The following is a 112,847-nucleotide window of genomic DNA, read 5'->3' on the forward strand; positions in this document are numbered from 1 at the left end:
AAAGTTCTTGATGAGACAGATATTCGTCAAGACGCACAATTGTCTGAAGATGACAACGTACTCGTAACAGGTGTAGCTGGGACAGAGGGTGCAATCGGATTCTTCGGATTCGCTTACTACCTCGAGAACCAAGACACACTTCGTGCCTTGAATGTTGAAGGAGTAGAGCCAACACATGACACAATCAACGACTTGTCTTACCCACTCTCACGTGAAATTTACACGTACGTCAACAACGCTTCGTTGAAAGACAAAGAGCAAGTGGCTGACTTCGCACGCTTCATGAATGAAAATGCAGCTGACCTTTCAGAAGAGGTTGGTTACGTGAAAATGGAGCAAGCGCGTTACGACGAAAACATGAAGATGATCGACGAAATCGCTGGAGAATAAAATGATACGTGGCAGAAGGTGAGACTAGCTCTCACCTTCTCGCCATGCTTTCTAGTATGAAGAGGTAGGGAGCGATACACGAGATGAATGAACCAAACAAAAAGCTCTCGATTCGAGAGATGATTCAACAAAATAAACAAAAGAAATATAGTACGACGAACGTGTTTGATAAAATCATGCCGTTCTTATTATTCTTGAGCGCATTTGTATCAGTCGTAACGACAATTGGTATTGCGTTCACACTTGGCTTTGAGCTATTTAAGTTCTTTGAACGAGTGCCAGTCGCTGAATTTTTAGGATCGACAGAATGGTACCCGCTTAGTGCAGATCAGCGCTTCGGGGTATGGGCGCTTGTGATGGGGACGCTCCAAATTACTGTGATTGCTATGATTGTAGCCGTCCCGCTTGGTTTGGCGTCTGCGATTTATTTGAGTGAGTACGCCTCTGATCGAGCTCGCCGTGTGTTAAAGCCAATCTTAGAAGTGTTGGCAGGTGTACCGACCATCGTCTTTGGTTTCTTCGCATTGTCATTCATTACGCCGATTTTACAAGCTTTGATTCCAGGACTCCAAATTTACAATGCGCTTAGTCCGGGGATTGTCGTCGGGATTATGATTATTCCGATGATTGCTTCGATTTCTGAGGATGCGATGAGTGCGGTACCGAAGAAAATTCGCGACGGTGCCCTCGGTCTTGGGGCAACACGTCTTGAAGTGGCGACGAAAGTCGTCATGCCTGCAGCGACTTCTGGGATCATTGCCTCAATCGTTCTCGGAATGAGCCGTGCGATTGGTGAAACGATGATTGTGACGATCGCTGGTGGATCGCAACCAAACTTTGAGTTCAATCCGCTCAATGCGATTCAAACGATGACAGCTTATATCGTTCAAATCGCAAAAGGTGATGCAGGTTACGGCACAATCGAATACTACAGTATCTATGCGGTCGGTGCGTTATTGTTCGTCTTTACCCTCTTGATGAACTTGTTCGCCAACTGGGTGACGCGCCGCTTCAGAGAGGAGTACTAATATGGCTTTACCGAACAGTGAGTTCAAGAATACGAAGAACCTGATGGATCGTGAGACGGTGTCTGAACGTATCAAGCGCCGTTTACAACTGAATGAAATTTTTAAGTATATCTTTTTGGCAGGGCTCGTCTTTGCGTTAGTCGTCTTGTCGACGTTGATTTATGACATCGTTTCAAAAGGGGCAGGATGGGTCGACCTTGATTTCTTGCGTAACTTCCCGTCACGTCGTCCTGAAGATGCGGGGTTATATCCTGCATTGATTGGATCGCTATGGTTGATGTTACTCATCGTGCCAATGGTGTTCGTCATCGGTGTCGGTGCAGCCATCTATCTAGAAGAGTATGCACCGAAAAATCGAATGACTTCATTTATCGAGGTCAACATTTCGAACTTGGCTGGTGTCCCTTCAATCGTTTTTGGATTACTCGGTTTGACGATATTCGTCCGAGTGATGGAGTTAGGAAACTCGGTTATGGCCGGTGCGTTAACACTCGGTCTCATGAGTTTACCGATTGTCATCGTAGCTTCACAAGAAGCATTGCGGGCAGTCAAAATGGAGTTACGTCACGCTTCTTTAGCACTTGGTGCTTCAAAATGGCAAACCACATTTAATGTCGTCTTGCCATCAGCGATTCCTGGGATTATTACAGGGATTATCTTAGCCGTCTCCCGTGCAATCGGTGAAACAGCACCACTAATCATGGTCGGTGCAGCAACGTTTATTTCAACGACACCAAGTGGGATTTTCTCTGACTTTACGGCACTGCCGATTCAAATTTATAACTGGACGAGCCGACCGCAAGCAGAATTCCAAAACTTGGCTGCAGCAGGAATCATCGTACTCATGACGATGCTCATTGCGATGAACTCTGTAGCGATTTATATCCGAAACAAATATACGAACCGACATTAAGTCGTTTTTGCAGATGAATGAGGAGGAAGCTCGAGATGATGAAACAACAAGAGCTCAATAAAGGAGATCAAAACGTGAACACAACAACGACGGAACCGACAATTACTGAGATGAAAAAAGATAGCGCTTATGTCGTCAATAACTTGAACTTATGGTACGGAGAAGACCAAGCGTTGATTGACGTCAACCTCGACATCAAAAAGAATGAAGTCACGGCAATCATCGGACCTTCTGGATGTGGAAAATCGACATTCATTAAAACGTTGAACCGCATGGTCGAACTCGTCCCATCTGTTCGTACAAATGGTGAAATCTTGTACCATGGACGTAACATCTTCGATCGTGGATATAAAGTAGAAGATTTACGTACATCCGTTGGGATGGTATTCCAGCAACCAAACCCATTCCCGAAATCGGTGTACGACAATGTAGCTTACGGACCTCGTACGCATGGCATTAAAAATAAGAAAGTACTCGATGAGATCGTTGAACGTTCGCTTCGTGGCGCTGCCATCTGGGATGAAGTGAAAGATCGCTTGAACGAGAACGCATATGGACTTTCTGGTGGACAACAACAACGTCTATGTATCGCTAGAACGCTAGCGATCGAACCGGACGTCATCTTGATGGATGAGCCGACTTCTGCCCTTGACCCAATCTCTACGTTGAAAGTGGAAGAACTCGTTCAAGAGTTGAAAGAGCAATACTCGATCATTATCGTGACGCATAACATGCAACAAGCTGCCCGTGTTTCGGATAAAACGGCCTTCTTCTTGAATGGAGAAGTTGTCGAGTTCGATGTAACAGATAAGATTTTCTCGAATCCATCTGACAAACGGACGGAAGACTATATTTCTGGCCGTTTCGGTTAAGGAGGAGACTAGATTGATGGCACAAAATCGCACATTTTTTGATACGAAATTAACTGAATTAGAAGATAAAGTGGTCCGTTTGGCAAATTTGACGATGCGTCAGACGGCAACCGCAATCGAAGTGTTAGAAAAGCATGATTTAGAGTTAGCGCAAACGGTAATCGATAATGACAACGAACTAGATGATTTGGAATTAACAATTAACGATGAAGCAATTTTATTAATTGCCAAGCAGCAACCGGTTGCGACCGACTTACGTCGTCTGATTGTAACGATGAAATCGGCGACGGACTTAGAACGCATTGCGGATTACGCGACGAACATCGCTAAAGCTGTGACGCGAATTGAACATGTTCCTTATTTACATGACATTCAACCACTTAAACAGATGGCTGAACAGTTGATTGACATGCTCGAGTTGGCAACGCGTGCGTATCGTAAAGGAGAAGTGAGTCGTGTCCGTGAACTCAATGAGATGGACCGTGTAATTGATGAAATCAATCTAACGGTGATTAAACAATACATCGGTTCTCTTCCGGCGATGACAGTCGGAACGAACGATGTGTACGAGTTCTCAAACATCGCTCGTTATCTTGAGCGGATGGGCGATCACGTGACAAACTTCGGAGAACATTTAATTTTCCTTGAAAAAGGGAAACATTATGATTTGAATCAATAAGATTAGTGGTAAAGAACAACAGTGCTGTTGTTCTTTATTTTTTTGGGCAGGAATTCATAAAGAATGAGCGAATACTAGTCTACATGGATTTTTTACATGAAGGGAGCCATACAGAGATGGAAGAGAAAATCGTATCCTTGAAGCAACAAGGACTTACGTTGAAACAGATTGCGGCAGAACTAGACGTCCCGATTGGCAAAGTCCAATACGCATGGCGAAAATGGAGAAATCAGCAACAAGAGTTGGAGGAAGTTGTCCCTGTGAAACAAAAGAGTAATAAGAAAGCTAAAGCTAAAGCGTCGGGATCAACTTCGCGTAAACAAGTCGCATCAGCAAAAGAGACGGTTGATGTGAAACGTTCTCCACTCCTTGAAAAGAGTCCTGAAGGTTATTGGCAATTGCCAGAACGATATAACGTAGACTTCTTGCATGCGGTCGTTCAATCACCGAACTCAGTATATGTGTGCTGGGAAGTGTCTGACTTAGTGAAAGAAACGTTAGAGCTCCAGTTTATGAGACGATGGGAAGAGCTACCGAAAGCGTTCCGTATCTTAGATGTGACCTTGCTCGATTACGCGAGTGGTCACGCGAATCGTTCGTATACGTTCGATCTCCCTGAAATGACGAACAGTTGGTTCGTTCGACCTCTCGATCCGAATACGACCTACGTGTTTGAGTTCGGGATTCGCACGATGGAGGGAGAATTTTTACCAATTGTGGCATCGGCACCACTTGATACACCACGTGCAGAACCAGTTGGTATCGGACGCTTCGCGGAGCCAGTGAGACGTTGGCAGTACGGAGAAGTTGAATCTCCAGAGTTGTTAGATACATTACCAAAATATGCGGCATACCGTCACGTACGTTAAGGAGGACTTTCTACATGAAACCAGGATACTTTTCACTCGTCCTTCATGCTCATTTACCGTACGTTAGGCATGAAGAGAAGCATCGTTTAGAAGAAAGATGGGTGTACGAAGCCATCTCAGAAACATATATTCCAATCCTTTGGCAAGTTGATCGCTTGAAGCGTCCGTTGCATTGGACAGTTAGTATTTCACCACCTGTTGTAGAAATGCTCGCGGACCCGCTCATCCAAGATCGATACGTCGAACACTTAGATGAGATGCTTGAGTTGATCGCGTTAGAGCTCTCTGAAGGGAGAACGGATGAAGAGATATCAACGTTACATTTCTATGAGCAACGTTATCGTGATTTGAAAAATACGTTCCTTCATTGGAATAAAAACTTGAATGTAGCGTTCCGTACATATCGAGAAGCGGGTTATATTGACATGGTGACTTGTACAGCGACCCATGGTTTCAACCCCCACCTCTTTACGGAACAGGCAGCTCGTGCTGAAATTCGGACAGGTCTTAACTGCTTCGAACGTCACTATGGGTTCCGTCCGACCGGCATTTGGTTGCCTGAGTGTGCCTACACGCCAGGTGTAGACAGAATCCTGTATGAAGAAGGGATTCGATACACATTTGTCGACGAACATGCATTGCTCGATGCGGATCCAACTCCAGAGAAGGGCATTGGAGCTCCCGTCTATTCTCCACACGGAGTCGCATTGTTCCCGAGAGATCAAATCATTTCGGGTAAAATTTGGAGTTCGATGATTGGATATCCGGGTCACCCTGATTATCGTGAATTCTATCGAGATTTGGCCTACGACCGAGATTGGGATTATATCCAATCGTTCATGCATCCGGAAGGCATTCGATTCGACACAGGATTAAAAATGCACCGCATCACAGGTGACACCGATCAAAAAGACTTCTATGTACGTGAGTGGGCTGAACATCAAATTGAGAATCATGCGACAGACTTCGCACAAACGTTAGAGGGCCATCTCGAGGCCCATGGAGGTCAAACGTTCCCGCCGTTCTTGGTGACGGCACCGTTTGATGCAGAATTGTTTGGTCATTGGTGGTTTGAAGGTCCTGAATTTCTCGGGAAGGTCGCAGAGCGACTCGAGGAATTTGGAATCGAAACGATCACGCCGGCGATCTTCCTAGAGCGTCACTTCAAAGATTTACAAACCGTCCATGTTTCCATGAACACATGGGGACGAAAAGGCTACGGTGAAGTGTGGATCAATGAACGGAATGAATGGATGCTCCGTCATCTTCATATGATGGAAATGCAGCTTGTCAAAGACGTAGCCGATTATCGTGATCAGTCTGATTTGACGAATCGTGCCTTAAAGCAATTGATTCGCCATTATGTGTTAGCTGTATCAAGTGACTGGGCGTTTATCTTAGATGGTCAAACGACGGCACAATATGCGGCTGAGCGCTTCCGTGAGCATACACGCCTCTTTGCCGAACTTGAGACGGTGCTTTATCAAGGTGGGGTATCAAGTGAACTGCTCGATGATCATTATGCGGCGTACCCATTCCTACAAGACGAAGACCTTGATGTCGATTCATTCCTGTCTCCTCACGATTATTATGTGACGACTGAGCGGGATGTAGAAGATCCGGCAATTCTCATGATCACACCGGAATATCACGGTCATATCGTCGGTGGACTTGGGCATCGTGTCGTCGAGGAAGTAGAGGCGAGAGCGAATGAGGGAGAAACCGTCTATGTGTTGACACCGTATCACGATGAGTTGCCGGAATACGAACGACATGGAAACGTTCATGTATATCGGGTCCGTCCGACTAGCCCATTTTTAGAGCACGTCATGAATCAGGTCGCCACACAAAATATTGCGTATGTAAAACTCGTTCATGAACTTTCAAAACGAGTATCGTTCAAAGTGATTCATCATTTTGATTGGATGACGATTCCTGCTGCAAGAGAACTTGCGCAATCCCTTGCGCTTCCGTTATACTCAACTATGTTGTCCTTTGAAGCGACACGTAACCCGCACGGTCATGGTGGTTTGTTCGATGCGATCCATCGAATTGAAAACAGTGTGTTCTCTGCAGCGGAGTGCGTATATGTCGGCGAAGAGCTCTCGATGCATGACCTAGAACAATGGTATAAGGTAAGCGAGAATGTCAACACATGCCTACCCCTTGAAACTTCTCCATATGGACAGGAATCAATGAAAAAGAACGTGAAATAATCTTGCTTTTTCACAAGAAACTTGGTAGGATAATTGAGTATGCTTAGACTGTAAAGCAAAAGCACTTGATACAACATCATTAAGATGGGAGTGAAAGAAATGCGCGTTAAAATTACATTAGCTTGCACAGAAACAGGCGATCGCACGTACATCACGAAGAAAAACAAACGTAACAACCCTGAGCGCCTTGAGTTGCGCAAATACAACCCACGTCTCCGTCGTCACACGCTTTACCGCGAAGTGAAGTAATAAGGGACCGGCCGTCACATATGTGGCGGCTTTTTTTGTAAGGAGGAATGCGTTGTGGAAGAAAAAGCAGCGTTAAGACAGACCGTCCATCAATCCATTAAACAAATCAATAATCGACCACATGTCGATCAATCCATCCATCAACGGTTGTTCTCGACAGATATATGGAAGGAAAGCCAGACAATTGCGTTGACCTCTTCACTTCCGCTCGAAATTGATACGTCCCCAATCATTCATGAGGCGTTTGAAGCAGGAAAAACGGTGTGCGTCCCGAAAGTAACGGGGCAAGGGTTGACGTTTCATATCATTCATTCTGTGAATGATCTCGAGACAGGTGTCATGAATATTTTGGAGCCGACCACTCCACCGACGACTCAAGCAATCGACTTATGTCTTGTACCGGGAAGGGTATTTGACCGATCGGGATACCGTATTGGTTGGGGTGGAGGATATTATGACCGCTTTTTACGTACATATGAAGGGGTAACGGTTTCGTTAGCGTATTCCGTTCAACTTGTCGATCAAGTGCCGACAGAACCACACGATCTTCCTGTGCAGTGGATTGTGACAGAAAAGGAGATGATTCAATGTTCGCCATATTTGTTGTAACTTGTATCGTCGCCTTTCTCGGATATCGGTTGCGCTCCTTAACGCTCTCAGGAGCAATCTTGACGGTGATAACAGGGGTATTGATTGGACTGTCGTTTGGGTGGTTCGGACTTTATTTACTCGGCGTCTTCTTCTCGACGTCTTCTCTCGCATCAAAATATCGATCTCGCGATAAAGTAAGTGTGGATGAAATCGTCGAGAAAACGGGGGCTCGAGACGCCATCCAAGTGTTAGCCAATGGAGGGGTAGGGATACTTTGTGCCCTCGGTTATTTGCTGACGGACGATGTTGTCTATCTATACATGTACATCGTGTCCATTGCAGCAGCGACGAGTGACACGTGGGGATCTGAATTCGGTGTCCTCGCAAAACGTAAACCTCGGTTCATGTTCTCGTTCAGGGAAGTTGAGCCGGGAACGAGTGGCGCTGTCTCAACATTTGGAACGGTCATGTCGGTATTAGGCGCATTTATGATTGTCTGCTCATCTCTTTTGTTTGTCGAATTAGACTTGGCATTACTATTGGCACTTTGGGGAATCGGACTAAGTGGAAGCGTCATCGACACATTGCTCGGTGCAACAGTACAACGAAAGTTTCGCTGTACGGTGTGTGGGAAGTTGACCGAGAAGAACATTCATCATCAAGTTCCGACAACATATGTGTCGGGATGGCGAGTTTTTGGAAACGATGCAGTCAATTTTTTGTCCGTATTTGGAGCGGCGATGATTTGTTTTTTCGTGTTCGGATGAAAATAGTACAGGAAATGAAGATGTTTCAAATGAATGTGAAAGTTGTCACAATATTGCCAAAGTGAAAACGGTTTCCGCTGTAGTTAGGGTTTGTGAATGATGTTACAATCTTGTTGTAACAGAGATAACAAATACATGAAACAGATTGTTCGAAGGGTGGAGAAACAATATGGAAACATTAAATCATGCTAAAGTAACGCGCGTTGCACTCGTAGGGGCAGGGGCAGTTGGAGCGAGCTTCGCATACCAGTTAACGACAGCAAGTCTTTGTGAAGAGCTTGTCATCATTGACATCAACAAGGCAAAAGCAGAAGGGGAAGCGATGGACTTGAACCACGGTGTCTCGTTCGCATCTTCACCAATGCGTGTTTGGGCAGGAGACTACGCAGACTGTGGTGTAGCAGATATCGTCGTCATTACTGCAGGTGCACCACAACGTCCAGGGGAGACTCGTCTTGACCTCGTTGAAAAAAATGCGAAGATCATGAAATCGATGATTTCAGACATTATGGATTCTGGCTTTGATGGTATCATCATTATTGCCTCAAACCCAGTCGACATTATGACACATTTGGCATGGAAATATTCTGGACTTCCGAAGCATCGCGTCTTCGGATCCGGTACAGTGCTCGATACGTCTCGTTTACGTTACATGCTCGGCGATTATTTCAACGTCGACCCACGCAACTGTCATGCCTACATCATGGGTGAACATGGTGACACCGAGTTCGCTGCATGGAGCAATGCCCGAATTTACGGGAAGTCTGTTGAACAGTTGCTTGAAGAGCATGATGAATATAACTGGCAAGACCTTGAGGACATTTATGTGAACGTACGTGATGCGGCTTATCACATCATCGAACGTAAAGGTGCGACATACTATGCTATCGGACTCGGATTACTTCGCCTTGTCAAAGCGGTTCTTCGTAACGAAAACACGTTGTTGACAGTCGGTGCTCACCTCGATGGGGAATACGGATTACACGATATTCATATCGGGGTACCGGCCATCATCAACCGTCAAGGTGTGCGTGAAGTCGTTGAGATTGAATTGTCAGAAGAAGAGCATCAAAAAATGCAACATTCTGCGAATGTCCTCATGAAAACGATGGAGCCTGTCTTGTAATCTAAATACTGATTTACCCGTAGCCGTAGAGGTTGCGGGTTTTTTGTACGTTTGAAACAAGTCACGACTTTGTGGTGAGATGTCACGTGATTTACAATAGAATAAGAGAGGAGGGGTATTGGTGGCGACATGCTTTTGGGAAGATATTTATCAGGCGGTCGAGGACGGTGGCCGAATCGAAGGGATCTTAGAGCCGTCCCGTGCGGTCATCTTGTTTGATACAAAAGCAGGTGACCGCTATGACCTATACGTTCAAACTGAAAAAGCGTGGGCGAATCATGTCAGTACCGATGTGAACGCCATCCTGAGCGCATTTCGTCTATCTCGAATCGGGCGAAAGCGATTGACGCTTCATATATATGGTGAACGTCTTGTCGATGAAGAGCGGATCGAGAGCATGACTTTCCCGATTCCACCGAGAGTGACGTTATCTCGCTCGATTTGTAGCCCTACGATGGAAGACGATCGTTTTCGAATGCTCGCGGTCGCAATGGATCGAAAGAAGAAAGCGGAGTTAAAGAAACGATTCTCGTTCGGCAAACCACAAGTAGTGTACGGGTTGATGTTCATTACGTTTTTAGTCATGTGGCTGGCTGAATCCGTCGGTTCGACGCTCGATCCGAACACGTTGATTGCATTCGGTGCGAAAGTGAACCCACTCATCGACGAGGGAGAGTGGTGGCGGTTGATTACGCCGATGTTTTTGCATATCGGATGGTTTCACTTTGCCATCAATATGTTTGCGCTCTGGTCACTTGGTCCGCTCGTTGAACGGATGTATGGGTCGATCCGGTTTTTTATCATATACGTGGTTGGTGGCATTCTAGCGACGACGGCATCATATGCGTTCAGTGAATCGATTTCAGCCGGGGCATCAGGAGCATTATTTGGTCTGGTCGGCGCGCTTCTCTATTTTGGACTTCGTGATCGCTCCCTCTTTATGAAGACGCTCGGACCTCCGCTGTTTATTATGTTAGGATTAAATGTGGGACTTGCGTTTGTACTAGGCGCGAGTTTGGACCACTTCGCGCATGCGGGTGGGTTACTTGGTGGATTCGTCGTCTCTGGGGTCGTCGGATTGCCCGATGAAAAAAATCGCAAGCAACGTATCTTATTTTCTGTGCTCGCGACCGTGTTATTTGGTCTACTATATGGGTACGGTTCTTGGTAAGGAGAGAATATGATGATTGATACACTGAAAACATTAGTTGAAATTCCAAGTCCGTCTGGTATGACGGAGGAGGCGATTCGTTTTGCAGAAAAAGAGCTTCAGTCAATCGGTGTTAAAACGTCTCGGCTACATAAAGGGGCATTACTGGCCACATTCCCGGGTCGCTCGAAGGAGGCGCGTCTATTGACGGCGCATGTCGATACACTTGGAGCGATGGTCAAGGACATTTTGCCAAGTGGACGCTTACGACTCACTCAAGTTGGAGGGTACGCTTGGACGGCAATTGAAGGTGAGAACTGTCTCGTTCATCGTGAGGAAGGCGAGGCAATCGAAGGGACCATCCTCATCCATCAATCGAGTGTGCATGTCTATAAAGACACGAATTCTGCAGAGCGCTCTCCATCAAACATTGAAGTTCGGTTGGATGAGAAAGTTCATTCTCGTGAAGATGTGACGGCACTTGGAATCGAAATCGGGGACTTCGTATCATTTGATCCACGATTCAAGGTGACGACTTCCGGATACGTGAAATCACGTCATTTGGATGATAAAGCATCCGTAGTTATTTTATTAGACTTGGCTAAAGATTTGGTTAGCTACGACTTGCCTCACACGGTTCACTTCTTGATTTCGAATTATGAAGAAGTTGGATTCGGGGGCAATGCAGGCATTCCGGAAGAGGTTGTGGAATACATTGCCGTCGACATGGGAGCGCTCGGAGATGGTCAACATTCAGATGAATATACAGTCTCAATTTGTGCCAAAGATTCATCTGGACCATATGACATCAATCTTCGCAGAAAGTTTACCTCATTATGTAAGGAGCATGACATTGCATATAAGGTAGATATCTATCCTTATTATGGATCGGATGCATCGGCTGCCATTCGTGCAGGCTACGATGTAAAGCATGCTTTGATTGGTCCAGGGATTGAGTCGAGTCATAGCTATGAACGGACACATGTGTCATCTATGGAAGCGACAAGGGAATTGTTAAATCGTTATGTCCAGTCCACGATGGAGGAAGAAGCATGAAAAACTTTTATGATGTCCAACAGTTTTTAAAGTCGTTCGGAACCATTATTTATATCGGGGAACGGGATGCAGAAATCTCACTGATGATGATGGAACTCGACGAGTTGTATGAAGGGGGCATCATCGAACAGCGTGTTTATGATACAGCGAAAATCATTTTGACCCACGAATTAAAAAATTCAACAGATTGACAGAAATCCCCTTAGTGCAAAGGGTTGCACTAAGGGGATAATAGTGTACACTATTCAATGAAAGCGATTTAGTTGAGATGAGGAGTGAACGGTATGAAATGGTTATTAGGAATCGACATCGGTGGTACAACGGTGAAGATGGCTGTTTTAGACATGAATGGCATCATTTCTGATAAGTGGGAAGTTAAAACGGATATTCGAGAAAACGGTGTACATATTCCAAAAGACATCGCAGCCTCATTTGAAACGTATTTAGAGACATCAGGGAAGAAAAAAGAAGATTTCGCAGGTGCAGGAATCGGGGCACCCGGATTTATTAGTTTCACAGAGGGTGTTGTCGAATATTCACCGAACATCGGTTGGAAAGACTTCGCACTCGTGAGTGAATTCGAAAAGGCGGTCGGTCTTCCGGCAGTTCTCGAAAACGATGCGAATGCTGCTGCCCTCGGTGAAATGTGGAAGGGTGCCGGAGAAGGTGCATCAGAACTACTCGCCATCACGCTCGGAACAGGCGTCGGTGGAGGCGTCATTACGAACGGGAACATCGTTCATGGTACGGCTGGAATGGCCGGAGAAATCGGTCATATTACCGTCGAGCGAGATGAGGCGAAAGCAGTAAAATGTGGTTGTGGTCGTCTAGGGTGTATCGAAACGATTGCCTCTGCGACAGGTATTTCTCGTTTAGCCCTCCAAAAACGAAAAAATCAACATACTACATTGAACGAATTGAAAGAAGTAACGGCACGTGACGTATTTGAAGCATATAAAGCCGGAGACGCGATTGCGACAGAAGTTATCGATGAGATGACAGAATACCTCGGATTGACGATTTCAAATATCGCAAACACGCTCAACCCGAAAATGATCGTCATCGGTGGTGGCGTCTCGAAAGCGGGTTCAGCATTGCTTGAACCGCTTGATGCTCAATTCAAGCGCTTTGCGCTCGAACGTGTATATGAGTCGACGACGTTTAAAATTGCTGAACTCGAAAATGATGCCGGTGTGATTGGATGTGCTTGGCTCGCACGTAAACACTTCCTTCCGACTCGCGTATAAAACGGACACGTCTGCACACTGCAGGCGTGTTTTCTTATGGGAAAGGGTATGGGATATTGTAAAATTTGTAACGTCACAGTTGATTTTTTATTAAAAAAGGGGTAAGATTTGGACTTGATACTGGACGTGTACTATTCATATTGAATTGTACAAAGATTGAACAAATATAAAAAATAATGGCTAATAAAAACATGCCGAAAACTGAAAAGAGGAGGAGACCGTCAGATGAATTCATCTCAACGCTTCTCGAAGCTATCGACGAGACTGAACGATACGGTCCGCGCTTCGTTTCAAGAATATCGTCTATTTTGGATTTTTACGTTATTGCTTTGGACGAAGACGTATATCGTCTATCAATTTTTCTTTAACATTCCGATTGAAAACACCGCACAAGCCTTTATCTTGCTGATCAGCCCGATCAGCTCGACAATATTCCTGTTTGCTTTCCATTTCTTCTTTAAAGGAAACAAACAAAAATGGGTGCTCTACACACTTTATGCGCTCGCCTCATTCATCTTATTTGCGGATGCCGTGTACTATCGTGAATTCACGGACTATTTAACAATGCCAGTCATTATGCAACCATCGAACATGGAGACGCTGTCGACATCGTTCACATCACTTCTTGAATGGAAAGACTTAATCATCCTTGGCGATGTATTCGTCTTACCATTTATCTTGTGGCGTATGAACATGAAAGAGAATGCCGCTTCACATAGACGCGCACTCGTCACGTTCGTTGCCGCTGTATCGGTATTCTTGTTCAACCTTTCATTGGCTGAAACAGAACGACCTGAATTGTTGACTCGTTCATTCGACCGTGAATTATTAGTGAAAAACATCGGAACATTTAACTTCCATGTATATGATGCGATGCTTCAAACGAAAACATCTGCTCAAAAAGCGATGGCTGATGAATCTGAGCTCGCAACAATCGAACAGTTCACCCGTCAAAACTATGCTGCACCGAACCCAGATTTGTTTGGTAAGTATAAAGGGAAGAACGTAATTGTTGTTTCGTTTGAATCAGCACAGAATTTCACACATAACATGAAAGCGCCGAACGGTGAATATATCACGCCAAACTTGAACAAGCTGATTGAAGAGTCTCACTATTGGCCAAACTACTACCATACAGTAGGTCAAGGGAAGACATCGGATGCGGAGTTTGCGCTCGATAACTCACTATACGGCTTACCGCGTGGTGCTGTGTACTTTACGAACGCGGATAACGAATATCAAGCACTTCCAGAGTTGATTAAAGAAGATAACTATTATTCGGCCGTATTCCATGCGAACAATAAATCGTTCTGGAACCGTGACCAAATGTATAAAAATATTGGTGTCGACCAATTCTTCGATGAGAAGAGCTACGATCTTGGAAATCCAGAAGACATGACAGAATGGGGTCTCTTAGATGATAGTTTCTTCGAACAATCGATTCCGATGCTTCAAGAATTGCCTGAGCCGTATTATGCGAAGTTCATCACATTGACGAACCACTTCCCATATACGATGCCAAGCGAAGACTATGAACTCGTACCGAAGTTCGAGACAAGTTCAACAACGTTAAACAACTTCCCACAGGCGCTTGCTTATCAAGACTATGCACTCGGTCTCTTCATCGATCAATTGAAAGAGAACGGAATGTGGGATGATACGATTTTCGTCGTATACGGTGACCATTATGGTATCTCGACGAACCACAACAATGCGATGGCAGAGTTGCTCGGGAAGGAAGAGTTGACGCCATATGATGTGGCGAAATTGCAACAAGTCCCGTTCGCTGTTCACTTGCCAGGTCAAGACAAAGGTGAAGTGCATGAAACGATCGGAAGTCATGTCGACATGAAACCGACAATCCTGCATTTACTTGGAATTGACACGTCGGACACAATTGGATTCGGGAATGACTTATTCTCTGAAAACCGAAACAGCCGTGCAATCTTCCGAGATGGTACGGTCGTGACCGATGAATATGTGTGGACACAATCGACGTGTTACAATGCTACATCTGGAGAAGTAGTGGAAGACACGACACTTTGTGGTCCAATGACGGAAGAAGCGGAAAAAATCTTACAAATGAATGATGATTTGATTTACTCTGACTTGCTCCGTTTTAAAGAACAAACGAATGAATAACGTAATGACGAACCAAACCACAATGTGATTTGGTTCGTTTTTTGGTTTTTTCTTTAACAACGTAGAATGTTAATCCTTTAGCACATTTTCATATAAATGTTGATTCGTTTTTAAGCACAAAAAAAGCGACCGAAGTCGCTTGATGATTGCTTGATGCGAATCCATTAACCTGGAATACCACCGTAGATCAACGTGGCAACACCAAAGAATCCGAATACGAGTACAGTTAAACCTGCAACTGCGAGCGGAAAGAATTGGCGTTTTTTGAATGAACGAATCATTCCCCATACAGCCACAATCGCGACGATGACAGAAATCCATCCGAACGGTTCATACAAATGCATGACGAGTTCCCCCTTTAATTATACGTCATGAAATTCATAAAAATTTCACTGAAATATCATTATTATTTTATCCGATTATTGAGGCGCTGTCGAGCAAAGGTTGACATCGATACAATTTTGCCACAATATTGTTTTGAATGAGAGAGGGGGACCATCACATGCAAGTAAAGAAGATTACGTCTGGCTTAGCGCAAGAGAACGGATATGTTCTTGAAAAAGAAGGAACTGTCATCATCATCGATCCAGGGACGGATGACCCAAGATTTTTCGAGACAATCGATCGCCTTGGAACACCTGCGGCGATTCTGTTGACCCACGCGCATTTCGATCACATCGGGGGGATTGATTCACTCCGTGAACGCTATCAAATCCCTGTGTACGTGCATCGTCTTGAAAGCGATTGGTTGATTGATGGAGAAAAGAACGGTGCAACAGCCTTCAATCTTGCTGTACCTGCGATGAAACGGGCAGAGAAAGTATACGAAGGTGATCTGTTGGTCATCGGCGATTTCACATTCCATCTATATCACACTCCAGGTCATTCTCCTGGTAGTGTCGTATTATATCTGGCGGATGAAGGTATTGCGTTTTGTGGGGACTTGATATTTAAACAATCAGTCGGTCGTACCGATTTATTCGGAGGCGATCAGGCGACGTTAATGGGATCCATTGAACGAATGAAGCACGTGATGCCGGGTGCGACGGTCCTTTACCCAGGTCACGGGCCAAAGACGACGCTTGAGGAAGAAAAGCAAACAAATCCATTCTTCAAGCAATAAAAAAGATTGTCTCCGACGAGACAATCTTTTTTACATTTGGAAGTTGCTCCAATACGTAAAGACAACGAAGAAAATTGTCAAATACGCGCCGAAGACGTATACATATGTTTTTTCAGTAAGCTTTAAGTAGCCAAGTGCAACGAAGAAAATCGTTTGTGCTAAGAAGACAAGTCCCATAACGATAAAGTCACCAGTATGTTCACTACTACTTTGGTCGCCGCCTAGTGCGCCTACGAAAGCAAGTGCCGCCACTAGCCCAGTCCAGAAGCCTAGGACACGAAACATTCTTGCCATGTTAATCCCCCCATACGTGCATTATTCCATTCTCATTCACTATTTTACCAACACATTCGAAAAAATGCTATGGAAACGTGAGAATTGAGCAAAATAATCGTGAAAAATATGTGAAATCAATATGGAAAATAAAGTTGTACAAAATTTATAAAAAAGTTGTACAAAATATGTACAAACGGGGTATAAGAGATGTATAATCAACTTATACAAAATGAGCGACTTGAAAAGTTGAAATGAGGAGGAACATAAAATGGCATCAGAATTAATGTTTTACACGTACCCGAGCTGTACTTCTTGCCGGAAGACGAAAGCGTTTTTACAGGAACAAGAGCTTCAGGTGAGTGAACGTCACATTTTCAGAGATGCACCAACTGTTGACGAATTATTAAAACTCCTTGCGATTAGTGAAGAAGGTGTAGATTCTTTACTTGCTACGAGAAGCCAAGCTTTCAAACAACTCGACGTTGATGTGGAAGATTTGAAGTTGAGTGAGCTACTCAAACTAATGAGCGAAAATCCGAAGTTGTTAAAACGTCCGATCTTAACGGATGGAAAAGAAGTGATTGTCGGATATGACAAAGTTTCAATTGAAACATATGCCCGTCGTCATCATGTCGTTTCGACACAAGTTTCATAAAACAAGTCCACTTTAAACAAGGTGGGCTTTTTTTTTATGCTTTTCTCGAGGTGAACGAGATGAAACAACTCATTGAACAACTGATGATTGTGGCTCGAGATGCAGGAGCGAGCGATCTCCATTTTATACCGAGCGCCGATGGAGTGAAGATCCAGATCCGGTCAGATATGAAGCTGCTTGAACTGCAGTCGATGGATGTAGAGCAATACGATCGTCTCACGCTTCACATGCGATATTGGTGTTCATTGCCGGACACGAACCAACGTGTGCCGCAGTCAGGCGTGTACGAACTCGATCAGGAAGTCATCCGAGTTACATTTCTCCCTTCATTCGAACAGACATTGATGTCTTGGAGGATTCCGAATCAAGCGTTTGAGCTTCAGCGGTTATTACGACCTCGAGATGTTGAGCGGTTCCAAGAAATGACTGCATCGCGCACCGGCTTGTTGTTGATCGGCGGGGCTACTGGGGCGGGCAAGACGACGATGTTGTACGCCTTATTGAATTATTTAAAGCGGGAGCGGATCGTCACGATTGAAAATCCTCCAGAACAAAAAATTGATGGAGTGATCCAACTTGAAGTGAATGCAAAAGCAGGGTTGAACCATCGACAGTTGCTGAAAGAAACGTTACGTGCCGACCCTGACATCATTGTAATCGGGGAAGTGCGGACGGAAGAAGAGTTGATTGTCGCCTATGATGCTGCTCTCAGTGGGCACTTGACGATCACTACGTTTCACACTGCGACAATTCAAGATGGGGAGAAGCGGATCGAACAATTGCTTGGGAAAACATCTGTGAAAAGGCATTGGTGTGTACTTACGCGTGATCAGGAGGTGACTTGTGAATGGGCAACGCTTCAGTAAATCCACCAATTCAATTGATTCACCGTTTTCTACGTCTCCAGTCTCGAGGTGTTTCGTTAAAAGCCACTATGGAAACGCTCGAATATCATGAAAAAGGAAGTAGGAAAGTCGATGTGCAACAGATGAGGGCACGTCTTGAAACGGGCACAAGTTTAGCAGACGTATTCTCGCAAATCATCACGAATCGACAAATGCAAGAAATATTGATGACAGCCGAACGGAATGGCCGATTTATGGATGGGTTATCTCAAGTCGTTTTAGTTTTGGAAATGCGAATGCGATTGAAGGAGGAATTGAAGCGACTCATTCGATATCCTTTGATCATTTTCTTTATCCTCCTCGGTCTTGGAATGGTTTATGCGTTGTATATTTTTCCGAAACTGATGGGTATGGTCGATGTTTCCACGTATGATGGAGCAGGTTCGCTTTTACTATCGAAGTGGTTCTTTCCAGCGCTATTCTCTATTTTCGTGATCCTAGGTATCATCGTTTACGTGTTATATCGACAAGGTGTTGAGCTACCGTTTTACATATGGAACCGTGGTAAGACACTCTATTTAACGTATGTATTTGTCAGTGAGTTGTCGTTGCTCCAACAAACTGAGACGAACATTAGGCAAATCATCAGTCGGCTCGCCAATGAGAGAGGGGAGATGGCTGAAATGGCAAATCGGATTCACAATCGCTTATCTGACGGGGAAGGGATTGAAATGGCGGTCAAAAGTGAACGGTTTATCGACCATGAAGTGGTCAGTTTGTTAGGGGTGGGATCGATGAGCGGGGAACTTGGTGAATTGATGTCGCTCCATCGAGAGCTCGTATTTGAAGAGATGGAGCAGTATAGTCGCCGATTGATTGAAAAGGTAGAACCGGCACTATATGGGGTGCTCAGTGTGATGGTCGCCACTTTATTCTATACGCTCTACTTACCGGTAAAACTCATTATGGCTCAATTATGAAAGGGGACATTTATATGAAGGAAGAACAAGGATTCACTCTCGTTGAGATGGCTGCAGTCTTACTCATTATCTCGATTTTACTATTATTGCTCGTCCCAACGCTGACAGAAGGAAAGTCACGTGCAGACCAGGTGAGTTGTGAGGGGAGTGTACGCATCGTGGAGTCAGAAATCAATTTACACTATGCCGAACATAAATCGTATCCCGCCACATTAGAAGTGATTGAGCGTGCCTCTTCATCAGATCCGCTCGTTTATAGTTGCCAATCGTCAGCCTACCTGTATTCTCCACTCGATGGTTCACTTAAAAAACAATGAAAGGTTATACGTTAGTTGAGATGGCGTGGGTCCTTGTGATCATCTCGTTCTTACTACTGATCAGTAGTCCTGTTGTAAAGCCTTTTGAGCGACTAGAACTATATGATTTTACGGATACGTTAGTGACAAATATTCAAGAAGCGGGGCAATATCCATATGTATCGGAAAATGGAAGTTGTGTGCCGAAATTAATTTGGGTGTCGAAACAACAAAGATACTTGATCATGTGTGGAATGACTTTAGTGCGGAGGGTGGACGTACCGAAAGGAATCGATGTATATCTTCCGACTAATAATACAATCACCTTCTCTCAGGCCACGGCTTCCTATGCAGGGCAGTGGAAATTTGTAAGTGGAAAAACATCCGTACTTTTAAAATTTCGGCTCGGAACATATGAACCGGAGGTGATCATCCATGAAGGTGGATGAGACAGGATTTTCATTATGGGAGGTGAGTGTGAGCCTAGCGGTCGTGATGGGCTGGGTATTCATTCTGACATCGTTTGTCACAGAAGGGAATAATCAAGTCGCAAGGTTGCGTGATACCTTGTTTATCTATGAACGATTACAAGGAGAGGTGCTGCTTGAAGCCACTGAACCAACTGGGCGTGAAGAAGTGTGTGAAAAGGGTTTTTGCTTACCGACGCTTTGATTCGGGGTTTACTATGATAGAAATGACTGTAGTGTTATTGATTCTCCCCATTTTTTTATTATTGTTAGTCGAACTGCTTGCGCTCGGTCAACACCTTTACGAACAACCGAAATGGGATCACCATACGACCCCTCAACTCATTGTGCGTCGTTTGCAGAACAGCAAAAATTGTCGCGTCGATGCAGGACGATTGAGAGGTGATTTTCTTAAAACTGATGAAGAAATATGGTCATGGACGATTAAACAATTGAATGGAAACCTAGTCATGGTTGGAGACGAAGGAGGGAACTTGTTATTTTTAAGAGGAATCAATCAGTATCGCGTCGAAACGGTCGGTATAGGGTTTCGTATCTCTTGGACCGATTCGTCTTTCGAGAGGGAACGGTACGTCATGTGTATGAACGAGGATTCTTTCTAATCACCACTTTGACAATCGTCGTATGGTTACTTGGTGCCGCACTATTTTGGTATACTGATGTAGAACGAACGACGAGACGAATCTCGGATGAAATTCTAGCCATACGTTTTGAATCCCATTTGTTATTGGCGAAAGAACGCTGTGGCAATCAACCAGTAACACTTAACAAACCGACGGGCACTGTGACGTGTCGTCCGATTGCACCAAATCGAGCGGAAGTGGAGATGGTGTTAAAATCTGGTGAACGTCATAGAGAGGTGATTGCTTATGAATAAGAAACCGTTTTATATCGTGGGATTTATGGGTACAGGTAAGTCTACCTTGTTCACTTTTATTAGAGAATTTGGTGAAGTCGTGGACCTTGATCGGGAAATCGAAACCATAGTTGGAACCGATATCGCTACATATTTTGACCGATATGGGGAGTCGGCGTTCCGTGATGCGGAAACAAAAGTGCTTCAGGGGATAGATGTTGACTTTGTTCTTACGGGTGGTGGTATTGTCGAGCGCTCTGAAAACATACGTTGGATGCGCGAACATGGCAAAATCATTCATTTAGATTTACCATTTGAGGAATGTTGGGCACGGATTAAAGATTCTAATCGACCGCTTGTTAGAAAAGGGGAGTCGGAAGTTCGAGCGCTATACAATCGACGGGTCACGCTTTATCAAGAAGCGGATGAGAAGATTGATGCGTCCCAAGCACCTCGTTGTATTGCAGAACAGATTATCCGGATGAAGGAGGGGAAAGTATGATTTGGATCAACCTTGCAATTCTTGTACTGTCCATTATCGGACTTGGCGTATATGGCTATTTGTTATTCAAAAAACAGCTGAAGCCGACGTTTGGGAGATTGAATCGATTAACGGAACGATTCAAGATTCGTGCCGACGTTATCAACCGACAAGTCACTGAAATCAAAGAGCATGTGGATGCGGTCAATCGATCAATCACTCAAATCAAAGATTTCGGCATCAAGGCGAAAGATGAATCAATTGAGTTGAAACAGGCTGCAGTTGGGCTGACACATGAAATTAAACGGACAGCGGGAATCGAACGCTCTGACGTTTCCACAGAGACAAAAATATGAAATAATGAGGATGAAAACGTTTTCGTTTTTCATCCTTTTTCTTTTTCGCTTTTTTCACTATGCAGAAAGAATAAAACTTGTTAAAGTGGAATGGAAAACGAAAGATTTCAAAAACAAAAGCATTTTATGTTCGGGATTGGGGGATATTATGGAAAAGGTTACTTTGAAACGTACGCCTTTGTTCGATTTGATTGAACCGAAGGCGAAGATGGTTGATTTTGCGGGATTCGAAATGCCGATTATGTTCTCTTCGATTAAAGAAGAACATCAGGCTGTACGTCAAAACGTGGGGATGTTTGATGTATCTCACATGGGAGAAATTCGGATTGAAGGCCCGAATGCTTTAGAACAAGTGCAGAATCTTGTGACGAATGACGTATCAAAGATTAAAGTTGGTCAAGCTCAGTACAATCTTCTCTGTCTTGAAAATGGTGGCGTAGTGGATGACCTACTCGTCTATCGGTTAGATGAAGATGCTTATTGGCTCGTCGTCAATGCCTCGAATATCGAAAAAGATGAGGCGCACATCCGTAAATTTGTCTCTGGTGACGTCACCGTGACGAATGAATCTGACGAATACGGTCAAATTGCCATTCAAGGTCCAAATGCGGAAACTGTTCTACAATCCATTACGAATGTGGCGCTTGACGAAATCGGCTTCTTTAAATTCATGAACGGAGATGTGGCGGGCGTAGCTTCAATCATCTCGCGTAGCGGTTATACAGGAGAAGACGGATTTGAAATCTATGCGCGGGCAGAAGGCATCTCGGCAATCTGGGAAGCGCTTGAAGCAAAAGGTGTCACACCTTGTGGATTAGGTTCACGAGATACGCTTCGATTTGAAGCTTGCCTCCCGCTTTATGGACATGAACTAGATGAAACAGTCACTCCATTCGAAGCGAACCTTAATTTTGCGGTTAAATTAGACACTGACTTTATTGGAAAAGAAGCGCTCGCCCAACAAAAAGAAAATATCCCGAACCGGATGGTGGGCTTGAAATTACTTGGTCGTGGAATTGCACGCCAAGGAGCACAAGTTGAAATTGATGGGAATGTAGTTGGTGTCGTTACTACTGGTACGATGCCTCCGACGGTGAACGAGTCGATTGCATGGGCGCGTGTTGATGGACGCTACAAAGATGAAGAGCAATTTGTCATCGACATCCGGGGCAAAAAGATTGAAGCCGAGCGCGTACCGACACCTTTCTATAAACGATCGAAATGAAACAGGGGGATTCAGAATGAACAGAATGGAATTTCGTTATTTACCGATGACCGAACAAGATGAGCGAGACATGCTACAAACGATTGGGGTCGATTCTATCGAAGGTTTGCTTGCGGATATCCCAGAGTCGCTTCGTGAAAAAGCGTCACTTGCAGCAATCGGCTCGCCACTTCCGGAAGTCGATCTCGTTCGTCATATGACGAAATTAGCGGACAAAAACAAGCACACGAAATCTTACCCAAGTTTCCTTGGAGCAGGGATGTATGATCATCTCTCACCGACCGTGATGAACCATATGCTTTTACGTTCTGAATTCTATACGGCTTATACGCCATATCAACCTGAAATCTCACAAGGTGAGCTTCAGGCGATGTTCGAGTTCCAAACGATGATTTGTGAGTTGACTGGAATGGACGTCGCAAACTCGTCGATGTATGACGGAATCACGGCTCTTGCTGAAGCAACTTATTTAGCGAGTGCACAGACGAAGAAAAAACGTGTTGTCGTTTCCGGGGCGGTGCATCCTGAAGCGAAAGATGTCATTCGCACGTATGCGGATGGACCTGGACTTTATGTCGAGTATACAAATGTAACAGACGGGGTAACGGATGTGTCGGACCTCGATTTGACAGATGCATCGTGTCTCGTCGTACAATATCCGAACTTTTATGGTCGCATTGAAGACTTGGAGCAATTGGCGAAGCAAGCACATGATGCAGGTGCGCTCTTCGTTGTCTCAAGTAACCCGCTTGCGCTAGGCATTTTGGAATCGCCGGGTGCCCTTGGAGCGGACATTACGGTTGGAGATGCTCAACCGTTCGGGATTCCACAAAGTTTTGGTGGACCGTCTTGTGGATATTTCGCAGTGAAAAAGTCGTTGATGCGTAAACTACCTGGTCGACTTGTTGGACAGACAGTCGATGAGGATGGGAAACGTGGGTTCGTTTTAACGCTTCAAGCACGTGAACAACATATCCGTCGTGATAAAGCGACATCAAACATCTGTTCGAACCAAGCACTTAACGCGCTGGCGGCTTCCATCACGATGTCTGCTTTAGGGAAATATGGAATTCGTGATATGGCCGTTCGAAATATTCAAACTGCCCATTATATGAAAGAGGCCTTAAAGACGGCAGGATTCAAAATCGTTGATGAAGGTCCGATGTTTAATGAATTCGTTGTCGATTTTGCTCGCGATGCAGAAGAAGTATCACGTCACTTGCTTGAACATGGAATGATTGGTGGCCTTCCGCTTGGGGCATATGAAGCGGAGCGTCAGTCACAGATGCTAGTATGTGCGACGGAGTTGCGTACAAAAGAAGAGATTGATCAGTTTGTTGAAGTGGTCGGGGGGATGAAATGATGCAACACGAACAAACACTTATTTTTGAAGTATCACGTGAAGGACGAACAGGATATAACTTACCGACGCCAACCGTTCCGGAAGTAGACCTCGAGTCATTACTACCAGCGACGATGATTCGGAAAGAAGTGGCTGAACTTCCTGAAGTGTCTGAGCTCGATGTCGTTCGCCATTACACGGCGCTCTCTACTCGAAACCATGGGGTAGATTCAGGGTTTTATCCACTCGGTTCTTGTACGATGAAATATAACCCGAAAGTGAACGAGGATATGGCGCGTCTTCCGGGATTTGCGCATATTCATCCACTGCAACCGGTCGAGACGATTCAAGGTGCACTTGAATTGATGGTCGACTTACAAGAACAACTTGCCGAAATCACGGGCATGGACGAAGTGACATTGCAACCTGCGGCAGGAGCACATGGGGAATGGACGGGCCTCATGTTGATCAAAGCATTCCACGAACGGAATGGCGATACGGCTCGTACGAAAGTACTCGTTCCAGACTCGGCACACGGAACGAATCCGGCTTCTGCCGTTGTCGCTGGATTTGAGACGGTAACAGTCAAGTCAGATGAGCGTGGTCTTGTTGACTTGGATGATTTGAAAACGAAAGTTGGCGCGGATACGGCTGCCCTCATGCTGACGAACCCGAACACACTCGGTTTGTTCGAGGCGGATATCCTTGAGATTTCTAAAGTGGTTCACGAAGCTGGCGGAAAGCTCTATTATGACGGCGCGAACTCAAACGCGATTCTTGGTATTGCACGTCCTGGAGACATGGGCTTTGACGTCGTTCACTTGAACCTGCATAAGACGTTCACGGGTCCTCACGGTGGCGGTGGTCCGGGTTCAGGTCCGGTAGGGGTGAAACGTGATTTGATTCCGTTCTTGCCGACACCAATCGTCACGAAGACTGATGAAGGATTTGGCTTGGACTACGATCGACCACTCTCGATTGGTCGAATTAAGCCGTTCTATGGAAACTTTGGGATCAATGTTCGAGCATACAGCTACATTAAGACGATGGGCGCAGAAGGTTTGACACGCGTATCTCGTGAAGCCGTGCTTAATGCGAACTATATGTTTGCCCGATTGAAAGATGCTTTCGATGTGCCATACGATACGTATTGCAAACATGAATTTGTCTTGTCCGGCAAACGACAAAAGGCACTTGGTGTTCGTACGCTTGATATCGCGAAGCGCTTGCTCGACTTTGGTTACCACCCACCAACAATTTACTTCCCGTTGAATGTGGAAGAATGTATCATGGTTGAACCGACTGAAACCGAATCGAAAGAAACGCTTGATGCGTTCTGTGATGCGATGCTTCAGATTGCGAAAGAAGCGGAAGAAAATCCAGAAATCGTACAGACGGCTCCACATACGACGGTCGTTAAACGCATGGATGAGACGCTTGCTGCTCGTAAACCAGTCTTAAAATATGAACGTCGTGAGGCGTCATCAGTGAAATAAAAAGAGCGGGTCGATTTGAATCGACCCGCCATTTTTTATGCTTTTTTAATCTTGCCTTTCCAGTTCTTGAATCCGCCATCAAGCATATAGATATTATTGTATCCGTTCTTCATGAGAAGTTTTGCAGCCTGGTTAGAGCGTGAACTTCCTTGGCAGTAGATCAAGATTGGTTGGTCTTTACGTAATTCTTTCATGCGCATCTTCAATTGACCGACCGGGATGTTTCGTGCACCGACGATGTGACCACCCTTATATTCATTCGGTTCACGTACGTCAATCAATTGTCCTTTGCGGAGTGAAGCGCGGAATTCTTCTTGTTTCATTTTTTTCAACCCGCGAGCTGGCATGAAGCGCCATACGATGTAGGCGATCAAGGCAACCCATAGGAGGATGACGAGGATTGTTTCAATTCCCATAGATGTTCTTCCCTTCTCTTTCAAAGTTACCATATCTCATTATAATGAATTTAAGGTCACGAGACAATGATTGACTGACTGAATCGGAGCTATCTCTTTCGATTTCAGGTTAGTTAGGATAAAATATAAAGTGGAAACCGGAACATTAGGGGAGGTCGTGCCCATGCCGACACCGAGTATGGAAGATTATTTAGAACGCATTTATTTACTCATGTCAGAAAAAGGATACGCACGTGTTTCTGACATCGCTGAACATTTAGGGGTTCATCCCTCCTCAGTCACCAAAATGGTTCAAAAATTGGACCGTGAAGAATATCTCGTGTATGAAAAATATCGAGGTCTCATGCTTACGAAAAAAGGTCAAAAAGTAGGAAAACGATTAGTCGAGCGCCATGCGATGCTCGAGTCTTTTTTACGTCTGATTGGAGTCGACGAAGCAGATGTATACGAAGATGTCGAAGGGATCGAGCATCATCTCAGTTCAAACACGCTCGATTGTATGACGCAGTTTGTGGAATTTTTTGAAGACAAGCCAGAACTGATGGATCAATTCAGAGAATTTCGTGAACAAGAGCGAGCTGCGGAAGAATAACATACTAAAAAAACGTCAATGTAAACGATTGACGTTTTTTTACAGGGTATATCCACCTTAAATACGAACGAAAATAACATTTTATTGTCTAATGTATAACTTTTTAAAGAAAATATGATAAGATAAATCGTGGATTCAGGAAATAGGGGGTGACGGCGAACATTCGCCGAACTGATGGATATTCAAATTAAAGGTAAGCTGTTTGATGAACAGCAAATTCGAGATCGGGTACAAGAATTAGCAGAAGAAATTGAGAAAGATGCAAATGGGACTCCTATTGTCATCGTTGCAGTTTTAAAAGGGTCAATGGTGTTTGCTGCTGATTTAATGCGTTATATGAAAGGAAGTGTGCAGCTCGACACGGTCGCGACGTCTTCATATGGGAAAAAGACTGTTTCGAGTGGCAGTGTACAACTTCGCAAAGACCTTGACTTGGATGTGGAAGGGAAATATGTTGTCATCATCGAAGACATCATCGATACAGGGCAGACGTTGAAGTTTTTATGCAAGCATATGGAGCTTCATCAACCGAAACAACTAAAAATCTGTACACTCCTCGATAAACCGGCACGCCGTCTCGTACAATTGGACGCAGATTATGTCGGCTTTGAAATCCCTGATGAGTTTGTTATCGGGTATGGGATCGACTATGCGGAACAGTATCGTAACTTACCATACATCGGGTATGTGGAGACAACATAAAAGGAGCGCCGCGGCGCTCCTTTTACATGTTTGCTTTCTTTTTCTTCTTCCCTTTTTTCCCCTCGATTACCGTAAGGTGTGGGGGATTGCTCCGATGTACGTTCGAGCGTTTCGACAACTTCGTGACGTTCGAACCCGGTTTTCTACTCTTCTTATTCTTTGTGGCCGCGGATGGTTTAACTTGAGGACCACGGTTCCCTTGCATCCGTTTTTTAGAGGCTTGTGCGGTTTTACGATAGCGCATGTCCTCTGGGGACATACGACGCCCGATGAAAACGCGATAGATCACATAAAAGACTAACCCGAATATCCCGATGAACAATAATTGTCTAAATAAGCGACCAGGATCGGTGGCAAGCATATGCCCGACCCCGATGAAGCCTAGGATAAACACGATTGTTGCAGCGATCGAACCTACTCTTTGTCTGATCATGGTGCTTCCTCCTCTTATCCCTCTCTATGAATGACCGATTCTCCTAACTCTTTACGTTCCCATGTCTCAAATGCTTCGATTGCGACTTGGATCTGTTCATCGCTTGGTTCCCGAGTTGTCAATAACTGGAGAGACAGACCTGGCTTGCCTAGGAAAGACAGAAAGCGATGTTCACGGAAACGATTGGTGAATTGAAGGACTTCAAATGAGATTCCGATGACGACAGGTAAGAGCGCGATTCGGCTGACGAGTCGTAGCCAAAGTGGATCGATTGGGACGATCATATACACGCCAATCCCGACAAAGACGGTGAACAAAATAAAGCTCGACCCGCAACGGTAATGAAGACGTGAGCTTTGACGAACTTGTTCGACCGTGATCGGACGTCCGGACTCATAACAGTTGATGACCTTGTGTTCAGCTCCGTGATATTGGAAGACGCGCTTGATGAGTGGCGTCAACGAAATCAAATAGAGGTAACTGAGCAACAATACTAATTTTATTCCCCCTTCAAGGAGGTTTTGAACCACGTGTCCAGAAAATAACGGCACATCTTGAAACATTGCGGCAAGAAGTGCTGGAGTCACGTTGAAAATCAACTTGCCGAAGACGTAAGAGATCACACCGATGATTGCAATGAAGGCGATCATCCAGATGCTCTGCTTCTGTTCCTCGTTTGTGCTGACATCTTCACTCGGGTCGACATCATATCGGTCGCTTGCAAAGTTCATATGCGCCGATCCGTTCTTCAGTGATTCATAAAGCGCGACAATCCCTCTGAGAAACGGTACTTTTTTTAATGATTGGACCCATGGGACGAGGATTCGCGCTTGTTCGAACGTTTCGATGGAACCGTCTTTTCGCCGAATGGCGGATGCGCTCTCGGAGCGGCCTTGGAACATGACGCCTTCCACGAGTGCCTGTCCTCCGACAGGAATGGTTGGTTTAGAATTCATTCACTTTCCTCGATTCTTACAGAGTTGTACTTGAATTATACCGTGTTTTATCAAAAAAACGAAAGTGCGGAAGGCTCGATTCACGTTCTTTCGAGAAATTTGTTACAATAGATAAGACTTGACGAACGAGGGGGAAGAAGATTGCGGATTTTAGTATTGAATGGACCGAATTTAAATTTACTCGGTCGCCGTGAGCCGGACGTGTATGGGGACGTGTCGTTAAAAGGCTTAGCTGCCGAATTGATGCTCGCTGCACCGGAAGAAGTCGAACTTACGTTCAAACAATCGAATCACGAGGGAGAATTGATTGACGCGTTACATGATGCCTATGAGTATGAAGGTGTCATTTTAAATGCGGGTGCTTATACGCACACATCGATCGCGATTCGAGATGCCATATCCGCCATCGCTGCCCCGGTCGTTGAAGTACATATCTCGAACGTGCATGCCCGAGAGACGTTTCGCCACGAGTCGAAACTCGCAGGCGTATGTTTAGGTGTCATTACTGGGTTTGGGCTCACCAGCTACACGTTGGCACTGCATGCACTAATCGAACATTGGAGGAATCGACATGATTGAACGCGTAAACAAACTGCAAGCACAGTTAGAGGCAAACGAGATTGACGCATTGCTCGTTACAAAACGTGAGAATATTCGTTATTTATCTGGTTTCACCGGATCAAGCGGTGTCATCGTCATCACGGCGAAATCGGCAAGCTTCATCACAGATTTCCGTTACACGGAACAAGCGAACGATCAAGTAAACGGATTCGACATCATCGAACTCGATACATCACTCATTAAATCGGTGGCAGATGTCGTGACGCGTGAGTCAATCACACGACTTGGGATCGAACAGGACGCGATGACTGTCGGTCAATATCGCACGTATGAAAAAGAAGTGGATGCAAATCTTGTCGAGACATCTGGAATCGTGGAAAAACTGCGCTTGATTAAGGATGAATCAGAGATTAAGATTATGAAGGAAGCTGCGGCAATCGCTGATGCGGCATACGCACATATCCAGACGTTCATCCGTCCTGGTCGCACTGAAAGAGAAGTCGCGAACGAACTTGAAATGTTCATGCGCTCTAAAGGTGCTGATTCATCATCGTTCGATATGATTGTCGCCTCTGGTCTTCGCTCGGCACTTCCGCACGGAGTTGCGAGTGATAAAGTCATCGAATCAGGTGAACTTGTCACACTCGATTTTGGTGCATACTACAAAGGGTACTGCTCAGATATTACGCGTACTCTCGCAGTCGGTCCGATTTCGGACGAGTTGCGTCAAATTTATGATACAGTCCTTCGTGCCCAACTTGCTGGTGTCGAAGGGACACGCGCTGGCATTACAGGGATTGAAGCTGATGCATTGACGCGAGACATCATCAAAGAAGCGGGATATGGCGAATACTTCGGTCACTCGACGGGTCATGGTCTCGGTATGGAAGTGCATGAGGCGCCAGGTTTATCTTTCCGCTCGGAAACGGTACTCGAACCTGGAATGGTCGTCACGATTGAGCCGGGTATTTACATCAACGGTGTCGGCGGTTGCCGAATTGAGGACGATGTCGTCATTACGGAAGACGGATGCTACCGTCTGACGCAGTCGCCAAAAGAATTAATTACGATCGAGGCTTGAGTCTCGTCTGAATTTAGGAGGAAATCAACATGGTATCAGTTAACGATTTAAAAACAGGATTGACAGTCAAAACGTCTGACGGTTCGATTTGGCAAGTCATCGAGTTCCAACACGTAAAACCAGGTAAAGGTGCGGCATTCGTACGTACGAAAATGCGTAACTTGCGCAACGGAGCGATTCAAGAGACGACGTTCCGTGGTGGAGAGAAAATCGAACGTGCGCATATCGAACGTAAGCGTATGCAATACCTCTATCCAATGGGTGACACATATGTCTTCATGGATAATGAATCGTACGAGCAACTTGAGTTGACGAGCGAACAAGTGAAAGCAGCGCTTCCTTACTTGCTCGAAAACATGGAAGTTAGCATCGCAGACTACAATGGCGAGATTCTTGGAATCGAGCTTCCGACAAGCGTCGTGTTAACAATTATCGAAGCAGACCCGGGCGTCAAAGGGGACACAGCATCGAACGTGAAGAAAAACGCGACAGTCGAAACAGGACATGTCATTCAAGTACCACTTTTCATCGAGCCAGGTGAAAAAGTGACAGTCGATACACGTACTGGAGAATTCATGGGTCGTTACAACGGTTAATCAGGCAGAGTGTTCATTCGAATGAATGAGCGCTCTTTTTTTCTCGTTGCATTCATTGGTCTGACCAGTTATAGTGAAGAGGAGATTAGTACCAGGTATAAACAGGGGGTAAGAAAGATGCAAATCGATCAAATTAAAGAGCTCATTCAACTGTTGGACCAGTCTTCGGTCCATGAAATGGAGCTTGAAACATCTGATTTCAAACTGTCATTAAAGAAAGAAGCGCAAGCGGTCATGAGCGCGCCAGTGATGCAGACACAAGCAATCGCACCACCTGCGCCTGCTCCTCAAGTAGAAGAAAACACAGAACAATCGGCGCCAGAAAAAGCGTCTTATCGTACAATCACGTCTCCGATGGTCGGAACATTTTACTCACGTCCAGCTCCGGATAAGGAAGCCTTCGTCAACGTAGGTGATCGAGTGGAGTCGGGGCAAATCGTCTGTATTTTAGAGGCGATGAAACTGTTTAACGATGTGGAAGCGGAAATCAGTGGCGAAATCGTCGAAGTGCTCGTCGCCGATGGCGATCTCGTCGAATTCGGTCAACCGCTCTTCAGCGTGAAGTGAGGTCGTTATGAAATTATTAATCGCTAACCGCGGAGAAATCGCGGTTCGAATCATACGTGCAGCAAAAGAATTGAATATTCCGACGGTCGCCGTCTTTTCGGAAGCAGATCGTGAAGCGTTACATGTCCATTTGGCTGATGAGGCGTACTGTATCGGACCAAACCCATCAAAAGACTCGTATTTGAATATTCCAAACATCTTATCGGTCGCCTGCGCCGTAGACGCGACGATGGTGCATCCGGGATATGGCTTTTTAGCTGAAAACGCAGAATTTGCCGAGATGTGTGAGGCGTGTGGCATCCAATTCGTCGGTCCAAGTAGCTATGCCATTCGTAAAATGGGAATCAAAGACGAGGCGAAACGAACGATGATTGAGTCAGGTGTCCCGGTCGTCCCAGGTTCTAGCGGTGTCGTCACAGATGAAGAGGCAGTCGAACTCGCACGCGAGATGGGCTATCCGGTCATCATTAAGGCGACGGCAGGTGGCGGTGGACGTGGTATTCGTGTCGCCCGCGACGAAGATGAACTTATTCAAGGTTTGATTGCGACGCGCAAAGAGGCGAAGCAGGCGTTCGGTAACGGAGATGTCTATCTTGAGAAATTTATCGAGTCGTTCCGTCACGTTGAAGTACAGGTCCTCGCTGACCAATTCGGGAACGTGATTCATCTAGGGGAACGTGACTGCACAATTCAACGACGTATGCAAAAACTCGTTGAAGAGGCGCCGTCACCTGCAATTGACGAAACTACTCGTCGATTGATGGGAGATGCGGCCGTCAAGGCAGCGAAAGCGATTCAATATTCTGGAGCAGGGACAATCGAGTTCATCTACGTTCCGGAATCGAATGAATTTTATTTCATGGAAATGAACACGCGGATTCAAGTCGAGCACCCTGTCACGGAGATGATCACCGGCTTTGATCTCGTGCAAGCACAACTCGAGGTGGCGCTCGGACATCCGCTCGCCATCTCACAAGAAGACATCACCTTCTCCGGGCATTCGATTGAATGCCGAATTAACGCCGAAGATCCATTCATGGATTTCCGTCCGATGGCGGGGAAAATCGATCAGTATATCGTTCCCGGCGGTATGGGTGTTCGGGTGGATAGCGGTCTCTATGCAGGAGCGATGATTCCTCCGTTTTATGACTCGATGGTCGCCAAGTTGATTGTGCACGCACCGACGCGTGACGAGGCGATTTTGAAGATGTTGCGCGCTTTGGACGAGTTTACGGTTTCAGGAATCAAAACGACGATTCCGTTCCATCAGCAAGTCATGGCACACGAGCAGTTCCGAATCGGCAAATTCGACACGAAATTTGTCGAAAAAGAAATGTCATTGGCGAAATAACAACAACCAGGAAGCCCGAACATTATTTCGGCTTCCTGGTTTTTTGTACTGAATTTATGACTGCTTTATGCTAAACTATCACAATGAAAGCATGTAAAAGGAGAGTAACTGAATGAAACGTCATGAAGCACGAGAGAAAGCGATTCAAACGCTTTTTCAAATCGAAGTATCTAAATTAGAGGTAGACGAAGCAATCGAGTTTGCGTTGGACGGTGAAGAGTCGGATCCGTTTTACGAACAACTCGTCACAGGAACGCTAGAGCATCAAGAGGATATCGACGCCTTACTCGTCGAGAACTTGAAAAACTGGCGCTTGGATCGTCTAGGAAATGTGGAACGCACGATTTTACGAATGGCGACGTTCGAATTGTTGTATGTCGAAACGATTCCGGAGAACGTTACCATCAACGAGGCAGTCGAACTCGCGAAAGCGTTCGGAGACGAAGAAGCCGGTAAGCTCGTGAATGGCGTACTCGGCAACATCATTAAAGAAGACTAAAAAATAGAGATAAGACACCAGACCAACTACAGAAAAACCTAAAGACAACGGGGGATGAGAGAGATGGCAGTAGTGATCGACGGGAAACAAGTGGCAGCATCATATCGAGAAACGTTAAAAGAGCGTGTGACAGAACTTCGCGCACGCGGCATCGTACCGAAATTGAAAGTAGTATTGATTGGGGATGACCCTGCAAGTCATAGCTATGTACGCGGGAAAGAACGGGCGGCACAGGAAATCGGGATTGATTCACAAGTGCTCCGTTTTGATGAAACGATTAGCGAGAAAGAATTACTCGACTTGATTGACTTGATGAATGAGGATGAGGAAGTTCACGGGATTCTCGTGCAACTCCCACTACCAAAACAGATCGACGAATCACGAGTCATCATGCGCATCTCTCCTGAAAAGGATGTAGACGGGTTCCACCCGGAGAACGTCGGGAAGATGATGCTCGGTCTGGACACATTGCTGCCATGTACACCTCACGGCATCTTGCATCTCGCAAAGACACAAACTGAGATCGCTGGGAAGCATGTTGTCGTTGTCGGGCGCAGTCAAATCGTAGGAAAACCAGTTGGCATGCTGTTCTTGAATGAATCCGCTACGGTCACGTATTGTCACTCGAAAACAGATGACCTAGGAGCCATGACTCGACAAGCTGACATTTTAATTGTCGCGGTTGGACGTGCAGGGCTTGTAACAGCGGACATGGTCAAACCTGGAGCGCTCGTCATCGACGTCGGCGTCAATCGTGTCGAAGGGCGTCTCGTTGGTGACGTCGATTATGAGGCTGTAAAAGAAAAGGCGAGTGCGATTACGCCGGTTCCTGGCGGTGTCGGTCCGATGACCATCACGATGCTCATGCATAACACGGTCGAGGTAGCGTCACGTGGCTAATCCACTTCCGGTCTCCGAAGTTGTCCGATATGTGAAACGGCAACTCGATGATGATGTATTGCTTCGACAAGTCGCGGTCATCGGTGAGATTTCAAATTTCAAACGCTATTCCTCCGGACACTGTTATTTCACCTTGAAAGATGATGTGTCTCGGATGAAAGCCGTGATGTTTTCTCGAGATGCGAAACAACTTCAGTTCGAACCGAAAGACGGGATGAAGGTCATCGCTGTCTCGAGAGTGACGATGTATGAAGCGACCGGGGATGTACAACTGTACGTTGAACTGATGCGCCAAGATGGCATCGGCTTGTTATATGAACGGTATGAAGCTAGAAAACGTGAACTTGAGGAAAAAGGTTGGTTTGATGCAGAACAGAAACAACCCCTTCCGACGTTTCCGGAGCGCATTGGAATTGTCACATCTCCAAAAGGTGCAGCGCTACATGATATCGCGACCACGCTTCGGCGTCGGGCGCCCCATGTTGCCATCACATTTGCCCCTGTAGCTGTACAAGGTGAGATGGCTGCCCCGCAAGTGGCTTCTGCCATTCGCTGGATGAATGAACGGACCGACTGTGATGTGCTGATCGTCGGTCGCGGTGGTGGCTCGATTGAAGAATTGTGGGCGTTTAATGAAGATGTCGTGATAGATGCCATCTATACATCGACGATTCCAATCATTTCTGCTGTCGGGCACGAGACAGACTATACACTTTCTGATTTTGTCGCAGATGTTCGGGCTGCTACCCCAACAGCGGCGGCAGAACTCGCTACAGCGATGATCGACGCACAGCGGAAAGATGTAGAACGTTTGGATAATCATCTGCACAAAGCCGTCAGAATTCAACTCGATGATTCACGGACTCGTGTAGAACGTATGATTAACAGTTATGGGCTGAAATCACCACGATATACGATTTCTCAGAAACGAGAGCGGTTTGCCCAGTCAGAAATACGGCTCGAGCAAGGAATGAAACGACACCTCACCGAAGCCACGCATCAACTCCGTCAGTTGTCACAACAGCTTGATGTGAAGCGGTTCTCAAAAGAATTGTCTAAGCAAGGTGAGCAGGTCAATCAAATGGTCGATCGACTCCGTCGGACAAAACCGATAGAACAGTCAAAGCAACAATTTGCACAACAGGTTGGAAGATTGCATGCGGTCAGCCCGCTCGTCGTCTTATCACGAGGTTATACGTTTATCGAACAAGACGGGGCATACGTGCAAAATGTGAAAGAATTACGCGATGGGAACATCTCGATTCGTTTTCGGGACGGTCATGCTGTCGCTGAAGTGAAGGAGAGGATTGTTGGTGACGAAACAAGAACAGACGTTTGAAGCAGCGCTTGAACGACTTGAACAGATTGTCGCGCAACTCGAAACCGGTGATGTGCCGCTAGAAGAAGCGATGACTTTATATGAAGAAGGTGTCCGGTTATCTGCTTTGTGCCAGACAAAACTCTCGGCCGCTGAAAAGAAGATGGACGAAATTCTAGAGCTAGATGGCACCCTGCGTGAAAAAGGAGGGTCCTCATGAACCGAACGGATGACTTGAACAAGTGGAAGAGAACTGTCGAAGAATCGATGCGTTTGCTCATTGAGGCGAGTGATATGCCAACGCGGCTTCGCGATGCGATGTCATATTCCTTAGAAGCGGGCGGGAAACGAATTCGTCCTGCACTCGTCTATGCTGTTCTTGAAACATACGGTGTACCACTCGAACGAGGGAATGAGGTTGCGGCGGCGCTCGAAATGGTCCATACATATTCGCTGATTCATGACGATTTACCGGCGATGGATGATGATGACCTTCGTCGAGGTCGTCCGACGAATCACCGACAGTTTGATGAGGCGACTGCAATTTTAGCGGGTGACGCGCTTCTGACAGATGCGTTTCGTATTCTCGCACACATGTCGCTCCCTGCCGTAGAAAAAGTTAAAATCATCGAGGCTTTCGGTCTAGCAGCCGGTAGCTCAGGTATGGTCGGCGGTCAGCTGGACGATATGCTCGCTGAAAAGCGGAATGACGTCACGTTACAGGAACTTCAATCCATTCATGAGCGGAAGACCGGAGCCCTTCTTGTCTATGCACTTGAAGCGGGTGGGATCCTTGCCGGCGTATCGGAAGAAGATCGGTCCCAATTAAAACAGTTCGGTCGTCACCTCGGCATTGCGTTTCAGATTCAAGACGATATTTTGGATGTCGTCGGAGATGAACAGACAATCGGGAAACGTGTCGGTTCGGATGAAGAGAATGAAAAAACGACATATCCGAAATTACTCGGATTGGACGGAGCGAAGCGTGCGCTCGATGCAGAAGTTGAGGCGGCGACCTTTGCAATCGAGTCGCTCTCAACTCCAGCTCCCCTGTTATTGGACTTGTTGGCGTTTGTAGTGAAACGAAATCATTGACCTCTGGTGACACGATGAGCACATCGTGTCACCTTTGTTTTGGGGAATGTGTGGCATCTACCGTCACATTCTTGTAAAATGTAAGGTACGAATCAGTAAAATGTGAGGAGAAAGGATGGTCATTATGGACTTGACATCCATTCAAGACCCGTCATTCCTGAAAAGGATGTCTGTAACCGAACTCGAATCACTCGGCTCAGACATTAGACGATTCTTGATTGAAAAATTGGCAGTGACGGGAGGGCATTTGGCGCCAAACTTAGGAGTTGTGGAGTTGACGCTAGCCTTGCACCGTGTATTTGACAGTCCGAAAGACCAACTTGTATGGGACGTCGGTCATCAGGCGTATGTTCATAAAATTTTGACAGGACGTACGAGCCAGTTTGATACCCTTCGACAATACAATGGGTTATGTGGCTTCCCAAAACGTTGTGAGAGTGAACATGATGTGTGGGAAACCGGGCATAGTTCGACTTCGCTTTCAGCAGCTATGGGGATTGCGATCGCGAATGAATTAAAAGGCCGTGCGAACGACCGTGCCATCGCAATCATTGGCGATGGGGCATTGACTGGAGGAATGGCGCTCGAGGCATTGAACCATATCGGTGCCGAGAAGCAAAATGTCATTGTCATCTTGAACGATAATGAGATGTCGATTGCACCGAATGTCGGGGCGATGCATAATATGCTCGGCCGAATCCGTGCTTCGCGTAAATTGAAACACGCGCGTGAAGAGATGGAATCCATTATTAAACACATTCCACTCGTCGGCAACTCACTCGAACGGAGTGGGGAGCGAGTGAAAGATTTATTAAAATCCGCACTCATTCCGGGCACGTTCTTTGAAGAACTCGGCTTCACTTATTTCGGACCGACTGACGGCCACGATTTGAAAGACTTACTTGAAACACTTGAGTATGCGAAAAAAATCGATGGACCTGTTCTCGTTCACGTCATCACGAAAAAAGGGAAGGGTTATCGTCCCGCTGAGTTAGACGGTGTCGGAACATGGCACGGATTAGGACCTTATAAAATCGAGTCAGGTGAAGTGATTAAAGGGAAACCGAAAGGCCCGAGCTACTCGAAAGTCGTTGCAGAGACAATCACGAAAGTGGCAGAAACGGATGAGCGCGTCACATTGATCACGCCGGCAATGAGTGTCGGGTCAAAACTCGACTGCTTCACGAAAAAATTCCCGGAACGCATGTTTGACGTCGGGATTGCCGAACAACATGCGGTAACACTTGCAGGTGGTCAGGCGACACAAGGACTAAAACCGGTCGTCTCGATCTATTCGACGTTCTTCCAACGCGCGTATGACCAACTCGTCCATGACATTTGTCGTCAAAATCTAAACGTCGTGTTCACAATCGACCGTTCAGGACTTGTTGGAGCAGACGGAGAGACACACCAAGGTGTATTCGATATCGCTTTCATGCGTCACGTACCGAACATTCGAATCTTGATGGCGAAAGATGAAGAAGAGTTGCAACAACTCGTTTATTCAGCGCTTCGCTATGATGGTGGACCGATTGCAATCCGTTTCCCGCGTGGGGAAGGGATTGGCGTACCAATGAGTGATACGCTCCAAGAAATCTCTCTTGATGATTGGGAAGTCGAGGCAGAAGGGACAGATGTCGCGATCCTGACGTTCGGACCACAAGTTCAAGACGCTTTGGAAGTACGTTCATTGTTAGAAGGCAAGCTCAGTGTACGCGTCATCAATTGTCGCACGATTAAGCCGCTCGATGATGCAATGCTCGCCTCTTTATATGCAGAAGGTATTCCGCTCGTGACGCTTGAGGAAGCGGCGCTCGCAGGTGGTTTTGGGAGCAGTGTGCTCGAACATGCGAATGAAGCAGGAGCGTTCCCGCGGATTCAACGTCTCGGGATTCCGGACCGGTATATCGAGCACGGTGGTGTCAATCAACTCTTAGAAGAGATTGGTCTCCGACCAAACCAAATGGCAGAATCGATTGAACGGTTCGTCATGGAGACAAATCGACAGAATGTGTGAGGGATTATGGAAAAAAGAACGAAAACAAGATTAGATGTACTACTCGTCGAACGCGGACTCGCTGAAACACGAGAGAAGGCGAAACGTTCTGTCATGGCCGGTCTCGTCTACAGTGGGACCGAGCGCCTAGACAAGGCGGGCGATAAAGTGTTTGACGATATCCCTCTTGAAGTGAAAGGTCAAGTGCTTCCGTATGTCGGACGAGGAGGGCTGAAACTCGAGAAAGCACTACAAGTGTTCCCGCTCGACGTCGAAGGACGTGTTGGGATTGATATCGGCTCCTCTACCGGAGGATTTACAGACTGTGCACTTCAAAACGGTGCGACGCAAATGTATGCGGTCGATGTCGGATACAATCAGCTAGCCTGGAAGCTTCGGAGCGATGATCGAGTCGTTGTCATGGAGCGGATGAACTTCCGTCATGCGACAGCCGATCAATTCCCAACCAAGCCAGATTTTGCGACGATTGATGTTTCTTTCATCTCACTTCGTCTCATGTTGCCACCTCTTAAAGAAATTCTAAAGCAGGACGGTGTCGTCATGGCCCTCGTAAAACCTCAATTCGAAGCCGGTAAAGCCGACGTTGGGAAAAAGGGGATTGTGCGAGATCGTGATGTTCATGAGCGGGTGGCGAGCGATATGGTTCGCTATTTCGCATCGGAAGGGTTCTTTGTCGAAGGACTGGATTACTCCCCGATTACGGGTGGAGATGGAAACATTGAGTTCCTGTTATTCGCCCGTTATACGGGAGTAGGGGGCGTCACGCCATCACTCCGAGTCGAAGATGTTGTGGATGCGGCCCACACCAAATTAAAAGGGTAAGCGATGGCTACAGACAGATTTGTCTGTAGCTTTTTATGATTGTAGAAGAAGAGATGGAGAATGGTGGAAATCACCTCTGGAATGCTAGACCTTTTTTCGACAATACTTTAGAATGATAATGTGTATGTGAAACGAAGAATGAGGTGTCAGCGCTTATGAATAAAGGACAGCGATTGATTAAAATTCGAGACATCGTGACGAATCGTGAAATCGAAACGCAAGATGAACTAGTAGACGAGCTTCGTCGTTTAGGGTATCCCGTCACACAGGCTACTGTATCTCGGGATATTAAAGAGTTACATTTGGTCAAAGTACCTTTGAACGATGGGCGATACAAATACAGCTTGCCTGCGGATCAGCGCTTTAACCCATACGGTAAAATGAAGCGCATCCTCAGTGACAGTTTCGTCTCAGTCGATTCAGCTCAAAACTTGGTCGTCATGAAAGTGTTACCTGGTAATGCGGATGCGATTGGTGTCTTGATTGATCATCTATCATGGGATGAATTGATTGGAACGGTTTGTGGAGATGACACGATTCTCATGATTGCTCGCGATGAGGACAAAGCGAAGCAGATCATTGATCGACTACTCGGAATGTTATGAGGTGAAAGTACGTATGTTAGCAGAACTATCAATCAAACAGTTTGCGATTATCGACGAATTAAACATTCCGTTTAATCGGGGCATGACCGTTCTTACAGGTGAGACGGGTGCAGGTAAATCGATTTTGTTAGATGCGATTGGGTTGCTTGTTGGAGGACGTGGGTCGAGTGAGTTCGTTCGTTATGGTCAGGATAAGGCCGAAATCGAAGGGATGTTCATGGTGGAATCGGATCATCCGGTGATTGAGGCGGCTGAACAATACGGCATCGAAATCGAAGATGGGACAGTCATTTTGCGCCGAGACTTACATAGTAGCGGGAAAAGTGTCTGTCGTGTGAATGGGAAGATGATGCCACTCTCGACGTTGAGAGAATTCGGACGACTTCTCGTGGATATTCATGGACAGCATGAACACCAACACTTGATGGACTCAGAATTTCACTTAGGCATTCTCGACCATTTTGCCGAAAAAGAAGTCGGGCCACTATTAGAGGAGTATCAGACAGCTTATGCAGCCTGGAAACAAGTCGCAGATGAACTGAAACGACTCAGTCAAAGTGAACAAGAGCTCGCGCAACGAATGGATTTGTTATCGTTCCAAACGAAAGAAATTGAGGCGGCTGAGTTAAAAGCAGGGGAAGAACAGGCGCTGACAGAAGAACGTGATGAACTGGCTAACTTCGAACGGATTCATCAACATATTCGTCTGTCTTATGAGGCAGTCGCGGAAGAGTCGAATGGGCTTGACCATATCGGGGTCGCGATGCGTGAAATGGAAGAAGCATCTCAATTATCCTCATCCCTCGCATCTGTATCAGAAACGATTTCAAATGCTTATTATTTACTCGAAGATGCGAAGTTTCAGTTGCGTGATCAACTAGACTCACTCGAGTTCGATCCAATTCGTTTAGATGAAATCGAGTCGCGTCTGGCATTGTTCCAACAGTTAAAACGAAAATATGGAACGACAATTGAAGAAGTCATCGCTTATGGAGAGCAAGTATCTGACGAGTTGAAGTCGATGACGAATCGAGAGGAACTTCTTCAAACTTTGTCAGAGGATCTCGTCCGATTAGAAAAAGTTGCAAAAGAGGCGGGTACAAGACTGTCCGCGGCTCGTAAAGAGGCGGCCGAGTCTCTTCAACATGCCATCCACCGAGAGCTAAAAGAACTGTATATGGAAAAAACGGCGTTTGAAGTTCGATTCCGAACGACGACACTAAAACAAGACGGTCTTGACGACGTCGAATTTTATATGATGACGAACGTCGGAGAACCTTTCAAACCACTGGCGAAAGTGGCTTCAGGTGGAGAACTTTCCCGGGTCATGTTAGCCCTTAAGTCAATTTTTTCCCGAACGGTTGGTGTCGCATCGATTATCTTTGATGAGGTTGATACAGGAGTATCTGGACGCGTCGCCCAAGCGATGGGAGAAAAAATCTTCCGTTTGTCTGTCGGTTCACAAGTACTGTGTATCACGCATTTGGCACAAGTCGCTGCGATGGCGGATCAACATCTTTACATCACCAAGACGGAGACGAATGATCGGACGAAGACGAATGTTGCCACTCTCGACCGAGAGAGCCGAATTGACGAGCTCGGCCGAATGATCGCAGGTATACAAATGACCGACTTGACGAAGCAACATGTGGAAGAGTTGCTCGAAATGTCACAGCAAGTAAAACAGAAGTTCATCAAAGGAGTGTCATAAGTGATTACATTATGTATTGCGGACGACAATCGAGAAATCGTCGATTTGTTGAGCCGACAACTAGAATCTGAGCCTGATCTCCGTGTCGTTGGAACAGCGCACGATGGTGAAGCATGCTTGGATGTCGTCAAGGCACACCAACCGGATGTACTCTTACTCGACATAATCATGCCTCATTTGGATGGAATCGGAGTCTTGCAACGTCTACATGAAGAACTCGGTGATGATAAGCCGGAAGTGATCATGTTGAGTGCATTTGGAAAAGATGAAGTGACGAAACAAGCGGTTCAATTAGGTGCCTCTTACTTTCTCGTCAAACCATTCAATATTCAACAATTGTTAACGAAAATTCGTGAACTGTCGGACGGTGCTAATCGCGAGTTTGAAGGAATGTCTCCAGATGAAATTGAAATTTCGCTCTTGCTCCAACAACTTGGGATCTCTCCTCGAATCAAAGGATTCAAATATATCCGCCAAGCCGTCATCTATGTGCGCGAGCGTCAAGATTTGCTTGGATTGATCACCAAGGAATTATATCCGATGGTGGCAAAAGAGCATGATACGACTTCATCACGTGTGGAACGGGCGATGCGTCACGCGATCAAGACAGCATGGGAGAATGGAATGCGCGACCATGAGATGTTTGAAGGGCGACCTGAGCGTGAACGTAGTCCAAAGAACTCGGAGTTCATTTCATATTTCGTCACGTACTTGTCGTTTAAAAGTAATTGAATCTTTAAAGGTGGACTAAGTCATCAAATGACTTAGTCCTTTTTTTAAAATAATCAATAAAAAATTTTATTTACTTTATGAAAGAAAGCGCTTGCAAAACCGTCGTACTTTGTTATAATAAAGGTGTACCAAGTTACTTGGACAAGCGTCAGATGAACGCTTTTCAAACTTGTTCCGGAGCAATGTTTGAAGAAACAAAATCATCTCGGTTCGCTATCCGACAATAGCTCAGAGGTGGGAACGACATCTCAAGTCGTCAATGTCCCGACGTGAGGTCGCGACAGTCGCTCATTTGCGAGACGATTCTATCATCAACTCGAAGCTAGGGGTTGATATAGGAAAAACAAATCGTTCAGTTAACCAAAAGGAGTGTTGTCAACCGTTGAACAGTTTATGGCAAGCGTTCGACTTCACGATGGATGGTTGGACATGATCCGATAATAAAAAATGTTAGTAACTCGAATGGAAATGTTCCGTTCACGCAAGACGGCAGTTACTAAAGTTCTTTCATACTTCTTCATTAAGAAGACATTGGATATCGTGTCAAAGGAAGTAAAGCAGTTGGAAAGGAGATCATCCGTAGTGATCACAATTCAATACGAATAAAAGGTTCCGCACTTGAAATGAAGTCAAGTTAGGGAACCTTTTTTTTGTGTGCTTATGAGTCGAGTCGTTGAACTTTTCCTGTTTTTTTGTCGCGGTTAAATATATAGCCAGCTACAAATCCGATCCCGCCCATGGCGAGCAGAAGTCCGAAAGTCCCCTGCAACATGGAGGCGGCAGCGAGTGAATCGATCCATGTGAACGGTGCGCTCGTCTTCAAAAAGAAGCTGTCGCGAAGCAATTTGATTCCGTAAACACCTAATAAACCAGGGACGATTAAGATTAGAAGCGCGATGAAACGCATGCAATCTCCTCCTTTACCATACATTATTTTAACAGAAATCTGTTCATTCCACACTGTCTATTTTTAGGCGGCTTGCGCATCATGGTGGGATTCAGTAGCATGAAGAAGAGAAGAGTGAAAGATGGGGGAATTCGTATGAATAAACGATTGATGATTGTCGGTGCGGGCAAAGGAGGGACGGAAGTCTTGAACATGTTGATGGACTCCCCGCTCGCGACGATCGTTGCGGTCGTCGACTCCGATGCATCGGCTGAAGGGATTGCCCTCGCCAAAAGTTATGGCATCGCCGTGACGGACGATTGGACGAAATATGCAGAGGTAGCATTAGACTTTGTTATTGAGACGACAGGGCAGCATCAAACGTTCGAAGAGTTGAAAGATCATTACAAAGATGCGGTTGTGTTGCCGGGAGAATTTATTCGAATCGTTGTCGAGCGATTGAAACAAAATCAACAGATGCTTGAAGCAATCATCGAATGTACGAGTGAGGCGATCTCGGTAGCCGATCATCACGGCAATACGATATTGATCAATCCGTCATATACCCGGTTGACGGGATTTAAAAAAGAGGACGTCGTTGATAAGCCTGCCACGGCCGATATCGGTATGCAGGAGAGTGTGCATCTGAAAGTTCTATCGACGGGTCAAGGTGTCCGAGATATTCGGATGCAAATCGGGGCGACGCGACGTGACATACTTGTGAATGCAGAACCGATCATCGTAGAGGGGAAATTGAGAGGTTCGGTCGGCGTCATCCGTGATGTGTCTCAAATCCGTGCACTTCGTGATGAATTGCAAGAAGCGAAAACACGTATTCGAAATTTAGAAGCTAAATATCAATTTGCTGATATTATCGCAACGAGTGATACGATGCGATTTGTCATCGATCAAGCAAAATTGGCAGCGGTGACACCAGTTACGGTATTGATTCGTGGAGAATCGGGAACAGGAAAAGAACTGTTTGCCCACGCTATCCACGGAGAATCTCCACGAAAATTTAAAAAGTTCATCCGAGTAAATTGTGCGGCCATCTCGCCTACGCTTCTCGAAAGTGAATTGTTCGGTTATGAAGATGGTGCATTTAGTGGTGCAAAGCGTGGTGGGAAGACAGGTTACTTCGAGGAGGCGGATGGTGGATCGCTCTTTTTGGACGAAATCGGAGAATTGCCACTCGATGTCCAAGTAAAACTCCTTCGTGTCCTTCAAGAAAATGAGATTGTGCGAGTCGGGGGGACGACGGCGATTCCAATTGATGTCCGCATCATAGCCGCAACGAATGCGGATCTTGAACAAAAAGTGGCGGACGGAACATTTCGTGAAGATTTATACTATCGAATCAACCGGATGCCCATCCATATCCCGCCACTTCGAGAACGGTTGAATGAACTCGAAGCACTCTGTGACCGCATCGTTCGAAAGTTGAATCAAGAGTATGGCCGAAGTGTACAAGGGGTAGATGAAGATGCGTTGACTCTGTTGAAAAGTCAGCATTGGAAGGGGAATGTCCGCGAACTTGAAAATGTGATTGGTCGCGCAATGATTTATATGGCGAACACGGAACAACAGATTGCTCCACATCACTTACAATTATCACCTCGTACGCCGAGCCAGAAAGTCGTCGAGTCTGGAACACTTCATGAAGCCGTGGCGAAATATGAACGTGATTTGATTGAACGGACGATTGAAGAAGCCGGTGGGAATAAGTCAGAAGCTGCCCGGCGGTTAAAAATTTCAATCCGGACTTTATATAATAAATTAGACACCATGCAATAAAGTGCATGCAATTATATGCACACTAAGCAATTATGTGCATGGCTTCCTGCTTTATAAAGCGCTTACAATTTAGGAAACAAACTTGCTTATGGTATAGTGTAGAGTGCAAGGGGGGACAACGATGAATTTTGAACGGATGCTGACAAACGCAAAACAACTTGAGGGTTGTACAGTATCCATTGCGGGGGCAGCGGACGAAGAGGTCATTCGAGCCGTAAAACTCGCTACGGATCATGGATTGTCACGATTCATTTTATTTGGTGAAGCTCGGGAAATCCGAAAGTTATGTGAACAGTATGGAATCGACGAGGCAGCCGTCGATATTTTACATGCAAAAGGTGACGTTGAGATTGCGAGACGTGCCACACTAGCCGTGAAAAACAAAGAGGCAGATGTGCTCATGAAGGGGATGGTGTCGACATCGACATTCATGAAAGCCGTCCTTAATCGGGAGGCAGGACTTCGTACGAAACGAACGCTCAGTCATATCGCGCTATTTCAAATTCCGAATCGGGAAAAATTAATCGGTGTGACCGACGCCGCAATCCATATCGCGCCGACGCTCGAAGAAAAAGTAGAAATCATTCATAATGCGGTAGAAGCGATGCATGACATCGGTTACGTATCGCCCAAAGTCGCAGCAATCGGAGCTGTTGAAGTTGTCAATCCACAGATGAATGCGACGCTCGATGCCGCATTGCTCAGTCAAATGAATCGTAGAGGACAAATCAAAGGCTGTATCGTAGATGGACCGCTCGCCCTTGATAATGCAGTCGACATGGTCGCAGCGAAACAAAAAGGAATCAATAGTGAAGTAGCAGGGCAAGCTGATTTATTAGTCGTGCCATACATAGAGGTCGGTAACGTCCTTTATAAATCAATCATGTATTTCGCAGAGGCGAGCGTAGCGGCGATTGTCGTTGGCGCGTCTGCCCCTGTCGTATTGACGAGTCGTGCCGATACAGCGGAGGCGAAACTTTATTCTCTCGCATTCGCATTGTTACATGCTAAAAACTAATCGTACTTAACAGGAGGAACTGATCATGATGGAAACAAACACAGAACCACGCTTCCGTATTTTTGACGTCTTACAATCTGAGGATTACGAACAAATCGTATTTTGCCAAGACCAAGCGTCTGGACTAAAAGCAATCATTGCGATTCACGATACAACTCTTGGTCCTGCACTCGGTGGGCTTCGCATGTGGAACTATGAGTCAGAGCAAGAGGCACTCACAGATGTCTTACGTCTCGCTAAAGGAATGACGTATAAAAATGCGGCCGCCGGTCTCAACCTCGGTGGTGGGAAGGCTGTCATCATCGGAAATGCCAAGACGGATAAATCGGAAGCCCTCTTCCGTGCATTCGGTCGATACGTACAATCACTCAGCGGACGTTACATTACAGCTGAAGATGTGAACACGACGGTCGCTGATATGGACTTCATCCATATGGAGACAGACTATGTAACGGGTGTGAGCCCAGCGTTCGGTTCAAGCGGGAACCCTTCACCGGTGACAGCTTATGGTGTCTATCGCGGTATGAAGGCTGCTGCGAAATGGAAGTTTGGGACAGACTCTCTCGCTGGGAAGACGGTTGCAGTGCAAGGTGTCGGAAACGTAGCCTACAACTTATGCCGCCACCTTCATGAAGAGGGTGCACATTTGATCGTGACGGACATCAACGAAGAAGCGCTCAAACGTGCAGAAGCAGATTTTGGTGCGACGGTTGTTAAACCAGATGAGATTTATGGGGTCGAGTGTGACATTTTCGCTCCATGTGCACTCGGTGCAGTCATCAATGACAAAACGATTCCACAGTTGAAAGCGCAAATCGTCGCTGGTGCCGCGAATAACCAATTGGCTGAAGATCGTCACGGGGATGTGCTTGACGAGAACGGCATCCTCTACGCACCAGATTTCGTCATCAACGCTGGTGGTGTCATCAACGTCGCGGACGAACTCGAAGGATACAATCGCGAACGCGCAATGAAAAAGGTCGAACTCATCTATGACAACATGATGCGTGTCTTTGAAATCGCAGAGCGTGACGGCGTACCGACGCATGTGGCGGCTGACAAGATGGCAGAAGAACGTATTCATATGATGTCTCGTTCACGTAGTCAGTTCCTCAAAGTCGAAAAAAGCATTCTAGGGAGACGCTAAGATGACAAAACGGCTAATTCTTGCGATCAACCCAGGGTCGACCTCGACGAAAGTTGGATTGTTTGATGGGAAGGAAGAAGTGCTGACACGTACGGTCCGTCACGAGATGGACGTGACCGGTCTCAGCCTTCCTGAGCAGTTACCTCATCGTGAGCAAGAAGTACGTGCCTTGTTAGAAGAGACTGGCATCGCGGTCAATGACTTGACCGCGATCGTCGGTCGTGGTGGATTGCTCGCACCGATGACGTCAGGGACATATACCGTTAACGAGCTGATGCAAGAAGACTTGACGAGCGGTCGCTTCGGAATGCATGCTTCGAACCTCGGGGGATTGATTGCATCAAAAATTGGTGAGAACGAAGGAATCCCGAGCTTTATCGTTGACCCGGTCGTCGTCGATGAGATGCATGAATTGGCAAGGAAAACTGGGATGGCTGAGATCAATCGCCGTAGTATTTTCCATGCCTTAAATCAAAAAGCAGTCGCTAAACGTTTTGCGGCCGAAAATGGAAGCGATTACAATGAGCTGAATTTGATTGTCGCTCACCTCGGCGGCGGGATCACAGTCGGCGCCCATTCACTTGGTCGCGTCATTGATGTAAATAACGGACTTGATGGTGACGGACCGCTTGCGCCAGAACGAGCGGGCTCAATTCCTGTTGGACAGGTAGTAGAACTATGTTATAGTACCAGGTATAAAGAATCGGAAATGAAAAAGAAAATTGTCGGTCAAGGTGGTTTGTTCGCGCATCTTGGTACGTTTGATGCGATTGAGATTGAGCAACGGATGGAATCAGGAGACGATGAGGCGAGACTCCTTTATGAAACGATGGCTTATCGTGTCGCACAAGAGATTTCAAAACATGGTGCGACACTCAGTGGTCAGGTGGATGCCATTTTATTGACAGGTGGAATTGCCTATTCAGAATGGCTAACAGACAAGATTAAAGAGCGTGTCTCTTACCTTGCGCCGGTTCACGTCTATCCGGGCGAAGATGAATTGAAAGCCTTGGCAGAAGGTGCGCTTCGCGTCATCGAGAAGGAAGAGGCCGCAAAAGAATATGAGGGGGATACACATGGCACGAGAATTTGATGTTGTCGTCATCGGCGGAGGACCAGGAGGATATGTGGCTGCAATCAAAGCGGCGCAGGCTGGTAAAACTGTCGCAATCGTTGAGGCGAGAAAATTAGGCGGCACCTGCTTACATAGAGGATGCATCCCGACGAAAGCTCTTTTAAAAGCTGCCCATGTCTATCAAACGGCGAAACAAGGTGCAACGTACGGCGTAGAAACGGGAGATGTGACGTTCAACATGGAACGGGCACAAACGTATAAGCGCGATCTCGTGGCCGGCCTTGAAAAAGGAATTGAGCATTTGATGAAACAAGGAAAGATTGAAGTGTTTCGCGGGAAAGCTTCGATTCTCGGACCAAGTATCTTCTCGCCACAACCAGGGACCGTTTCTGTTGAAGACGAAAACGGAGAGTCAGAACTTATCTTGCCGAACCAATTGATTATCGCAACAGGTTCGATTCCACGTGAACTTCCTGGGTTGCCATTCGATCATGAGCGGATTTTGAACTCGGACGATCTCCTCAATTTTGAAACGCTTCCTGAATCGATTGCGATTGTCGGCGGCGGTGTCATCGGAGTCGAATGGGCGTCCATGCTCGTCGATTTAGATGTGAATGTAACGTTGATCGAGGTAGGAGATCGTTTACTCCCACTTGAGGACAAGGCGGTCTCTCGAGAAGTGGAACGCTTATTGAAGAAGCGCGGCGTCCGTGTGAAGAAAAGCGTGACAGTCGATGCCGAACGAACGTTAGTTCATGAAGATGCAGTGGAGCTTGCTGTAGGTGAAGAAACGTTGAAGGTAGACTGTGTCCTCGTTTCGGTTGGCCGAGTCGCGAATACGGAAGACTTAGGACTTCAAAACACGTCCATCGTCGTGGAAAACGGAATTATTCAAGTCGATAGCCAGTATCGTACGAAAGAACGTCATATTTTCGCGATCGGGGACTGCATCGGGAAGTTACAACTTGCCCACGTCGCGTCTGCCGAAGGAGTGAAGGCGGTTGAGACGATTCTTGGGCTTGAGCCGACACCACTCGATTACATGCTCATCCCGCGTTGCGTATATAGCGTCCCAGAAGTTGCATCGGTTGGCTTGACAGAGGAAGCGGCAAAAGATGCCGGACATGATGTGAAGACAGGGACTTATCGTTTCAACGGTCTCGGGAAAGCACGAATTGAAGGACAAGCCGACGGGTTCGTCAAACTTGTTTCGGATAAAGAAACAGACGACCTTCTCGGTGTTCATATCGTCGGTCCAAAAGCGACTGAACTGATCACTGAAGGTGGACTGGCACTCGTCTTGAATGCGACTGCTTGGGAGATGGGGCAACTTGTACACCCACACCCTGCATTGAGCGAAGCCTTCCAGGAAGCAGCACTCGCTGTGGATGGATTACCGATTCACGCCTAAGGAGGAACAAGGATGGAACAGATGACTGTAAACTCATATGAAGAGCTTGGATTAACTAAACAAGATTTATTGGCGATGTACGAAACGATGGTGCGTGCGCGTAAAATCGATGAACGCATGTGGAAGTTGAATCGTGCCGGGAAAATCCCGTTCGTCGTCTCGTGTCAAGGACAAGAGGCAGCGCAGGTCGGTGCAGCGTTCGCCTTAGAGAAAGGAATTGACTACGTCTTGCCTTATTATCGTGACGTGGCGGTCGTCCTTCACTTCGGCCAAACATCAAGAGACTTGATGCTGTCGGCATTTGCGAAAGCGGAAGACCCAAACTCAGGCGGTCGTCAGATGCCGGGTCACTTCGGCTCGAAAGAGCATCGGATCGTGACAGGTTCATCTCCGGTCACGACCCAAGTCCCTCATGCGGTTGGAATCGCACTTGCTGCGAAGATGAAAAAGGAAGAACTCGTCACGTTTGTTTCGTTCGGGGAAGGTTCTTCTAACCAAGGTGATTTCCATGAAGGCGCAAACTTTGCAGGTGTCCATAAGTTGCCGGTCATCTTGTTCTGTGAGAACAACAAATATGCGATCTCCGTTCCACTTTCAAAACAGTTGGCGTGTGAACGCGTATCAGACCGTGCAAAAGGTTACGGGATGCCAGGCGTGACAGTCGACGGGACAGATCCGATTGCCGTATACGCGGTCGTGAAGGAAGCGCGTGAACGTGCCCTTCGTGGAGAAGGACCGACACTGATTGAAGCAGAAGTCGAACGTCTCGTGCCTCACTCATCAGATGATGACGATAAAGCATACCGTTCAGCCGAAGAATTGGCAGGATTAAAAGAACGGGACGGCATTCAAATGTTCCGTCAACGACTTGTGAATGATGGAATCGCAACAGCGGATATTCTCTCTGAAATCGATGCGAAAATCGATCTTGAAGTAAATGAAGCGACGACTTATGCGGACAAAGCACCATACGCATCGCCTGAATCTGCATTGGATTACGTCTACGAGGAGGAAAAATGATGAAAACGTTTATCGAAGCGATCAATGAAGCGATTCATGAAGAAATGGAGCGCGACGAGAACGTCTTCGTCGTCGGAGAAGACGTCGGCGTACGTGGTGGTGTATTCCGTGCCACACAAGGACTGATTGAAAAGTATGGAGAAGACCGTGTCATCGACGCACCGCTCGCTGAGAGCGCAATCGCAGGTGTTGGGGTCGGGGCTGCTATGTACGGGATGCGACCGATTGCAGAAATGCAATTCGCAGACTTTATCATGCCGGCAGTGAACCAAATCGTATCAGAAGCTGCTAAAATTCGATATCGTTCCAACAACGACTGGACTTGTCCGATGGTCATCCGTGCGCCTTTCGGTGGTGGTATTCACGGTGCACTCTATCACTCACAGTCTGTCGAGGCGATGTTCAGTTCGACGCCTGGTCTTAAAGTCGTCATTCCATCAGACCCAGTTGATGCAAAAGGTTTGTTGAAGGCAGCAATCCGTTCGAACGACCCTGTCCTCTTCTTTGAACATAAGCGCGCCTATCGTCTTTTAAAAGCAGACTTGCCGACGGACGAATACACGGTTGAAATCGGCAAAGCAGCTGTCAAACGTGAAGGTGACGATATCACAATCATCACATACGGTCTTTGCGTCCATATGGCTCAAGAAGCCGCGAAAACACTTGAAGAAGAAGGAATCAGCACGCACATCCTTGACCTTCGTACAGTTTATCCGCTTGATCAGGACGCAATCATCGAGTCGGTCAAGAAAACAGGTAAGGTGTTACTCGTGACAGAGGACAACAAAGAAGGAAGTATCATCGGAGAAGTTGCGGCGATTATTGCAGAGAAAGCGCTCTTTGAGCTCGATGCACCGATTGAACGCTTAGCAGGTCCTGATGTGCCGGCTATGCCTTATGCACCACCGATGGAAAAATTCTTTATCGTATCCCCAGAAAAAATTGCCGAGCGGGCCCGTCAGCTCGCCGCGTTTTAAGGAGGCGTCTCCATGGAACAAACGATTACAATGCCCCAACTCGGTGAGAGTGTAACGGAAGGCACGATTACGACCTATCTCGTCAAGCCGGGCGACCGTGTGGAAGAATATGAACCACTCGCCGAAGTCATGACGGACAAAGTCACTGCAGAAATTCCAGCAACGAGCGCTGGTGTCGTGAAAGAATTCCTCATTCCAGAAGGTGAGACGGTCAGTGTCGGGACGCCTGTACTGACGATGGAAGTCGAGAGCGCAGAGGAAGCTGCGGCTGAGACGAAGACGGAGCCGGTCGCCGAAACTGCACCACCAGAGCCGGTCGCAGCGAAGCAAGCTGTCGCGACCGTTCCGAAAAAACAGAATGGAAACGGTCGTTACTCGCCTGCCGTTATCCGACTCGCCAATGAAAACAATATCGATTTGAATGAACTGAACGGTAGCGGTCTAGGCGGACGCATCACGCGGAAAGATATTCTTCGTTACTTATCAGAAGGACGCCCGGCATCGACTCCTGAGCAAGCGACACAAGCACCTGTCCAGGAGACGATGGTACAAACGAAAATGGACATTCCGACTGAAGCGCCACGTCCTGCCGTCGAGCCTTCACAACCAGTTGCTTCGACTTCTACAGGTCGATACGAAACAATTCCGACAGCTGGTGTGCGTCAAGCGATTGCGAACAATATGGTTCGCTCGAAGCATGAGGCGCCACACGCATGGCTCATGATTGAGGTGGATGTGACGAACCTCGTCGAGGCCCGTGCGAAACTGAAAGATGAGTTCATGAAACGGGAAGGTGTCAAGTTGACGTTCATGCCGTTCTTCATGAAAGCGGCCATCGAGGCATTGAAGAAGTATCCGATGATGAACTCGGAATGGGCAGGCGATCACATTAAAGTGCACCAAGACATTCACCTTTCTGTGGCTGTCGCGGCAAACGATGCACTCTATGTACCGGTCATTCGTCAAGCGGATGAGAAGAACATCAAAGGCCTTGCCGTGGCCCTTCAAGATGTGGCGTCACGTGCGCGTGAGAACCGTTTGAAGGCTGAAGAGATGCGTGGCGGGACGTTCACCATCAACAACACGGGTGCGTTCGGTTCAATCCAATCGGCACCGATCTTGAACTACCCGCAAGCGGCAATCTTATCGGTCGAATCAATCGTGAAACGTCCGGTCTGGATGAATGGCATGTTTGCGGCACGCGACATGGTCAACCTTTGTATGTCGGTCGACCATCGTGTCCTCGACGGTCTCGTCGCAGGTCAGTTCTTGCAAGCGATCAAGCAGTCACTCGAGTCAATCGACCCGAACACGTATACAGTCTATTGATGTATAAAAAATGGAGACGCTCCTAGCGGGGCGCCTCCATTTTTCATGAGTTATATCCAATGAATAGCGTGAAGAAGAAACTTGCAGCTGAGATAAGTAAGAGAAGGAACGACATGGACATGCCCATGATGACGAGTCCTTTGGAGAATCGTTGTTTGGTTTTGTAGAGCGCATACGCAAACATGAGACTGAATATGCCGAGCGTCGTGAATAGCGTGAGCGGGATTGCTCGGTCGTAAAGAAGGTGAAGTATATCCAATGGTAAGTCGTCCTTTCTAATCTTGCACCTTCTCGAATTGTCGTTGATGGACGCGATCCATCGATTTGATGGTCACAACAAACACGAGAAGGAACATCCAGTATACGAAGGTATAGTCTAAGGCAAATTCGGGAACCCCATCATGTCTGACCGAAGAAATCCAGAGAAGAACGAGTGAGGCTGGAAAATGAAACAGTAAAACAAAATATGGAACGAACTTTATGAATGATCGGGCATTCGCAGACGGATTGCGTATGATGAAGATCGCAATCATACCGATGAAAAATCCGATGCCACCAAGCGTGAAGAAAGCGAGCGAATCAGACGTGCTAGTCTCTAAAATGGGCAAAGCAAACATCGTAAGACCGATACTCCCGATTAAGATACAGACGAATAAAATGACGTCACCTCCCGAAAGTTTTTGACTCCCTATAATAATTGTAAGATATTGGATTTAAGAGTTCAACGTCTAAAAAAACACGCCATTTCGATGAATGACGTGTCAGTAAGTTCCTTAAATCGATTGTTCAATCATCGATTCGATGTCTCGACGAACTTCAGCTGCCGACAAGCGCGCAGCATCATAGCGTACACGATGTGTCGATTCGTCCGTCCCCGTCAAGTCCGCAAACAGACTACCGAGATTATGGACGCTGCGATCGACTTGGATGAGCAATTCGATCGCGTCCTCGTCTTGTAAGATGACGACTTCGACCTCATCTAACTGACGACCGAAACGCGAACCGTTCGCAGAATACTCGAGTTCTTGTGCAATCGGAAGACGACCTGAACGATGACGTGCCGGGAGCATCTCTGTATCAGCCTTCTTCAGACGGAAACCGAGCTCGTCCATCGCATCTAAAATGACTTGTTGTGCCGCGTTCGGTTGAACGGTAATCGCATCTTCATCTTTCGGATCTACGGCTTGGGCGATATCGAGTCCTGTCTCAATCCATGATTTCGATTGGCTCACAGAGAGTGGCGTATTGAATGGAACGTTGACTGTGAATGGGATTTCTTTCACTTCTCCGGGACCAATCATGAACGGTGCTTCATTCAACAAGATTTTTTCAATCGTGAACGTCGAGTATGTCGACTTGTCGTTGACTTCGTGTTTATACAGCGTGTTGAAGAAAAGATAGATGCTGTCGACTGATTGTTCGACCGAACCACCTTCGATATGGACGACCCCATTGAGTTCTCCACCAGGCGTACAGTGGCTCTCATTCAGGCGTGTATCCACTTTTGCGGCACCAATTCCGATTGATGATAAAATCTTTTTAAACATATGTGTATCCTCCTTTGACGTAACGTCGTCTTCGTGTAATAGTATGTACGGACAGGTGAAACAATATGTTTCAAAATTTCTAAAAAAGGATTGAATCCATTGGAATATAAAGCGTTACAAGAGCGTCTAGAAGACGTGATCCAATCAAATCATCTCGTGTCGGCGACAATCAGTCAACCCCGTCAAAAATCAAGTGATCTCAAACGGGTCAAATTGAAACCGGTCATGCTTCGGAATGCGTATCATATCCAGTTCGAGTACCAGTATGAACGGGTCATGAATCATAAAAATCTGACACCGCATGAAGCCGTGACAGAATTGTTCAAACTTCTCGAAACGTTTAGACAAGGACAGTTCCAACTAAAGGAATCTGACCTCCAATTCCAGTTATCGAAAAAGTTCAAAGTGACATTGAAAGAAAAGCAGACGGCACAAAAAGAAATCCAGTTGAGCCATAATCGGGAGAAGCAATATGTACTCCCGCTCGATGAGCCGGTCCCGTTCTTGATTCGACTTGGCATCCAATCGAGTGACGGCAAAGTGAAGCGACAAAAGTACGACAAATTCAAACAAATTAATCGTTTCCTTGAATTCATTGAGGATTCGCTCAAACATTTACCGACAGACCGGACCGTTAGAATTTTGGACTTCGGTTCAGGGAAGTCGTACCTGACGTTTGCGCTCTATCACTTCCTTCATGAGATGAAAGGGTATGACGTGCATATCACTGGACTCGATTTGAAGAAAGAAGTTATCGAAGAGTGCGCGTCAATCGCAAAAGATTTGGGATATGAACGGCTTGAGTTTTTAGTCGGGGACATCAATGAGTATGAAGGAGAGACGGCTGTCGATATGGTCGTGACCCTTCATGCTTGTGATGTGGCGACAGACATGGCGTTAGCACGTGCCGTCCGCTGGGGGGCGAAAGTCATTTTGAGCGTCCCTTGCTGTCAAAAGGAATTGAATCGCCAACTGCAAGCACCTAATTTAGACGTGATGCTTCAACATGGGTTGATCAAAGAGCGGTTCGCTTCGCTCGCGACCGATTCGATTCGGGCTGAACTCCTCGGACTTGTCGGGTATGATGCCCAGCTGCTCGAATTCATCGATCTTGAGCATACGCCAAAGAATATTATGATTCGTGCATATTTGACGAATCGTAAGGCGAGTGTCGAGACGAAAGCACGTTACCTCGCCTTTAAACAAATGTTACAGGCAGATCCATTCTTAGAACGGGAATTGAGCGATAGACTTGTCCTCGGGGTAGAACAAGACGTAAAATAAGAGAGTACAGACGAAATGTCGAAAGGGGAAACAACATGGATTTTCAATTATATTTTCAAGATGTAGTCGAACAAGCGCGTAACGAAGTACGTGCTGCAGGATACACAGAGCTCACGACACCGGAAGAAGTAGACGGAGCACTGAAAAAAGAAGGAAAGACACTTGTACTCGTTAACTCGGTATGTGGTTGTGCAGGCGGAATCGCTCGTCCGGCAGCTGCTTACGTAAACAAGATGGAAGGCACCAAGCCTGATCATTTCGTAACCGTGTTTGCAGGTCAAGACCGTGAAGCGACAGATCGTGCACGCGAATATTTCGAAGGATACGCACCTTCTTCACCTTCGATTGCCCTCCTCGAGGATGGAAACATCGTGACGATGGTAGAGCGCAGTGAAATCGAGTCCTCAACGGCTGAAGAACTCGTCGACCAATTGCAAACATTGTTCGATATTTATTTCGCATAATCAAGCATCGGCGCAAAGGCACTGCCTTTGCGCTTTTGTGAAAAGGGGCAGTGTATATGGAACCAGTCATCAAAATTATGACGGAGGCAGAGTATATGATTGCCCTGTCACGCGGTGAAATCAATGAGCCGTCACTTCAATCGGAAGGGACAATCAAATGTTGCACACCGCAGCAAATCGGTAAGGTCGTCAAATCGTCCTATCCAGGTGAGTCGGTCGTCCTCGTCTCCCTTCACGTCAATCGACTAGGACAGTTGTTACATTATGAGTTAGATGAGGACGGGGAACGTTATCCGCATGTGTATAGCGCCATCCCGATGTCTTCTGTCAAACAGGTCCAACCTTACGGGTCTCGCGACAACGGAACGGTCACATATTTCGCTTTCGAGCGAATGTGACCTTCTTTTTTTGAATAAATTGCATGAATATACTTTACAAGTAATAATTATGTGTATATAGTGGTTGAAGACACAAGTCGGACAACTGATGTGTCATAGAACAGTTGAGCTACGTTCACACATATGTCATAATTTTGTTAAAGTTCTGATAATTATCATTCAACTACGAAAGGGAGATGAAGATGAAAAAAGGTTTTCTAGCATTATGTTTAGCAGGACTTGCCGCGTTCTCAGTCGCATGTGGGGCAGACGTGAACGAAGGAGGATCGACATCGACCGATGGTGAGGATGACAAAGTCATCGTCATGGGTACGAGTGCCGATTACTTCCCGTATGAATTCGTCGACACAGCGAACGGCGACGAAATCGTCGGATTTGATATCGACATCGCCAAAAAAGTGGCGGAAAACATGGGATATGAATTGAAAATTGAAGATATGGACTTCGGAAGCTTGCTCGGAGCACTCAACGCGGGTCGTGTCGACTTCGTCATGGCTGGTATGACACCGACGGAAGAGCGTAAAGAGAATGCCGATTTCTCGGATATCTATTTCACAGCGGTGAACTTGATCTTGTCGAAAGATGATTCTCTCCAATCACTTGAAGACTTGAAAGGCAAAAAGATTGGTGTTCAGCTCGGTTCAATCCAAGAAGGAATCGCACAGGACCAAATCACTGACGCTGAAATCGTCTCATTGAACAAGATTCCTGAGATCATCCAAGAAATCAAGACGGGACGTATTGACGCAATGGTCATCGAAGATACGGTCGCGAAGAAATACCTCGAGCAAGACAGCGAATTGACAACGTTCGAAATCGTAGACGAAGAAGAAGCAGGATCTGCTGCTGCCTTCCGTAAAGACGATGAGCTCCGTGATCAATTCAACGAAGAGTTGAAAAAGATGATCGACAGTGGAGAAATCGAAGAGTTAGCACAAAAATGGTTTGAAGAAGAGGCTGCACCAGCCGAATAATGAATCGTACGAGGCTGACTGAAGATGAATCGGTCAGCCCTTTTTTAGGAGGAACTTACAATGGATTTTAGCCGGATTTATGATTCTATCCCTTACATACTTGAAGGGATTCCAGTCATGTTCCAAGTGGTCATCGTCTCGGCATTGATCGGGATCTCACTTGGGATTGTCGTGGCAACACTAAAGATTGTCCCAAATCGTTTCATCAACTTTATTGGGCATGCGTATACGGCAGTGTTCCGTGGGACACCGCTCATCTTACAACTCGCCATTATTCACTTCGGATTACCGCAATTGACCGGCTATATCACGACACCGTATCAATCAGCGGTCATCGCTTTCTCATTAAACTCAGGAGCGTATATTTCTGAGATTATCCGGGCCGGTATTCAAGCGGTCGATAAAGGGCAATGGGAAGCCTCTGATGCTTTAGGTGTTCCATATGTAAAACAATTACGTTCAATCATCTTGCCACAGGCGTTCAAGAATATCTTGCCTGCCCTCGTCAACGAGATGATTACATTGACGAAAGAGTCGGCCCTCGTTTCGACGGTCGGGGTACTCGACATCATGCGCCGTGCACAGATTGTCGGTGGGCAGAAGGCGATCTACTTCGAACCGCTTCTATTCGCCGGTGTGATATACTTTACGATAGTGATGATCTTGACGTATCTTGGACAACGTCTAGAAAAACGGTTAAGAAAGAGTGATGGAAGATGATCGAAGTAAAAGACCTACACAAACAATTTGGTGACTTAGAAGTATTGAAGGGGATCACGACGACGATTGAACGTGGTGAAGTGGTCGCCGTCATCGGACCGTCTGGGTCTGGTAAATCGACATTTCTGCGTTGCTTGAACATGCTAGAAATCCCGACAAGCGGGACGGTCAGTGTGGATGGGTTCGAACTCACGAAAAAAGGGGCGAACGTTGCGAAGGCGCGCCAAAATATCGGGATGGTATTCCAACAGTTTAATCTGTTCCCGCACATGAGCGTATTGGACAATTTGACGTACGCACCAGTCAACGTTTTGAAAGTAAGCAAGACTGAAGCACTCGAGCGCGCAAAAAAATTGCTCGAACGTGTTGGGCTCTCTGAGAAAATCGACGCCTATCCGAGCCAACTCTCGGGTGGACAAAAACAACGTGTCGCCATCGCGCGTGCGTTAGCGATGGAACCGAACGTCATGTTGTTCGATGAGCCGACTTCGGCACTTGACCCAGAGATGGTCAACGAAGTACTTGATGTCATGAAAGGGTTGGCTGAGACCGGAATGACGATGGTTGTCGTCACACACGAAATGGGGTTTGCTCGTGAAGTGGCAGACCGCGTTCTCTTCCTTGATGAAGGAATTTTGATGGAAGAAGGAAAACCGGCCGATTTGTTGTTAAATCCCCAGACCGATCGTGCGAAACGTTTCTTAGAAAAAGTGTTGTAATCTGAACTTACGAAGGAAGGATGAATACACGTGAAAATCACCTATTATGGACATGCGACTGTTGGATTTGAGATTGATGGCGTAAACGTGTTGATCGATCCATTTTTGACGAGTAACCCTCATACGGAAGTAGACCCTTCTACACTGCGACCAGACTATTTGTTGCTCACCCACGCTCATTTTGATCATATCGAAGATGTCGAGTTGATTGCGAAAGAGACAGGGGCAACGATTGTGGCGACGCATGAGCTCGCGACCTATTATGAGAAGAAAGGCTTTTCTGTACATGGAATGAATATCGGTGGTGGACACGCCTTCCCATTCGGGCGCGTCACGATGACGCAAGCCTTCCATAGTTCGAGTTTTGACATGGGGGACACACCGATCTATATGGGAATGCCGGCCGGATTCATCATCGAGACGAATGAGTTGACGCTCTATCACGCAGGAGACACGAGTCTTTTCTCCGATATGAAGATGTACGGAGAACGTTTTGAAATCGATGTCGCCTTCCTTCCAATCGGTGATAACTTCACGATGGGACCTGCAGACGCGTTAGATGCGGCCCAGTGGCTACAAGCAAAACGAGTCGTCCCAATCCACTTCGATACGTTCCCGCCGATTAAGCAGGATGCTCAGGCGTTTTGTGACCAGTTACATCGTCGCGGTCTTCTAATTGAACCGAACACGACAATCGAGATTTAAATATGGAGATGATTCAGACGACGAAGCAGTTCGTCGAACAGATTCATGAAAACGACCATTCAGGGCATGACAGCGCTCATATTGAGCGTGTCGTTCGACTGGTGGAGCGCTTGATGGAGGATGAGCCTGTCGACAAGACAGTGCTCATCCTTGCTGCGTATCTACATGACGTGGAAGACCATAAGCTTGGTCGACCGAAAGGGCTCGTCAAACAACATCTGAATGCTATCGACATCACTGATGAGCAAGCAAACTTGGTGCTGACCTTAATCGATGAAGTCTCTTTCTCAAAAGGAAGAGAGCCTACGACCCGCGAAAGTGAAATTTTACAAGATGCCGACCGATTAGACGCAATCGGAGCAATCGGTATTGCTCGCACGTTCCAATTCGCCGGTTCTCGCGGAACACCGCTCGATTTGTCGGAAGAGAGTGCCATTCAACATTTTCATGATAAATTGTTGAAGTTGGCGTCGATGATGCATACTGCAAAAGCGAAACAGTTAGCGATGTCACGTCATGCGTTCATGGAACGTTTTTTGATGCAGTTTCACGAAGAGTGGGATGGCGGGGATAATTGAAAGGACGACCGAGATACATGTCTCGGTCGTCCTTTTGATTAGAATGGATGTTTATTCAGCCAATGACCGCCATCAAGAGAGATACAATCTCCATTTAAATAGCGCATCTCGTCAGAAGCAATCCAGTAAGCCAAGTCAGCGATTTCTTCCGGTGTCCCGAAGCGTCCGAGTGGAACGTTCCGACGAATCCGCTCTACTTCTTTCACGTGAGACACGAGTTTTTCCGCACCGCCTGTCCGTTCAATCGGTCCTGGACTGATGGCGTTGACTCGAGCCCCAAATTGATAGCCCCATTCAACAGCGAGCGTTCTCGTTAAATTGAGGACGCCTGCTTTCGCTGCCGCACTTGGTGCGACACCAGGTCCTGCCTGCCATGCATACGAGGCGACCATATTAATGATTGAGCCGCCACGTAGTTCTTCTGCCTCCCAATGTTTCCCGAGTACATGGGTGCAGTTGAATGTTCCGTTCAAGACGATGTCAATGACACTTGACCAACCGTTCGGTGACAAATCGAGTGTCGGACAGACGAAGTTACCTGCCGCGTTATTAACGAGCGCGTGGACTGGACCGTAAGCGGATACGATGTCAGCGAGTGCTTGAGCGCATCCTTCATAGTCACGAACATCATGTTGCACACTCATCGCCTGACCTGCTTCGATTGCGTTCAGTTCGTTCATCGCTTCTAGTAGTCGTTCCTCGTTTCGACCACTGATGGCCACATTCCATCCTTCTTGCTTAAATTTTAAGGCCATCGCTTTCCCCATACCAGACGATCCTCCGGTAATCCAAATCGTTTTCATATTGATTCCCCCTCAAAAATGAATAGTCGTTCATTTACTTATTCGTCTTCTAATTTAAAATTCCTTCAATGAGATATCGTTTGATGTTGAATCATTTCTTCGACAAGAAGCGTATATAGAATATGATACGATTGAAGTGAGTGAGATGACGTCAATCCAATGGAAGGTGTAGATGAGACATGAAGCGAATGTTAGGGATAACTATTTTCAGTCTTATAATTGTGATGGCGCTTATCTTTACGAATATGAAAGATGCTGATGATTCGTCCGCACCGTTTGAAAAGGTGACGAATTCTCAAGTCGAAACTAAGACCGTTCCTGAAATGACTGTGGGAGATTTGAAAGATATCTTATCTGATTTCCAACGAGATGTGGCCCCCCCAAATTAATAACGATTTCGAACGGAAATTGGCAGAACGTTTGTACGTGGAGATGAAAATGTTTGATGAAAGTATTGATGTGAACAAATTGATAACACGCGCTGCAGAGCAAGCGGATTTCGAGCGTGCTTGGTTGGCGTATGCGCAAGATCGGTATGGAATCGTAGTAACAGATGAAGAAGTCGATGTTTGGATTGAAAATGGACCGGATGCGGAGACAGTCGAGTTACAGAGACGGTATGCCGAGGCAAAAGAAATGAGTGTGTATGAGCTGAATCATGGTTATGATCGCGATCAATACATGAAATGGGTCGTATGGGAAAAATTGATTCCAATCATCACGGAACGGTATGGAGAGTCAAGTGAGCAAGTGCTCGACAACAATCGACTCATCGAGCTTTACGAGGATGAAGTCAAGGGCACTCTATAAATAAATAATACGTGAATCAGCCCGACTCATTTGAGCCGGGCTACTGTTCATTGGATTTGTTTTAACTGTTTCAAGCCGAGTTCACGATCGATTGAATACATCGTACCGGCGACTTTCTCGCCCCAGTATGGGTCTGACGCGTAAAAGATATTGATCCCTTCTTGCTTGTTCCCAGGGTAGTCTCCGCGTGCGTATGGACCTTTTACATATTTCGTGGCGAACAATTCGGCAGCCGCATCAACGCTCGCTTCAATCGTTTCAAACGATGTTGCGTTTCCGCTCGGGTCGTCATCGGTCGCTCGAAATCCAAATAAGTTACGTTTTTCTCGAGCAATGTCGGACGTTCCAAATTTCGACTCATGACCGGCTACGGCGAGTAAGAATAACGCATTGATGCCATACGTTTCTTCTGCCTGTTTGAAAGCATCCCCCTCTCCGGCGAGTGGGGAGTCGATGGATTGTAAATACTGATCAAATGCTTTGGCGGAATACGGTGTTGTTGATTGAATCGAAGCGAATTGATAGGGAGAGTCGAAGACGTCCCGGACGCGTTCCGTGTAGAAACGCTCTTCTGAACGCTTCTCTGTCGGTCCAACGAGGAACGTGCCGGCGAGATTTGCATTCGCCTCGACCGAGTGATACACATCCCCATCCCGAATCTCATAATAGCCGCGTCTCTCTACGACAGCTTCTGGGAACAATGCCATCTGATCTGGCTTTACATAGACGTCTGCGCCTGAGATGCGTACTTTCAAGTGGTCATCGCCTCGCTCGAGCAGTTGTAGTCTCGTACCGCCAGCGACATAGGACTGACGTTTTTTGAACGATTGATCTTCATATAGGTTCGTGATCGCATCGCTCGGTGTCACGACTACACCAGTTCCTGTGAAGTCGAGGACTTCTCCTGAAGGAGAGAATAAGGTGCGGTTGTTTCCAGCCGCCATGTATCGTTTTGCTTCAGTAAGGGATTCGAACGATCTCGTGACACGGTCTCCGTTCGTGACGGTTTCGACGGTGTACGAGTCAGGACGTTCGGACTGGATCCATAAAAATGCGGCGATGGCAATACTGAGTGTCGCGACCATCGGCCAAAGTGTACGTTTTTTCTTTCGTTTCAATCAGATCACTTCCAAACTTTTGAATTGCCAAACGAGTTGATTTAGTCAACAATTTGATGGAGAAGGGGGAAATCAGTATGAAAATTGGAACGCGGACGTTAAAGACCGCGGTCGCAGCGGGTATCGCAATGCTCATTTCCGAGACGATTCATCTTGATTATTTTGTATTTGCAGCCATTATCGCTATTTTGAGTATTCAAGAGACTCGGAAAAAATCCATTCGCGCTTCGTATGAGCGTGTCATGGCGAGTCTTCTCGCCATTGGGATGGGTGCCGCGATGTTTACGTTACTCGGTTATTCACCGGTGACGCTCACACTTTATTTTGTCATCTTCATTCCACTCGTACAACAATTGAAACTGCAAGATGGGCTCATTACAAGTGTCGTCATCTTGACGCACCTTTATACTGAGGCGCAATTTTCGCTCGAATTGTTCATCAATGAGTTATTACTCATCGCTATCGGTGTCGGTGTCGGACTTGTCGTCAACATGTATATGCCGACGCTCGACCGTGAAATCGAACGAATCAAAGACAATATCGACCGTTCGCTCGCCGTACTCTTTTACGATGTGGCAGCATGTGTAGAGACAGGTGTGTATAATAACCATTCGATGATGCTGATCAAGACGAGGGACTATTTGAAAGAAGGGAAAGATTTGGCCCTTCGGCGTATGGGTAACTCGATCGGAAAACGGAATGAAGATATGGACTATCTCTACTTCCGAATGCGAGAGCGACAATACGATATTTTGAAACGCGTCGCTGACAACGCCAAAGAGATTACGATGGTCGTCAATGAAGCAAAGCCTGTTGCCACATTTTTGCGTCGCGTCGGGGACCATGTGAATGAACAAGCGGATGCTTCGGTCTTTCTGCAAGAACTTGAAGAGATGATTGAGCACTATCGAAAAAACGTACCTCTCCCCACGACACGTGAAGAATTTGAGGTACGCTCATCCTTGTTGAATATTTTGTCGGATGTGAAAAGTTATTTGATCTTGAAAGAGCGTTATATTTTGCTCTTAAAAGAACATGGTCATGCTCGAGAGAAACGTGCTGATCAAAAAGATTGAGACGATGACGATGACGCCGATTTGAATGATGCGTTGTCGTCTTTTTTGCTTTTTCTTCATAACTTGCCTCCATGTACGTGTTTGCCATCATTGTACAGAATGGAAAAGATTCGTGCAATCTAAGGGAGTTTGTTATAATGGTCAAGAAATGTTTGGATGGAGGGATGTTGTTTATGGTAAACGAGACACGAGTGCTCGACACATTTTTAGGATTGGTCGGCATCGATTCAGAAACGAAAGAAGAGGCTGTCATCTGTGAACATTTGAAAGCCGTGTTCACAGAGCTTGGTTGCGACGTCTATGAGGACGATGCATCAACAAAGACAGCGCACTCTGGTAATAACTTGATCATCACGTTGCCTGCAACGAAAGAGAATGTCGATCCGATTTACTTCACGGCTCACATGGACACGGTGACTCCTGGTAAGGGAATCAAAACGAGCATCAAAGACGGATACGTCGTGACAGACGGGACGACAATTCTCGGAGCGGATGACAAGACTGGCCTCACGGCGATGATCGAACTCGTTCGCGTGTTGAACGAAAAACAGATTCCACACGGACAAATCCAATTCGTCATCACGGTAGGGGAAGAATCAGGACTCGTCGGGGCGAAAGTCTTGGATTTATCAAAAATCGATGCGAAGTTTGGTTTTGCACTTGACTCGGACGGCCCGGTCGGTGACATCATCGTCGCAGCACCGACACAAGCAAAAGTAAATGCGAAAATTTACGGGAAGACGGCCCATGCAGGTGTCGCTCCAGAGAAGGGTATTTCAGCGATTCAAATCGCAGCGAAAGCCATCGCGAAGATGCCACTCGGTCGAATCGATGAAGAGACAACGGCAAATATCGGTCGCTTCGAAGGGGGACGTGCCACAAACATCGTGTGTGACTACGTCGAAGTACTCGCTGAGGCCCGTTCGCTCATTCACGAGAAGATGGAAAAGCAGGCGGAAACGATGAAACAAGCCTATATCGAAGTGGCGGAGTCGTTTGGTGGTCGTGCTGAAGTCGACATCGACATCATGTATCCAGGATTCAAGTTTGAAGAAGGTGACGAAGTCGTCGAGGTCGCGAAACGTGCGGCGGCGACAATCGGACGTCCGACACGAATCTTACACTCAGGCGGCGGTTCGGATGCGAACGTGATCGCCGGTGGTGGGATCCCGACGGTCAACTTGGCGGTTGGTTATGAAGAAATTCACACGACGAACGAACGCATGCCTCTTGAAGAGTTATACAAACTCGTCGAGTATGTCGTCACAATCGTTGAAGAAGTTGCATCACCTAAGAAATAAAAAAAGAGCCGACCATTCGTCGGCTCTTCGTATGTGTTCGTACTCGTTATGCTGCGAACTCCAGAGACTCTAAAATCAACTCGTCTGTGCAATGAAGTTCGATCGCTATGTCGTGAATGCGGATAGAGGTGCCTTGTTCCTGTTGGTGCAAGCGATTCATCAAAGCTGCGCGATCTCGAATCGTCTCGTAAATTGATTCGGGTTGTTCTGCCTTGGTCATCACAAATCACATCCTTTTCAGCGATTACCACAAGTATAGCATGGAACGGACTTGAAGAAAGGACTAAATTATTTATGAAGTTACAGTTTTTAGGAACTGGATCAGGTATGCCATCAAAGCAGCGAAACGTGTCAGGTCTCGCACTCGTCTTACCTAAAGTCACCTGGTTGATTGACTGTGGAGAAGGGACGCAACATCAGATGCTCTACACGAAAGTCAAACCACGAAAAGTGACGGCGGTATGGGTGACGCATTTGCACGGCGACCATGTTTTCGGATTACCTGGATTTTTATCGACACGTTCAGCACTGGATGGAACGGAACCCCTCACGGTTTATGGACCGAAAGGATTGAAAAAGTGGCTTGAAGCGACGCTTCGTGTCACGGGTTCTCATCTCGGTTATGAGCTGAATGTCATCGAGTTCACGGATGGAGACACATTTGAACAAGACGGTCACATCATCACTGTGCGAAAATTAGAGCACCGTTTCCCATCTTACGGTTTTCGAATTCAAGGACCTGAAAAGCCAGGGACTCTTTGCGTTGATCGAGTGAGAGCGCTCGGGATTCCGAGTGGACCGATCTATAAAACAATCAAAGAAGAAGAACGGTTTGAATATGAAGGAAAATGGTATGACTCTAAAGAATACGTCACTGAACCGACTCCGGGTAAAGTCGTCGCCATTCTCGGAGATACGACCCCTTGTGAAAACGCTCGGATTTTGGCAGAAGGTGCGGACCTTCTCATTCATGAAGCAACATTTATGGAAAGTGAACAGCCGCTCGCGCGGAAATATGGTCACTCGACGACGCGTGAGGCGACAACGCTTGCGAAGGCGTCTGCTGTCAATCAATTGATTGTCACACATATTTCAGCTCGTTATGTCGGGCGAGAGGAAGAGTTTGAGCAAGAGGTCGTATCGGACTTTCCGTCGAGTATAGTTGCGACCGACTTTTTAGAATATACAGTGGGGGATTGATGTGACCATTCAACTCTATGTGTGGGCAGCGTTCTTAGTAATCAGCATCTTGTTAGGTGTTCGATTGAACCAGTTAAAAGAGCCGGAAGCCAATTTCTTTCCGAAGTTCTTATTCTATTCACTGCTTGGGATCGTTTCGTTTCCAATCGGCGGTTTTCATATCCCAATTGGGTTTTTATTGTCTTTTTTATTCTTCCCGAAACAGAATAGTCGCTATAAATGGTATGGAGCACTTTTAGGATTCTTCTTCTTTATCGTCTTATTATTCGTACCGTTATTTGACCAATCTGGATTTCGTACAGAATCCCAGCAAATCGGTGCTGTTTCCGTCACGGATGAGTCATTCGATGAGATGACGGAGAAGGTATTGCAACGAATCAATAGTGATTCAATCAAGCTAGACCGAGGTAAGCTTCAAATTGATCGGGAAGGGAACGTCCAAACGATTGAGTATTTACTGATGGTCGAGCGAGCCGAATCGTTCCAGCAAATTCGCGTGACATATGGAGAGGGACAACTTTCCTATGAACAAGTCGATGAACTACGAATAGAATCGGGACAGGCGTTTTTTGAAAAGCTCGTCGAATTCGATCATATGTTATCGACATTGAGAGGACCGTCATGGGAAGAGTACACAGATGTCGTCGCCGCGCCGATTTTACAACTCTCTTATGATGGGCTTTACGACATGTATACGTTCGAAAACGAGTCGATGCTTATGATCAACCGAGACGATGAACTCGTTAAGTTTTGGCTGCAGCGAGAACCGGTCCTTGCTAACAGTATCCAGCTCGTCGGACTGACGCAGGAGGGCCGTAGTACAGGTGAGCGCTATGCGATTCTATATAATTATTCGATACACCAACGAGAGGATTTGACAGATCAATGAAACCGTATGTAACCATTACTCTATTAGCTACGGCGTTACTTGCCGGATGTGGCGGGGAAGAAGCGCAGCAAGAATCGTGTGGTGTAAGTCCGACCATCTCGGTCTATAACGCAGCGACCGAAGAAACACTTTATCAAGAGAAAAGTGTTTGCTTAGAAGAAGATGCGACCGTGCTCGATGCGTTGAAAGCGACAGGACTCGACCTTGAAGTGACAGGGAATGGTGACATGTCTTACGTAACGGCAATTGAAGGAATTGAAGAAAAATCAGAAGGACAATCGTCAGGATGGGTATTTGCTTTTAACGGTGCTCCGGGAGATGAGGGAGCGGGCGCTAAAGAAGTAGAGTCGACGGATGTCATTCAATGGCGGTTCGAAGAAGATGCAGTGGCTTTCTTCGAATGAGGCAGATTGGGAGCGGAGACATCCTGTCACGCTCCTTTTCTATCTACTCTGTCATTTATATGTGCTGATGAATGTTGAAACAACCACGTTTTTCGTGATAGGGCTTTTTCTTCTGCTCCTCATCGAGCGTCGTTTCCCTTGGCCGATGTTATCTGTACTTGTTGCTTTCGGAATCATTTCGATTTTACCCATACTCATTGGTTGGGAGATTTCTTTTACGTACATATGGCGTCAGATTTTAAAATTAGCCGCTTTTCTACTCGGCATGTTATGGATTTCTCGAATCATTCGTCTCGAACGATTGCTCCCACTCTTATCGAACTTCCCCCGCTCGTCCTCACTCTTATACGGTGCATGGGCACTCATCCCGGCATTGGAGCAGGCGGTACGTCAGGCAATCAGAAGTCATCCGAAAGCGTCTTGGCGAGACGCGGTCCAAATCGGTATTGAGCGACAGCAAGATGAGCCGAAGTTCGCGGTCGAACCAATGCGACGCTTTCGTATAGAGGATTTTTTCCAAATCGTGCTCATTGGAGCCATTTGTTCGCTTTCCCTTCATCTGTTTATCGGACTTTGGCTCATCTATCCATATCTCACGAAAGGAGGGGTGCGTGATGCAATGGTTATCTTACGTTGACGGTTCGTTCGAACGATTCGTAGAACGATATCGCCCCCGCGTGATCGAGATGAATCAATCTTTCTCAGGAAAGGTTGGACACTTATTATCAAGTGTTGATCCATTTCGTGGGGCGGAAATTGCGACGCTTTTACAAATCGATGCGCTTTATCCGAAGCGATTTGATGCGTGTTCAAGCGGGGAACAGCAAATTGTGCGGGTCGCCTATGCCTTGTTAGATCGACCAGATTCAATCGTCCTCATCGAACCGTTTCGACATTTAGATTCATTTCGAAGAGAACATTTAGAGATGTTGCTCCGTCGGATCTCCGGAATCGGTGTACAAATCGGTTTTACCGAGCGGGCAAAAGAATCTTCGGGCGAGATGACGTTCACCTTCAATGAATCGACGACGCTACCTTCCATCGATGCAACCGACGTGTCTTATCGACATCCTCTTCAAGCGACGTATGCGATTGATCATGTGACGGTCCAGATGAATGAGCCTGGACTCACGGTCATTGTCGGGACGAACGGGAGTGGAAAGTCGACATTGCTCGAACTGTTGGCCAGAAGCAGACGACCGCTCCAAGGACGGATCAAGCGCGGGGAGCGGGCGGTCTACCTTCCTGCCGACCCAGAAGTTGGACCGTTCCCGAAAGCAGAGAAGCGACGGGGCGCTCAACTTCAATCTGTCCTACACGATCCATCGGGCGTTCTTCTACTCGATGAACCTACTGTCGATTTGACAAGTGGAGAGCGTGACGCGTTTCTCGAAGCATTGCAACAGAAGGCGAAGTCAGCCCTTGTGGTCTGTGCGACACATGATATGGAGCTGATTCAGACTGCGACAGATGTGATTTATCTAGCGAACGGTCAAATCGTCTTTCAAGGAGATCGGATCCTTTTCCAAGATCGGAGCACGCTATGGTCACATACGTCCTCGCCATCCTGATTGCAATCGTCGTTCTGTATCGGTTCGAAAAATCTTCCACCCCGATTCAACCGCTCGTTCAACTATTAGCACTTGCGGTCATCGGTCGCTGGCTCTTCATGACGATTCCAAATGTCCAGCCGACGACGTCCATCATCATGTTGACCGCTTTACTGATCGGCTTGAACGGGGCAGCCATCCTTTCGCTCTTTGTCCCGATTCTGTCAGGACTTTTGCTCGGGATTGGTCCGTTCGTGTTCTATCAATTTTTAGGATGGCTTCTCGTCGTAGTTCTCGTTCGTTTATTTCGTCCGCTTCTATTGAAGTCAACAGTCCTCTTCTTGATCCTCGGTTTGCTATCTGGATTCCTGTATGGATGGACCACAAATTTGGCATTCATTGAAGTGGTCGGCATGGATGTCGTGAAGTTGTTGTTGCTAAGCTTTCCATTTGATTTTGCTCATGGGATTTCTAACGTCGTCTTTTTAATCATGATTCGTCCATTATTTGAGCGCATATTCCTTCATCAACTCGGGTAAATATACAATATTCCTATCATGTTGAGTGAGGTGAACGACGGATGAGTGCCTATGTCAATATCACTGAAGTCGGTATGTTTCTACTCGTAGGGTTGTTGTTTATCCTGTTAAACCTTGTTTTGTTAGTAAAGCGTTATACGAGAGCCCGTTTTGCGATGCTGAGCATCCTTGCGGCGAGCGTTTGGCCGGCATTGATGATTGTTCTATCCGTAGAGCAATTGAGTGTGATCGATCAATTGACCTCTGGTGAATGGACGCTAGATGCTGCCCTCGCGTGGGGAGTCGTCCTCTCGACAACGCTCATGACGATCATTCCGGCAGGTGTCTTTTTATATCGGCTCGTGACCATTTCACGATTACATTCTGAACATTAAAAGGAGCGACCGTCGCCGGGCGCTCCTTTTTTTATGTCGTTGATTCAGCGGCATTGCCGTCTGTTGGTTTTTGAACGCGGCGCAAGACTTCAAGACTGAGAGCGCGTGGCATCAGCTTGGCGAACCCGACTAATAACTGGTTCGAGAGACCTGGTACGATGACGCGCTTATTATTCATGACCCCTTTATAGCCAAAGAAGGCGACGAGGTGTGAAGGCATTTTCGAGAAGGATAATTCACTCCCAGCACGATCAAAGAAGTTCGTATCTGTCGGCCCAGGGCAAAGGACACTGACGTGGACACCGCTTCCTTTCACTTCTGCATGTAACGCCTCGGTAAGTGAGAGTACATAAGCCTTCGTCGCATAGTATACAGCCATATACGGACCAGGTTGGAATGCGGCGACGGATGCGACATTCAATACATAACCATGGTCTCGTTCAAGCATACCGGGAAGATAGGCTTTCGTCAGTTCGGTCAACGTATTGACGTTCAATCGGACCTCGTCCGCCTCTGTCTCAGCATCAAGGTCGGCAAATGCTCCTGCCGTGCCGAACCCTGCATTGTTGATCAAAAAGTCGACGGTCAGTCCAGCCTCATCAATCATTTTGGTCAAGCGGGATGCTGCGTCATGCTTTGCCAAATCAAGCGCGAAGACGTGGACGTTGATTCGATATCTCGTTTCAAGTACTTTTTTTAGTTCGTGTAAGCGTGGCTCGTTTCGCGATACGAGAATACAGTCGTATCCGTCTCGAGCGGCGAGTACGGCCAAGTCTAAACCGATTCCCATCGAGGCACCGGTGATTAAAGCTGTCTTTGACAACGTGATCCACTCCTTTTAAGAAAAGTCATACATTGTTACTGAATTCTTCACGAGTTGTTAAAATCCTGCTCCGTTTGCACATTCAATCCTATGCTAAAGTATAGCAAGAAAATGTGATTAGACTCACAAAGTAGGGAGAAGAATAATGATGATGATTCAGCTCGTCACTACGGCGCAAAGCGTCGAACAAGCAGAAGCGTTAATTAAAGCGGGTACGGACCGATTATATATTGGGAGTTCACGGTTCGGATTACGTCAAAAAGGAGACTGGACGATTGATGCTGTGAGAGAAGTCACACAACTTGCCCATCGGTATGGAAAAGAAGTGACGGTGGCCGTCAACAACTTGATGCATAACGAACACATTCAGGAATTGCCTGACTATTTACAAGCGTTGAAAGCGATTGGAGTCGATGATGTGACAGCTGGAGATCCCGGGGCTATCCGTCTGATTCGTCAAGCGAAAATCCCATACTGGTACGATGCTCAAACACTCGTCACGTCATCCAAACAGATTCAGTTCTGGGCAAAGCGTGAGGCAATCGGGGCGGTTGTCGCGCGAGAAGTCACGCTTGAGGAGTTGGTTTTGATTCAACAACAAATCGGACTCCCGGTAGAAGTACAAGTATACGGTCCGACATGTATCCATCATTCGAAGCGACCGCTCGTGACGAACTATTTCAATGAGCTCGGGCGTCCCTCTGAAGAGGCAAAACAACGTGAGTTTTATATGAGTGAACCGGCAGATGCGTCGAGTCGTTATCCCATCTATGAGGACGAGAATGGTACACATATTTTCTCAGAAGATTTGACGCTCATGGCGCAGCTGCCGACATTAGTCAAACATGGCCTTCACACATGGAAACTCGACGGGTGGCACGCGGGAGAACAGTTCGTTGAGATTGTGCAGTTGTTTACCATCGCACGGGCGAATCTGTTGAACGGTCAATTCGATCGAATCGAGATGGAGCATCGCCTTAGAGAATTACAACCGGAAGCGTTTCGACTCGGTACGGGATTATTGTTACGCAAACCAGAAGAGATCAAGTGAGGGATCAAGATGAAACAACGTCCAGAATTATTAGCGCCAGCAGGAAACTTAGAGAAATTGAAGATGGCAATCCATTATGGTGCCGATGCGGTTTATATCGGCGGGCAACAGTTCGGGTTACGTTCGCGTGCCGGTAACTTTAGTTATGACGAGATGCGTGAAGGTGTGGCTTTTGCACATGCTCGCAGTGCAAAAGTATATGTCGCCGCAAACATGGTGACGCATGAAGGGGATATCGAGGGAGCGGGTGATTTCTTCCGCACGCTCCGTGACATCGGGATTGATGCGGTCATCGTCTCTGACCCTGCAATGATTGAGACATGTCTATCTGAGGCGGAAGGGTTGCCGGTTCACCTATCGACACAAGCTTCCGCGACGAACTATGAGACGCTTCGCTTTTGGAAAGAAGAAGGGCTCGAACGAGTTGTGTTGGCCCGTGAAGTATCGATGGATGAAATTGTGCAGATGAAACAAGAAGTCGATGTCGAGATCGAGACGTTTGTCCATGGGGCAATGTGTATCTCATACTCAGGACGTTGTACGCTGTCGAATCATATGACGTTGCGTGATGCCAATCGAGGTGGGTGTGCCCAGTCGTGCCGTTGGAAATATGGTTTCTTCGAAGAGGGAGATCTCTTGACGGAAGAGATGGAGGCTCGGGATGAAGAACCGTTCTCCATGAGTTCTGTCGATTTATCGATGGTCCGACATATTCCTGACTTGGTCGACGCGGGAGTCGACAGCTTGAAAGTCGAGGGACGGATGAAATCGATCCATTACGTCGCAACCGTCTGTAACGTCTATCGTCAGGTGATTGACGCATATTGTGAAGACCCTGAGAACTTCGAGTTTGACCCGGCGTGGGAAGAAGAGATTTGGAAAGCGGCACAGCGAGAACTGGCGAGTGGCTTCTATTACGGGATCCCGACCGAAAAGGAGCAATTGTTCGGAAAACCCCGTTCGATTCCTCAATACGCTTTTGCAGCTCGTGTGATCTCATACGATGAGGCGAGCGGGATGGCGACACTCGAGCAACGTAACCTCTTCTCCATCGGCGAAGAAGTTGAATTTTTTGGACCAGGATTCGTCCGTTTCTCCCAAGTCATCGAGACGATTGAAGATGTAGACGGTCAGCCGCTTCAGTCTGCCAACCAAGCGATGATGACCATTCGAGTTAAAGTGGACGAGCCCGTCGCGACCGATTTCATCATGCGCAAGCGAAAAGGCGTCCCGGCACGCATTCTCGTCTGACACATCCATCGAGCCAACATAGTCGCCCGAACCATTCAATCCTGCTACCCTAGAAGGTAGAGACGGAGGGATGGAAGGATGAACCAAAATACGGAGCAATTGCGGACAGAGCCCATCGGCCGACTCCTATTCAAATTATCGCTACCTGCGATGATCGGGATGCTCGTGACGGCGCTCTACAACATCATTGATACGATTTTTGTCGCCCGAGGCATTGGCGCTTCGGCCGTCGCGGCAATCGGGATTGCGTTTCCTATACAGATGATCTTAATGGCCGTGTCGAGTGCCGTCGGTCTCGGTGGCGCCTCCATCAGTTCTAGAAAGTTAGGAAGAGGAGACGATGCCGGGGCGGCTGTCACGTTTTTGAATGTGCTCGTCCTCGTCGGTCTGTTCGCGGCGCTCGCGGTCAGTTCCGCCTTCTTTATGCTAGATGAGATTTTAATGGTGTTCGGAGCGACGTCCGAGATTATGGAGCTCAGTCGACAGTACTTATCGGTTGTATTGATTAGTTCACCGTTCTTTATGTTCACACTTGCTTCAAGTGCGATGGTTCGTGCTGAAGGACAGGCGCCTTATCAAATGAAGGTCATGTTGACGACCGTCCTCGTCAATCTCGTGACGACGCCCCTGTTCATTTTTACGTTCGACTGGGGAATGTACGGGGCAGCTACTTCGACGGCACTCGCCCAAGTCGTCGGTTCCGTATTGATGCTTCGATTCTTCTTCGCACGAAAACCAAAAACGGAACTGCGCTTCAAATGGCGACAGTTCCGGATACGATTTGATGAGATGAAAGAGATCATGGCAATCGGCTCCTCTTCGTTCATCATGATGGTGTCTCAATCGATTTTATTCGTCGGCGTCAACGTGATGCTCGGAACGTACGGTGGGACGGAGGAGCTGGCGATTTTCGCCATCATCAATAAATTTATGGCGCTCGTCGGTATGCCAATCATGGGGATTGTCCAAGGGATGCAACCGATTGTTGGATATAACTATGGTGCCGAGCGATTTGACCGCATGCGTGAAACCATTTGGACGGCGATGCGAGCAGGAATTGCGATTGCTGTGATCATTTGGCTCATCTTGCAGTTGTTCCCGAATACGTTGATGGGGTGGTTCTCGACAGATGAGGCATTAATCGCAGGAGGTGTAACGGCGATTCACATTTTGTTCGCGGTCTCGTTTTTACCGAGTGTTCAAATGCTCGTCAACGGGATATATCAATCTCTTGGGAAAGCACGGGTCGCCATGTTCTTGTCCCTTTCGCGTCAGACGCTCTATACGATTCCGCTCGTCTTCATTCTCCCATCGTTCTTCGGGGTATTTGGGGTATGGCTGGCGTTTCCGATTGCTGATGCGATGACGTTTTTGACAGCGGTCGCGTTGGCGTTCTGGGATCGTAAATTGTTGTTCCGTCCTTCAGAAGAGGATGCGGAGGCGCATGAAGCTAATCCGAAAGCGACAAACCTATAATCAAATCATCAAACGTCCGCTCGTGTCGAGCGGGCGTCTTCTTTTAGGAACAAATAAATCCCTCCAAGTAAGACGATGGCCCCAAGCCATTGAAATGGACCGAGACGCTCACCAAAGAAGACGTACCCGAATAGCATTCCCCACAATGCCTCCCCGAGAATCGTGATACTGACGACAGTGGCACTGACTCGGGCTAAAGCGTAATTGAATAGATTGTGCCCCAAAATCGTCGGGAAGAAGGCGAGGGCAAGGAAATACCACCAGTTGACCGTTTCAAAGTCGGTGAATGTCGTCCCGCGAACGAGGAGCATGAAGCAAAGGACGACCGTCGCGACGAGATAGACGCTAAAGGAATATGTATTCGTATTCATCGATGTCCGCACATGTTGGCCGACAAGCCAGTATCCCGCGATCAGGAGTGCGGCGATCAGCGCGAGCAGATCTCCGAACAGTGCTTCCCGTCCAAGTTGAATATCACCAGCAGCGACAAGCATACCACCGAGGACGGCAACGAGCGCGTATGCCAATCCTTTTCGAGTCGGGTTCTTTTTAAAGATCAACGCATTTCCAATCAAGACGAAAATCGGACTTGAGGTGACGAAGAGTGTTGAACTGGCGACCGTCGTATAATCGAGAGATAAAAACCAAAGCCAAAAGTGAAACGCGAGCAATGTTCCACTCAGTAACAAGGCATATCGTGTCATGAGTCGAGTGGTGATAAGTGATTTGAAATCGACGAACGGGAGTAGCATAAGACACGTGATCAGCATGCGGTAAAACGCAGCCGTCTCGGCTGGAGCGGACGTCCATTTGACGAACAAAACGCTCGTCGACAAGAAAAAGACAGCGGCGAATAAAATGAGATAAGACATGACGACACTCCTTCACATATGTATATTCTCTGTTAATCATATCGGAAAACAGCTGTGAGGCAAGACATGATTCATGAATCACAAACAAATGCTCCCCTTTCGCGGTGTCCATCCTCGACTTGGTATAGTAAAATACATAAGAAGAAGCAATCTAACCACGTACGTCTTGCCATAAAACTTAAGGCGAAGTAAGGAGTTCTTATGAGACTAATCATCGCGGAGAAGCCATCACAAGCTCAGAAGTTGGCGGCTCCCTACCCATCTAAAAAAAGAAAAGATGAGATTGAAATCTCACCTTGCTCACGTTTCCCAGAAGGGGCGATTGTCGTCTGGGCGGTCGGCCACCTGTGCGAACTACAGGAACCTTCACACTATCGTCCAGAATGGAAGTCATGGAAATATGAGGCACTTCCGATTGTTCCGGAGCGTTTTGATTATCGAATCTCAAAAGGAAAATCAAAACCGTTTTATGCCATAAAAAAATGGTTACACGACCGTTCCATCACAGACGTGATTATCGCTTCGGATGCTGAAAGGGAAGGAGAAGCGATTGTTCGCTTAATTCTTCGACTCGCAGGCAACAAAAAACCGTTAGCACGGCTATGGATCTCGAGTCTGACGGAGCAAGCGGTCGATCGTGGATTCTCTCAACTGTTGCCGGGTGAGCAAACCGTCCCTTACTATCATGAAGCGATGAGCAGAGCATGTGCCGACTGGCTCGTCGGAATGAACGCCTCGCGTGCGTACACGACCTTGTTGAAAACGATTGGGATTGAGGACGTGTTCTCGCTTGGTCGTGTTCAGACTCCGACACTCGCCTTGATCGTCAATCGCGAACGCGAGATCAAACAGTTCGTACCAGAACCGTACTTTGAAGTCGAGGCGACTCTCGTAAAAGGTCGAGGCACATTCAAAGCGAAATATACAGTCGGAAAGACGACGAAGTTAAAAACACGTGAGGAAGCAGATGCGGTCGTCAAACGCGCTTCTGGAAACGCAATCGTGAAAACGATTGATAAAGAAGAAAAAGTGGAGCAACCCCCATTTTGGTTCAGTTTATCCGGGCTTCAAGCCGAAGCGGGGAAACGTTTCGGTTTCGGGGCGAAAAAGACGCTTGATATCGCTCAAAAGCTCTATACGAAAGGTTGGATCAGCTACCCGCGGACGGATTCAGGTTTCGTCACTCCAGATGAAGCGACTCTATTCCCTCAGACGAAGGCGAGACTACTGAAGTCTGCTGCCTATGCTGGACTTCGCGATGTCTTAACCGAAGACCCGTCTAAGAATCGTCGGTACGTCAATGCGAAAAAGGTCAGTGACCACTACGCCATCATTCCGACTGAAGCATGTGGTGACGTCGCCCGACTCGGTGGAGACGAGGCAAAACTGTACGATTTGATCAACCGACGTTTCCTTGCCGCATTTGCACCTGCGGCAATGCTTGAGAAGACGACAGTTGATTTGATTGATGGGAACGACATGTATCGGGCAAAAGGGACGGTCGTCGTGAGTCCCGGCTATCGTCAAGTCGTTGAGATGAAATCAAAAGATGTCGAACTTCCTGCGTTGACCCTCGGTGAAGAGGTAAAAGAAAAGAAAATCGAAGTGTTGTCGAAACAGACAGAGCCACCGAAACGGTATACCGAAGGGGCGCTCATTATGGCGATGAAGGTCGCCGGAAAACAGCTCGATGATGAAGAGTTGATTCATATCATGAAAGAAGTAGAAGGTCTAGGCACTGAGGCGACACGTGCTAACATTATCGATGGATTGAAGAAACGGGGCTATGTCCAACTTCAGAAAAAAGAGCTCGTCCCAACAGACAAAGGTCGTCTACTGATTGACGTGCTTGGGGACAGTATTTTAGCATCGCCCGTTATGACAGCGAAATGGGAGAAACGACTTCACGAAATCGGACAGGCATCTGCATCTGCTGCTGAATTTATTGAACAGGCCAAGAAGATGTCGATTCATTTGGTCGAAGAAGCAAAGTCACGGGTCGAAGCGGCAAACCCAGAAGGCTATACGATTGAGGCGAAGCGTTACGGCAAGAAGGGGACGACTCGACCGAAGGCGTCGTTCGGGGTTTGTCCGAATTGTGGTAAAGGCCTTGTTGAACATCCGAAGTTCATCGGCTGCAGCGGTTACCGGGAAGGCTGTCGTTTCACGGTCTCGAAACAGGTGCTCGGCGTAGGCCTCGTCAAAGATGAGTTGAAGCAAATGATCAATGGCGGTCAATCGAACGTGCATACGTTTAAAAAAGGCGAGAAGACGTTCAATGCTTCTCTATATCTTGAAAAAGGTACGTTACGATTCGAGTTCAAATAAAAGAAGGGTCGCGAATTAGAGCGGCCCTTCTGTTTTGTCAGTCGTTTCTTTTTTCTGGTCGTCCTCGATGCGACGATTGATTTCGTCATAGTCGAGAACGATATCGTCTTTGTTATCTTTATAGGCATATCCTTTTTGGATGACGACGATGGACGCGATGAGGACGAGTAAAATAATCAAGCCGCTGACGGCAAATATCCAGGCCATAAGAACCCCTCACTTTCTCTCTTCAGTATGCCAAATAGTAAGCCAGTTCTTCAACTAGAATGAACAAACGGCAATTTCGTCTGATAAATGAAAAGATATGGTACAATACGATGTAGAACATTATGTAGAGAAGGAAGGGATAGACATGGCGATTTTGATTGTGGATGACGAACCGGTCAATACACTCGTTCTCGAGCAATTGCTTCACCAACACGACTATGAGACGGTCTCGGTCTCGAGCGGGGAAGAGGCACTCGACTTATTGATGGCCCCACAAGCCGCATCGCTGTATGATCTCGTCCTGTTGGATGTCGAGATGCCTGGAATTTCTGGGATTGAGACATGTAAACGAATTCGTCAGATGGCTGATTATGAAGAAATGCCAGTCATCATGGTTTCGGGTCGTACAGATGAAAAGCAGATTGCAGAAGGACTAGATGCAGGAGCGTCAGATTATACGACGAAACCAATCAAAGTGACGGAGCTACTCGCGCGAATCCGCTCTGCTCTCCGCTATAAAGCGGCCGTCGATGAGCGGAAAATTTATGAAGCCCGTCTTCAATACGATTTGGATCTTGCGCAAAAAATTCAACAAAGTGCACTTACACCACCGATCAGTAATGAAGAAATTGACGTGCGTGCCCTCTATTTGCCATCAAAAAAATTGGCAGGGGATATGTATGCATGGTTCCAGGTCGCACCGGACCGATATGGCGTCATCATCTTTGATGTCATGGGACATGGGGTCTCTTCTGCACTCATCACGATGGGAATTCGTTCGATCTTACCGGGACTTGTCGGAAATGTGCAATATCCGGTGGACGTCATGACGGAGTTAAATCGTCAGATGACGTTCTTGTTCTCAGGTGATGATATGCATAGTTATTTTACAGCGGTGTATTGCTATATCGATACAACGAAGCGTCGAATCGAATATGTGAATGCGGGCCATCCGCCAGTCATTGTGTCGTCAAAAGAAGGAAACTGTCGTCTTGAGACGACCGGCGTACCAGTCGGCATGTTTGAAGAACCGAACTATGAGTCGAAAGAGATTGATATTACGACGGATATGACACTTCACATGTACACGGACGGGCTGATGGAATGTTACAGCAAAGATATCGATGATGGGATTCGATGGCTTGAGAAGGATGTTGGCACGTACGGTCTCGACTATAGCCGTCACGTCGCAGAGCAACTCGTACCGAAAATTGAAATTGAGGATGACCTTTGTCTCGTCACGGTCAAAATCACATAAGAAAGAGCCTGACGTATGATGATGCGTCAGGCTCTTGTTCGTTAGAAATATCGCTTTCGCCATAGGATGTAAAAGGCGAGGCCAGAAAATCCGATCATCATTGCAATCGCCATGATGAAACCGAACGGCTGTCCTTCCCACGGGACTTGCACGTTCATTCCGAAGATTCCAGAAATCATCGTCGGAATACTTAGGACGATGGTGATTGACGCCAAGAACTTCATGACGAAGTTGACGTTGTTCGAGATAATTGACCCGAATGCTTCCATCTTAATGCTAATGATGTCGTTATAGATCGACGCCATTTCCATAGCCTGGCGGTGTTCGACGAAGACGTCTTCTAACAGTTCTTCATCTTCTTCATGTTTCTCCAAACTTGGTGTCTTGACGATTCGGTCTAAGACGCTATCGTTTGCTTTCAAAGATGTCATGAAGTAGACGAGGGATTTCTGAAGATTCATCAATTGAAAGATTTCTTGGTTTCGCATTGAACGTTGTAGTTCCTGTTCAAGTTCGTCCATTCTTCGGTCGATTTGTCGCAAAAAGCGTAAGTACGTCATACTTACCCGATGTAAAATCTGAAAGACGAAACGACTTCGATAGTTCGTCCGGAACAGTCGTGCTTTGCCGTTTGCGAACAAGTTCAGGACGTCTAATTCGCGAGAGCAGACGGTGATGAAATGTCGTCCGGTCACGATGATACCGAGCGGGATCGTATTGTAGGCTCGACCTGTATCATCTTCCTCCACATACGGGACGTCAATGATCATCAGAAGTCCTTCATCATCTTTTTCAAAACGCGGTTTTTCTTCAATATCAAGTGGGTCATATACAAAGTCTTCTGGAATGCCGGACGCCTCGATGACTTGATCGGCCTCATCTTTTGTCGGATTCACGAGTTGAATCCAGCTTCCTTTATCAAAGTCTTCGATTTCATCCACATGGCCTGATGCGTCAGTACGGTAAATCGTCAGCATGCATCTTCCTCCTACCTTAACTCAATCTTATTATAGGTAGCCAAAAAGAAGAGTGCAATCCAAAGCAGGAGTTTTTTTGTTTTCTCCCGAAAACGTGTTACAGTGAAAGGGAACGATTGGATATCGTTTATTGAGGAGGGGTTACATTGACAAGAATGCCCGAAGATGCTCTGTTCAATGAAGATAAATTAGCGGAGCTCCACCAAATCGCAAATGGAAACATGGAATTTTTAAATAAAATTGCAACCACATATATTAAGCAGTTCGAGGCGAAATATCCTGAACTACAAGCAGCTGTTGAATCGAATGATTATTCACAAGTCGAACAACTCGCTCATTTACTAAAAGGAGCGTCTTATTCAGTCGGCTTGGAACAGACAGCGCTTCTTTTTCATGACCTTGAAGTTGCGGGCGAGAATGCACATCTTCATGGAGCAAATGAAACCCTTGCGACAATCGAGTCACACAGTAAGCGGTTTTTAATTGAATGGAACAATCATTTTGAACAGTTGACGTAAAAAAAGTTTGCGACCGAGGAGTCGCAAACTTTTTTTGTTACCCTACAAATTCGTCGAGCGTCGCAATCAAGATCCCGATTTCGGGTTTCGTGATTTGGGCGTTGGCACCAACGGCCTCCCCCTTATGCTTCAAGTCATCTGAGATGAGAGAAGAGAAGATGATAATCGGAAGGGAAGCATAACGATCCATCTCCCGAAGGCGTTTTGTTAAATGGAGTCCGTCCATCTGTGGCATCTCGATGTCCGTGATGAGAAGGTCGCATTCCGCCCCATCTTGTTCGAACGCATCAAGCGCTTCCTTCCCGTTATTGAAGACGGTCGTGTTGAAGTAGCCCGCATCATCCAACGTATCGAGGATGAGGGAGCGGAGCATCTCGGAGTCTTCAGCAAGCCAAATGCTTTTGTTCGATCGCTCACGAGCACCGAGGCGTTTGACGGATTCGCGGGCCATGATGTCTTTACGAGAAAGCTCGAGTGCGATTCGTTCATAATCGAGTAAGATGATCATTTGGTCACCTGTTTTGACGACACCGTTCGTGATCCCTTGAACGCCGCGTGCAAGATCAGAAGGCGTGTCAATTTGCTCCCACGAGATGCGTTTAATCTCAGTCACCTGGTCGACACGAAGTACTGATTTTTCGCCGTTGAATTCACAGACGATCAAGCGATCGTCACTACCGACCTCACGTGGGTGATTGATGACCATCGGAAGATCGATGACGGTCATGACCTCGCCACGTAATTCGATGAGTCCCATGATTGCCTCTGGTGTACCTGGAAGAGGTGTCAACGGAAGCATCGTGATGATTTCACGTACTTTCATGACGTTGATGCCGAATAAGAACGGTCCGGCTTGGAAGATGACGATTTCAAGTTCGTTCGTCCCAGCTTCAAGTAAAATATTATGATCAGTGCTCAATGGTTGTCCCTCCTATTTCACGTACTCTCTTCTTTACTATCGGTCTCGAATCATCAAATCTATAGTGAAAAGTTGTCGAACTCTCGTCAGAATTCACAAAAAGTTTCATAGTAACCGTTTACATCTTATAAACTGAATCGTTATAGTTGTCCAATGCAAAAAAATCTGCATACAATGAGGTTGGCAACGAGATATTACACCTTACTCAGGAGGCAGATAGAGATGATGAGTATAAACACATATCCATATTTATTGAATGGTCAATGGCAGGAATCTTCAAGTCAGGAGACGATTGAACTCGTTTCACCATATAAAGACGAAGTCGTAGGTCGCGTTCAGGCGATGTCACGCGACGAAGTCGACGAAGCCATTCATGGCGCAAAACGTGCACAACAAGAATGGGCGGCGCTTCCGGTCAACAAGCGCGCTGAATTGTTGTATGCCTGGGCAGAAAAACTCGAAGAACGCGTTGATGAGATCGGTCAAATCATCATGCAGGAAGTCGGGAAAAACTTGAACGACGCGAAAAAAGAAGTCGTTCGTACAGCTGAAATCATCCGCTACACTGCGGAAGAAGGTATTCGTTTCAACGGTGGATTCATGCAAGGAGATTCGTTCCCAGGTGGTTCGAAAAACAAGATGGCCATCATCAAGAAAGAAGCACTTGGTGTCGTTCTCGCGATTTCACCGTTCAACTACCCGGTCAACTTGGCAGCGGCGAAAATTGCGCCGGCTCTCGTCACGGGTAATGCGGTCGTCTTCAAACCGGCAACTCAAGGTGCAATCAGTGGAATCAAGATGGTCGAAGCCCTTCATGATGCAGGTCTTCCAAAAGGTCTCTTAAATCTCGTGACAGGACGCGGTTCGGTCATCGGAGATTATTTGACGTCTCACCCAGGGATTGACATGATCACATTCACAGGTGGAACAGGTACAGGTCAACACTTGTCGCAACAAGCATCTATGGTACCGGTCGTGCTCGAACTCGGTGGAAAAGACCCTGCACTCGTCCTTGAAGATGCAGATTTGACACTCGCGGCAGATCAAATCGTCAGTGGTGCGTTCTCATATTCAGGTCAACGTTGTACAGCGATCAAGCGTGTCTTCGTTCTTGAAGAACAAGCAGATGAACTTGTCGGCATGTTGAAAGAACGCGTCGCGAAACTTTCAGTCGGATCTCCTGAAGAGAACAGTTTCATCGTTCCTTTAGTCGATGCGAAGACGACGGATTACGTTCAAGGTTTGATTGACGATGCGGTCAATAAAAAGGCGACGGTCGTTCACGGGAACGAACGTGAAGGAAACCTTATTTATCCGACATTGCTCGATCACGTGACGACAGACATGCGTGTCGCCTGGGAAGAACCGTTCGGACCAGTCCTTCCTGTCATCCGAGTGAAATCACTCGACGAGATGATTGAATTGACGAACGAATCTGAGTTCGGTCTTCAAGCGAGTGTCTTCACACAAAACGTGAACAGCGCCTTCACTGTTGCTGACAAGTTAGAAGTCGGTACGGTCCAAGTGAACGGGCGTACAGAACGTGGCCCAGACCACTTCCCGTTCATCGGTGTGAAACAATCGGGACTCGGCGTTCAAGGGATTGGACGAAGCCTCGAGACGATGACGCGTGACAAAGTGACGGTCATCAACTTATAAGAATCAAATTTCGTGAGGGGGAGACATCCCCCTCTTTTTTGTTTGATTGAAAACGCATCTTTCAGACGGGTATAATGGAGAAAGACAGGAAGAAGGGGTGGTGATGACGTGGCGGACTGGATTTCAAGCCAACTGGCAAGACTCGATATTCCGACACCGTTCGAAGTTGGAAACGTAAACGTATATATCGTTGAACATATGAACCGCTTTTTTATGGTCGACTGTGGACCAGATACGGAAGAAGCGTGGACATCATTGAATCAGCAACTTGAAGAGCTTGAACTATCGTTGTCTGACATCGACTTTTTATTTTTGACGCATCATCATGCCGATCATGCAGGGCAGGCGTGGCGACTTCGCGATGCATCAATTCCCGTGTACGGGCACGAGAAGCTCGTTCGATACTTAGAACAGACCCCAAATTTTTTAAAGCGGGGCAACCACTTTTTACATGAACTAGTTCTCTCGTTCGGCGCACCAGAGCAACTCGTGGAAAAATTGCCAGATTATCGGGAAGCGTTACGTTGGATCGGACCGACGACCGTCACGATGACATTCAGTGACGGACAAGCCGTGACATCGGACGGGGCGTGGCAGACAATCCATTTGCCGGGACATGCGAGCGACCAGCTCGGGCTGATTGGTCCTGGCGGAGTCTTAATCGCGGGAGATCACTTGATTGATAAAGTCGAACCGAATCCCCTCATCGAACAGCCGTATGATGATGAAGGATTTGCCTCACCGGTCATCCTCTATATCGATTCGCTCAAAAAATTGCGCGGAATCGATTTAAAACTTGTCGTCAGTGGGCACGGTGAACCAATTCATCATCCGAACGATTTGATTGAGAGTCGAATTCGTCAGCGGTATGAGCGAAGTGAACAATTGCTTGCCGATTGGGAAGATGGTCTCAGTGTGTTTGACTGGTCGATGAAATTATATGGAAGAAAGATGCGAAGCGGTTTGCCGCTTGTCTTTAGCGAAGTGTTCGCAAGACTCAGTTTACTTGAGGAACGTGGCGACATCGAAAGGCGTCGAGATAACCAAAAATGGATTTATACAAAGAAAGAAGCGATGTCATGAAACGGGTAGTCATTACAGGTGCGTCAAGCGGGCTCGGTGCCGCATTGGCGCATTCTTTTTATGAACAAGGATATAACGTATTGTTGATTGGAAGAAATGAAGATCGATTAAAAACGATCGCGACGACGTGCGAGGGAGACTGGGTATGCGCAGATGTCACGAAATCGGAAGCTCTCGTTAATGAGGTAATCGAACGATTCGGAAAGTTTGATGTATGGGTCAACAATGCAGGGATGGCCGAATTTGATTTCGTAACGGATCAATCAACCGATGTGATGGAAGAGACGATGCGTGTGAATGCGGTCGCCCCGATGCTATTGTCGAGAGATGCTGCCAATGTGATAGAGCGTGGAGGCGTCATCGTAAATATTTGTTCGCAAGCAGGGAAAGTGCCGACACCGAAGTCCGCCGTCTACGCCGGTTCAAAGGCAGCACTCTTGCAATTCTCGAATGCATTGCGATTAGAATTGAAGCCACGTGGAATCCATGTCATGACCGTCAACCCGGGACCGATTGCCACGCCGTTCTTCGATCGAGCCGATAAGAGTGGTACATATGCCGATAGTGTTCAAGGAATTATGCTCGATCCAAAGCGATTGGCAGACGCGATTGTCAAAGGGGTTCGCAAGCGTAAACGCGAAATCAATGCCCCTTGGTGGATGAATGTTGGGGCGAATGTGTACGCAATCTGCCCAAACATGTTCGAAATGCTCGCAAAACGGGGATTTGAGAAAAAGTAAAAAGGGGGAGAACGATGAAGAAATGGAGAATCTTGCTCGCAACGTGTATGCTCGCGTTTGTTGCAGCATGTGGGAATGAAGAGCAGGTCGAGTTCTCGGACTCATTTGAAGCGGCGACTGAGTCAGCAAAAGGGTCGACCGTCAATCTATATATGTGGGGTGGAGACGAGGGGATTAACAGCTACATTGATGACTACGTCGCCCCTCGCCTTGAGGAATCTTATGAGGTCGAATTGAATCGTGTCGCGATGGATACGGCCGAATTCATTCGACAGCTCTCACTCGATCAAAAAGCGGATCGAGAGGTCGGGACGATCGATGTCGTCTGGATTAATGGCGATAATTTCCGAAATGCGAAAGAAGCTAAACTTTTGCGTGACGGATTGATGGAACGTATCCCAAACGCCAAATTGTTGAATGAGACGGCTCAACAATCAGATGCCGGCACGCCGACGGATGATTTGGAACTCGCATGGGGAAATGTACAGTTTATCTTGCATTATGACGCAGCGAAAGTCGATGATCCTCCGGAATCGTTTGAAGAATTACGTCGCTGGACCGAAGACAACCCAGGTCGTTTCACGTATCCTGAAGTCACCGATTTCACCGGCAATGCATTCGTTCGCCATCTTTTATATGAACGTTATGGAGATGAGTTAGACAAAAATGCAACCATTGAGGAGTCGTTCTGGGATGACTTGAAAGTTTGGTCACCGAACTTATGGAAAGAAGGACAGACGTATCCGAAGACGCTCGAGCAACTCGATCAGTTATATGCATCCGGAGATGTTTGGATGACGATGGGATTCAATGAGCGCCGAGCCGAAGCGGAAGTGAAGGAAGGCATCTTCCCGAAAGAGACACGTGCCCTCGTCTTAGATCACTCGATTGCCTCGACGCACTTTTTGGCAATCCCGTTCAATGCTCCTAATCCGGATGGGGCACTCGTCCTCATTCAAGAATTATTGTCGCCTGAAGCACAGCTCGTCAAACAAGGACCTGACTATTGGGGAGATGGGACATCGCTCGATTTGACGAAGCTTGACGAGCGAGACCAGCAAGCGTTCGAAGAACTTGGAGATGGCGTGACGTATCCGGACCCTGAACAGTTACTCGAACGTTCGATTCCAGATTACGGACCAGACGTGATTGATACCGTCCGCGAGGAATGGCCACGTGTTGCGAAGTAGTGTCGCATTAACAATTCTCGTATCCCTTTTGCCACTCGCCGCCCTCGTCTTTTTAGGGGTCGAATCAATCGGGACGGATTGGCGGGTGCTGTTGTCGGATGAGACGTGGCGAGATAGCTTATTCACGACATTTTATGTCGTCAGTGTGTCGACAGTCCTATCGCTCATCCTCGGAACGTGGTTCGCGCGAACGGTCGTTAAAAAAGGATGGCACCTCACATCGACCATACTGAAAATCCCGATGTTCGTCCCACATATCGCCGCTGCCTATTTGTTTTGGCTATTGTTTAGCGGGTCGGGCGGTATCGGGTGGATTGAAGCGAACGAGCGGAATTATGCGACGGTCATCCTCACATACATATGGAAGGAGACACCGTTTGTTTTTCTAATGATGCTCGGAACGTATGAACAGTTGAATCGGAGTTATGTAGAGACGGCGAAGACACTCCAACTCTCACCGCTTGACCAGTTTAAGCATGGAGAGCTCCCGTTTTTGATTAAACCGTTACTCGATTCGACATGGATTCTAGTCGCCTTTATCTCGTTCGCATACGAGGTGCCGGCATTACTTGGTGTGACCTATCCGAAACTACTTGGCGTGCTCGCATACGAACGACTGTCTACAGGACTATATTTGGAGGCGACAGAGCCATACGCGGTAGCGCTCGTGTGGACATGTCTAGTCGGAATTGGCGTATTCACGACTTACTTCTTCACCGCATCCGTTCGGAGACGGATTGAACGGGGGGTGAGACGATGATTCGTCAAGTGCTCATCATCTCACTGGTCTTAATCCCATTCGTCAGTCTGTTTTTAGCGATTCCGGCGATCGAATTTGAAAACAGAGAAGCTATTTTTCATTCGATTGGACTAATCGTCCTATTATCCGCGATCAACGTGTGGCTCGCGACGGCATTTGCCTGGTGGCTCTTATGGACAGAATCGAAATGGCGGTACATTTTGGAATGGCTTGTATTTTTACCGTTGTTCATTCCGATGCTCGCTACATTATTTGGTCTATATCTCATCTTGGCAGAAGCTGGGCTGATTGGAACGTATATCGGCGTCTCGCTCGGCTTGCTCGTCGTGACGTTACCTTATTCGATTCGTCTTGCCTATAACGGAATGGCCGTCATCGGTCGTCCACTCTTAGAACAGGCACGATTATTGCCGATGAGACGACGCTTCGTTTACGTGTTGTTTCCGCTCTTCTCTCGAACAATGAGAACAATCGCCCTGTTCACGACCGTCATTTTGCTAAGCCAATTTGCGCTCATCCAGCTGATTGGCGCTGGGTTGATTCCGACGGTGACGACAGAACTATATCAATCTTATGCCGGAAACAATCTGAGCCTCGCGCTCTCGAACACATGGATGCTCATCTTTTTCCCCGTCTTGATCTACTTCCTGCTCTCAGGATGGAGTCGGTGGATGGTGCGCATGTTGAAAGGACGTCTGCAATGAGTTTGAATGTAAAAGCGATACGGAAACAATTTGGAACAAGACAAATACTAAATAGTGTCGATTTTGAGGTTCAGCCTCATGATATTCATGCGATTGTCGGGGTGAGTGGCTCAGGCAAGTCGACGATTTTACGAATTATCGCAGGGTTAGAGACGACTGATGGGGGAGACGTATTGTGGAATAATAAATCTTTGCTTAATATCCCGGCACACAAGCGACGCGTGACGATGCTATCGCAGTCTGCTTTGTTGTTTCCTCATCTGACGGTAGGAGAAAATGTCACGCTCGCGACACGTAGCCGTTCACGTAAACAAGCGGAAGAGTGGTTACAAGTCGTTCGCCTTGGTGACCGTTACGATGCCGAGATACACGAACTGTCTGGTGGCGAGCAGCAACGCGTCAGTCTCGCGCGAGCGCTAGCGGCAGAACCAGAACTTCTTTTACTGGATGAACCGTTCACAAACTTAGACCCAAAATTAAAAGTCGACCTGCAGCGCTTTATTCGTGATTTAGTGAAAGAACTCAAACTCACAGCGATTCTTGTCACCCATGACCGGGAAGAGGCGATGCTCATGGCAGACCGAGTGACGTTACTCGAATCAGGCGAAGTGACGAGGACAGGAACAGTCGAGCAATTATACGACACCGCACCTGGCTTCGGAGATTTTGTGATGCTTGAGGGCGAACTGCGTCCGTTGGCTGAAGTCGAAGTATCTGAAACGGCCGGTGAACCGGTGCAACTGATGAAAAAAATTTATCGGTTCGGTCAGTGCTTCGGCGAATATCATTTTGAGGATGGACGGTCGGTCATGTTATCGACGGAAGAATCGTTCCAAATCGGAATGATGTATCGAATCAAACGAAAGGAGGGATAATATGCTCGATACGTACGGAAGTCGTTACGTACAACCTGTCATAGAACGAGGCGCGGATCGACTGCTCAAGTGGAACTTCACACCGAATGAAGTGACGATCCTTGGTGGAATAATAGGAGTCTCAACAGGAATCTTTATTTATAATGACATGCACTGGACTGCCGTCATCTTATTGTGGCTCTCTGGTTTGTTTGATGTATTAGACGGGACGATGGCCCGAAAATCTAAAACGAGTGGTTTTGGAACGGTACTCGACCTCGTGTTAGACCGGTTTGTCGAACTATCGGTCGTGATTGCCCTCGCACTTCGTTACCCGGAATATATGCCAATCTTTCTAATCTTGATTGCCTCGTTCGTCATTGCGATGACACTATTTTTAGCTGTCGGGGCAAGTAGTTCAAGGAAATCGGAAAAGACATTTTATTATCAACCAGGAATCATCGAACGAACAGAATGTTTCATCTTATTCACATTGATGATTCTCTTCCCGAACTGGGTTGGTGGAATCGCACTCATCTTTTTGTTGCTTGAAGTGATGACGATTACACAACGTTTCATTGAGGCGCGGAGGATTTTGCGATGAAACCAACATTAGTGTTGGCAGGACTTGGTCACGGTCAACTTGAGATTCTTGATCGTTTAGATGAGATTCAAGAGCACTACGAAGTTCGATTCATCGGAGGAAGACAGACGGTGTATACTGGTGCGTTTCCACAAGTCATTGCGAAACTGATGCCGACCGCCACTGTGAGGCCACCTCAACTTGAACCGGTCGCAAAACGGGTCATCTCGATTGATCCTCACGAGCAGACCGTACAAACGGAAAAGGGGTCGATTCTCTACGATCAACTCGTGCTCGCGACGGGTGCAAAAAGCAGGGGAATTGGGACACCACTTAAACCGATGACACAAGCTCTACTCGAACAGATCGATTTGAGTCAGGAAGTGATAATCGTCGGTGGGGGGAAGGCTGGGGTGGAATTGGCGTTCACTTGCGCTCGGACGAAGAACGTGACGCTATATGCAAAACGGATCTTGCCAGAGGCGCCGGCTCACACTAGAAAACAAATCGAACGTCTTTTAGTGAAGTCAGGCATCATGGTCGTGAAACAACAGATTCAAAGTGACGAATCAGAAGGACTATTACTAGATGCGACTGGCGTTGTTCCCGTTGAATGGTGGGCTGAGTCCGGACTCGCTAAACCAGACAGGTTCATCGAGACGGATGCATATTTGCGCCATGACCAGTTCAGAACGATTTATGTGACCGGAGACATGGCATCTGATTTGAATGGGGGTGTCGATGCTGTCAGGTCGGGGCGTTATGTCGCCAAGCGGTTACTCGGTGAAACGACCCGACCTTTTCGGAAGCGTCAATCGATGAATATTTTATTGACGACATCAGGACATGCATTGTTGACATTCGGACGATTCACGTGGCATGGACGACTTCCATATTATTTGAAGCGATTCATCGACTCGCGATATGTACGTCATTATAATTAGTGGATGGTGAGATGTTTCATTCACTCGGCAAATAACCGATCACTTCGTTTGATTCAGGATCGACGAGCACGTGTGGAATTTCAATCGTGCGCTGCGAATCAGTTGGAAATGTGATGAGCCAAGCGTGTGTTTCTTTAAATTGTGAGTCGAGTAGCTCATAACGATCATCGACCTTGATCGATTGAATCGTGGCTTGTTTCGAATCTTCATTTCCCGGCAGCCAGTCCATCTGCTCCAAAAATAAAACGGCACTTTTGATGGCGTCCGCTTCATCATCAGAATATGTAGATGACGAAGTCGATGGGTGCATACAACCGGTTAACATCAAAATGGTCAAACATAACCCTGTGAAAAAGCGAGTACTTGTCATATTCATTCACCACTCTCGTTTGGATATTTCTTACAGTATAATCGAAAATGACAGATGCGTGTACAAAAAATCCTGCAGCCGAATGGTCTGCAGGAATCAGGTCATGCTTGAATCGTATCGAGGAATGAACGGATTTGCATCTCCGTCTTGGCGTTCGCCGAGTGGAGGTGTTCTTGTTTTACCCCGTCTTTATAATAAAGAAGTGAAGGGATGCCGCGAACTTCTTGTGCATCAGATAATTCTGGGAGTTCGTCGCGGTCGACGACATGCCAGTTAAACTGTGGATAGTCTTTGACGAGCTCGTCGACATACATGTCCAGACGTTTGCAGTCCGGGCACCATGATGTGGTGAAGACCACCATTCCATGATTTTTAGTAGCTTCGTCAAATTGTTGTGATGAATGAATCGGTTGCATAGACAACTCTCCTTTCTTCTATCTATTTTGTCGGGTTTTAAACGAGTCGTCAACAGATTGGCATTCTCGAATCCATAGAAGAATGTGATACACTTATAAAAATAGCATGATAAGGAAAAGGTGATGGATATGGCGTTACGTCACGCATTGCTCGGGTTATTGACCCATCAGCCTGCGACCGGGTACGCCCTGAACGCGACGTTCAAGGCGCAGATGATTCATTTTTGGAACGCACATCATACACAGATTTATCGGGAACTGTTAAAGATGGAAGAAGATGCACTTGTCTCAGCGGAGCATATTTCGCAACAGGAGTTGCCAGATAAGAAAATATATTCGATCACGGATCAAGGACGTGAAGAGTTGATCAATTGGCTTCGGCAACCGACATCGTTTCAACCAAAAATGAAAGATGAGAATCTGTTGCGAGTCAGTTTGCTTCAATTGTTACCGGTCGAAGAAGCGGTTCGATATATCGAAGAGACAAAAGCCCATCACGAACAAGTCGCTCAACAAATTCGGATGTTTCAGGAAGAACATCAATCCGATGAAGATACGCTCGGCTATTTGTTAACGAGTGAATATGCGATTCGGATGATGGAAAACTATGCCGGATGGGCAGACTGGGCGATTGAACAGATTAAAGCGCGTAATGAAAAACACGTGACCTGAACAGATCAGGTCACGTGTTTTGTATAAGGATGAATCGGTAGACGGGCGAGTAGTCGGTCTAGCACTTCTTCATCGACTTCAGTCTCGAATGCACGAATCGTCTCCTTCAACTGCTTGACTGAAGAGGCACCGGGCAAGACGACGTCACAGAAGCGTTTCGCGGCTGCGAGTGCATACGCCTGAATCGGTTTAGGCATCATCGCCAATTCACTTGCAAGTTCCTCTTTTCGCCACGCCTCGAATCCTTTATCGCCTAGACGTGTCTCCCATTCATCTGTCAAGAGTCCTTTGGCAAGAACACCACGTCCAACGATAGGAATCGACGTCTCAAGCGTTTCTGGTCGTCGGTCAAGAACTGAATATGGCGTCATGAGCACATCGAGAGCACCGGACTCGACCCAATAGTTGATGACATTCGGTCGAATCGATGAGAGTCCGATTTGTCGGATGAGACCATCGTGCTTTTGTTTTTGTGCCCATTCAATCGTTGCGTCGAGGTCATCCTCAAGCGTACCGCCGTGAATATAGTATAAATCGAGGTAATCTGTTTGCAATCGTTCGAGCGATCCGTGTAACGCTTCCTCTAAGTAGGATGGATTAGGATTCCAGCGCATGCCGTCCTCGGTCAGTTCGTTTCCGCCTTTACTCGCTAAAAAAAGGTGTTTTCGTTCCTGACCTAATGTTTCCCCGATCACGCGCTCGACAGCTTGTCGTGCATAGACATCTGCTGTATCGATATGGCGAATGCCGGACTGAATCGCAGTCTCCAGAATTTTCTTCGCCTCAGTCTCTCCATGCTTCAAAATCGTCATCGTTCCGAGTCCGAGTTCACTCATATGGATTCCTCCTTGTTCGAAATGTTGGTTTGACTCATAATCAGAGTATATCGAAAAGTGAGGAGTAATCATATGGAAGAAAAAACGATTGAGCGGGAAGTCATCTATCAAGGTAAGATTTTCGATGTGGAAAAGCACGTCGTCTCCCTTCCGAATGGAAACACGTCTGTGCGTGAACTCGTCTATCACAATGGGGCCGTCGCCGTGCTCGTCATCGATGAATCGGACAACATCGTCATGGTGGAGCAGTATCGTAAGGCGTTCGAGTCGATGTCACTTGAAATCCCTGCCGGAAAACTCGAAAAGGGAGAAGATCCGGTGGCGAGTGCCGAACGTGAATTAGCAGAAGAGACCGGATATTCGGCAGAGTCGCTTGAAAAAATCTTTTCTTTCTATGGGGCACCAGGTTTTTGCAGTGAACGCGTCGATGTCTTTGTCGCAAAGGGATTATCAGCTGGCGAGATGAATTTAGATGAAGATGAATTTTTAAATGTGAAACGTTATAGCTTTGATGAGGTCGTCGATTTGCTAGACAGAGGGATCATCACTGATGCGAAGACAATCATGGCGATTCAATGGTGGCAATTGTCCAGATTAAAATAATTCTAATCTAAATTTTTATATGGTAAACTTACATAGTAATGATTTTAAATTGAAAATTGATTAAAACTTCGGTATGCTTTGTGTAGTGAACTATGTAAAGAGGGGGCGCCTTATGGAAACGCGAATTGAACGAATTAAACAGCAATTGAGCGCCAAAGGATATAAATTGACACCACAACGTGAATCGACGGTTCGCATCTTACTTGAGAATGAGAGTGACCATTTGAGTGCGGAGAACGTCTTTATGCTCGTCAAGAGCATCGCACCAGAAATCGGACTCGCCACAGTATATCGAACACTCGAGTTACTGACCGAGCTTGGTGTCGTGGATAAAGTCAATTTCGGCGACGGGGTCGCACGCTTTGACTTGCGTCCGGAAGGCGCGAATCATTCGCACCACCATCTCGTCTGTGTCGAATGCGGATCGGTCGAGGAAATCATGGAAGACTTGCTCGTCGATGTCGAGAAAAAAGTCGAGAGCAAATACGAATTTCTCATTAAAGACCATCGCTTGACGTTTCATGGCATCTGTAAAGTATGCCAAGCAAAAGGCGTCACGCTTGAAGGTCATAAAGCAGTCATCAACGGTTAATCTTACATGCAAACCATCCTTGAATGAGGATGGTTTTTTGTTGTACTCATAAGAAAAAATAGTCACTGTTATTTTGTCACAAAAAAGTGATTAAAAAATGAGGTCAGACATCTTCACAACAGTTTACATAAGTGATATGCTGTAAGCGTATTCAGGTGAAACGAGGAAGGAGGAGGGTATGATGCGTTCGCATATCGAGTCATTTCTTCAGTACATGACGGTTGAAAAGCGGATGTCCGCAAACACGAGACAGGCGTATGCGAGCGATTTGACGCAGTACGCATCGACCTTGACCCAGTTGGGGGTGGAAGATTGGAACGATGTGACGCGTTCCCATATCGTCAAACATATCGAAGAACTGTCACAGGCTGGTCGTGCCTCGTCGTCGTTAAGACGGGCCGTCAGTTCAATCCGGATGTTCCATCATCATCTAAAAATGACTGGGGTCACAACGACCGATCCATCTCTTTATCTAGAGTCGCCAAAAGCAGAGAAACACCTTCCCGATACTTGGTCGCAAGGGGAAGTAGAACGTCTCTTGGATAGTGTACCGACATCCGATCCGCTCTCGCTTCGAGACCGGGCGATGCTCGAGCTACTTTATGGTACAGGAATGCGGGTCAGTGAACTTTTAGGTCTTGATTTGGATGATTTGCAGTTCGAATTGGGGTATCTACAATGTGAAGGGAAAGGCGAGCGCGCTCGAATCATTCCGGTCTCGTCCGTCGCGCAAGGGTTTGTCGAGCGATATATTCAACAAGCTCGTAACGGTCTTGGCGGCAGAGAAACCGAAGCGCTCTTTTTAAATGGCAGAGGAGGACGGCTCAGTCGTCAAGGATTTTGGAAGATGATCAAACGACGTGCCAAGCTTGCTGGAATCGACAAGGAGATCACACCTCACGTACTCCGTCATTCCTTTGCGACACACTTACTCGAGAACGGTGCGGACTTACGTGCCATTCAACAGATGCTCGGTCATGCGGATTTAGCGACGACGCAAGTGTACACACACGTCAATAAATCGCGGTTACATGATGTGTATCGCAAGCATCACCCTCGTGCTTAGACACCGAAAAGGAGGAATTTTTTGTGAAGAAGTTTAAACGTATATTCTTAGTCGTCATGGACTCGGTTGGGATCGGTGAAGCACCAGATGCCGAACAATTCGGTGACAAAGGGGCGGACACGCTCGGACATATCGCTCGTGAGCATAACGGGTTGAACATGCCGAACATGGGAAAACTCGGACTCGCGAACATTAAGCCGATTCAAGGGATCGACGCATCGGAGACACCGAGTGCATATGGTCGTATGGAAGAAATCTCGGCTGGTAAAGATACGATGACAGGTCACTGGGAAATCATGGGCCTTCATATCGAGACACCGTTCCGTGTCTTTGAAGAGTTTCCGGATGATTTGATTCATCGTCTTGAAGAGTTCAGTGGCCGTAAAGTGATCGGGAACAAACCGGCATCGGGGACAGCTATCTTAGACGAGCTCGGCGAAGAACATGTCGAGACAGGTGCGCTCATCGTTTATACATCTGCAGACTCGGTTCTACAAATCGCTGCACATGAAGAAATTGTGCCGATCGACGAGTTGTACCGAATTTGTGAATACGCGCGTGAAATCACACGTGAAGATCCATATATGCTCGGCCGCATTATCGCTCGTCCGTTCATCGGCACGCCAGGTGCTTGGGTACGTACGGCAAATCGTCATGACTACGCACTCAAACCTTTTGGTAAGACAGTCATGAACACGCTTGAAGAAGCAGGGAAAGATGTGATCGCCCTCGGCAAAATCAGTGATATCTACGATGGCGAAGGCGTGACGAAAGCAATCCGTACGAAATCGAACATGGACGGGATGGACAAGTTGGTCGATTCCCTCGAGGAAGACTTCGAAGGACTTTGCTTCTTGAACTTGGTAGACTTTGACGCTTTGTTCGGTCATCGTCGTGATCCTGAAGGCTATGCGATTGCCCTTGAAGAATACGATGCTCGTCTACCAGAAGTAATGGAACGTCTTCGTGAAGACGATTTACTCATCATCACTGCGGACCATGGGAACGATCCAGTACACGCTGGAACTGATCACACACGTGAATACGTCCCGCTCATCGTTCATCACAATGGAGCGAAAGCAGTTGATTTAGGCATTCGTGGTACGTTCGCAGATATCGGTGCGACAGTGGCTGACAACTTTGACGTTGAAGCACCATCAAACGGAAAGAGTTTCTTAAACGAAATTTGAGGAGGCAACATTCATGGTAAATTGGAACGAAACAAAAGCGTTTTTGCAGGAGCGTATGGGTGATACACCAGAAATCGGACTTATTCTCGGGTCAGGTCTTGGGGTCCTTGCGGACGAAATTGAGAACCCGGTTGCAATCCCTTACGAGGAGATTCCGCACTTCCCGGTATCAACCGTCGAAGGACATGCAGGACAACTCGTGTTCGGGGAACTTGAAGGAAAGCGCGTCGTCGCGATGCAAGGACGGTTCCACTTCTATGAAGGATACTCGATGGAACAAGTCACGTTCCCGGTTCGTGTCCTCAAATTGATCGGTGTCGAGACACTCATCGTCACGAACGCTGCGGGCGCTTGTAACGAGTCGTTCAATCCTGGAGATTTGATGATTATCACAGATCACATCAACTTCTTCGGAACGAGCCCACTCATCGGGAAAAATGCGAGCGAATTCGGAACGCGCTTCCCAGATATGTCGGAAGCGTATGATAAAGAACTCGTGAAATTGACAGAGCGCGTCGCTTCAGACCTCGGTCTCTCCGTACAAAAAGGGGTTTACTTCGGGAACACGGGTCCGACTTACGAGACGCCAGCCGAAGTAAAAATGGCACGTCTTCTCGGTGGAGATGTCGTCGGAATGTCGACGGTCCCAGAAGTCATCGTTGCACGTCACTCGGATATGCGCGTCCTCGGGATTTCGTGTGTATCGAACATGGCAGCTGGTATTTTAGATCAACCACTTAACCATGAAGAAGTCATTGAAACGACAGAACGTGTTCGTCAAGACTTCCTTTCACTCGTTCGCGGCACGATTAAAAGTATGTAAGTAACTTATTTCTAGGAGGACGACAGCTATGCGTATGGTCGATTTGATTTTGAAAAAACGTAACGGTGGAGAATTGAACGAAGAGGAGATTCGCTTCGTCGTGGAAGGGTTTACGAACGAAACGATTCCTGACTATCAGATGTCGGCATTGTCGATGGCCATCTACTTCAATGGGATGACTGAAAACGAGACGGCAGCCTTGACGATGGAAATGGTGAAGTCAGGCGATACGATCGATCTTTCGAACATCGAAGGGAAGAAAGTCGATAAACACTCAACGGGCGGAGTCGGTGACAAGATCAGCTTGATCGTCGCACCACTCGTTGCGTCAATCGGAATTCCAGTTGCCAAAATGAGTGGTCGTGGTCTCGGTCATACAGGTGGTACGATCGATAAACTCGAATCATTCCCAGGCTTTAACGTAGAATTGACAGAAGAACAATTCACAAAACAAGTAAACGACATTAAGATGTCGATTATCGGTCAAACAGGGAACTTGACGCCTGCGGACAAACGTCTCTATGCACTCCGTGATGTAACGGCGACGGTTGAGTCGATTCCGCTCATCGCTAGCTCGATCATGTCGAAAAAGATTGCGGCTGGAGCTGACAGTATTGTCCTCGACGTCAAGACGGGTTCTGGTGCGTTCATGAAGTCGTTCGATGATGCGAAAGCTCTTGCAGAAGAGATGGTCGCAATCGGGAAGAATGTCGGTCGGAAGACAGTCGCTGTCATCACAGACATGGACCAACCACTCGGTTTTGAAATCGGGAATGCAAACGAAGTGAAGGAAGCGATTGAAGTCCTCTCGGGCAAAGAAGTAGAAGACTTGAAAACAATCGCACTCACAATCGCGGGACACATGGCCGTACTTGGTGAGTTCTATCCGACGTTCGAAGAAGCGTATGCAGACCTCGAAAAACGGATTGCTGACGGGCATGCCCTCGAGGTGTTCCGTAAGTTCGTCGAAGCACAAGGTGGAGATTCGTCACTCGTCGATGACGTGTCAAAATTACCACAAGCATCATTTGAGACGACGTTCGTCGCAAAAGAAGCGGGTTACGTCGAATCGATCATTGCTGACGAAGTCGGTGTCGCAGCGATGCTCCTCGGAGCTGGTCGGGCGACGAAGGAAGATAAAATCGATTTCGCGGCAGGTATCACGCTCGAGAAGAAAGTCGGCGACCGTGTCGAGGCGGGCGATGTAATTGCTGTACTCCGCTCGAACATCGAAGACATGTCTTCAGCAGTCGAACGTTTAGATCACGCGTACACGATTGGTGCGACAAAACCAGAAGCACGTCCGCTCGTTCACGCTGTCATTCAATAAGGCAGAACGTCTGTTTCCACAAAAAAAGTGGAGACAGACGTGTTTTTTTGATAAGATGGGTAATGTGAGTGTAAAACAGTAGGATACATATTTTGATAAAGGGGTTGCTTGAAACATGAAAAAAGGTTCTATGAAACTTGAAAACGGCGAAATGATTGAATTTGATTTATTCCACAACGAGGCGCCGATTACAGTCGAAAACTTCGAAAAGCTTGCAAACAGCGGATTTTATAACGGATTGACGTTCCACCGTGTCATTCCTGGTTTCGTCAGCCAAGGCGGTTGCCCACAAGGAACAGGAATGGGTGGCGCAGGTTACACGATTCCGTGTGAGACGTCGACATCTTTCCCACACAAACACGAAGCGGGATCACTCTCGATGGCACACGCTGGACGTAACACAGGATCTTCACAGTTCTTCATCGTCCATGAGCCACAACCACACTTGGACGGTGTCCACACAGTGTTCGGTAAAGTGACATCTGGTCTTGAGCACGCCGTCAAACTTCGTCAAGGAACGAAGATGGCAGAAGTGAAGGTTTGGGACGAGAATTGATTTTTGCCTGAAGGTTATGGCACAATGAACCATGTCTCTCACGTCTTCACACCGTGAAACTTGAATGACTAAAGGTGGTGAACCCAGCGATGCTGGTCAAATATAAACGTTCTTATGAAAAGACGGCGATGGGTCTACTCGCATTTTCATGCAGTGACAAATCTCCGCTTAGCTTGCTTGAACTCGTCCGATTGTACGACGAGGAGGAGTCGAAGTTCCTCTATTTGTGGAAAGTCGATGAAGACTTCGTTGGCATCATTGGAATGGAGCAGCAAGGAACGACGATGGTCATCGACCATATCGCCTTGTCGCCATCATTCCGTGGCGAGAAACGTTCTTACGAGCTCCTAGACGAGGTGAGAAACGTACTTCCACTTGATTTGACGTTAACCGGTACAGGCAAGACGGGCGATTTATTGGATAAATGGAATCAATTAGTCGTCTGACGATAAAAACCCCCGCAATCACAAAGCGTGACTGCGGGGGTTTTACATGTTGCAGAGTGCGATCACGACAACACGGTAAATGAGGTGAATTCATGAATCGAGTCACGCTGGATGAACAGAATGCTCGTCAGCAGTTTCACTTTAACTCCTCGCTCTTTGACGTTCTAAAAGTGCCAACTCCCGTTCTGTGATGACTTCACTGCGGTCGCGATGCAAATGCTTATGAACCAATTCCTCGAAAGACAGGTCCGTCGTCGGGAACGTCGGTTTCAATGATTCGACCGTCTCACGAACGTTTTGTGTTAAGGGAAGCGTCGTCTGTAGTGGCCATTCATCAAGTTGGGAGATGAACGAATCGACATCAAGACCAAGCTCACTTAAAAAAGGGGCAGCGACGTCGATCTTTCGACGTAAGAGTCGCAAGCTTTTTTTCGCACCGATGAGATTGTCTCGCCGAAGATGATAGTGAATGACAGCGTATTGGATGAGTGCCGCATAGCCGTGATGACGACGCCCGTCTGCCTGCCACGCCTCTTCTAATACCTCATGACATTCGAAATAATCGGCATGACATTCAAAAAGCAACGTATAATGAATAAAAGGGGTCATGAATCAATTTTCTCCTTTCGTGTCCACGGTGTTATAAAACATGTTATACTAAAGCGCAAAAATGTAAAATGGCAGGTGTCTCTATGGAAGCCTATAACGTTAAAATCGATACGTTCGAAGGTCCACTCGACTTGTTGCTCCATTTGATCGGAAAAATGGAGATTGATATCGTCGACATTTCCGTGGCAGAAGTCACTGACCAGTATGTCGGCTATATTCGCACGATGCAAAAATTTGAACTCGACGTGGCCAGTGAATATTTGGTCATGGCGGCGACGTTGCTCCAGTTAAAGAGTAAGCAGTTACTACCGCCTGTTCAGGTCGAGGATGAAGATGTCCCAGACTTCAGCGAAGAACCGACGCGTGAGGGACTCATTCGTCAATTGATTGAATACAAAGCATATAAAGAAGCAGTCGTTTTCATGCGTGAGCAGGAAGAACATCGTCTTGAACTGTATACGCGACCGGGTGAAGACTTGACGAACTACATGTCAGAAGAGGTGTCGAAATATGACGGACCACTCAACTTCTCGGATCTTCTCCACGCCTATTCCAAAATGATTGAGCGAAAGCGTTGGAAAGAGCGGCGCAAAAAGACGATCAAACGTGAAGAGCGGACTCTTGAAGAACAGATGACAAGACTTCATGAACATGTGTCCTCAACACGACAAACCTCGTTTTTCGCCTTTTTTGTAGAACGACCGAACGTCTCGGATCTCGTGGTAACGTTTATGGCGCTTCTTGAGCTGATCAAGCTACGGGTCGTCGAAACGAAACAACTTGACCAAGACATTCAAATCTCGTTCATCGAATCATCAAAGAAAGGGGATGAAGCGGTTGCTGTCTTATGAAACGATTATTGAAGGATTATTGTTTGTCGTCGGCGACGAAGGAATGGAAGTCCGTGCGCTCGCGGAGACGCTCGATATTTCAGAGGCTGCTGCGAGAGAACAACTCAGTAAATTAGAAGCTTCTTTCAAAACTTCGAACCGCCCGTTCCAACTGATGGAGTCGGCAGGCGTGTACAAACTCGTGACCGTTCCGGAAGTGTCCCCATACATTCAAAAATATGTTGGGACGATGGCCGAGCAGGCACTTTCACGCGCGGCGATGGAGACGCTCGTCATCATCGCCTATAAGCAACCGGTCACGCGAGCGGATATCGAGGAGATTCGTGGCGTCAAAGTAGAGCGAGTCATTCATACGCTATTGTCAAAAGGGTTGATTGAATCGGCAGGCCGTGCCAAAACGATTGGTCGTGCGAAGTTGTATCGCACGACAGAGCATTTCCTCGACCATTTCGGATTTAATTCGCTCGAGGAACTACCACCATTAACATTTGAGGATGAACTGACAGACGAAGGCGATTTGTTCTTCGGTCAGGAATCACCGAAGCAAGAAGAGAGATTGGAGAAGGATTAATCATATGGAACGTTTGCAAAAAGTAATCGCACAAGCGGGGGTCGCCTCGCGTCGAAAAGCAGAAGAAATGATTTTGGATGGTCGCGTTCGCGTCAATGGAAAAGTAGTACGTGAACTCGGGACGAAGGTCGGACCGAAGTCAGAGATCGAGGTTGACGGCGTCAAAATCGAACAAGAAGAGCATGTCTACTACTTACTCTACAAACCGAGTGGCTATGTGTCGACGGTAGATGATGATAAAGGACGTAAAGTGATCACAGACCTCGTACCACCAGGCGCGCGTGTTTTCCCGGTCGGACGTCTTGACTATAACACGACAGGACTCATCATCTTGACGAACGATGGAGAGTTCTCGAACATGATGACCCACCCGAAATATAAAATCCAAAAGCGCTATGTGGCAAAAGTGAAGAATATCCCATCTTATTTGGCGATCAAACAACTTGAGTCAGGCGTTCAGCTCGATGACGGATTTAAAACGGGTAGCGCGAAAGTGAAAATGAAGTCTGTGGACCAGAAAAAGAACACGGCAATTCTTGAAATCGTCATCTCGGAAGGACATAATCGTCAAATCCGTCGCATGGTCGAGGCAATCGGTTCGGAGGTCATCAAATTGAAGCGTGAACAATTCGGTTTCTTGACGCTCGACGGTCTCAACACAGGCGATTGGCGTGAACTCTCGCATAAGGAAATCAGTAAACTTCGTGAACTTGCGAACCCGACTGTTCCACCGAAACCACGAGGCAAAAAGAAGAAAAAATAACAACAAAAAATCGTCCTGAAATGGGATGATTTTTTTGATTGTGTAGATTGTGTGACAAAAAAATGAAAAAAGTCTGTTAATGTGCGTTTTTAATGTTTTTTCAGTACAATAGCAACTGAAGGATGGTGTGAAAACGATGACAAAAGATCAAAACAAAGACGACCGGATGGAACAAGCGGTCGCGAAAAAGAAAAAGAGGTCATTTTGGCGCTTGATGATTATGACGGTCGTTCTCTTTGCGGGAGCCATCACCGTCATGCAATTGTTCGACCAAGCCGGTAATGACGGACGGATCGAGGCAGGGGACGAGGCACCGAATTTCAAACTCGTTACACTCGACGGCTCGACTCTTTATGAGCGAGACAACTACGAAGGGAAAGGGATGCTCTTGAACTTCTGGGGTACGTTCTGTGAACCGTGTAAGAAAGAGATGCCAGTCGTTCAAGAAAATTACGCAACACTTCAAGATATGGGCGTCGATTTTTGGGCGGTGAACGTCGGTGAAACGCCGCTACGTGTCGATAACTTTATTAACGACCTAGGTGTCGGTCTTGACTATCCAATCTTGATGGACACGAAGAGCGAAGTCGAGAAAGCCTATGGCATTTATAATTTACCTGTCACATTCGTCATCGATGGTGAAGGGAATGTAATTGAAAAGTATGAAGGTGAACTCACGAAAGAGAAATTGATGGAGCTAGCCGAGAAGTCATTGTAAGCGAACGGGGGACGCACAGATGCTAGATATGAAATATGAAGGCGCTGATTTACGGTCGAAGCGTCGTCCAAAATCGGTCATTGACCGGGTGTGGAACTTCTTCGCATCGGTCAAAGTGGGATTGTGGTTGATTGCGCTGATTATTGTCGGTTCAGCAATCGGGACGATCTTCCCGCAAGAAATGTATATCCCACAACAGTTGCCTCCAGAACAATATTATTTGGAGGAGTACGGGACGCCAGGTTCAATTTATTATGCACTTGGATTCCATAACCTATACACATCGTGGTGGTATATCGGTCTCATCGTCATGTTGACACTCTCACTCATCGTCGTATCGATTGACCGTGGAGTTCCTCTCTATAAAGCGCTCAAGAATCAACCGGTTAGACGGACAGAACGCTTTATGAAAGGACAACGACTCTTCGGACAAGGCGAAGGGACGGAAGCACAAATTGATGAGATGGAAGCTTCGCTCAAGAAAAAACGCTACAATGTCAAACGGGATGGAGATGCCTTATTGGCGGAAAAACACCGTTTCGGTCGTTGGGGTCCATACGTGAACCACGTTGGTCTCGTCATCTTTTTCCTCGGGGCGATGCTCCGTGTATTCCCGGCATTCCATACGGATACGCTTGAATGGGTGCGAGAAGGAGATACCGTTTCGTTAGAGGCGACTGATGGAGAGTACTACTTACGGAATGACCAGTTTATTCTGGAGATGTATGACCCGGAAAATAACGAGGAAGATGCGAAATTCGCAGCTGCCATTGAAAAAGCAGGAGCCGTACCGAAAAATTATGAGACGGAACTGACATTATTTAAGAAAACGGGAACGAACGAGGACGGATCGCCGCAACTCGAACAAGTCGATGTCGGTTCGACGAAAGTCAACCACCCGTTTAAGTTCGAAAAATATGAAGTGTATCAAGAGCAATACTCAAGTCGTCCGGAGTTCTTGTCGATGTCGTTCATGCTCGCCGATAAACAGACAGGTGACGAGTATGGACCGTTCAAGGTCGACCTCGAGAATCCAGAAAAATCGTATGACTTGAATGGCGTCACAGTCACTTTGAAAGACTTGTATCCTGATTTCGAAGTGAAGGACGGACAACCGAACACGAAATCACCACGTGCCCTGAATCCTGCCTTCTTCTTCAATGTCGAATCACCAGAAGGTGAAACAGAGTCAAACTTGATCGGTATTCGTCTCAACGTCGCCGATGAGGAGAACCGCTATGAGGTGCAATTCGCTGGTACAGAGATGGCAAGTACGAGCGGTCTACGTGTGAAGAGTGACTCCACGTATCCGATTCTGATTGTCGGTGCGACAATCTTCATGATTGGTATTGTGATGGGGATGTATTGGCCGCATCGACGCGTCTGGATTCGTCGTCACGAAGATGAGGTGCTCGTCGCAGGATTTACGAATAAAAACCCGTCCTCGCTCCGACGAGAGGTTTCGCCGTTACTAGAACAGACCGGTTTACCGATGTGGGAAGACCAGGCGAGATTCACTTCGAAGCCGGAAAACGAGTCAACAGATGAAAGAGGGGAATCTTGATGGAATGGATTGAATGGAGCAGCCGTATGCTGTTTATCGCGTTCTTCCTATACGCAATCTCGACGGTTCTCTTTACAATTGCCGTTAGTGGTATGCGTAAGGATCGGAACGTTAACCGTGTCGCCTATGGGAAGTATGCCTTCATCTTGGCGATTATCGGATTTGTCGCCCAAATGACATATTTCTTTATGCGTTGGGCAGGTGTCGGCTATGCGCCGGTATCAAACTTATATGAATATACGACGTTCTTCGGCATGATGATGGTGCTCGGGTTTCTTGTCGTATACGGGATTTATAAAAATGATGTACTCGGATTGTTCGCGATGCCGGTGGCGTTACTCGTCATCGCATTCGCCTCGATGTTCTCGAGTGAAGTCGCACCGCTCATTCCTGCACTTAACAGTGTATGGTTAAAAATTCACGTTACGACGGCAGCGCTCGGACAAGGAATTTTGGCAATCAGCTTTGCGTCAGGTCTCATTTTCTTATTGAATGAGACCTCGATGAAAGAACAGTCTAAATCACGGACTTGGCTTGAAGTGACGATGTTCGTACTTATGTGTACGCTCGGGTTTATCATCGTGTCGATGCTCTTTAAAGGAATCGGTGCTGGTGGTGTCGTCGAATTTACGAATGACCGTGGCCAGGCCGAGACGTATGAATACTTCATGCCAATCCTATTCGTACCAGAAGGGGCGCAACTGTTGTCGGGCGCAAGCGGCTTATCACTTGAACTTCCGAACTGGATCAATACGCTCAAGTTGAACACGCTCATTTGGTCCGTCATTGGCGGAATTGTGATTTATGTGTTGCTCCGCTTCGTCATTTTGCGTAAACGTGTCGCTGAAGCGCTTCAACCACTTGCGAAAAAAGTCGACCTTGACCTTGCTGACGAGATCAGCTATCGCTCGATCGCGATCGGATTACCGGTCTTCATCCTTGGTGGTTTGATTTTTGCGATGATCTGGGCTCAGATTGCCTGGAACCGTTTCTGGGGTTGGGATCCGAAAGAAGTATGGGCATTGATTACGATGCTCACGTATATTTACTACTTGCATATGCGGATTCAGCGTGGCTGGACCGGAACGAAAGCAGCTTGGCTTTGTGTCGGAGGATTTGGGATTATCATGTTTAACCTCGTCTTTGTAAACTTGGTCATCGCCGGTCTTCATTCATATGCATAAAGCGAAAGAAGTCACAATTGTGACTTCTTTTTCATTTGGTCCATCAAATCATCGTTGTGAAGCGAAATAATAGAGTGGTATAGTTATGGCAGGGAGTGGAATGTTCACAATTGTGCAACATTCGCTACAACTCGTAATGGGTCTTAGGAGGGTTTCAAGTATGGCTGAGAAAACGAAGATTTTAGTAGTCGACGATGAAGAGAGAATTCGCCGACTTTTGAAAATGTACTTAGAACGCGAACAATATGTGATTGAAGAAGCAGTCAATGGAGAAGAGGCGCTTGCCCTTGCTCTTGAGAATGAATATGACGTCATCCTGCTCGATTTGATGATGCCGAAGATGGATGGTGTCGAAGTGTGTACAGAACTTCGGAAAACGAAAGCGACACCGGTCATCATGCTCACGGCGAAAGGTGAAGAAATTGATCGTGTCCAAGGATTTGAAGTCGGAGCAGACGATTATATCGTCAAACCGTTCAGTCCTCGTGAAGTCGTCCTTCGCGTCAAGGCGCTCCTTCGTCGTTCTGGCTCGACTAAGTTCATGCAGACGAGTGAGAAATCGAAAGATTTGATCGTATTCCCACATTTGACGATCGACAATGATGCTCACCGTGTCACGGTCGATGGGGAAGAGATTGCTCTCACACCGAAAGAATATGAACTACTGTTCTTCCTTGCGAAGCAAGTTGATAAAGTCTTTTCACGTGAACAGTTGTTGAAAGAAGTATGGAACTATGAATTTTTCGGAGACCTTCGGACCGTCGATACGCATGTGAAACGTCTTCGTGAGAAATTGAACCGTGTCTCACCGGATGCGGCTCATATGATCACGACCGTATGGGGTGTCGGGTACAAGTTCGAAGCTGCGAGTGAATGATGATTCGTCGAAACAGCATCGTCACGAAACTGTGGCTGACGATTCTCGTTTTGGTCAGTGTCATCTTATTCATCGTCTCGGTATTGATGCTTGAATTTTTCAATTCTTTTCACATCGACCAAGAGCGTGGTCATCTCGCAAAACTGGGGGGACAGGTTCAGTCGGTATTGTTGAATGAAGGTGATACGTCCCAGACGATCGATCAAATCATCGAAGTATATGGTGCGAACTATATATTAGAAAACGGTACTGTACGATCGAACTTTGGAAATGAAGTGGACGGGCTGATGGTCGAATTGGAACGTCAAGATTGGGAATCCTATCAGGCGGTCGGTGAGACGGCCATTGGCAATTTCTCTTCATTTGATGATCAAGCCGCACTTGCTTACCGGACGACGTTCTCATTATCGACCGGTCAATATACGCTCTACTTATTCGAACCGCTCGATGCGATCTCGAGTGCGAATGCCGGTGCTCGAACAATCATTCTTTGGACGGTCGCTTCGGCCATCATCGTGACGACTGTATTTGCCTTCTTCTTATCGACACGAATCACGGCACCGCTTCGAGCGATGCGAGATGCGGTCAATAAGACGGGGGAAGGTCAATTTGACTTGCGTCTTGAGACGAAGACACGAGACGAAATCGGAGAACTCGCCGCTTCCTTCAACGCAATGAGTAGTCAACTGGCGAAATATGTCGATGCGTTAGACCGAGAACGGCTGCAACTTGCCTCCATCCTTCGATCGATGGCGGACGGCGTCATCACGCTCGATCGTCATGCCAACGTGATCGTCACGAATCCGCAGGCTAGTCCATTACTTCAAGACGGCCAGCCACATGAAGTTGTTCTGTCACTCTATGAAGAAGTGATGGAAGGGACGGCAGAGAAGACGATTGAAGTGAAACAAGATGACCGTTATTATACGTTGACGGTCACGCCGCTCATCGGAGAAGACGATTTTGAGGGAGCCGTCGTTGTCATTCGTGACACATCTGAAAGTCATCGTCTCGATAAGATGCGGACCGACTTCGTTGCAAATATTAGTCATGAACTTCGGACACCGCTCGTGACGCTACAAGGTTATTCAGAGGCGATTATCGATGGGATGACAGAGAGTGACGAGGCGACGAAAGAGTTTGCATCGATCATTTATGATGAATCACTTCGACTTGCCCGTCTCGTCAACGACTTGCTTGATTTAGCTCGCATTGAATCGGGTAAAGAAACGATGCACTTCACTTCGTTCGATATCGGTGACTTCCTTCCACGTGTCATGCGGAAATTCAATCAAATGGCAGCTGAGAAAGAGATTCGATTACAGACGGATGTACCACATCGACTGATTGAGGCAGACGGAGACCGACTCGAGCAAGTGTTCACGAACTTGATCGGTAACGCGATTGCCCATACCGATTCCGGAGAAATTCGAATCAAGGCGACTGAAGGAACTGACGGATTACAGATTCGATTGACCGACACGGGTCACGGTATCCCGAAAGAAGACTTACCGTTCGTGTTCGAGCGATTTTATAAAGCCGACAAGGCGCGAACGAGTGGGTCGAAGACGGGTACGGGGATTGGTCTCGCCATCGTGAAGAACGTGGTCGATGCCCATCATGGGACGGTCAGCGTATCGAGTACACTTGGTGTCGGAACGACGTTTGAGATTTACTTACCATTTGAACAACCACACAATACATAATGGTGACTCGTCTGAGTCACCATTTGTGGCATTTTGAGGGGGAGCCGAATGAAACGATATACACGCACGGGTGACACGGGTGAAACGTCTTTGATTGGGAGCCGTGTCGACAAACATCATCCTCAAATCGAAGCGATGGGACTTCTCGATGAATTGAACAGTCACATCGGATTGGCGATTGCGCATCAGACCGACACGTCGCTCCGCGAACAGTTGACGAAGATTCAACACGACCTGTTCGACCTCGGGTCAGAGCTGATGTATACGGATTCGCCTCCAAAAACAGTCGACTTGTCGATTGTGACGGAACTTGAGCGATGGATGGACGATTGGGAGAAGTCTTGTCCGGAACTCGTTCGGTTCATCTTACCAGGAGGAAGCGTGGAGTCGGCGAGCTTACATATGGCACGTTCCGTTTGCCGTCGTGTCGAACGGGATTTGACAGCACTCGGTGTCGCTGACCGACAGCTCCCATATTTCAACCGATTGAGTGACTATTTGTTTACGGTCGCACGTTATGCGAATGTTGTCGCTGGCGTACCAGACCAAGAATATGCACGCGGCGCTGCCGTGTTTCAACCAAAACGAAAAAAGGAGTGATCGGCTGATGAAAGGAATCGAACAGTTCCAACATCAATTGCACTATTCGGTCTATCCGACCAAAAAATTTAAAACGACGACGTGCCTCGTCTCGTTTGCGGCTCCGCTGTCTGAAGACACGGTGGCAGACCGAGCACTACTTCCATTCATCATGGAAAAATCGACGGAAGCATATCCATCCATTGAATTATTTCACACACCGCTAGAAGACTTGTACGATACAAACCTTTACGCAGGTGCATCAAAAATTGGCAAAGAGCATGTCATTCAATTCCAGCTCGAAGTCGTCAATGACCATCTCGTTGGAGAAGACGTTCTTAGTCAGGCGATTCAATTGCTCGAAGAAGTACTGTTGCGTCCGAACGTCTATGACGGCGCGTTCCAACCGCTCATTGTGGAGCAAGAACGTCGATTGCAGCGCCAGCGAATCGAATCTGTCTATGATGACAAGATGCGCTTCGCCCAGCAACGTCTTCAAGAGATGCTCGGAGGCGAACTCGCCATCCCTTCACTCGGAACGCTCGAACAGCTCGACCACGTAACACCGAAATCGCTTTTCGATGCCTATCAATCGATGATTCAAAACGACCGTGTCGACATTTATGTCGTTGGCGATGTCGACCGTGCACAGGTCGAACAGGCATTCAACCCGCTCGAATCGCTCGGGACGCGTCAACCGCGACGTTTACCTGAACCAAGTCGGGGAGAATTCAAGCGTTTAGAAGAACATCAAAACATCAAACAAAGTAAACTTCATCTCGCCTATGCGCTTGATGTCGGCCCTCGCACAGAAGATGCGATTCGTATGCAAGTCGTGAATGGATTGTTCGGTGGCTTCCCGCATTCGAAGCTGTTCATGAACGTCCGTGAAAAAGAGAGTTTGGCGTATTATGCTGCTTCGCAGTATAGCTCACTCAGTCGAAAGTTATTCGTCTATGCAGGAATCGATGCATCGAATCAGCAGAAGACCGAGCAAATCATCGAAGAACAATTGAAAGCTCTTCAGGCGGGTGAGTTTGAGGACGAGACGTTGCAACAGACGAAAGAACTGTTATTCCACCAACGTCGTCAGCTCGGAGATAGTCCACGCCAGTTGATCGGGTGGATGAGTGGCGCAGACATACGGCCGTTTTCGCTCGACGAAGAGGTTGCGATCATCGAAAATACGACACGCGACCACGTCATCGCGCTTGCGAATGAGATCACGCTCGAAGCTGTCTATTGCTTGAAAGGAGGAGAAGCATGAAACTAGATTTCCCAAACGTTGGAGAGACATTACATCACTACGTTCTTGATAACGGCCTCTCCGTATATTTATTGAAGAAGACTGGATATGAAAAAACGTTCGCGACGTTCACGACGAAATACGGTTCAATTGATCGTCGCTTCAAATTAGAGGATTGGATAGAGGTACCAGACGGCATTGCTCACTTCTTAGAGCATAAAATGTTCGAGAAAGAAGATGGCGACGTCTTCCAGCAGTTCGGCCGCCAAGGAGCATCGGCGAACGCCTTCACCTCATTCACGAGGACGGCCTACTTGTTCGGCGCGACATCGAACGTCCCGGAGAATGTTCAAACACTACTCAATTTCGTTCAGGAACCATACTTCACGAAAGAATCGGTCGAGAAAGAGAAAGGCATTATCGGTCAGGAGATTCAAATGTATCAAGACAATCCGGGATGGCGTCTTTATTTCGGATTGATTGAAGCGATGTATGTGACACATCCAGTCAAAATCGATATCGCCGGTACAATCGAATCGATTTCAAAAATCACCGCAGAAGATTTGTATACGTGTCATCGGGCGTTCTATCACCCGAGCAACATGGCGTTGTTCGTAGTCGGGAACATCGAGCCAGATGAGATGCTCGAGCTGATTCAAAGCAATCAGGCCGCAAAATCATTTGACGCACCACCGTTGAGTGCTCGTGAGACGATAGATGAACCGGTCACGGTTCGTCTATCAGAGCGCGTCATTGAGATGGACGTCTCGGTCCCGAAAGTGATGATTGGCTATAAAGATGTCCCGCAAGCAGGGGAAGCCGGCCTCAAACAAGAGTTGACGGTGGAACTCCTCATGCATGCACTCTTCGACACGACAGCCCCGCTCTACACGGAACTGTATGCGGAAGGTTTGATTGATGATGCGTTCTCATTTGACTATACGTCAGAAGAATCATTCGCTTTTGCCGCCTTGTCGATGGAAACGTCTCAAGTCGATGCTTTTGTCGAGCGTGTCACGAGTGCATTAGAACGTCCACTCGAGCTCAATCAAGAAACGCTCGATCGTAAGAAGCGGATGATGCAAGGGCAATTTTTAAAAGCGTTGAATTCACCAGAGTTTATTGCGAACCAGTTCTCACGCTATGCCCTCAATGATGGAAACTTGTTCGATATTCCGAATTTGATTGATGCGATTACATTAGATGAACTTTACGAATCATACGAGAGTTTGTTCCGCCGCGAACAACGTACGGTATGTGTCGTCAAAAAGCCATGAAGACGTTGATTGTTGGAGCGAGCGGTGCCATTGGACGTGCCGTCTCGCTCGCTTTTCGTGAAGACCATCTTCTCCTGCATGCGAATCAAGGTCATGTAACGATCAGTCGCATGATTGAGTCGGAAAGGTTACAGGCGGAACTCGTCACTTGTGACTTATCCGACCGTGAAGCAGTAGAGAAATGGATAAAGTCGATTGATACCGTTGATCGAATCATTTATGTAGCAGGCCACGCGGTACATGGTCTCGTCGTCGACCAATCGATTGATGAGCTGGACCATCTCTATGAGGTGCATGTACGCGCCATGGTTCGATTGATTCAAGCCACCGTAGCCTGTAAACCGTATGACCATCCACTCGATATCGTCATTGTCTCGAGTGTTTGGGGCGAAGTCGGAGCAGCGGCTGAAGTATTTTACTCTACGGTCAAGGCGGCTCAAATCGGGTTCGTTAAAGCGTTCGCGCGTGAAGCGGGACCGTTCCATGTTCGGATCAATGCCGTGACGCCAGGGTGGATTGATACGCCAATGAATGATACGGTAGAAGAGTCGAAACAAACCGTGATGGACGACATTCCTCTTGGACGTCTCGGTTCCACTGAGGACGTGGCGAAGACGATTCGTTTTTTATGTTCATCGGATGCTTCATATATGACTGGCACCGTGTTGCGCATTGATGGCGGTTGGCAATGATCTCGGCATGATGCAGAAACCAGTTCTTTTCAATTCTTCTAAAATAATTTAAAATAGGCTAGGTAGCAAACTCGCTCGAAAGGATGGTTGGGGATGGAACATAAATTCGAAGAGTGGTATCTCGAGTATGAATTGTGTCAAAATCGACCGGGTATCCTTGGAGACATCGCATCTCTCATGGGGATGCTTCAAATCTCCATCGTCACCATTAACGGCGTCGACCTCCAGCGTCGAGGCATGTTGCTCAAAGCTCCTGCAGCTGATCACGTCCATCGACTCGAGCATATTTTAAAACGAATGGAAGCCATCGCCGTGATCAAGTTGCGTCGCCCGAA

At 47.0% G+C, this 112,847-nt stretch carries 131 protein-coding genes (2 of these 131 only partly in view); 110 read left to right on the plus strand and 21 right to left on the minus strand.

What is annotated here, in order from left to right:
- The 16 genes from KNO85_RS05065 to KNO85_RS05140 form a co-directional block, all read left to right on the plus strand.
- Positions 1-390: the final stretch of a PstS family phosphate ABC transporter substrate-binding protein gene (locus KNO85_RS05065; RefSeq protein WP_214787456.1), read on the plus strand. It extends 546 nt beyond the left edge of the window; the window shows 390 of its 936 coding nt (coding positions 547-936); its start codon lies off the left edge, out of view; it ends in the stop codon at positions 388-390.
- An 83-nt stretch (positions 391-473) separates the two neighbouring features.
- The gene (gene pstC, locus KNO85_RS05070) at positions 474-1,418 is read left to right on the plus strand and encodes a phosphate ABC transporter permease subunit PstC (protein WP_214787457.1); all 945 of its coding nucleotides are present in this window, start codon (positions 474-476) and stop codon (positions 1,416-1,418) included.
- Position 1,419: 1 nt separating this feature from the next.
- Positions 1,420-2,331, plus strand: a complete 912-nt coding sequence (pstA, locus tag KNO85_RS05075) for a phosphate ABC transporter permease PstA (RefSeq protein ID WP_214787458.1) — start codon at positions 1,420-1,422, stop codon at positions 2,329-2,331.
- A 110-nt stretch (positions 2,332-2,441) separates the two neighbouring features.
- The gene (gene pstB, locus KNO85_RS05080; protein WP_224862754.1) at positions 2,442-3,203 is read left to right on the plus strand and encodes a phosphate ABC transporter ATP-binding protein PstB; all 762 of its coding nucleotides are present in this window, start codon (positions 2,442-2,444) and stop codon (positions 3,201-3,203) included.
- A gap of 16 nt (positions 3,204-3,219) precedes the next feature.
- On the plus strand, positions 3,220-3,882 hold the full coding sequence (gene phoU / locus KNO85_RS05085; RefSeq protein WP_214693037.1) for a phosphate signaling complex protein PhoU: 663 nt from the start codon (positions 3,220-3,222) through the stop codon (positions 3,880-3,882).
- A gap of 116 nt (positions 3,883-3,998) precedes the next feature.
- Entirely contained in the window at positions 3,999-4,751 is a 753-nt protein-coding gene (locus tag KNO85_RS05090; protein ID WP_214787462.1) for a DUF4912 domain-containing protein, read from the plus strand.
- Positions 4,752-4,765: 14 nt separating this feature from the next.
- Positions 4,766-6,967, plus strand: coding sequence for a 1,4-alpha-glucan branching protein domain-containing protein (locus tag KNO85_RS05095; RefSeq protein WP_214787464.1), 2,202 nt, complete (start codon positions 4,766-4,768; stop codon positions 6,965-6,967).
- Between the two features lie 84 nt (positions 6,968-7,051).
- Positions 7,052-7,216, plus strand: coding sequence for a 50S ribosomal protein L33 (rpmG, locus tag KNO85_RS05100; protein WP_255313299.1), 165 nt, complete (start codon positions 7,052-7,054; stop codon positions 7,214-7,216).
- A 54-nt stretch (positions 7,217-7,270) separates the two neighbouring features.
- Positions 7,271-7,825 carry a 5-formyltetrahydrofolate cyclo-ligase gene (locus KNO85_RS05105; RefSeq protein WP_214787466.1) on the plus strand — a complete coding sequence of 185 codons (555 nt, stop codon included), beginning with the start codon at positions 7,271-7,273 and terminating at the stop codon, positions 7,823-7,825.
- Positions 7,804-8,574: a DUF92 domain-containing protein gene (locus KNO85_RS05110; protein ID WP_214787468.1), complete on the plus strand. Its 771-nt coding sequence runs from the start codon at positions 7,804-7,806 to the stop codon at positions 8,572-8,574. Before KNO85_RS05105 ends, KNO85_RS05110 begins: the two co-directional genes overlap by 22 nt.
- Positions 8,575-8,743: 169 nt before the next feature.
- A complete protein-coding gene (locus KNO85_RS05115) occupies positions 8,744-9,700 on the plus strand; it encodes an L-lactate dehydrogenase (protein WP_074033328.1) in 957 nt (318 codons plus the stop codon).
- Positions 9,701-9,821: 121 nt separating this feature from the next.
- Entirely contained in the window at positions 9,822-10,871 is a 1,050-nt protein-coding gene (locus KNO85_RS05120; protein WP_260569823.1) for a rhomboid family intramembrane serine protease, read from the plus strand.
- Positions 10,872-10,883: 12 nt separating this feature from the next.
- Positions 10,884-11,906, plus strand: coding sequence for a M42 family metallopeptidase (locus KNO85_RS05125; RefSeq protein WP_214787472.1), 1,023 nt, complete (start codon positions 10,884-10,886; stop codon positions 11,904-11,906).
- Positions 11,903-12,097, plus strand: a complete 195-nt coding sequence (locus KNO85_RS05130) for a YqgQ family protein (protein ID WP_012726602.1) — start codon at positions 11,903-11,905, stop codon at positions 12,095-12,097. The genes KNO85_RS05125 and KNO85_RS05130 overlap by 4 nt, the downstream gene beginning before the upstream one ends.
- Before the next feature lie 93 nt (positions 12,098-12,190).
- The gene (locus tag KNO85_RS05135; RefSeq protein ID WP_214787475.1) at positions 12,191-13,153 is read left to right on the plus strand and encodes an ROK family glucokinase; all 963 of its coding nucleotides are present in this window, start codon (positions 12,191-12,193) and stop codon (positions 13,151-13,153) included.
- A 225-nt stretch (positions 13,154-13,378) separates the two neighbouring features.
- Positions 13,379-15,295, plus strand: a complete 1,917-nt coding sequence (locus KNO85_RS05140; protein ID WP_214787477.1) for an LTA synthase family protein — start codon at positions 13,379-13,381, stop codon at positions 15,293-15,295.
- 164 nt (positions 15,296-15,459) lie between these two features.
- Here the strand turns inward: KNO85_RS05140 and KNO85_RS05145 are convergent, their stop codons facing one another.
- Positions 15,460-15,639 carry a DUF2759 domain-containing protein gene (locus KNO85_RS05145; protein ID WP_074033323.1) on the minus strand — a complete coding sequence of 60 codons (180 nt, stop codon included), beginning with the start codon at positions 15,637-15,639 and terminating at the stop codon, positions 15,460-15,462.
- A 158-nt stretch (positions 15,640-15,797) separates the two neighbouring features.
- Here KNO85_RS05145 and KNO85_RS05150 point away from each other — a divergent pair, with 158 nt between their 5' ends.
- Positions 15,798-16,418 (plus strand): MBL fold metallo-hydrolase, encoded by a 621-nt coding sequence (locus KNO85_RS05150; RefSeq protein ID WP_214787478.1) that lies wholly within the window; start codon positions 15,798-15,800, stop codon positions 16,416-16,418.
- A 30-nt stretch (positions 16,419-16,448) separates the two neighbouring features.
- Here KNO85_RS05150 and KNO85_RS05155 read toward each other — a convergent pair whose 3' ends face one another.
- Positions 16,449-16,712, minus strand: a complete 264-nt coding sequence (locus KNO85_RS05155) for a DUF2626 domain-containing protein (protein WP_012726597.1) — start codon at positions 16,710-16,712, stop codon at positions 16,449-16,451.
- 250 nt (positions 16,713-16,962) lie between these two features.
- Here KNO85_RS05155 and KNO85_RS05160 point away from each other — a divergent pair, with 250 nt between their 5' ends.
- From KNO85_RS05160 to gcvPB, 12 genes are all read left to right on the plus strand, one after another.
- Positions 16,963-17,349: a Spx/MgsR family RNA polymerase-binding regulatory protein gene (locus KNO85_RS05160; RefSeq protein WP_214787480.1), complete on the plus strand. Its 387-nt coding sequence runs from the start codon at positions 16,963-16,965 to the stop codon at positions 17,347-17,349.
- Positions 17,350-17,408: 59 nt separating this feature from the next.
- Positions 17,409-18,215 carry an ATPase, T2SS/T4P/T4SS family gene (locus KNO85_RS05165; protein WP_214787482.1) on the plus strand — a complete coding sequence of 269 codons (807 nt, stop codon included), beginning with the start codon at positions 17,409-17,411 and terminating at the stop codon, positions 18,213-18,215.
- Complete coding sequence (locus tag KNO85_RS05170; RefSeq protein ID WP_214787484.1) at positions 18,197-19,174, plus strand: type II secretion system F family protein; 978 nt, start codon at positions 18,197-18,199, stop codon at positions 19,172-19,174. The genes KNO85_RS05165 and KNO85_RS05170 overlap by 19 nt, the downstream gene beginning before the upstream one ends.
- A 14-nt stretch (positions 19,175-19,188) precedes the next feature.
- Positions 19,189-19,491, plus strand: coding sequence for a prepilin-type N-terminal cleavage/methylation domain-containing protein (locus KNO85_RS05175; RefSeq protein ID WP_214787486.1), 303 nt, complete (start codon positions 19,189-19,191; stop codon positions 19,489-19,491).
- Positions 19,492-19,905: 414 nt separating this feature from the next.
- Positions 19,906-20,142, plus strand: a complete 237-nt coding sequence (locus tag KNO85_RS05180; RefSeq protein ID WP_214787488.1) for a hypothetical protein — start codon at positions 19,906-19,908, stop codon at positions 20,140-20,142.
- Positions 20,048-20,560, plus strand: a complete 513-nt coding sequence (locus KNO85_RS14995) for a prepilin-type N-terminal cleavage/methylation domain-containing protein (protein ID WP_353047805.1) — start codon at positions 20,048-20,050, stop codon at positions 20,558-20,560. The genes KNO85_RS05180 and KNO85_RS14995 overlap by 95 nt, the downstream gene beginning before the upstream one ends.
- Complete coding sequence (locus tag KNO85_RS05190; RefSeq protein WP_214789896.1) at positions 20,497-20,835, plus strand: hypothetical protein; 339 nt, start codon at positions 20,497-20,499, stop codon at positions 20,833-20,835. Before KNO85_RS14995 ends, KNO85_RS05190 begins: the two co-directional genes overlap by 64 nt.
- Positions 20,828-21,316 carry a shikimate kinase gene (locus KNO85_RS05195; protein WP_214787492.1) on the plus strand — a complete coding sequence of 163 codons (489 nt, stop codon included), beginning with the start codon at positions 20,828-20,830 and terminating at the stop codon, positions 21,314-21,316. The genes KNO85_RS05190 and KNO85_RS05195 overlap by 8 nt, the downstream gene beginning before the upstream one ends.
- Positions 21,313-21,651, plus strand: coding sequence for a hypothetical protein (locus tag KNO85_RS05200; RefSeq protein WP_214787494.1), 339 nt, complete (start codon positions 21,313-21,315; stop codon positions 21,649-21,651). Before KNO85_RS05195 ends, KNO85_RS05200 begins: the two co-directional genes overlap by 4 nt.
- A gap of 148 nt (positions 21,652-21,799) precedes the next feature.
- Positions 21,800-22,876 carry a glycine cleavage system aminomethyltransferase GcvT gene (gene gcvT / locus KNO85_RS05205; protein WP_214787496.1) on the plus strand — a complete coding sequence of 359 codons (1,077 nt, stop codon included), beginning with the start codon at positions 21,800-21,802 and terminating at the stop codon, positions 22,874-22,876.
- Positions 22,877-22,901: 25 nt separating this feature from the next.
- Positions 22,902-24,239 (plus strand): aminomethyl-transferring glycine dehydrogenase subunit GcvPA, encoded by a 1,338-nt coding sequence (gene gcvPA, locus KNO85_RS05210; protein ID WP_214789812.1) that lies wholly within the window; start codon positions 22,902-22,904, stop codon positions 24,237-24,239.
- Entirely contained in the window at positions 24,239-25,714 is a 1,476-nt protein-coding gene (gene gcvPB, locus KNO85_RS05215; RefSeq protein WP_376777995.1) for an aminomethyl-transferring glycine dehydrogenase subunit GcvPB, read from the plus strand. Before gcvPA ends, gcvPB begins: the two co-directional genes overlap by 1 nt.
- Positions 25,715-25,749: 35 nt before the next feature.
- On the opposite strand, the gene KNO85_RS05220 is transcribed toward gcvPB, so the two are convergent.
- On the minus strand, positions 25,750-26,130 hold the full coding sequence (locus KNO85_RS05220) for a rhodanese-like domain-containing protein (protein WP_214787500.1): 381 nt from the start codon (positions 26,128-26,130) through the stop codon (positions 25,750-25,752).
- A gap of 163 nt (positions 26,131-26,293) precedes the next feature.
- On the opposite strand from KNO85_RS05220, the gene mntR reads away from it, so the two are divergent.
- Together mntR and hpt are read left to right on the plus strand one after the other, a co-directional pair.
- A complete protein-coding gene (gene mntR, locus KNO85_RS05225) occupies positions 26,294-26,722 on the plus strand; it encodes a transcriptional regulator MntR (RefSeq protein WP_074033309.1) in 429 nt (142 codons plus the stop codon).
- 174 nt (positions 26,723-26,896) lie between these two features.
- Positions 26,897-27,424, plus strand: a complete 528-nt coding sequence (hpt, locus tag KNO85_RS05230; RefSeq protein ID WP_214787502.1) for a hypoxanthine phosphoribosyltransferase — start codon at positions 26,897-26,899, stop codon at positions 27,422-27,424.
- Between the two features lie 22 nt (positions 27,425-27,446).
- On the opposite strand, the gene KNO85_RS05235 is transcribed toward hpt, so the two are convergent.
- Together KNO85_RS05235 and KNO85_RS05240 are read right to left on the minus strand one after the other, a co-directional pair.
- Positions 27,447-27,857, minus strand: coding sequence for an SA1362 family protein (locus tag KNO85_RS05235; protein WP_214787504.1), 411 nt, complete (start codon positions 27,855-27,857; stop codon positions 27,447-27,449).
- A 14-nt stretch (positions 27,858-27,871) separates the two neighbouring features.
- Positions 27,872-28,813 (minus strand): DUF1385 domain-containing protein, encoded by a 942-nt coding sequence (locus KNO85_RS05240; protein ID WP_214787506.1) that lies wholly within the window; start codon positions 28,811-28,813, stop codon positions 27,872-27,874.
- A gap of 141 nt (positions 28,814-28,954) precedes the next feature.
- Between KNO85_RS05240 and aroQ the strand changes: the two genes are divergently transcribed.
- The 15 genes from aroQ (at position 28,955) to spo0A (ending at position 42,668) form a co-directional block, all read left to right on the plus strand.
- Complete coding sequence (gene aroQ / locus KNO85_RS05245; RefSeq protein WP_214787508.1) at positions 28,955-29,392, plus strand: type II 3-dehydroquinate dehydratase; 438 nt, start codon at positions 28,955-28,957, stop codon at positions 29,390-29,392.
- Positions 29,388-30,455, plus strand: coding sequence for a M24 family metallopeptidase (locus tag KNO85_RS05250; protein ID WP_312846164.1), 1,068 nt, complete (start codon positions 29,388-29,390; stop codon positions 30,453-30,455). Before aroQ ends, KNO85_RS05250 begins: the two co-directional genes overlap by 5 nt.
- 29 nt (positions 30,456-30,484) lie before the next feature.
- The gene (gene efp / locus KNO85_RS05255) at positions 30,485-31,051 is read left to right on the plus strand and encodes an elongation factor P (protein WP_214692975.1); all 567 of its coding nucleotides are present in this window, start codon (positions 30,485-30,487) and stop codon (positions 31,049-31,051) included.
- A gap of 117 nt (positions 31,052-31,168) precedes the next feature.
- Positions 31,169-31,618, plus strand: a complete 450-nt coding sequence (accB, locus tag KNO85_RS05260; protein WP_214787512.1) for an acetyl-CoA carboxylase biotin carboxyl carrier protein — start codon at positions 31,169-31,171, stop codon at positions 31,616-31,618.
- A gap of 7 nt (positions 31,619-31,625) precedes the next feature.
- Positions 31,626-32,969, plus strand: a complete 1,344-nt coding sequence (gene accC / locus KNO85_RS05265) for an acetyl-CoA carboxylase biotin carboxylase subunit (RefSeq protein WP_214787514.1) — start codon at positions 31,626-31,628, stop codon at positions 32,967-32,969.
- A 112-nt stretch (positions 32,970-33,081) separates the two neighbouring features.
- On the plus strand, positions 33,082-33,468 hold the full coding sequence (nusB, locus tag KNO85_RS05270; protein ID WP_214787516.1) for a transcription antitermination factor NusB: 387 nt from the start codon (positions 33,082-33,084) through the stop codon (positions 33,466-33,468).
- A 63-nt stretch (positions 33,469-33,531) separates the two neighbouring features.
- A complete protein-coding gene (gene folD, locus KNO85_RS05275) occupies positions 33,532-34,368 on the plus strand; it encodes a bifunctional methylenetetrahydrofolate dehydrogenase/methenyltetrahydrofolate cyclohydrolase FolD (protein WP_214787518.1) in 837 nt (278 codons plus the stop codon).
- On the plus strand, positions 34,361-35,707 hold the full coding sequence (gene xseA, locus KNO85_RS05280; RefSeq protein ID WP_214787520.1) for an exodeoxyribonuclease VII large subunit: 1,347 nt from the start codon (positions 34,361-34,363) through the stop codon (positions 35,705-35,707). The genes folD and xseA overlap by 8 nt, the downstream gene beginning before the upstream one ends.
- The gene (gene xseB / locus KNO85_RS05285) at positions 35,682-35,906 is read left to right on the plus strand and encodes an exodeoxyribonuclease VII small subunit (RefSeq protein ID WP_214787522.1); all 225 of its coding nucleotides are present in this window, start codon (positions 35,682-35,684) and stop codon (positions 35,904-35,906) included. Before xseA ends, xseB begins: the two co-directional genes overlap by 26 nt.
- Positions 35,903-36,781, plus strand: a complete 879-nt coding sequence (locus KNO85_RS05290) for a polyprenyl synthetase family protein (RefSeq protein ID WP_214787524.1) — start codon at positions 35,903-35,905, stop codon at positions 36,779-36,781. Before xseB ends, KNO85_RS05290 begins: the two co-directional genes overlap by 4 nt.
- A 124-nt stretch (positions 36,782-36,905) precedes the next feature.
- Entirely contained in the window at positions 36,906-38,798 is a 1,893-nt protein-coding gene (gene dxs / locus KNO85_RS05295; protein WP_214787526.1) for a 1-deoxy-D-xylulose-5-phosphate synthase, read from the plus strand.
- Between the two features lie 6 nt (positions 38,799-38,804).
- Positions 38,805-39,620 carry a TlyA family RNA methyltransferase gene (locus KNO85_RS05300; RefSeq protein ID WP_214787528.1) on the plus strand — a complete coding sequence of 272 codons (816 nt, stop codon included), beginning with the start codon at positions 38,805-38,807 and terminating at the stop codon, positions 39,618-39,620.
- A gap of 155 nt (positions 39,621-39,775) precedes the next feature.
- On the plus strand, positions 39,776-40,225 hold the full coding sequence (ahrC, locus tag KNO85_RS05305; RefSeq protein WP_214787530.1) for a transcriptional regulator AhrC/ArgR: 450 nt from the start codon (positions 39,776-39,778) through the stop codon (positions 40,223-40,225).
- 13 nt (positions 40,226-40,238) lie between these two features.
- Positions 40,239-41,936: a DNA repair protein RecN gene (gene recN / locus KNO85_RS05310; RefSeq protein WP_214787532.1), complete on the plus strand. Its 1,698-nt coding sequence runs from the start codon at positions 40,239-40,241 to the stop codon at positions 41,934-41,936.
- On the plus strand, positions 41,937-42,668 hold the full coding sequence (spo0A, locus tag KNO85_RS05315; protein WP_214787534.1) for a sporulation transcription factor Spo0A: 732 nt from the start codon (positions 41,937-41,939) through the stop codon (positions 42,666-42,668).
- 658 nt (positions 42,669-43,326) lie between these two features.
- Here the strand turns inward: spo0A and KNO85_RS05320 are convergent.
- Positions 43,327-43,575 (minus strand): DUF2627 domain-containing protein, encoded by a 249-nt coding sequence (locus tag KNO85_RS05320; RefSeq protein ID WP_214787536.1) that lies wholly within the window; start codon positions 43,573-43,575, stop codon positions 43,327-43,329.
- Positions 43,576-43,710: 135 nt separating this feature from the next.
- Between KNO85_RS05320 and KNO85_RS05325 the strand changes: the two genes are divergently transcribed.
- The 8 genes from KNO85_RS05325 to KNO85_RS05360 all read left to right on the plus strand — a co-directional run bounded on the left by KNO85_RS05325 (position 43,711) and on the right by KNO85_RS05360 (position 53,325).
- Positions 43,711-45,348 (plus strand): sigma 54-interacting transcriptional regulator, encoded by a 1,638-nt coding sequence (locus KNO85_RS05325; RefSeq protein WP_214787542.1) that lies wholly within the window; start codon positions 43,711-43,713, stop codon positions 45,346-45,348.
- A 121-nt stretch (positions 45,349-45,469) separates the two neighbouring features.
- Entirely contained in the window at positions 45,470-46,366 is an 897-nt protein-coding gene (gene yqiS, locus KNO85_RS05330; RefSeq protein WP_214787543.1) for a phosphate butyryltransferase, read from the plus strand.
- A 25-nt stretch (positions 46,367-46,391) separates the two neighbouring features.
- Positions 46,392-47,513, plus strand: a complete 1,122-nt coding sequence (locus tag KNO85_RS05335) for a Glu/Leu/Phe/Val family dehydrogenase (protein ID WP_214787544.1) — start codon at positions 46,392-46,394, stop codon at positions 47,511-47,513.
- Between the two features lies 1 nt (position 47,514).
- Positions 47,515-48,606 (plus strand): butyrate kinase, encoded by a 1,092-nt coding sequence (gene buk, locus KNO85_RS05340; RefSeq protein ID WP_214787545.1) that lies wholly within the window; start codon positions 47,515-47,517, stop codon positions 48,604-48,606.
- Complete coding sequence (lpdA, locus tag KNO85_RS05345; protein ID WP_214787546.1) at positions 48,590-49,999, plus strand: dihydrolipoyl dehydrogenase; 1,410 nt, start codon at positions 48,590-48,592, stop codon at positions 49,997-49,999. Before buk ends, lpdA begins: the two co-directional genes overlap by 17 nt.
- Positions 50,000-50,011: 12 nt before the next feature.
- Positions 50,012-51,019: a thiamine pyrophosphate-dependent dehydrogenase E1 component subunit alpha gene (locus tag KNO85_RS05350; protein ID WP_371816658.1), complete on the plus strand. Its 1,008-nt coding sequence runs from the start codon at positions 50,012-50,014 to the stop codon at positions 51,017-51,019.
- The gene (locus KNO85_RS05355) at positions 51,019-51,996 is read left to right on the plus strand and encodes an alpha-ketoacid dehydrogenase subunit beta (protein WP_214782433.1); all 978 of its coding nucleotides are present in this window, start codon (positions 51,019-51,021) and stop codon (positions 51,994-51,996) included. The genes KNO85_RS05350 and KNO85_RS05355 overlap by 1 nt, the downstream gene beginning before the upstream one ends.
- Before the next feature lie 12 nt (positions 51,997-52,008).
- Entirely contained in the window at positions 52,009-53,325 is a 1,317-nt protein-coding gene (locus KNO85_RS05360; RefSeq protein ID WP_214787547.1) for a dihydrolipoamide acetyltransferase family protein, read from the plus strand.
- Positions 53,326-53,368: 43 nt separating this feature from the next.
- Here KNO85_RS05360 and KNO85_RS05365 read toward each other — a convergent pair whose 3' ends face one another.
- The 3 genes from KNO85_RS05365 to KNO85_RS05375 form a co-directional block, all read right to left on the minus strand.
- Positions 53,369-53,584, minus strand: coding sequence for a hypothetical protein (locus KNO85_RS05365; RefSeq protein WP_214787548.1), 216 nt, complete (start codon positions 53,582-53,584; stop codon positions 53,369-53,371).
- A gap of 16 nt (positions 53,585-53,600) precedes the next feature.
- The gene (locus KNO85_RS05370) at positions 53,601-53,942 is read right to left on the minus strand and encodes a hypothetical protein (RefSeq protein WP_214787549.1); all 342 of its coding nucleotides are present in this window, start codon (positions 53,940-53,942) and stop codon (positions 53,601-53,603) included.
- A gap of 156 nt (positions 53,943-54,098) precedes the next feature.
- Positions 54,099-54,872: a sporulation protein gene (locus tag KNO85_RS05375; RefSeq protein WP_214787551.1), complete on the minus strand. Its 774-nt coding sequence runs from the start codon at positions 54,870-54,872 to the stop codon at positions 54,099-54,101.
- 99 nt (positions 54,873-54,971) lie between these two features.
- Between KNO85_RS05375 and KNO85_RS05380 the strand changes: the two genes are divergently transcribed.
- The 8 genes from KNO85_RS05380 (at position 54,972) to KNO85_RS05415 (ending at position 60,714) form a co-directional block, all read left to right on the plus strand.
- Positions 54,972-56,156: a class I SAM-dependent methyltransferase gene (locus KNO85_RS05380; protein WP_214787552.1), complete on the plus strand. Its 1,185-nt coding sequence runs from the start codon at positions 54,972-54,974 to the stop codon at positions 56,154-56,156.
- Positions 56,157-56,191: 35 nt separating this feature from the next.
- Positions 56,192-56,620, plus strand: coding sequence for a BrxA/BrxB family bacilliredoxin (locus KNO85_RS05385; RefSeq protein ID WP_214787554.1), 429 nt, complete (start codon positions 56,192-56,194; stop codon positions 56,618-56,620).
- A 56-nt stretch (positions 56,621-56,676) separates the two neighbouring features.
- On the plus strand, positions 56,677-57,018 hold the full coding sequence (locus KNO85_RS05390; RefSeq protein WP_214787556.1) for a DUF952 domain-containing protein: 342 nt from the start codon (positions 56,677-56,679) through the stop codon (positions 57,016-57,018).
- A gap of 182 nt (positions 57,019-57,200) precedes the next feature.
- Positions 57,201-57,992, plus strand: a complete 792-nt coding sequence (locus KNO85_RS05395; protein WP_012726549.1) for a transporter substrate-binding domain-containing protein — start codon at positions 57,201-57,203, stop codon at positions 57,990-57,992.
- A 60-nt stretch (positions 57,993-58,052) separates the two neighbouring features.
- The gene (locus KNO85_RS05400) at positions 58,053-58,712 is read left to right on the plus strand and encodes an amino acid ABC transporter permease (protein WP_214787558.1); all 660 of its coding nucleotides are present in this window, start codon (positions 58,053-58,055) and stop codon (positions 58,710-58,712) included.
- The gene (locus KNO85_RS05405) at positions 58,709-59,431 is read left to right on the plus strand and encodes an amino acid ABC transporter ATP-binding protein (protein WP_214748098.1); all 723 of its coding nucleotides are present in this window, start codon (positions 58,709-58,711) and stop codon (positions 59,429-59,431) included. Before KNO85_RS05400 ends, KNO85_RS05405 begins: the two co-directional genes overlap by 4 nt.
- A 30-nt stretch (positions 59,432-59,461) precedes the next feature.
- Entirely contained in the window at positions 59,462-60,136 is a 675-nt protein-coding gene (locus KNO85_RS05410; RefSeq protein ID WP_214748101.1) for a metal-dependent hydrolase, read from the plus strand.
- A 2-nt stretch (positions 60,137-60,138) separates the two neighbouring features.
- Positions 60,139-60,714: an HD domain-containing protein gene (locus tag KNO85_RS05415; RefSeq protein WP_214787560.1), complete on the plus strand. Its 576-nt coding sequence runs from the start codon at positions 60,139-60,141 to the stop codon at positions 60,712-60,714.
- 38 nt (positions 60,715-60,752) lie between these two features.
- Here the strand turns inward: KNO85_RS05415 and fadH are convergent, their stop codons facing one another.
- A complete protein-coding gene (gene fadH, locus KNO85_RS05420; protein ID WP_214787562.1) occupies positions 60,753-61,517 on the minus strand; it encodes a 2,4-dienoyl-CoA reductase in 765 nt (254 codons plus the stop codon).
- A gap of 179 nt (positions 61,518-61,696) precedes the next feature.
- Here fadH and KNO85_RS05425 point away from each other — a divergent pair, with 179 nt between their 5' ends.
- Complete coding sequence (locus KNO85_RS05425) at positions 61,697-61,906, plus strand: hypothetical protein (protein WP_214787564.1); 210 nt, start codon at positions 61,697-61,699, stop codon at positions 61,904-61,906.
- Positions 61,907-61,955: 49 nt separating this feature from the next.
- A complete protein-coding gene (locus KNO85_RS05430) occupies positions 61,956-62,327 on the plus strand; it encodes a hypothetical protein (RefSeq protein ID WP_214787566.1) in 372 nt (123 codons plus the stop codon).
- 47 nt (positions 62,328-62,374) lie between these two features.
- Here KNO85_RS05430 and KNO85_RS05435 read toward each other — a convergent pair whose 3' ends face one another.
- Positions 62,375-63,445: an N-acetylglucosaminidase gene (locus KNO85_RS05435; protein WP_251126611.1), complete on the minus strand. Its 1,071-nt coding sequence runs from the start codon at positions 63,443-63,445 to the stop codon at positions 62,375-62,377.
- 77 nt (positions 63,446-63,522) lie between these two features.
- Here KNO85_RS05435 and KNO85_RS05440 point away from each other — a divergent pair, with 77 nt between their 5' ends.
- Both KNO85_RS05440 and KNO85_RS05445 read left to right on the plus strand, forming a co-directional pair.
- Complete coding sequence (locus KNO85_RS05440; protein WP_214787568.1) at positions 63,523-64,521, plus strand: aromatic acid exporter family protein; 999 nt, start codon at positions 63,523-63,525, stop codon at positions 64,519-64,521.
- 173 nt (positions 64,522-64,694) lie between these two features.
- Positions 64,695-65,822 (plus strand): M20/M25/M40 family metallo-hydrolase, encoded by a 1,128-nt coding sequence (locus tag KNO85_RS05445; protein WP_214787570.1) that lies wholly within the window; start codon positions 64,695-64,697, stop codon positions 65,820-65,822.
- A 46-nt stretch (positions 65,823-65,868) separates the two neighbouring features.
- Here KNO85_RS05445 and KNO85_RS05450 read toward each other — a convergent pair whose 3' ends face one another.
- Positions 65,869-66,042, minus strand: a complete 174-nt coding sequence (locus KNO85_RS05450) for a hypothetical protein (RefSeq protein WP_214692882.1) — start codon at positions 66,040-66,042, stop codon at positions 65,869-65,871.
- Between the two features lie 74 nt (positions 66,043-66,116).
- Between KNO85_RS05450 and rnz the strand changes: the two genes are divergently transcribed.
- Genes rnz through KNO85_RS05485 form a run of 7 tightly spaced genes read left to right on the plus strand, consistent with a single transcriptional unit; the run spans position 66,117 to position 70,778 of the window.
- Entirely contained in the window at positions 66,117-67,022 is a 906-nt protein-coding gene (gene rnz / locus KNO85_RS05455) for a ribonuclease Z (RefSeq protein WP_214787572.1), read from the plus strand.
- Between the two features lies 1 nt (position 67,023).
- Positions 67,024-67,911, plus strand: a complete 888-nt coding sequence (locus tag KNO85_RS05460) for a hypothetical protein (RefSeq protein ID WP_214787574.1) — start codon at positions 67,024-67,026, stop codon at positions 67,909-67,911.
- Positions 67,908-68,315: a DUF4430 domain-containing protein gene (locus tag KNO85_RS05465; RefSeq protein ID WP_214787576.1), complete on the plus strand. Its 408-nt coding sequence runs from the start codon at positions 67,908-67,910 to the stop codon at positions 68,313-68,315. The genes KNO85_RS05460 and KNO85_RS05465 overlap by 4 nt, the downstream gene beginning before the upstream one ends.
- Positions 68,266-68,952, plus strand: coding sequence for a hypothetical protein (locus KNO85_RS05470; protein WP_251130581.1), 687 nt, complete (start codon positions 68,266-68,268; stop codon positions 68,950-68,952). The genes KNO85_RS05465 and KNO85_RS05470 overlap by 50 nt, the downstream gene beginning before the upstream one ends.
- The gene (locus KNO85_RS05475) at positions 68,930-69,886 is read left to right on the plus strand and encodes an ATP-binding cassette domain-containing protein (RefSeq protein WP_214787578.1); all 957 of its coding nucleotides are present in this window, start codon (positions 68,930-68,932) and stop codon (positions 69,884-69,886) included. The genes KNO85_RS05470 and KNO85_RS05475 overlap by 23 nt, the downstream gene beginning before the upstream one ends.
- Complete coding sequence (locus tag KNO85_RS05480) at positions 69,859-70,404, plus strand: hypothetical protein (RefSeq protein WP_214787581.1); 546 nt, start codon at positions 69,859-69,861, stop codon at positions 70,402-70,404. The genes KNO85_RS05475 and KNO85_RS05480 overlap by 28 nt, the downstream gene beginning before the upstream one ends.
- A 41-nt stretch (positions 70,405-70,445) precedes the next feature.
- Positions 70,446-70,778 (plus strand): hypothetical protein, encoded by a 333-nt coding sequence (locus KNO85_RS05485; RefSeq protein WP_214787583.1) that lies wholly within the window; start codon positions 70,446-70,448, stop codon positions 70,776-70,778.
- Positions 70,779-70,809: 31 nt separating this feature from the next.
- Here KNO85_RS05485 and KNO85_RS05490 read toward each other — a convergent pair whose 3' ends face one another.
- Positions 70,810-71,601: an SDR family NAD(P)-dependent oxidoreductase gene (locus tag KNO85_RS05490; protein WP_251126782.1), complete on the minus strand. Its 792-nt coding sequence runs from the start codon at positions 71,599-71,601 to the stop codon at positions 70,810-70,812.
- Between the two features lie 148 nt (positions 71,602-71,749).
- On the opposite strand from KNO85_RS05490, the gene KNO85_RS05495 reads away from it, so the two are divergent.
- From KNO85_RS05495 to KNO85_RS05505, 3 genes are all read left to right on the plus strand, one after another.
- On the plus strand, positions 71,750-72,652 hold the full coding sequence (locus KNO85_RS05495) for a peptidase U32 family protein (protein WP_214789822.1): 903 nt from the start codon (positions 71,750-71,752) through the stop codon (positions 72,650-72,652).
- 9 nt (positions 72,653-72,661) lie between these two features.
- On the plus strand, positions 72,662-73,903 hold the full coding sequence (locus tag KNO85_RS05500) for a peptidase U32 family protein (RefSeq protein ID WP_214787585.1): 1,242 nt from the start codon (positions 72,662-72,664) through the stop codon (positions 73,901-73,903).
- A gap of 78 nt (positions 73,904-73,981) precedes the next feature.
- Positions 73,982-75,379, plus strand: coding sequence for an MATE family efflux transporter (locus tag KNO85_RS05505; protein WP_214787587.1), 1,398 nt, complete (start codon positions 73,982-73,984; stop codon positions 75,377-75,379).
- Between the two features lie 8 nt (positions 75,380-75,387).
- On the opposite strand, the gene KNO85_RS05510 is transcribed toward KNO85_RS05505, so the two are convergent.
- Entirely contained in the window at positions 75,388-76,251 is an 864-nt protein-coding gene (locus KNO85_RS05510; RefSeq protein ID WP_214787589.1) for a DMT family transporter, read from the minus strand.
- Between the two features lie 201 nt (positions 76,252-76,452).
- On the opposite strand from KNO85_RS05510, the gene KNO85_RS05515 reads away from it, so the two are divergent.
- On the plus strand, positions 76,453-78,579 hold the full coding sequence (locus KNO85_RS05515; RefSeq protein ID WP_214787591.1) for a DNA topoisomerase III: 2,127 nt from the start codon (positions 76,453-76,455) through the stop codon (positions 78,577-78,579).
- 15 nt (positions 78,580-78,594) lie between these two features.
- Here KNO85_RS05515 and ytzI read toward each other — a convergent pair whose 3' ends face one another.
- The gene (gene ytzI / locus KNO85_RS05520; protein ID WP_214787593.1) at positions 78,595-78,786 is read right to left on the minus strand and encodes a YtzI protein; all 192 of its coding nucleotides are present in this window, start codon (positions 78,784-78,786) and stop codon (positions 78,595-78,597) included.
- A gap of 145 nt (positions 78,787-78,931) precedes the next feature.
- Here ytzI and KNO85_RS05525 point away from each other — a divergent pair, with 145 nt between their 5' ends.
- Complete coding sequence (locus KNO85_RS05525; RefSeq protein WP_214787595.1) at positions 78,932-80,044, plus strand: PP2C family protein-serine/threonine phosphatase; 1,113 nt, start codon at positions 78,932-78,934, stop codon at positions 80,042-80,044.
- A gap of 41 nt (positions 80,045-80,085) precedes the next feature.
- Here KNO85_RS05525 and KNO85_RS05530 read toward each other — a convergent pair whose 3' ends face one another.
- Positions 80,086-81,021, minus strand: coding sequence for a magnesium transporter CorA family protein (locus KNO85_RS05530; RefSeq protein ID WP_214787597.1), 936 nt, complete (start codon positions 81,019-81,021; stop codon positions 80,086-80,088).
- A 155-nt stretch (positions 81,022-81,176) separates the two neighbouring features.
- Here KNO85_RS05530 and KNO85_RS05535 point away from each other — a divergent pair, with 155 nt between their 5' ends.
- Positions 81,177-81,539, plus strand: coding sequence for an Hpt domain-containing protein (locus KNO85_RS05535; protein ID WP_251130655.1), 363 nt, complete (start codon positions 81,177-81,179; stop codon positions 81,537-81,539).
- A 37-nt stretch (positions 81,540-81,576) separates the two neighbouring features.
- On the opposite strand, the gene KNO85_RS05540 is transcribed toward KNO85_RS05535, so the two are convergent.
- Complete coding sequence (locus KNO85_RS05540; RefSeq protein ID WP_214787601.1) at positions 81,577-82,458, minus strand: chemotaxis protein CheV; 882 nt, start codon at positions 82,456-82,458, stop codon at positions 81,577-81,579.
- A gap of 222 nt (positions 82,459-82,680) precedes the next feature.
- Between KNO85_RS05540 and KNO85_RS05545 the strand changes: the two genes are divergently transcribed.
- The 9 genes from KNO85_RS05545 to KNO85_RS05585 all read left to right on the plus strand — a co-directional run bounded on the left by KNO85_RS05545 (position 82,681) and on the right by KNO85_RS05585 (position 90,975).
- Positions 82,681-84,117: an NADP-dependent glyceraldehyde-3-phosphate dehydrogenase gene (locus tag KNO85_RS05545; protein WP_214787603.1), complete on the plus strand. Its 1,437-nt coding sequence runs from the start codon at positions 82,681-82,683 to the stop codon at positions 84,115-84,117.
- 108 nt (positions 84,118-84,225) lie between these two features.
- Entirely contained in the window at positions 84,226-85,200 is a 975-nt protein-coding gene (locus KNO85_RS05550) for an MBL fold metallo-hydrolase (protein ID WP_214787605.1), read from the plus strand.
- Entirely contained in the window at positions 85,197-85,940 is a 744-nt protein-coding gene (locus tag KNO85_RS05555) for an SDR family NAD(P)-dependent oxidoreductase (protein WP_214787607.1), read from the plus strand. Before KNO85_RS05550 ends, KNO85_RS05555 begins: the two co-directional genes overlap by 4 nt.
- Positions 85,941-85,954: 14 nt before the next feature.
- A complete protein-coding gene (locus KNO85_RS05560) occupies positions 85,955-87,130 on the plus strand; it encodes an ABC transporter substrate-binding protein (protein ID WP_214787609.1) in 1,176 nt (391 codons plus the stop codon).
- The gene (locus KNO85_RS05565) at positions 87,117-87,890 is read left to right on the plus strand and encodes an ABC transporter permease (protein ID WP_214787611.1); all 774 of its coding nucleotides are present in this window, start codon (positions 87,117-87,119) and stop codon (positions 87,888-87,890) included. Before KNO85_RS05560 ends, KNO85_RS05565 begins: the two co-directional genes overlap by 14 nt.
- Positions 87,887-88,594 (plus strand): ABC transporter permease subunit, encoded by a 708-nt coding sequence (locus tag KNO85_RS05570; RefSeq protein WP_214787613.1) that lies wholly within the window; start codon positions 87,887-87,889, stop codon positions 88,592-88,594. Before KNO85_RS05565 ends, KNO85_RS05570 begins: the two co-directional genes overlap by 4 nt.
- Positions 88,591-89,469 (plus strand): ABC transporter ATP-binding protein, encoded by an 879-nt coding sequence (locus KNO85_RS05575; protein ID WP_214787615.1) that lies wholly within the window; start codon positions 88,591-88,593, stop codon positions 89,467-89,469. Before KNO85_RS05570 ends, KNO85_RS05575 begins: the two co-directional genes overlap by 4 nt.
- 1 nt (position 89,470) lies before the next feature.
- Positions 89,471-90,052 (plus strand): CDP-alcohol phosphatidyltransferase family protein, encoded by a 582-nt coding sequence (locus KNO85_RS05580; RefSeq protein ID WP_214787618.1) that lies wholly within the window; start codon positions 89,471-89,473, stop codon positions 90,050-90,052.
- Complete coding sequence (locus KNO85_RS05585) at positions 90,049-90,975, plus strand: NAD(P)/FAD-dependent oxidoreductase (protein WP_214787620.1); 927 nt, start codon at positions 90,049-90,051, stop codon at positions 90,973-90,975. The genes KNO85_RS05580 and KNO85_RS05585 overlap by 4 nt, the downstream gene beginning before the upstream one ends.
- A gap of 16 nt (positions 90,976-90,991) precedes the next feature.
- Here KNO85_RS05585 and KNO85_RS05590 read toward each other — a convergent pair whose 3' ends face one another.
- A complete protein-coding gene (locus KNO85_RS05590) occupies positions 90,992-91,351 on the minus strand; it encodes a hypothetical protein (protein WP_214787621.1) in 360 nt (119 codons plus the stop codon).
- 95 nt (positions 91,352-91,446) lie between these two features.
- The gene (locus KNO85_RS05595) at positions 91,447-91,761 is read right to left on the minus strand and encodes a thioredoxin family protein (RefSeq protein WP_214787623.1); all 315 of its coding nucleotides are present in this window, start codon (positions 91,759-91,761) and stop codon (positions 91,447-91,449) included.
- A gap of 129 nt (positions 91,762-91,890) precedes the next feature.
- On the opposite strand from KNO85_RS05595, the gene KNO85_RS05600 reads away from it, so the two are divergent.
- The gene (locus tag KNO85_RS05600; protein WP_214787625.1) at positions 91,891-92,433 is read left to right on the plus strand and encodes a PadR family transcriptional regulator; all 543 of its coding nucleotides are present in this window, start codon (positions 91,891-91,893) and stop codon (positions 92,431-92,433) included.
- 5 nt (positions 92,434-92,438) lie between these two features.
- Here KNO85_RS05600 and KNO85_RS05605 read toward each other — a convergent pair whose 3' ends face one another.
- Positions 92,439-93,269, minus strand: a complete 831-nt coding sequence (locus tag KNO85_RS05605; RefSeq protein ID WP_214787627.1) for an aldo/keto reductase — start codon at positions 93,267-93,269, stop codon at positions 92,439-92,441.
- A 72-nt stretch (positions 93,270-93,341) separates the two neighbouring features.
- Here KNO85_RS05605 and KNO85_RS05610 point away from each other — a divergent pair, with 72 nt between their 5' ends.
- The 8 genes from KNO85_RS05610 to KNO85_RS05645 all read left to right on the plus strand — a co-directional run bounded on the left by KNO85_RS05610 (position 93,342) and on the right by KNO85_RS05645 (position 99,875).
- Positions 93,342-93,872 (plus strand): NUDIX hydrolase, encoded by a 531-nt coding sequence (locus KNO85_RS05610; protein WP_214787629.1) that lies wholly within the window; start codon positions 93,342-93,344, stop codon positions 93,870-93,872.
- Positions 93,873-93,984: 112 nt separating this feature from the next.
- On the plus strand, positions 93,985-94,464 hold the full coding sequence (gene fur / locus KNO85_RS05615; protein ID WP_012726507.1) for a ferric iron uptake transcriptional regulator: 480 nt from the start codon (positions 93,985-93,987) through the stop codon (positions 94,462-94,464).
- Between the two features lie 181 nt (positions 94,465-94,645).
- On the plus strand, positions 94,646-95,530 hold the full coding sequence (gene xerD, locus KNO85_RS05620; protein WP_214787632.1) for a site-specific tyrosine recombinase XerD: 885 nt from the start codon (positions 94,646-94,648) through the stop codon (positions 95,528-95,530).
- A gap of 23 nt (positions 95,531-95,553) precedes the next feature.
- Positions 95,554-96,720: a phosphopentomutase gene (deoB, locus tag KNO85_RS05625; protein WP_214787635.1), complete on the plus strand. Its 1,167-nt coding sequence runs from the start codon at positions 95,554-95,556 to the stop codon at positions 96,718-96,720.
- A gap of 13 nt (positions 96,721-96,733) precedes the next feature.
- Entirely contained in the window at positions 96,734-97,543 is an 810-nt protein-coding gene (locus KNO85_RS05630; protein WP_214740965.1) for a purine-nucleoside phosphorylase, read from the plus strand.
- Positions 97,544-97,571: 28 nt separating this feature from the next.
- On the plus strand, positions 97,572-98,873 hold the full coding sequence (locus KNO85_RS05635) for a pyrimidine-nucleoside phosphorylase (RefSeq protein ID WP_214787638.1): 1,302 nt from the start codon (positions 97,572-97,574) through the stop codon (positions 98,871-98,873).
- 115 nt (positions 98,874-98,988) lie between these two features.
- Entirely contained in the window at positions 98,989-99,429 is a 441-nt protein-coding gene (locus tag KNO85_RS05640; RefSeq protein WP_214787641.1) for a peptidylprolyl isomerase, read from the plus strand.
- Positions 99,430-99,518: 89 nt separating this feature from the next.
- Positions 99,519-99,875: a GNAT family N-acetyltransferase gene (locus tag KNO85_RS05645; RefSeq protein ID WP_214787644.1), complete on the plus strand. Its 357-nt coding sequence runs from the start codon at positions 99,519-99,521 to the stop codon at positions 99,873-99,875.
- A gap of 141 nt (positions 99,876-100,016) precedes the next feature.
- Here the strand turns inward: KNO85_RS05645 and KNO85_RS05650 are convergent, their stop codons facing one another.
- Positions 100,017-100,484, minus strand: a complete 468-nt coding sequence (locus KNO85_RS05650) for a DUF309 domain-containing protein (protein WP_214787647.1) — start codon at positions 100,482-100,484, stop codon at positions 100,017-100,019.
- Between the two features lie 83 nt (positions 100,485-100,567).
- Between KNO85_RS05650 and KNO85_RS05655 the strand changes: the two genes are divergently transcribed.
- The 13 genes from KNO85_RS05655 to KNO85_RS05715 all read left to right on the plus strand — a co-directional run.
- Positions 100,568-101,335 (plus strand): segregation/condensation protein A, encoded by a 768-nt coding sequence (locus KNO85_RS05655; protein ID WP_214692804.1) that lies wholly within the window; start codon positions 100,568-100,570, stop codon positions 101,333-101,335.
- Positions 101,313-101,906 carry an SMC-Scp complex subunit ScpB gene (scpB, locus tag KNO85_RS05660; RefSeq protein ID WP_214787650.1) on the plus strand — a complete coding sequence of 198 codons (594 nt, stop codon included), beginning with the start codon at positions 101,313-101,315 and terminating at the stop codon, positions 101,904-101,906. The genes KNO85_RS05655 and scpB overlap by 23 nt, the downstream gene beginning before the upstream one ends.
- Positions 101,907-101,910: 4 nt before the next feature.
- Complete coding sequence (locus tag KNO85_RS05665; protein ID WP_214787653.1) at positions 101,911-102,669, plus strand: pseudouridine synthase; 759 nt, start codon at positions 101,911-101,913, stop codon at positions 102,667-102,669.
- Positions 102,670-102,805: 136 nt separating this feature from the next.
- Positions 102,806-103,387: a redoxin domain-containing protein gene (locus KNO85_RS05670; protein ID WP_214787656.1), complete on the plus strand. Its 582-nt coding sequence runs from the start codon at positions 102,806-102,808 to the stop codon at positions 103,385-103,387.
- Between the two features lie 19 nt (positions 103,388-103,406).
- Positions 103,407-104,951, plus strand: coding sequence for a cytochrome c biogenesis protein ResB (resB, locus tag KNO85_RS05675; RefSeq protein WP_214787659.1), 1,545 nt, complete (start codon positions 103,407-103,409; stop codon positions 104,949-104,951).
- Complete coding sequence (gene ccsB / locus KNO85_RS05680) at positions 104,951-106,135, plus strand: c-type cytochrome biogenesis protein CcsB (RefSeq protein ID WP_214787662.1); 1,185 nt, start codon at positions 104,951-104,953, stop codon at positions 106,133-106,135. The genes resB and ccsB overlap by 1 nt, the downstream gene beginning before the upstream one ends.
- 160 nt (positions 106,136-106,295) lie before the next feature.
- Entirely contained in the window at positions 106,296-107,012 is a 717-nt protein-coding gene (locus tag KNO85_RS05685; protein WP_026825821.1) for a response regulator transcription factor, read from the plus strand.
- Entirely contained in the window at positions 107,012-108,718 is a 1,707-nt protein-coding gene (locus KNO85_RS05690) for a sensor histidine kinase (RefSeq protein ID WP_251130582.1), read from the plus strand. The genes KNO85_RS05685 and KNO85_RS05690 overlap by 1 nt, the downstream gene beginning before the upstream one ends.
- A gap of 48 nt (positions 108,719-108,766) precedes the next feature.
- Positions 108,767-109,318, plus strand: coding sequence for a cob(I)yrinic acid a,c-diamide adenosyltransferase (locus KNO85_RS05695; protein WP_214787668.1), 552 nt, complete (start codon positions 108,767-108,769; stop codon positions 109,316-109,318).
- 7 nt (positions 109,319-109,325) lie between these two features.
- Positions 109,326-110,564 (plus strand): EF-P 5-aminopentanol modification-associated protein YfmF, encoded by a 1,239-nt coding sequence (gene yfmF / locus KNO85_RS05700; RefSeq protein ID WP_214787671.1) that lies wholly within the window; start codon positions 109,326-109,328, stop codon positions 110,562-110,564.
- Entirely contained in the window at positions 110,561-111,820 is a 1,260-nt protein-coding gene (gene yfmH, locus KNO85_RS05705) for an EF-P 5-aminopentanol modification-associated protein YfmH (protein WP_214787674.1), read from the plus strand. The genes yfmF and yfmH overlap by 4 nt, the downstream gene beginning before the upstream one ends.
- The gene (gene ymfI / locus KNO85_RS05710; RefSeq protein WP_214787676.1) at positions 111,817-112,512 is read left to right on the plus strand and encodes an elongation factor P 5-aminopentanone reductase; all 696 of its coding nucleotides are present in this window, start codon (positions 111,817-111,819) and stop codon (positions 112,510-112,512) included. The genes yfmH and ymfI overlap by 4 nt, the downstream gene beginning before the upstream one ends.
- Before the next feature lie 93 nt (positions 112,513-112,605).
- Positions 112,606-112,847 carry the 5' end (the start) of a YmfK family protein gene (locus KNO85_RS05715; protein WP_012726484.1) on the plus strand. 535 nt of this gene lie beyond the right edge of the window, so the window shows 242 of its 777 coding nt (coding positions 1-242); its start codon is at positions 112,606-112,608; the stop codon falls past the right edge of the window.

Origin of the sequence: Exiguobacterium sp. s124 (genome assembly GCF_018617485.1) — a bacterium.
Taxonomy (GTDB): Bacteria; Bacillota; Bacilli; order Exiguobacteriales; family Exiguobacteriaceae; genus Exiguobacterium; species Exiguobacterium aestuarii.

Excerpts from the sequence above, each read along its gene's own strand:
- KNO85_RS05640 (WP_214787641.1), top strand. The coding sequence starts at position 98,989 with ATGAAAAAAGGTTCTATGAAACTTGAAAACGGCGAAATGATTGAATTT.
- KNO85_RS05440 (WP_214787568.1), top strand. The coding sequence starts at position 63,523 with ATGAAAATTGGAACGCGGACGTTAAAGACCGCGGTCGCAGCGGGTATC.
- KNO85_RS05480 (WP_214787581.1), top strand. The coding sequence starts at position 69,859 with ATGGTCACATACGTCCTCGCCATCCTGATTGCAATCGTCGTTCTGTAT.
- KNO85_RS14995 (WP_353047805.1), top strand. The coding sequence starts at position 20,048 with ATGAACGATTACAAGGAGAGGTGCTGCTTGAAGCCACTGAACCAACTG.
- KNO85_RS05400 (WP_214787558.1), top strand. The coding sequence starts at position 58,053 with ATGGATTTTAGCCGGATTTATGATTCTATCCCTTACATACTTGAAGGG.
- rnz (WP_214787572.1), top strand. The coding sequence starts at position 66,117 with ATGAAGTTACAGTTTTTAGGAACTGGATCAGGTATGCCATCAAAGCAG.
- nusB (WP_214787516.1), top strand. The coding sequence starts at position 33,082 with ATGAAACGTCATGAAGCACGAGAGAAAGCGATTCAAACGCTTTTTCAA.
- KNO85_RS05590 (WP_214787621.1), bottom strand. The coding sequence starts at position 91,351 with ATGAATATGACAAGTACTCGCTTTTTCACAGGGTTATGTTTGACCATT.
- lpdA (WP_214787546.1), top strand. The coding sequence starts at position 48,590 with ATGGCACGAGAATTTGATGTTGTCGTCATCGGCGGAGGACCAGGAGGA.
- rpmG (WP_255313299.1), top strand. The coding sequence starts at position 7,052 with ATGGGAGTGAAAGAAATGCGCGTTAAAATTACATTAGCTTGCACAGAA.
- xerD (WP_214787632.1), top strand. The coding sequence starts at position 94,646 with ATGCGTTCGCATATCGAGTCATTTCTTCAGTACATGACGGTTGAAAAG.
- KNO85_RS05090 (WP_214787462.1), top strand. The coding sequence starts at position 3,999 with ATGGAAGAGAAAATCGTATCCTTGAAGCAACAAGGACTTACGTTGAAA.
- KNO85_RS05465 (WP_214787576.1), top strand. The coding sequence starts at position 67,908 with ATGAAACCGTATGTAACCATTACTCTATTAGCTACGGCGTTACTTGCC.
- ytzI (WP_214787593.1), bottom strand. The coding sequence starts at position 78,786 with ATGGCCTGGATATTTGCCGTCAGCGGCTTGATTATTTTACTCGTCCTC.
- KNO85_RS05145 (WP_074033323.1), bottom strand. The coding sequence starts at position 15,639 with ATGCATTTGTATGAACCGTTCGGATGGATTTCTGTCATCGTCGCGATT.
- KNO85_RS05650 (WP_214787647.1), bottom strand. The coding sequence starts at position 100,484 with ATGACCCCTTTTATTCATTATACGTTGCTTTTTGAATGTCATGCCGAT.
- KNO85_RS05180 (WP_214787488.1), top strand. The coding sequence starts at position 19,906 with ATGAAGGTGGATGAGACAGGATTTTCATTATGGGAGGTGAGTGTGAGC.
- KNO85_RS05290 (WP_214787524.1), top strand. The coding sequence starts at position 35,903 with ATGAACCGAACGGATGACTTGAACAAGTGGAAGAGAACTGTCGAAGAA.
- KNO85_RS05670 (WP_214787656.1), top strand. The coding sequence starts at position 102,806 with ATGACAAAAGATCAAAACAAAGACGACCGGATGGAACAAGCGGTCGCG.
- KNO85_RS05335 (WP_214787544.1), top strand. The coding sequence starts at position 46,392 with ATGATGGAAACAAACACAGAACCACGCTTCCGTATTTTTGACGTCTTA.
- KNO85_RS05355 (WP_214782433.1), top strand. The coding sequence starts at position 51,019 with ATGAAAACGTTTATCGAAGCGATCAATGAAGCGATTCATGAAGAAATG.
- KNO85_RS05415 (WP_214787560.1), top strand. The coding sequence starts at position 60,139 with ATGGAGATGATTCAGACGACGAAGCAGTTCGTCGAACAGATTCATGAA.
- gcvT (WP_214787496.1), top strand. The coding sequence starts at position 21,800 with ATGGAAAAGGTTACTTTGAAACGTACGCCTTTGTTCGATTTGATTGAA.
- ahrC (WP_214787530.1), top strand. The coding sequence starts at position 39,776 with ATGAATAAAGGACAGCGATTGATTAAAATTCGAGACATCGTGACGAAT.
- mntR (WP_074033309.1), top strand. The coding sequence starts at position 26,294 with ATGCCGACACCGAGTATGGAAGATTATTTAGAACGCATTTATTTACTC.
- KNO85_RS05515 (WP_214787591.1), top strand. The coding sequence starts at position 76,453 with ATGAGACTAATCATCGCGGAGAAGCCATCACAAGCTCAGAAGTTGGCG.
- KNO85_RS05125 (WP_214787472.1), top strand. The coding sequence starts at position 10,884 with ATGATTGATACACTGAAAACATTAGTTGAAATTCCAAGTCCGTCTGGT.
- KNO85_RS05635 (WP_214787638.1), top strand. The coding sequence starts at position 97,572 with ATGCGTATGGTCGATTTGATTTTGAAAAAACGTAACGGTGGAGAATTG.
- KNO85_RS05200 (WP_214787494.1), top strand. The coding sequence starts at position 21,313 with ATGATTTGGATCAACCTTGCAATTCTTGTACTGTCCATTATCGGACTT.
- KNO85_RS05170 (WP_214787484.1), top strand. The coding sequence starts at position 18,197 with ATGGGCAACGCTTCAGTAAATCCACCAATTCAATTGATTCACCGTTTT.
- KNO85_RS05495 (WP_214789822.1), top strand. The coding sequence starts at position 71,750 with ATGATGATTCAGCTCGTCACTACGGCGCAAAGCGTCGAACAAGCAGAA.
- KNO85_RS05475 (WP_214787578.1), top strand. The coding sequence starts at position 68,930 with ATGCAATGGTTATCTTACGTTGACGGTTCGTTCGAACGATTCGTAGAA.
- folD (WP_214787518.1), top strand. The coding sequence starts at position 33,532 with ATGGCAGTAGTGATCGACGGGAAACAAGTGGCAGCATCATATCGAGAA.
- KNO85_RS05695 (WP_214787668.1), top strand. The coding sequence starts at position 108,767 with ATGAAACGATATACACGCACGGGTGACACGGGTGAAACGTCTTTGATT.
- KNO85_RS05385 (WP_214787554.1), top strand. The coding sequence starts at position 56,192 with ATGGATTTTCAATTATATTTTCAAGATGTAGTCGAACAAGCGCGTAAC.
- KNO85_RS05630 (WP_214740965.1), top strand. The coding sequence starts at position 96,734 with ATGGTAAATTGGAACGAAACAAAAGCGTTTTTGCAGGAGCGTATGGGT.
- yfmF (WP_214787671.1), top strand. The coding sequence starts at position 109,326 with ATGAAAGGAATCGAACAGTTCCAACATCAATTGCACTATTCGGTCTAT.
- KNO85_RS05580 (WP_214787618.1), top strand. The coding sequence starts at position 89,471 with ATGCTCGATACGTACGGAAGTCGTTACGTACAACCTGTCATAGAACGA.
- KNO85_RS05240 (WP_214787506.1), bottom strand. The coding sequence starts at position 28,813 with ATGAATTCTAAACCAACCATTCCTGTCGGAGGACAGGCACTCGTGGAA.
- KNO85_RS05155 (WP_012726597.1), bottom strand. The coding sequence starts at position 16,712 with ATGGCAAGAATGTTTCGTGTCCTAGGCTTCTGGACTGGGCTAGTGGCG.
- KNO85_RS05525 (WP_214787595.1), top strand. The coding sequence starts at position 78,932 with ATGGCGATTTTGATTGTGGATGACGAACCGGTCAATACACTCGTTCTC.
- KNO85_RS05370 (WP_214787549.1), bottom strand. The coding sequence starts at position 53,942 with ATGTTTGCTTTGCCCATTTTAGAGACTAGCACGTCTGATTCGCTCGCT.
- KNO85_RS05470 (WP_251130581.1), top strand. The coding sequence starts at position 68,266 with ATGTCATTCAATGGCGGTTCGAAGAAGATGCAGTGGCTTTCTTCGAAT.
- KNO85_RS05195 (WP_214787492.1), top strand. The coding sequence starts at position 20,828 with ATGAATAAGAAACCGTTTTATATCGTGGGATTTATGGGTACAGGTAAG.
- KNO85_RS05360 (WP_214787547.1), top strand. The coding sequence starts at position 52,009 with ATGGAACAAACGATTACAATGCCCCAACTCGGTGAGAGTGTAACGGAA.
- gcvPB (WP_376777995.1), top strand. The coding sequence starts at position 24,239 with ATGCAACACGAACAAACACTTATTTTTGAAGTATCACGTGAAGGACGA.
- ymfI (WP_214787676.1), top strand. The coding sequence starts at position 111,817 with ATGAAGACGTTGATTGTTGGAGCGAGCGGTGCCATTGGACGTGCCGTC.
- yfmH (WP_214787674.1), top strand. The coding sequence starts at position 110,561 with ATGAAACTAGATTTCCCAAACGTTGGAGAGACATTACATCACTACGTT.
- scpB (WP_214787650.1), top strand. The coding sequence starts at position 101,313 with ATGAAGCGGTTGCTGTCTTATGAAACGATTATTGAAGGATTATTGTTT.
- KNO85_RS05395 (WP_012726549.1), top strand. The coding sequence starts at position 57,201 with ATGAAAAAAGGTTTTCTAGCATTATGTTTAGCAGGACTTGCCGCGTTC.
- KNO85_RS05405 (WP_214748098.1), top strand. The coding sequence starts at position 58,709 with ATGATCGAAGTAAAAGACCTACACAAACAATTTGGTGACTTAGAAGTA.
- KNO85_RS05140 (WP_214787477.1), top strand. The coding sequence starts at position 13,379 with ATGAATTCATCTCAACGCTTCTCGAAGCTATCGACGAGACTGAACGAT.
- KNO85_RS05535 (WP_251130655.1), top strand. The coding sequence starts at position 81,177 with ATGCCCGAAGATGCTCTGTTCAATGAAGATAAATTAGCGGAGCTCCAC.
- KNO85_RS05450 (WP_214692882.1), bottom strand. The coding sequence starts at position 66,042 with ATGACCAAGGCAGAACAACCCGAATCAATTTACGAGACGATTCGAGAT.
- KNO85_RS05110 (WP_214787468.1), top strand. The coding sequence starts at position 7,804 with ATGTTCGCCATATTTGTTGTAACTTGTATCGTCGCCTTTCTCGGATAT.
- pstA (WP_214787458.1), top strand. The coding sequence starts at position 1,420 with ATGGCTTTACCGAACAGTGAGTTCAAGAATACGAAGAACCTGATGGAT.
- phoU (WP_214693037.1), top strand. The coding sequence starts at position 3,220 with ATGGCACAAAATCGCACATTTTTTGATACGAAATTAACTGAATTAGAA.
- KNO85_RS05655 (WP_214692804.1), top strand. The coding sequence starts at position 100,568 with ATGGAAGCCTATAACGTTAAAATCGATACGTTCGAAGGTCCACTCGAC.
- KNO85_RS05570 (WP_214787613.1), top strand. The coding sequence starts at position 87,887 with ATGATTCGTCAAGTGCTCATCATCTCACTGGTCTTAATCCCATTCGTC.
- accB (WP_214787512.1), top strand. The coding sequence starts at position 31,169 with ATGCAAATCGATCAAATTAAAGAGCTCATTCAACTGTTGGACCAGTCT.
- accC (WP_214787514.1), top strand. The coding sequence starts at position 31,626 with ATGAAATTATTAATCGCTAACCGCGGAGAAATCGCGGTTCGAATCATA.
- KNO85_RS05235 (WP_214787504.1), bottom strand. The coding sequence starts at position 27,857 with ATGATCAGACAAAGAGTAGGTTCGATCGCTGCAACAATCGTGTTTATC.
- KNO85_RS05220 (WP_214787500.1), bottom strand. The coding sequence starts at position 26,130 with ATGGGAATTGAAACAATCCTCGTCATCCTCCTATGGGTTGCCTTGATC.
- yqiS (WP_214787543.1), top strand. The coding sequence starts at position 45,470 with ATGAATTTTGAACGGATGCTGACAAACGCAAAACAACTTGAGGGTTGT.
- KNO85_RS05150 (WP_214787478.1), top strand. The coding sequence starts at position 15,798 with ATGCAAGTAAAGAAGATTACGTCTGGCTTAGCGCAAGAGAACGGATAT.
- KNO85_RS05430 (WP_214787566.1), top strand. The coding sequence starts at position 61,956 with ATGTTTGATGAAAGTATTGATGTGAACAAATTGATAACACGCGCTGCA.
- KNO85_RS05600 (WP_214787625.1), top strand. The coding sequence starts at position 91,891 with ATGGCGTTACGTCACGCATTGCTCGGGTTATTGACCCATCAGCCTGCG.
- KNO85_RS05555 (WP_214787607.1), top strand. The coding sequence starts at position 85,197 with ATGAAACGGGTAGTCATTACAGGTGCGTCAAGCGGGCTCGGTGCCGCA.
- KNO85_RS05095 (WP_214787464.1), top strand. The coding sequence starts at position 4,766 with ATGAAACCAGGATACTTTTCACTCGTCCTTCATGCTCATTTACCGTAC.
- fur (WP_012726507.1), top strand. The coding sequence starts at position 93,985 with ATGGAAACGCGAATTGAACGAATTAAACAGCAATTGAGCGCCAAAGGA.
- KNO85_RS05115 (WP_074033328.1), top strand. The coding sequence starts at position 8,744 with ATGGAAACATTAAATCATGCTAAAGTAACGCGCGTTGCACTCGTAGGG.
- gcvPA (WP_214789812.1), top strand. The coding sequence starts at position 22,902 with ATGGAATTTCGTTATTTACCGATGACCGAACAAGATGAGCGAGACATG.
- KNO85_RS05445 (WP_214787570.1), top strand. The coding sequence starts at position 64,695 with ATGGTAAACGAGACACGAGTGCTCGACACATTTTTAGGATTGGTCGGC.
- KNO85_RS05595 (WP_214787623.1), bottom strand. The coding sequence starts at position 91,761 with ATGCAACCGATTCATTCATCACAACAATTTGACGAAGCTACTAAAAAT.
- KNO85_RS05425 (WP_214787564.1), top strand. The coding sequence starts at position 61,697 with ATGAAGCGAATGTTAGGGATAACTATTTTCAGTCTTATAATTGTGATG.
- KNO85_RS05390 (WP_214787556.1), top strand. The coding sequence starts at position 56,677 with ATGGAACCAGTCATCAAAATTATGACGGAGGCAGAGTATATGATTGCC.
- KNO85_RS05685 (WP_026825821.1), top strand. The coding sequence starts at position 106,296 with ATGGCTGAGAAAACGAAGATTTTAGTAGTCGACGATGAAGAGAGAATT.
- KNO85_RS05350 (WP_371816658.1), top strand. The coding sequence starts at position 50,012 with ATGGAACAGATGACTGTAAACTCATATGAAGAGCTTGGATTAACTAAA.
- KNO85_RS05575 (WP_214787615.1), top strand. The coding sequence starts at position 88,591 with ATGAGTTTGAATGTAAAAGCGATACGGAAACAATTTGGAACAAGACAA.
- KNO85_RS05530 (WP_214787597.1), bottom strand. The coding sequence starts at position 81,021 with ATGCTGACGATTTACCGTACTGACGCATCAGGCCATGTGGATGAAATC.
- KNO85_RS05605 (WP_214787627.1), bottom strand. The coding sequence starts at position 93,269 with ATGAGTGAACTCGGACTCGGAACGATGACGATTTTGAAGCATGGAGAG.
- KNO85_RS05610 (WP_214787629.1), top strand. The coding sequence starts at position 93,342 with ATGGAAGAAAAAACGATTGAGCGGGAAGTCATCTATCAAGGTAAGATT.
- pstC (WP_214787457.1), top strand. The coding sequence starts at position 474 with ATGAATGAACCAAACAAAAAGCTCTCGATTCGAGAGATGATTCAACAA.
- KNO85_RS05300 (WP_214787528.1), top strand. The coding sequence starts at position 38,805 with ATGGAAAAAAGAACGAAAACAAGATTAGATGTACTACTCGTCGAACGC.
- KNO85_RS05665 (WP_214787653.1), top strand. The coding sequence starts at position 101,911 with ATGGAACGTTTGCAAAAAGTAATCGCACAAGCGGGGGTCGCCTCGCGT.
- buk (WP_214787545.1), top strand. The coding sequence starts at position 47,515 with ATGACAAAACGGCTAATTCTTGCGATCAACCCAGGGTCGACCTCGACG.
- KNO85_RS05645 (WP_214787644.1), top strand. The coding sequence starts at position 99,519 with ATGCTGGTCAAATATAAACGTTCTTATGAAAAGACGGCGATGGGTCTA.
- KNO85_RS05175 (WP_214787486.1), top strand. The coding sequence starts at position 19,189 with ATGAAGGAAGAACAAGGATTCACTCTCGTTGAGATGGCTGCAGTCTTA.
- KNO85_RS05320 (WP_214787536.1), bottom strand. The coding sequence starts at position 43,575 with ATGCGTTTCATCGCGCTTCTAATCTTAATCGTCCCTGGTTTATTAGGT.
- KNO85_RS05165 (WP_214787482.1), top strand. The coding sequence starts at position 17,409 with ATGAAACAACTCATTGAACAACTGATGATTGTGGCTCGAGATGCAGGA.
- KNO85_RS05485 (WP_214787583.1), top strand. The coding sequence starts at position 70,446 with ATGAGTGCCTATGTCAATATCACTGAAGTCGGTATGTTTCTACTCGTA.
- KNO85_RS05135 (WP_214787475.1), top strand. The coding sequence starts at position 12,191 with ATGAAATGGTTATTAGGAATCGACATCGGTGGTACAACGGTGAAGATG.
- KNO85_RS05560 (WP_214787609.1), top strand. The coding sequence starts at position 85,955 with ATGAAGAAATGGAGAATCTTGCTCGCAACGTGTATGCTCGCGTTTGTT.
- KNO85_RS05130 (WP_012726602.1), top strand. The coding sequence starts at position 11,903 with ATGAAAAACTTTTATGATGTCCAACAGTTTTTAAAGTCGTTCGGAACC.
- hpt (WP_214787502.1), top strand. The coding sequence starts at position 26,897 with ATGGATATTCAAATTAAAGGTAAGCTGTTTGATGAACAGCAAATTCGA.
- ccsB (WP_214787662.1), top strand. The coding sequence starts at position 104,951 with ATGGAATGGATTGAATGGAGCAGCCGTATGCTGTTTATCGCGTTCTTC.
- efp (WP_214692975.1), top strand. The coding sequence starts at position 30,485 with ATGGTATCAGTTAACGATTTAAAAACAGGATTGACAGTCAAAACGTCT.
- fadH (WP_214787562.1), bottom strand. The coding sequence starts at position 61,517 with ATGAAAACGATTTGGATTACCGGAGGATCGTCTGGTATGGGGAAAGCG.
- KNO85_RS05505 (WP_214787587.1), top strand. The coding sequence starts at position 73,982 with ATGAACCAAAATACGGAGCAATTGCGGACAGAGCCCATCGGCCGACTC.
- KNO85_RS05545 (WP_214787603.1), top strand. The coding sequence starts at position 82,681 with ATGATGAGTATAAACACATATCCATATTTATTGAATGGTCAATGGCAG.
- KNO85_RS05325 (WP_214787542.1), top strand. The coding sequence starts at position 43,711 with ATGAATAAACGATTGATGATTGTCGGTGCGGGCAAAGGAGGGACGGAA.
- KNO85_RS05585 (WP_214787620.1), top strand. The coding sequence starts at position 90,049 with ATGAAACCAACATTAGTGTTGGCAGGACTTGGTCACGGTCAACTTGAG.
- recN (WP_214787532.1), top strand. The coding sequence starts at position 40,239 with ATGTTAGCAGAACTATCAATCAAACAGTTTGCGATTATCGACGAATTA.
- pstB (WP_224862754.1), top strand. The coding sequence starts at position 2,442 with ATGAAAAAAGATAGCGCTTATGTCGTCAATAACTTGAACTTATGGTAC.
- KNO85_RS05510 (WP_214787589.1), bottom strand. The coding sequence starts at position 76,251 with ATGTCTTATCTCATTTTATTCGCCGCTGTCTTTTTCTTGTCGACGAGC.
- KNO85_RS05375 (WP_214787551.1), bottom strand. The coding sequence starts at position 54,872 with ATGTTTAAAAAGATTTTATCATCAATCGGAATTGGTGCCGCAAAAGTG.
- dxs (WP_214787526.1), top strand. The coding sequence starts at position 36,906 with ATGGACTTGACATCCATTCAAGACCCGTCATTCCTGAAAAGGATGTCT.
- KNO85_RS05160 (WP_214787480.1), top strand. The coding sequence starts at position 16,963 with ATGGCATCAGAATTAATGTTTTACACGTACCCGAGCTGTACTTCTTGC.
- resB (WP_214787659.1), top strand. The coding sequence starts at position 103,407 with ATGCTAGATATGAAATATGAAGGCGCTGATTTACGGTCGAAGCGTCGT.
- KNO85_RS05690 (WP_251130582.1), top strand. The coding sequence starts at position 107,012 with ATGATTCGTCGAAACAGCATCGTCACGAAACTGTGGCTGACGATTCTC.
- KNO85_RS05500 (WP_214787585.1), top strand. The coding sequence starts at position 72,662 with ATGAAACAACGTCCAGAATTATTAGCGCCAGCAGGAAACTTAGAGAAA.